Source organism: Mesorhizobium sp. P2_D1 (genome assembly GCF_056404455.1).
The window spans coordinates 1-95,701 of record NZ_JBFUDZ010000022.1 but is presented as its reverse complement, the minus strand read 5'-3'; the positions used below and the strand labels follow the sequence as shown (position 1 = coordinate 95,701).

The window sequence follows — 95,701 nt, the reverse complement described above, 5'->3', positions numbered from 1 at the left end:
AAATTCCCACGTGCGATGCACTCGCTCCTTCGCCGCGAGATCGGCCAGCGTCTTTGCAGGGTAGCGAAGCAGCGCGTTAGCTGCGTTCCCCGTGCGGTGGGTCTGTTTGGAGTATTCTCGATCGAGCTTGCCATAGCCTGTCTTGCGCCGGATGCCAGCATCAGCCTTGTCATAGGCGCGCRAGGCCTCGGCATGTTCGACGCCAGCGCGGCTTGGCGGTAGGTTTGCGAGATCAGCGACAGTCGTCCGCCGGACCCTTTCGACCTTCGACCTCCTCCGCTGTCATTTCGGCCATGACAGGTCGCCGTCCCTTGATGTCCATATAGCGCTGCTCTGCTGCGTTCAGCGCCGGCTCTATGGCGCGAAGCTTTTTCCACTCGGCATGAAAGGCAGCTTCGAGGGTTGCCACCTGCGACGGAGCTGGGGTAGCCGCCTTCCTGACGAATGGATCGTGTTTCCTCCCAGGTAGACGGAGTTCCCGGCTGGTAACTGCGAAGCCCCGCGCAGTTAGGCATATTCCGCCGCTGCTTTCAAAATAGCGTGCTTGAGCAGCGTGGTCTTGTTCGGCGTTCCCTTGGGCCGACCTAGACCAGGGCCTTTTAGGTTTTTGTTATTTTTTTAACTAATGCGGGCATTCTCGCTCCTCGACGGCATCAGTGGCCGGTTGGGCTGGCTGTCCGTGTTGGTTGCAGGCCGGCTAGTCCCGGCGGGGAACAAGCCGGCTTCTGGAGGTTAAGATTATTAGCGGAGGCTCACATGCTCGCGACTGTATGCGCGGTATTGGCTGCCAGGAATAACGAAGCCGAAATCATTGGTGTGATCGACCTCGCGAGCAAGACGGAAGTCAAGCTCGGCACCACTCGCCTCGGGGACGCCATCCAGTTCGTCGCCAATGCAGAGGTGCTTGGATATGACGTCCGGGCGGCGATGGTATTCTATGGCAAACCTGGAACGCCAAGCCTGAGGGCAAACGACTGCGAGCGACTGTGGGCGCAATACGGTGCTACCCTGCTGGATCATCGGCGTAAGAATGAACCCTACATAAATGCCGGCGGTGTAGAGGTTCTGGTCTGGGACCAAGACGGTGGCACGTTCACCTTGACCGTTTCGCAGGAAGCCTTGGAGGACTACGCTGCTCGTAACGGCCTTGCAGGCGACACCATGACGACCTTCAATGCAGCTTTCTCTGCGGTTATTGAGGTCGCGGACAAGCTACACGCGCTTTTCGGGAAGCCAAGGAAGGTCCTTGTGAAAACCAAGGACCTAAACGGCGAAAGACAGCCTATTAGACGCGTGGGGGCAACTTCCCCTTCGTCGATACGCTAGGCCTCCAGCCAACGGAGGAAAGTCATGGACGATGATCTGCGCCTGAAATTGAAGGAACTCAGCATGCAAACCAGGGCGGCGGAACTCGCACTGGCCGGCGGCAACACCGATATTTCCGCGCCTGCGATCCGTACCTTGTCGCCTGGGTGCACCCAAAGCAGTCCAGCCCGATGCCAGGAGAGATGCACTCATGCCAACAAAGCAACGCGGTACATACGGAATTCAAGCAAGAATTTTAGCTGCTCCTCAAGAACAGCGTTGAATACAGTCGTGACCGTGACATAGAGTATCAATCTAGGGGCGTGGGCATAGGATTTCGGAAACAAATGTTCCGCAATTGACCTGTCGGCGCGAAGCCGCGGAAAGCGATTGTATCTTTTGGAAGGTGGTTGTGGCCGATCATGATGGCGACAGGCATGGGTGGCTGTCACCAAGCCGAGAATTGGGCCGCCTGGTCAAAGACAGACCGGTCACGGAAAAGGCTCATGACTCGGAACCTCCTATGCGTAGGAGCTATCGTGGTGGCATCCACTATCGGACCTCAGCCAGTACAATCCTATCCTCGAAATCCGCAGCGCCCGATGAATGCCAAAACCTGCGAGCAGGCGCTGGCGCGTCTGCACGAAGCACGCCTTGGAAGTCCGATCATTTCGGCAGCGGAAAATCGGGAAGTCCTTCGCAGGGCACTCGAAGTGGCAGAACGGCTATGCGGCAAGGACAAAGTGAACGACGGCAAATAGGCCAGCAGGACATGCGGGTTATGAGCCTCAAGCTCCATTATCGATAATAAGCGGCGCTGCCGCAGGAAACGCAGAGGGGGAAGCAATGCCGAACGTCACCGAAACAACGGATGCGGCGTCATCCATCGCCACCAGCTACACCCTGGCAGTCGGCCAGACAGCGACTGGCCATTTGTCTTCGGCCGGCGACCATGATTGGTACCGGGTGCATCTGGTGGCGGGCCAGACCTACACATTCGCGGAAGTCGGTGAAGGTGCGCGTGTCAGTCCGACCGTCGGCGACAATGTCGAGGATACGTTCATGGCCCTCATGAACGCATCCGGAACATTGGTTGCGTCCAACGATGACGTCATCCCGGGCCAGTACCGCTATTCGACGATCACCTACACGGCCTCGACCACCGGCGATTACTTCATCAATGCCGGCGCATATAACGATGATTACGTGGGGCAATATGGTGTTTCCGTAGTCAGCGGAACCCGGGCCAGCTACGACGAATTGATGGGGGCCGGCGCGATCCTGAGGCCCGGAAGCAGCTGGAGCACAGCGCCCGGGCAGCCGGTGAACGTGACATGGGCTGTGCGAACGACGGACGTCAATTGCACGGACTCGCAAGGGGTTGCTGCCCCGTTCAGTCCGTTGGGTTCCGCGGAAATCGCTGCCGTCAAGTCCGTGCTTGCCATGTATTCGTCGGTCTGCGGCCTGACTTTCACGCAAGTCAACCCCGCTGGCACCAGCGACAACGCGACGATGCTGTTTGGAAACTACACATCGACGGCGGACCCTGCAGGAGCCTACGCAATTTACCCGGGAACGACGGCGCCAGGCGACATTTCCGGGGACGTGCATTTGAACACCGACGCCGTTAACACGGGAAATCTGCCCATCGGCTCTTACGACTACCAGACCATTCTGCACGAAACAGGCCACGCGCTCGGCCTTTCACATCCGGGCGAATACAATGCCGATACCAATCCGACCTACGGCAACGATGCCCAGTTCATCCAGGACAGCAACCAATACAGCGTGATGAGCTATTTCGACGAGACCAACACCGGCGCATCCGACTACAACGACTATCCCGACACGCTGATGTTGTATGACATTCTGGCTGTTCAGCAGCTCTACGGCGCCAATATGACGACGCGTACGGGCAATACGGTCTACGGTTTTGGTTCCAATGCGGGCAACGTGTACAACTTCGCCCTGAACCCCTCGCCGGCTATCTGCATTTGGGACGCTGGTGGTGTCGATACGCTGAATGCGTCCGGGTTCGGCCAAGCCCAAATCATCAATCTGGCCGCAGGCAGTTTCTCCGACATCGGCGGCGGCCACCGCAATGTTTCAATTGCCTTCGGCGCGACAATCGAGAACGCCGTTGGCGGTTCCGGCACTGACACGCTGATCGGCAATTCCGGCAACAACTTGCTGGACGGCAAGGGCGGCGCCGACACAATGCGCGGCGGCGTCGGCAACGACACCTACTATGTCGACAATGCCGGCGACCATGTCATCGAGGCCAACGGCCAGGGCACCGACAATGTCCAGGCCTATGTCAGCTTCAACCTCTCCGGCCAGGCGCTGGAGAACCTGGCGCTGCGCAGCGCGGCTTCGATCAATGGCACCGGCAATTCCGCGGCCAACATCATCACCGGCAATTCCGGCAACAACGTCATCGATGGGCTCGCCGGCGCCGACACGATGAGCGGCAGCACCGGCAACGACACCTACTATGTCGATAATGCCGGCGATCATGTCATCGAGCTCAACGGCCAGGGCATCGACAATGTGCAGGCCTACGTCTCCTTCAATCTTTCAGGCCAGGAGCTGGAGAACCTGGCGCTGCGCGGCGCGGCCTCGATCAACGGCACCGGCAATTCCGCTGCCAACATCATCACCGGCAATTCGGGCAACAACGTCATCAATGGGCTCGGCGGCGCCGACACCATGAGTGGCAGCACCGGTAACGACACCTACTACGTCGACAACGCTGGCGACCATGTCGTCGAGCTCAACGGCCAGGGAACCGACAGCGTCTTCAGCTCAGTCTCCTTCAACCTGTCGGGACAGGAACTGGAGAAGCTGACGCTGACGGGCTCAGGCAATATCAACGGCACCGGCAATTCGATCGCAAACATCATCACCGGCAACAGCGGCAATAACATCATCGACGGCCTTGCCGGTGCCGACACCATGAGTGGTGCTCAAGGCAACGACACCTACTATGTCGACAATGCCGGAGACCATGTGGTCGAGCTCAACGGCCAGGGCACCGACAATGTCCAGGCCTATGTCAGCTTCAATCTTTCCGGCCAGGAACTGGAGAATCTGGCGCTGAGAAGCACCGGCAACATCAACGGCACCGGCAACTCCACAGACAACATCATTACCGGCAATTCGGGAGCCAACGTCATCAATGGCCTCCTCGGCAACGACACGCTGACCGGCAGCACCGGCAACGACAGTTTCGTCTTCACCACAGCGCTGAATGCTTCAACCAATGTCGACCACATCACTGACTTCTCGGTCGCCGACGACACCATCCAGGTCGACAACGCCATCTTCGCAGCGCTTGGCGGCAACGGTACGCTGACGGCTGACCAGTTTGCCGCCAACGCGTCGGGCGCCGCCGCCACTGCGAACCAGCACATCATCTACGAGACGGACACCGGCTGGCTCTACTATGACAGCGACGGCAGTGCGGTTGGCGGCTCAACCCATTTCGCCACGCTGGCCGCTAACCTCGCGCTGACAAACGCCGATTTCGTCGTGGTGTGAAGGTAGGAGCGGTTCATCGTTTCACTGAACGCAAAACCGCTCTTTCTCTTTGGTTGACACAATTCCGGACGGGAAACTGTTTCTCACTTTTCCTGGAATTTCTCCGAGCGTAGCGGACACCATTGTCTATGATCCATACTGTAGCCGAATATTATCGTCCAACAACCGCGGGGGGTGCGCGATGACTTTGACAAATGTGACCGTGACACAGGCTCGGAATGGGCTTGTTGACGTGGACGGTGCGAAGTGGTCCGGCTCGACGATCACTTACTCAATTCCGGGCGCCGGTTCACTCTGGGAGACAGATTATGGATCGGGAGAGCCTTTCGACGCTCAGTCCGGACCTTTCAACAGCACCCAGGCGGCGAGCTTTCGGATCGCCTTGTCTCTTTGGGACGCGTTGATCGCGCCTTCGATAACTGAGGTATCGGACGCAATCCCCGGGAAAATCCGCGTCGCATTCACCGACGTCACAGCGCGCGAGGGCTCAGGCACAGCCGCCTATGCCTATGGCCCGCCCCTGCCCGGTAACACGGCAATTGCCGTCAACGGCGACATCTGGGTCGACGAGACCTTTAAGTCATCCAGTTTCGCCCAGCATACCTCTGATTTCCAGATTCTCATCCACGAATCCGGGCATGCCCTGGGACTGAAACACCCCTTCGAGGCGCCGACTGTGCCGGCGGGGTACGACAGCAGAACCTACACGGTGATGAGCTACACCTCGGAAGACTATTTCTTCACGTGGTCAGACGGCGGCGGCGGGGGCATCGCTTACAGTGTCGAGGGAACGTCGTCGTTTACGCCAATGGTGCTCGATATCATGGCGATTCAGTCCCATTACGGCGCAGATCCGACCACTGCCACCGGCAATACGGTCTATGCCTTTACCGACAATGGCTTGAATGGCAGGCAGGCGATCTACGATGCCGGCGGCACGGACACTCTAGACCTGTCCGCGCTTTCCCGAGGTTCGACCGTCGATTTGCGCCCCGGCGCCTATTCGGATCTCGACTACTACAATGTCGAGAATCAGATCGCTGACCTCACCGCGCAATTTGGTGGCTTTGGGGACTTTATTCGAAACACCCTGACTGATCCGACCACCCCGGCCTATGAATGGGAGCGAAATCTGGGCCTTGCGTTCTCGACAACGATCGAGAACGTCATCGGCAGCGCACATGCCGATACCGTCATCGGGAATAATGTTGCCAATGTCATCGACGGCCGTGGTGGCGCCGATATCATGCAAGGCGGCATCGGCAACGACACCTACTATGTCGACAATGCCGGCGACATTGTCATCGAGGCCAATGGCCAAGGCACCGACAATGTACAGGCCTATGTCAGCTTCAATCTGTCGGGACAGGCGCTGGAGAACCTGGCGCTGCGCAGCGCGGCTTCGATCAATGGCACCGGCAATTCCGCTGCCAACATCATCACAGGCAATTCCGGCAACAACGTCATCGATGGGCTCGCCGGCGCCGACACGATGAGCGGCAGCACCRGCAACGATACCTACTATGTCGACAACGCCGGCGACCATGTCATCGAAGCCAATGGCGGCGGCACCGACAACGTCCAGGCCTACGTCTCCTTCAGCCTCTCCGGCCAGGAGTTGGAGAACCTGGCGCTGCGCAGTGGGGCCTCGATCAACGGCACCGGCAATTCCATTGCCAACATCATCACCGGCAATTCCGGCAACAACGTCATCGATGGCCTCGGCGGTGCCGACACGATGAGCGGCGGCACCGGCAACGACACCTATTATGTCGACAACGCCGGCGACCATGTCATCGAGGCGAATGGCGGTGGCACCGACAATGTCCAGGCCTATGTCAGCTTCAATCTGTCGGGACAGGAGCTGGAGAACCTGGCGCTGCGCAGCTCGGCCTCGATCAACGGCACCGGCAATTCCGCTGCCAACATCATCACCGGCAACACCGGCAACAACATCATCGACGGCCTTGCCGGCGCCGACACGATGAGCGGCGCGCAAGGCAACGATACCTACTATGTCGACAATGCCGGCGACCACGTTGTCGAGCTCAACGGCCAGGGCATCGACAATGTGCAGGCCTACGTCTCCTTCAGCCTCTCCGGGCAGGAGCTGGAGAACCTGGCGCTGCGCAGCTCGGCTTCCATCAACGGCACCGGCAATTCCGCTGCCAACATCATCACCGGCAACACCGGTGACAACATCATCGACGGCCTTGCAGGCGCCGACACGATGAGCGGGGCACAAGGCAACGACACCTATTATGTCGACAATGCCGGCGACCACGTCATCGAGCTCAACGGCCAGGGCATCGACAATGTCCAGGCCTACGTCAGCTTCAACCTCTCCGGGCAGGAGCTGGAGAATCTGGCGCTGAGAAGCGCCGGCAACATCAACGGCACCGGCAACTCCATTGCCAATGTCATCACCGGGAACAGTGGCGCGAACGCGATCAACGGCCTCCTCGGCAACGACACGCTGTCCGGCAGCACTGGCCAGGATACCTTCGTCTTTACCACAGCGCTGAACGCCTCGACCAATGTCGACCGCATCACCGATTTCTCGGTGGTCGACGACACCATCCAGCTCGACAATGCGATCTTTGCCGCGCTCGGCGGCAACGGCACTCTGACGGCGGACCAGTTCGTCAAGAACACAACTGGCCTTGCCGGCGACGTCAACGATCACATCATCTACGAGACCGACACCGGCTGGCTTTACTATGACAGCGACGGCAGCGCCGCTGGCGGCTCCACGCATTTCGCCACGCTGACCGCCAATCTGGCGCTCACCAACGCCGATTTCGCCGTGGTCTGACCCGCTCGAAGATAGAGCTCCCCCCGCAATCGCAGGCGCTCGATTACGGCGCCTGCGATTGCGTGGGCATATCTCCTGTGGAGCCCGTTCAAGCTTTGAATGGGACGGCTTTTGAGCTGGTTTCTTCCAGCCGGCTGGCGTTTTGGCGGCATGTTGCCTAAGAATAATACTCGCACAATACTGGATGGGGAAAGTCATGGCCAGTCAGAGTGCTGTCGAGCAGGCAATCCTGGAACTGATCAATCGCGCGCGGCTCGATCCGGCCGCTGAAGCCGCTCGATATGGCATAAGCCTCAATGAGGGGGTTCCGGCCAACGAGACCATCTCCACCGCAATGAAGCAGCCGCTGGCGATGAACGACACGTTGCTCAGCGTGGCGCGGGCGCATAGCCAGGACATGATCGACCACGACTACTTTTCGCATACTGATCTGAGCGGCCACGATCCATTCGAGCGGATCACGGCCGCTGGCTATGACTGGAATACGGCAGGCGAAAACATCGCCTACAGCGCTACTTCCGGCACGCTCACACCGGCGATGTCTCTGCAACTCCATCAACTTCTGTTTGTCGATTCGAACTACGCTGGCCGCGGTCACCGTGTCAATTTGATGAATCCGGACTATCAGGAGGTCGGTGTCGGCCAGGCCCAGGGCATCTATCAGGGTCTCAACGCGACGATGCTGACCGAAGATTTCGGCCGGCCAGGCGGCAATCACCAGTTTCTCACCGGTGTCGCCTTCAACGATACCGTGACCGCCGACCAGTTCTATTCGATCGGCGAAGGGCGCGGCAACATAACGGTTTCCGTCAGCGGCGGACCGAACACGGCCAGCGGCAGCGCCGGCGGCTATTCCGAAGAGGTGACGGCCGGTCTCAAGACCATCACGTTTGCCGGCGGCGACCAGGTGACGCCGGTGGTTCTCACCGCGACGATCGCTGCCGGATTCAACGCCAAGATCGATTTGATGGGCCAGTCGACCATCCGGACCTCGGTATCGGTGACGGCGCTGAACGGCATTTCATCTATCGTCGGGCTTGGCACGAATGCCTTGACGCTGATCGGCACCGACGGCACCCAAGCCATATATGGTTCCTCGGGCGGCGACCACTTGGACGGCAAGGCCGGCAACGACACGCTGGATGGCAAAGCGGGTGCCGACAGCATGTATGGCGGGGCCGGCAACGACACATACTATGTCGACAATGCCGGCGATATCGTCAGTGAAAACACCGCCGGCGCCAACGGCTCGGATATCGTCAATGGCTACATCTCGATCAACCTCAGTGACGGCAACCACTTCACGGGCAATATCGAGAACGTCGCACTGCGCAGCGCAGCCTCGATCAACGCCACCGGCAACAGCCTGGCCAACGCGCTGAATGGCAATTCAGGCGTCAACACGCTGAGCGGCCTTGGCGGCAACGACACGCTGGACGGCAAGGAAGGCGCCGATACCATGCAGGGCGGCATCGGCAACGACACCTACTATGTCGACAATGCCGGTGACCATGTCATCGAGCTCAACGGCCAGGGCACCGACAATGTGCAGGCCTATGTCAGCTTCAGTCTTTCCGGCCAGGAGCTGGAGAACCTGGCGTTGCGGAGCGGCGCCTCGATCAACGGCACCGGCAATTCGATAGCCAACACCATCACTGGCAACAGCGGCAACAACATCATCGACGGCCTTGCCGGTGCCGACACCATGAGCGGTGCTCAAGGCAACGACACCTACTATGTCGACAATTCTGGCGACCACGTGATCGAGCTCAACGGCCAGGGCATCGACAATGTCCAGGCCTATGTCTCGTTCAACCTGTCAGGACAGGAACTGGAGAATCTGGCGCTGAGAAGCACCGGCAACATCAACGGCACCGGCAACTCGACCGCCAACATCATCTCTGGCAATTCGGGCGCCAATGTCATCAACGGCCTCCTCGGCAACGATACGCTGAGCGGCAGCACCGGCAACGACAGCTTCCTCTTCACCACGGCGCTCAACGCCTCGACCAATGTCGACCACATCACTGACTTCTCGGTCGCCGACGACACCATCCAGGTCGACAATGCGATCTTTGCCGCACTTGGCGGCAACGGCACTCTGACGGCGGACCAGTTCGTCAAGAACACAACTGGCCTTGCCGGTGACGGCAACGATCACATCATCTACGAGACCGATACCGGCTGGCTCTATTATGACAGCAACGGCAGTGCCGCTGGCGGCTCAACCCATTTCGCAACGCTGGCCGCCAACCTGGCACTCACCAACGCCGATTTCGTTGTGGTGTAAGAAAGTCATGCCGGTCGGCCCGAAGCGGACCTTGCCGCCACCGCCAAAGTCCATCGCAACAATTCCATCCCGAACCCTCGCTGGCTAACTACAAGTAAGAACGGTCAGTTGTGCTGTTTCAGGAAACCTCGTAAATATAGGTTGGGGTTGTTAATCTTGGGTGGAGAACGTCATGGCTGTGGTCAGTGGTGGTACCGTTTTTGGACTGAATTTCGATACGCTGCAGGTGGGAGCACTAGTCGACTACGACTTCGAAGACCCACAGCCTCTCTATGCAAGATTTTTTGACAACGCGTCGAATTACACACTCTTTCAGGGCTCTGGATTCACTTATAACGCCGGCGTCCCTACTGGTGGAACCGTGACATCCGTCCAGTATGTGGTGGCTGGCAGCACGGTGCTTCAGATCACGGGCCTGAACGTAGCAGCCACCGACGTTGCGAGCTTCGTCTTCAGCAATGACACGATGGGTCTGCTCAATCTCGCGCTGAGTGGCAATGACACGCTGAACGGAACGCCGCTGCACGACGTGCTCTATGGGTTCGGCGGTGCCGACACCATCAATGGCGGCGCCGGCGCCGACACTATGAGCGGTGGCACCGGCAACGACACCTTCTGGGTCGACAATGCCGGCGACGTTGTCCTCGAGGCCAATGGCCAGGGCACCGATACAGTCAACAGCACGATTTCCTTCAATCTCTCCGGTCAGGAGCTGGAGAACCTGACGCTGCGCGGCGCGGCCTCCATCAACGGCATCGGCAATTCCGCTGCAAACATCATCACCGGCAATTCAGGCAGCAACATCATTAACGGCCTTGCCGGTGCCGACACCATGAGCGGCGCGCAAGGCAACGACACCTTTTATGTCGACAATGCCGGCGACCATGTCGTCGAGGCCAATGGCGGGGGCACCGACAATGTCCAGGCCTATGTCAGCTTCAACCTATCGGGACAGGCACTGGAGAACCTGGCGCTGCGCGGCGCGGCCTCGATCAACGGCACCGGCAATTCCGCTGCCAACATCATCACCGGCAACAGCGGCAACAACGTCATCAACGGCCTTGCCGGCGCCGACACCATGAGTGGCGCTCAAGGCAACGACACCTACTATGTCGACAATGCCGGAGACCATGTCATCGAGGCCAACGGCGGCGGCACCGACAATGTGCAGGCCTATGTCTCGTTCAACCTGTCGGGACAGGAGCTGGAGAACCTGGCACTGCGCAGCGCGGCTTCCATCAATGGCACAGGCAACTCGACCGCCAACATCATCTCCGGCAATTCCGGCAACAATGTCATCAACGGCCTGCTCGGCAACGACACGCTGTCCGGCAGCACCGGGCATGACACCTTCGTCTTCACCACGGCGCTGAACGCTTCTGCCAATGTCGACCGCATCACCGACTTCTCAGTGGTCGACGACACCATCCAGGTCGATAACGCGATCTTTGCAGCGCTTGGCGGCAACGGCACGCTGACGGCGGAACAGTTCGTTAAGAACACCACCGGCCTTGCGGGTGACGGCAACGATCATATCATCTATGAGACGGATACCGGCTGGCTCATCTATGACAGCAACGGCAGTGCGGCGGGTGGTTCCACCCATTTCRCCACGCTTGCCGCAAACCTGGCGCTGACCAACGCCGATTTCGTCGTAGCCTGAACGTTAAGCGGGGGCATGTGGCAATTCAGATACAGAACCGCGGCGGCACTCGACCTGCCCCAGCGGGATTATCCGCGCCCAGCCGTGCGCTCAGGTCGTGCGCCGCGGCACTGGTTTGCGTTGCCGTTTTCTCGGGAATGATCAATCTGCTTGGTCTGACCGGCTCGCTCTACATGCTTCAGGTCTATGACCGTGTCCTGCCTTCGCACAGCATTCCGACCCTGACTGTGCTCTCGATCGCCATGGCGGGACTTTACATCGCCTATGGTCTGCTTGATCTCCTGCGGCTCAGGCTGCTGGCGCGGATCGGCAGGCGTTTCGACACCAGCCTGCAACCGGCTGTCTTCGCTCTCTCGGTCTCGCTCCCTCTCAGGTCCGGTCAAGAAGGCACACGCCTTCAGCCGATCGGCGATCTCGACCAGATACGCAGCTTCATTTCGGGATCGGGCCCGACAGCCTTCTTCGATCTGCCCTGGCTGCCCTTCTATCTGGTCGGCATCTTTTTCCTCCACCCGCTGCTTGGAGCGCTCGCGACGGCCGGCGCGATCGTGAGCGTCTTGCTGACACTGGTTGCCGAAGGGCTTAGCCGGGGACCCGCCAAACGGGCGATGGAATCGTCCATTTCCCGCAAGCAGCTTTCCGATGCCGGGCGTCGCAATGCCGAGGTGGTGCGCGCGCTTGGCATGGGACGTCGCATCAGCGGTCTCTGGCAGGATCGGAGCGAAGCGTATCTTGCCAATCAGTTGCGCATTTCCGACGTCGTCGGCGCGACCGGGACCGTCTCGCGGACGTGGCGAATGATCCTGCAATCGCTGATGCTCGGACTTGGCGCTTACCTGGTGATCGAAGGCGAGGCATCGCCCGGCATCATGATTGCGACGTCAATCATGCTCGCCAGGGCACTGTCGCCCGTCGATCTCGTCATCGCCAACTGGCGCCCCTGGGTTTCCACCAGACAGAGCTATGGCCGGCTCAAACAGATGCTGCGCAACGCCGATGCACAAGAAGCGCCTCTTACGCTTCCACGGCCTCGGGAGACGCTGTCGGTCGAGGCGGTCTCGGTCGGAGCGCCGGGCCAGCAAAAACCAATCATCCAGAATGTGGCGTTCTCCTTGCAGGCGGGAGCCGGGCTGGGCATCATCGGAGCCAGCGCGTCAGGCAAGTCCACGCTGGCGCGCGCCCTTGTCGGTGCGTGGACCCCTCTTCGCGGCACGGTGCGTCTTGATGCGGCCGCACTCGATCAATTCGATGAAGAAGCGCTTGGACGCGACGTCGGCTACCTGCCGCAGGACATCGAGTTGTTTGAGGGTACCGTTGCCGAGAACATCAACCGCTTCAACGCGAACGCGAGCGCGGATGCGGTTGTTGCGGCGGCCGAAGCTGCCGGGGTCAAACAGATGATCCTCCGGCTGAGCGACGGTTTTCAGACGCGTATCGGCGAAGGCGGCTCAGCACTTTCTGGAGGCCAGCGTCAGATGGTCGGTCTGGCGAGGGCATTGTATGGCGATCCGTTCCTCGTGGTTTTAGACGAGCCGAATTCCAATCTGGACGGCGAAGGCGACATCGCCCTGGGCGCCGCCATAAAGGGCGTGCGCGATCGAGGTGGCATCGTCGTCGTCATCGCACATAGGCCCGCAGCGTTGGCGAATATCGATACCGTGCTGGTCATGGCCGGCGGAACGGTGCAGGCGATGGGACCGCGGGACGAAGTGCTGGCAAAGATGACGCGCCCAGCCAATGTGCGGCCGGAACAGGCCCCGGGCGGCGAACGCGCACCAACCGTCGTCACCTTGCATGACAGGCGGCCATGATGAGCCTGGCGCCAATGCAAACGAGTGACATGAGGCTATCGCGCGCAGCAACCCCGCCGGCATTGCAACGCCCGTCGATGCGCGGCGATGGCGTTCGATCGACCATTGGATCCGGCCTCGTCGTTGTCGCCGCACTTGTTGGCGGCATCGGCATCTGGGCCGGGACCACTTCCCTTGCCGGCGCGGTCATCGCCAGCGGAACGGTGGTGGTGGAATCGAGTGTGAAGAAGGTGCAGGAGCAGACTGGCGGAACCGTCCACGAAATCCTCGTGCGAAATGGTGACAAGGTTACGGCCGGCCAGGTCCTGGTTCGCTTCGACGAAACGGTGGCACGCGCAAACCTCGGCATCATTGGCCAACAGCTGGACCGTGCGCGGCTGCAAATGACCCGCCTGGAGGCAGAGACCATTGGCCGCGACGAGATGATCATCCCGGACGATCTATCCGCCCGGGCCAGCGATCCCGCAATGGCGATCCTCATCGCGGGTGAAAACGCGCTGCATCGAAGCAACATGACGCTTCTGGAAAGCCAGAAGGCGCAGCTTGGAACCCGCAACGATCAATATCGCGAACAGATCGAGGGCCTCAAGGCCCAGCGCGCCGCGGCCCTGGAAGCTCTTGACCTGGCGACCAACGACCTCATCATCATCCAGGATCTCTACGCCAAGAGGTTCGCATCGCTGGATCGCCTGACCGCTTTGAAAACGCAGACCATCCAGCAAAAGGGCGAGGCCGGAAGGCTCCTGGCCGCGATCGCCGAAGTGGAAGGGCGCATCAGCGAGAATGCGCTGGCCAGTATCCAGCTCGACAACGACTTCCGCAAAAGCGCCAACGCCGACCTGCGCGAGGCCGAAGGCAAGGAGGCCGAACTGGTCGAGCGCAAGCAGGTGGCCCTGGACCAGCTGGACCATATGACGATAAAGGCCCCGCAATCAGGCGTCGTGCAGGAGCTTGCGATCCACACGGTTGGCGGCGTTGTCGCGTCTGGCGAGACCATGATGCTGATCGTGCCGCAGACGGACGATCTGGTGATCGATGCCCAGGTTCCGCCCTTGCGCATCGACGATGTCAGCCTTGGCCAGGCGGTCGTCATCCGCTTCTCGGCCTTCGACCGCAACACCACGCCGGAGTGTCATGGAACGGTCGATCGGATCTCCCCCGATCTGGTCAAGGACACAGCCAACCGGACGGCCTACTACGAGGCCCGCATCAACATTACCGACGAGGCGGTCTGCCTGAAAACGGCAACCCGGCTCATTCCGGGCATGCCTGCCGAATTGCACATCCAGACCGGCGACCGTACTGTCTGGTCTTATCTGATGAAACCCATCACCGATCAGCTCTCCCGGGCCTTCAGGGAATAATTGCCCTCAAGATCGCGGGCGCGGGTGCCTTCAGCTCGGACAGCCCTTTGAGCGCGAAGCACCGAGAGCCAACGACTTCAGACTGGCTGGTGCATGGATTTACCCCTGCCCGGTCAAGAGCGACTGACGTCTGCCCTGCGGCCGTTTTTCAAAGACAACAATGCTGTCATAGACGCAGATCGAGTCCGTTGCATGGGTGAACGCGTTCGGCGGCAAGGCGCCCCGCGCGTGATGCGCGTTGATCTCGTCGAGCTTTCCCTTGGCGAATTCCATGAACGATCCCGGCTTGCGCAGCCCTCCGCCATAGTCATCCCAATAGCTCGTATGCGTGTCCTCGACGAAGTAGACGCCGTTCGGCTGAACATGATGGTAGAGATGCTCGAAGGTCGCGATGACATGATCCATCATGTGGCTGCCATCATCGATGACGATGTCGATGGGGCCATATTTCTCGACGATCCGATCGAGCAGTCGAGGGTCGTCCTGACTTCCAATGAAGACCTCGACCCCTTCGGACTCGTGCGCCTTGCATGCAGGATCGATGTCTACTCCGACGATTCGCGCGCCCTCGCCGAAATAAGCACGCCACATGTCGAGCGATCCGCCCTTGTAGACGCCGATTTCAACGACGACCGGCCTCCGGTTTCTGAACCGTTCGAAGTGGCGCTCGTAGACGTCGAAATAATGCAGCCACTTGTAAATCTCCTTGCCGCTGTTGTTCAAAAAGTACTGATGCAGGAACCCGCCCATCATAGCCTCTTCATCAGCTTGGCAATTTGCCGCCGCCAGCCGCCTTGGTTGTGCGGGCTGCCTTGATTGTGAATTGCCACAGCTTTGCCGACGAGGTTGGCCCTGATCCGTGCAAGCACCGGCTCCCATTCGTTTGCGACAAGGTAAAGCGCTTCGCCAAGGTTTGCCTCGATCTCGGCAAACTCCATGTTTGCAAAGCGTTGGCCGGCGTCGGCGATCCATGAACGATCATATCTGCCCTTGCCGAAGCCGGATATGACGGTGAGCCCGGTCCAGGGCGTTGCAATGGTGAACACGTCGAGGTCGGGGCGCAGCGTCTTGAGCGCCGGAACCAGTTTCCAGACGTCGCCGGTGTGGAATTGCGTCGTCGGCGGAACCTTTTGCGTCGCCTCGTCCAAGGCGGCGGTGTCGTGCACGAGCAGAACCGAGCCGGCGTCGCAGTAGCGTTCAAGGTTCGCAAAATCGCGCAGCACCTGGTCGAAAGTGTGCAGACCGTCGATGAACCCGACACCGATCGGGCGGCCGGCAAGCAGGGCGTCCGCTCCACCGCGATCGAAGAAGGCGTCACTCGTCTCCGGAAAAATGTGCGTTTGCGCGCCGAGCGCCACCGTGGCGCGTGGATTGGGATCGATGCCTATTGCAAGGGCTGGTGCCTTCACCTTGGAAAGCGACACGCCGTCGAAGACGCCTATCTCCACCACCACGGCGGGCTTCAGCTCTGCGTAAAAACGCTCCAGCCAGTCGTAATAGGAAGGCCCCGACATCCGCGTGCTGGCCAGGCCGGCATGGGCACCCACGCTATCGGCGGCAAGCGCCAATGCGTTGCGGTATTGAATGTCGGCGGCTTCGTTCTCGCCGATGACACGGTGCGCATCGCCGATCGCCGTGAAATAGGCGGCATCCCGATGCTCATTGTACCGCGAAAGAAGGCCGGCGGACAAAAGCACGCGCGACGTTGCAAGCTCGGCGGGTGCATGGCTGCTTGCCATGCGAGCGACGTCTGCCGCCGCCTTGTAATTCCCGCGCTCGAGCTCGACCTTCGCCAACTCGACCAGTGCTGCGGCGGCCTGGTTGGTCGGCGCGGGTTCTTCCGACGGCTTCAACTGCGCCCTGAAGCCCGCGGCAGTGGCTGGCCCGGCGCCGTGCGGAGACACGATCAAGGCGCGGGCAAGGTGCGGCGCAAGCGCTGGAGGCAGCGATCCCACGAAAGCCGAGGGGGCGTGAAAGCTAAAGTCCGCGCGACCCCTCAACGCGTCCCTTTCGGCCTTCCAGAGGAGCCAGTGCTTGGGCTGCTCGACGCTCGCGTTGGTGGCGACACCCCCGTGCAACTGGTGAAATGTAGCCTCTCCCAGGGTGAGGATGAGCTTTGCCCGCGGCATCTCCATCGCGCGTTCGAGCGTGTCGATGTTGACGAGGCCGCCTCCCGGATAGGTGAAGCGCTCATCCATGCCACCGATCACTTGCCAGCTCTCCCGGCTCATGAACAGGGCATTGGCTTCGGATATCGGCGTGAACCACGGATCGACCGAGGACTCATCCATCGTCCCGATCTCGAACAGACGGTACCCATCTTCCGGCCATCGGATCGATTGCAAAAGCGAATCCTCGATGGCCTTCGTATAGCCATTGCTGCGGGCATTCACCTGGGTGTCGCTGCCAAGATACCAGCCGGGTGCGGCCACGACTGCTGTCGGCGCCATGCCCAGGCCGATGCGAGCGAAATGCACCAACCCTGGCGTCACGATCCGTGCGCCGTCGATCATCACGCCGATGTTGTCCCCCCTCGCCTCCCTTATCCCGCGATTGACGGCAGCCGCGGGCGAAGGCAGTGCATCATCGATGCGCAGCAGGCGAAAGTTCGGCCCATAGTCCGCAACCAGGCCCTCACCAACGGCCGGTGACGATCCGTTGTCGACGACGATGACCTCGTAATCATCCGTCGTCACGTCTTGCTGGTAGGGCGTTGCAAGCGAAAGCAAGGTTCGCGGCAGCTCTCGGGGAATGTTGTAGGCGACAACAACGACGGACAGGGTGTTCGTTTTCATCGCGATTCCGTGGCTCAGTTGTCAGCCAATGGCTTCTGCCACCAACCGCCCGTCCAGTCTATCTCGTGGATCTCGGCTTTGATGCCGTTGCGCGCGCGGTAGTCGTCGACCGCTTGCCGGCATGGCCCAAACGCCATGTCGTCGATGATCGCGAACCCGCCGGGGGACAGCCTTGGATAAATCGCTTCAAGGCTGTCCATCGTCGACTCGTACATATCGCCGTCCAGTCGAATCAGGGCGAATGGACCGGCTTTCAGGCCAGGCAAGGTGTCCCCGAACAGGCCTTTGACGAAGACCACCTGGTCGTCCAGCAGGTCATAGGCGGCAAAGTTGGATTCGACCTGTGCCTGATCGATCGCCAGCTGCCGGTATTCGTGCAGCCTGTCACCCAGGTCGGCCGGAAAATTCTCGGGGTCCGGCGGTGGCAAACCGTCGAACGAGTCCGCGACATACACCTTCCTGTCCGTGATCCCGTTGGCGGCCAGAACGCCTTTCATCAGGATACAGCAACCACCGCGCCAGACGCCGGTCTCGATCAAATCCCCGGGCACGTTCTCGTCGATGACGCGCTGGACGAGGTCGCGGACATTCGTCAGGCGCTTGACGCCTGCCATGGAGTGAGCAACCGTCGGCCAATCGCGACCCACGAGGCGATCCTCGCGATTGAAGGGGGTCGACTCTCCGATTTTCGAGGGATCGATCACCTGCGAACCAGAGCCGTAGATCGTGTTGGCGATGATCTTGATCAGGAGATCAGTATAGAGGCGGTTCATCGTCGACCTTTCAAGGCGCTCAACAGTTCCATGGCGAAATACGCTGTTGCGGATATCCAGCCGAAGTGCAACAGGATTTGCGCGATTCAACCTGTCGCGCCATGCAAGCAAGCGGCGAATAATTGTCCAATGGGAGCCCCTGAATGCTAACCGCCAATCAAGCGATGGGCATGATCGAGACGCTCGACATTGCTGTTTTCCAGGTCGATACCGGAAGCACGCTCAGTGACCGCACAAGTTTCCTGCGCGTGCAGAACTTCGCGCGATCGACACTCGGCCGATACGTCTATCTCGAGGTTGGCTCAGACATCGGCGGCAGCCTGTTGCCGCATTTGATCGATCCGGCCTGCGAGGCGGTGATATCGGTCGATCTGCGGCCGGCGACCCAGCCCGACGAGCGTGCCGAGGTTTTTCACTACCCAGACAACACGGCGGCCCGGATGGTTGCCTTGCTGTCGGACAAGCTTCCGCCCGACGCAATGGCCAAGCTGATCACCATCGATAGCGACGTCTCCAATGTGCCGCCCCAGTCGATCGAGACCAAGGCGACGCTCGCGCTGATCGACGCGGAGCACACCAACACGGCCTGCTTTTCGGACTTTGTCGGCGTTCTCGGCCTTATGAAGCCGGACTGCATCATTTCCTTCCACGACGCCAACCTGATCGCGGACGCCATTGTCAATGCGGAGCGCTTTCTCGATCATCTCGGCATCGAGCATGAGACGGCGTTCCTTCCCGACACCGTCGCCGTCATGGGCCTCGGCAGGCTCGCATCCGCGGTCCGGGATCAGCTCCAGCCTCATGCCTTGGACCGGGAGACTTCCCTGGACCGCTGGCAACGGCAGCTATGGTCTCACATAGCCAGCGTGCACTCGCGGCAAAACGATGCCGAACTGGAGCACCTGCGCTCGGACAATTCGCGGCTGGTCGAGGAGATTGAACATGCGCGAAAGGCAAGCCGGGACGCACAGGCTCGCCAGGACGCCATAACCTCCAGCACGACCTGGCGTGCATCCGCCCCGGTAAGGGCGGTGGTCGATTGCATCAAACGTGGCTTTGCGCGCTAGACTAGCGAATCACCGGCTTTCCGCGGGTGACACGAAGCCAGGGCGATAGAGGCGGGTGAATGGATATCTTTGGTATCAAGGCGCTGTTGATCTGCGCGCTGATCTTCATTCCGTTCGAACATCTTTTTGCCGAGCGGCCGCAAAAGATCCTCCGCGAGGGCTTTGCCGTCGATGTGATCTACCTGCTGTTCAACAGCTTCATCGTAAAGGCGGCCGTCGTTTTGATGGCCGCCGGTGTCCTCGGGCTCGCTGCCATGCTTGTCCCGCAATCGATAACGCAAGCCGTTGGCAGTCAGCCCGTCTGGCTACAGGTTGCGGAAATCATCCTGATCACCGATCTCGGCGTCTACTGGGCACATCGCGCCTTTCATAAAATCCCTGCGCTTTGGAAGTTCCATGCCATTCATCACGGCATCAAGGAGTTGGACTGGCTCGGTGCTTTCCACTCTCACCCGGTCGACATCATAGTCACGAAGGCAATATCGCTGACGCCGGTCTTTTTCCTCGGGTTCTCGGAAGTCTCGATCGCCATCTTTTCGGTCATCTACTTATGGCACACGATGTTGGTCCATTCGAACATGCGGATTTCGTTAGGCCCTTTGAAGTGGCTGATCGCCAGCCCGCAGTTCCATCGCTGGCATCACGCCAATCAGCGGGAAGCCTATGACAAGAACTTCGCCGGGCAGTTGCCCTTCCTCGACGTGATGTTCGGTACCTATAATGCCACCGGCAACAAGGTGCCGGAGAAGTACGGCGTCGATGATCCGGTCCCTTCGACCTACTTTGGCCAGATCGGCTATCCAATCCAGCCCCGCAGGCGGCGATCGAATCCAGCAGCACCGAGCACCAAAGCGGAAGGCTGACGTAAGGCGGCGTCGCGACAGGTTTGCTTCCCCTTCGCGAGCGCCAGTACGGTTCATTGAAAAAAGAAAACCCCACCGGCAGGGACCAGAGGGGTCATCTTGGGAGGACGCGCGTCACGCTGCGTTCATCAATCGCGCATTGGTTAATTATCGCGCGATTGCGACACTGATGCGACACAAGTGCATTAGTCGTTTCTAATTTTCCGGACGGCGGCGCCACTTTTTCATGATCATAGGCATCGCGATGCCGGGCTCGCTGGCTTCCATGTCCTCAACGGAGAGCTGTTCGGCAAAGGAGACTGTCTCCTGCTGTGAGCTGGCAGGAAGGCTTTTTGCGCCGAATCGGCTAAGTCTCCTGTGTATGAACGAGACCTCACTTTATGCGCCGGTGAAGCGGTTCCTCGAAGGCCTCGACTTCCTCGTGAAGGGTGAGATCGGTGGCTGCGACATCGTTGCGCTGCGCGACGGAGAGCCGCCTATCGTCGTCATCTGCGAGCTGAAACTGCAGTTCAATCTTGAACTGGTACTGCAGGGCGTGGACCGCGCGACGGCCTGCGACGAGGTGTGGCTGGCCGCGCGCATGTCGGCCCGGGGCAAGGGACGCGAAGGCGATGCGCGGTTTCGCAATCTCTGCCGCCGGCTTGGCTTCGGCCTGCTTGGCGTGACCGCGACCGACCGGGTCGAGGTGCTTCTCAGCCCGATCGCCGTGGCGCCGCGCAAGAATGCGCGGCGGCGCTCTCGCCTGGTCGACGAGCACCAGCGCCGCCGCGGCGATCCCGTTGCGGGAGGAGGATCGCGCAATCCGATCATGACCGCCTATCGCCAAAGCGCGCTTGCCTGCGCCGCCGCCATGGCGGACGGACCCAAGCGCCCGCGCGATCTGACGGCGCTGACGCCGATCGCGCCGAAGATTCTGCGGCACAATGTCTATGGTTGGTTCGCGCGCGTCGACCGCGGCCTCTACGATCTCACGGATGCCGGCCGTGCCTCGTTGGTCCGTTGGCCGCAACCATCGCATGATGAATCTCGACACGCAATTTTGAACGAACCGGCCATTTGATTGAAGGGTCCTGCAGGCTTCGGGGCCCTCCCCTTGGTTGATTTTTCCGGTAAAATATGATGCTTGTCCCACCCATGAAGAAGCTCTGCATGATGGCCCTGGCGTCCGTGACACTGGGTTTCCCGGCCAACGCAATGGACAATGCCTTGCGCGCCGGCCTGTTGAAACTCGATCCCCAAACCCGTCTTGAACAGCGTTGTGACGCCGAAGTGCTCGACCRGATCACCCATGATGATCGCAAGTTCAAGGCGGATCGCGTCGTTGCCTACGCCTTCGCGACGCCCGAGATGGGCGCCGATGCAATCAGAAGTCCGGGTGCTGCATTTCGTAGCAAGGGGCAATGGTACCGGTTGAAATTCAAATGCCAGACGGCGCCCGACCATATGGAAGTATTGCAGCTCCGCTATCGGATCGGCGACGAGATTCCGGAAGCCGAGTGGGCAAAGTATAATCTCTACGATTGATTGGCAGTTGGCCGCGGTGGTTCTGCCCGGCTACGGGCGCGCGCGGCCGCTCCCTCAACGCGGCTTCAGTGCAAAGATGGTTTGATCACGTCGCCGTGAGTGATGCCTTGACGCCAAGGGACCACCAAGTTAGGGCCGGTCCTGAATAATCGACGAACACTCGGCAAATCAGCAAGGGCTTCCGGTCGATGGACATTTTCAGCGCTGCCAGCCTGACCGCCTTGCTCCAGGTCATCGCCATCGACCTCGTGCTTGCTGGCGACAATGCGATCGTCATCGGCCTTGCCGCTGCCGGCCTGCCGGCCGAACAACGCAAGAAGGCGATCCTCATCGGCGTGCTGGCGGCAACGGTGCTGCGCATCGGCTTTGCCGCGGTTACCATCAAGCTGCTGGCGATCGTCGGCCTGCTGCTGGCCGGCGGCATCCTGCTGCTGTGGGTCTGCTGGAAGATGTACCGCGAGCTGCGCACATCGCATGCCGATGAGCTGGAAGCGACCGAGGCGCTGTCGAACTCCGATCTCAACAGCGACAAGATGGTGGCCGGCAAAACCAAGCGCAAGACGCTCGGCCAGGCAGCGTTGCAGATCGTCGTCGCTGACGTGTCGATGTCGCTCGACAACGTGCTGGCGGTCGCGGGCGCCGCGCGCGATCATTTTCCGGTGTTGGTGATCGGCCTCGTGCTGTCGATCGCGCTGATGGGGCTCGCCGCGACTTTCATTGCCAAGTTGCTGCATCGCCACCGCTGGATCGCCTATATCGGCCTGCTGATCATTCTCTATGTGGCCGTGGACATGGTCTACCGTGGTGCGGTGGAAGTCTGGCCGCATGTAAACAACGTGGTCAGCTGAGGCGGCTGCCGGCTGCGTCTTCGATCCGGAAGAGCATGGTCGCAAGCGCAGTCGCCGTGCGTTTTGCCGCATCGAAGGCGTGCCCATACCAATGCCGCAATAAGTGTGGTACTGCGCCGGCAATCCTGAAAAGCCCGGAAACCCTATATGTCCGCTCCTCGCGTGAGTTTTGTCAGTCTTGGATGCCCGAAAGCCCTTGTTGATTCGGAACGCATCATCACGCGCCTGCGCGCCGAGGGCTACGAGATCGCACGCAAGCATGACGGCGCCGACCTTGTCGTGGTCAACACCTGCGGCTTTCTCGATTCCGCCCGCGACGAGTCGCTGAACGCCATTGGCTCCGCGCTTTCGGAAAACGGCAGGGTCATCGTCACCGGCTGCCTTGGTGCGGAGCCGGACGTCATTCGCGAGAGGCACCCCAATGTGCTGGCGATCACCGGGCCGCAGGCCTATGAAAGCGTGATGGCCGCCGTTCACGAAGCCGCGCCACCTTCGCACGATCCCTATATCGACCTGCTGCCGCCGCAAGGCGTTAAGCTGACCCCGCGTCACTACGCCTATCTCAAGATTTCCGAAGGCTGCAACAACCGCTGCACCTTCTGCATCATCCCGGCGCTGCGTGGCGACCTCGTCTCGCGGCCCGCGGCCGACGTGCTGCGCGAGGCCGAGAAACTGGCCAAGGCCGGCGTCAAGGAGATCCTCGTCATCTCGCAGGACACAAGCGCCTACGGCATCGACATCAAGTACCAGACCAGCATGTTCGGCGACCGCGAAGTGCGGGCGAAATTCCTCGATCTTTCCGAGGAGCTGGGCAAGCTCGGCATCTGGGTGCGCATGCACTACGTCTACCCCTACCCGCATGTCGCCGATGTCATCCCGCTGATGGCCGACGGCAAGATCCTTCCCTATCTCGACATCCCGTTCCAGCATGCTTCGCCGCAGGTGCTGAAGAACATGCGCCGGCCCGCCCATGGTGAGAAGACGCTCGAGCGCATCCGCGGCTGGCGCGAGGTCTGCCCGGATCTCGCCATCCGCTCGACCTTCATCGTCGGCTTTCCCGGCGAAACGGACGAAGATTTCGAAATGCTGCTCGACTGGCTCGACGAGGCCAAGATCGACCGCGCCGGCTGCTTCAAATACGAGCCGGTCCGGGGCGCCCGCTCCAACGACCTCGGTCTCGAACAGGTCCCGCAAGAGATCAAGGAAGCGCGCTGGCATCGCTTCATGCAGCGTCAGCAGAAGATCTCGGCGACGCAACTGGCCAGGAAGGTCGGCAAGCGCCTGCCGGTGCTGATCGACGAAGCGCACGGCACATCGGCAAAGGGCCGCACCAAATACGACGCGCCCGAGATCGACGGCTCGGTGCATATCCAGTCGCGCCGTCCGCTGCGTGCCGGCGACATCGTCACCGTCAAGATCGACCGCGCCGACGCCTATGACCTCTACGGTTCGGCGGTCTGACGCAGCCGTATTTACTAAACCTGGCGATAGTTCTGCCCGCTTAACCCGTTCAGCCGCGATCCGCAGTATGGTTTCCAGACCGTAAATGCGGAAATTCGGATGGACGTCAGACCTGCCAGGCAGGATTACATCGCGACGCTGGACCTGCTCAGGCTGGTGGCGGCGCTGGCCGTTGTGCTCTTCCACTATTTCTTTCGCGGCGCGGCCGCCGAAGGCTTCCTTGGCGAGGGGTATCCACGTGCAGCACCGTTCGCGATCCATGGCTATCTCGGCGTCAATCTGTTCTTTCTGATCAGCGGTTTCGTCATTGCCTGGTCGGCGGAAAACCGTCGCTGGGACCAGTTCGCGATCGCACGTTTCGTTCGCCTCTATCCGGGTTTCCTGCTCTGCATGACCATCACTTTCGCGATTGTCGTGCTTGCCGGCACACCGCTGCTTCCGGTCTCGTTCGCCCAGTATGGCGCCAATCTGACGATGTTCGCGCCAGCCTTCGGCCAACCTTTCGTGGATGGCGTCTACTGGTCGATCGTTCTTGAACTGGTTTTCTACGGTTGGGTGACGCTGGCCCTGTTCACCGGGCTGTTCCAGAGACACAAGCTGGAATTGATCTTCATCTGGCTGGCGATCTCGGCCTTGAACGAATTCTTCCTCGGCAGCGGCGCGGCCAGGCTGTTGTTTATCACAGAGTTCGCGCCATTCTTCGCCGCCGGCGTGCTGGTCCACCACCTCCACGCACATGGCCGTTCCCTGCCGGCCTTGCTGCTGCTTGCAGCATCGTTCCTGATCTCATGCGGCACACTGTCCGTGACCCAGCACTGGATGCAGGATCACTATGGCATCGCCGTTTCGTCGGCCAATCTCGTCGTTGCCAATATCGTCATGCACGCGGCCTTGATCGGCGCGGTCCTGTTGCGCCATCGTCTGCGGTCATCGGCGCTCACCCTGGCGCTGGGTGGGCTGACCTATCCGCTCTACCTCCTGCACCAGAACATCGGTTATCTCGCCATCAACGCCGCAGTTCCCCTGGTCGGCAAATGGTGTGCTGCCTTTGGCTGCACCGCACTCATGCTCCTTGTTTCCTGGGCGATTTGGCGCACCTGCGAGCGACCGGCGCAGCGGCTGCTCAGGATTTGGCTGTGGCGCGCGGTCGATGTCGGCTTGGCGAGGTTTCGTCGCACCCAGGCCGCGACGCAACCAGCCGAATGAAAAAGGGCGCCCTGCGGCGCCCCTTTCCTTTTTGGTATCTCGCGCCGCTTACTGCGGCAGCTTGTCGTCAACGCCCTTCACATAGAAGTTCATGCCGAGCAGCGTGCCGTCGTCGGCGACCTCGCCATCCTTCAGCCACGGCGTGCCGTCCTGCTTGGCGATCGGTCCGGTGAAGGGGTTCCAGCCGCCAGCGATTTTCTTCTCGGTGGCTTCGGCCATCGCCTTTACGTCGTCGGGCATGTTGGTGAAGGGGGCGAGCTTGACCGCGCCGTCCTTGATGCCGAGCCAGACATTGTCAGGCTTCCAGGTGCCGTCGAGAGCCGCCTGGACCCGGCTGATGTAGTACGGACCCCATTCGTCGGTGAGCGAGGTCAACTGCGCGTTCGGCGCGAACTTGATCATGTCGGAGGACTGGCCGAAGCCGTGCAGCTTGCGCTCCTCGGCCACCTGCAGGGCAGCGGTCGAATCGGTGTGCTGGACGACGATGTCGGCGCCCTGGTCGAACAGCGCCTTGGCGGCGTCGGCTTCCTTGCCCGGATCGAACCACGAGTTCACCCAGACGATCTTGGCTTTGAAGTTCGGGTTGATCGACTGTGCGCCGAGCATGAAGGAATTGATGCCCATCACCACTTCGGGGATCGGGAAGGAAACGATGTAGCCGGCAACGCCGGCCTTCGATTCCTTGGCGGCGATCTGGCCGAGCACATAGCGGCCTTCATAGAAGCGCGCATTATAGATGCCGAGATTGTCACCGGTCTTGTAGCCGGTTGCGTGCTCGAACATCACCTTGGGGAATTTCTTGGCGACCTTCACTTCCGGGTCCATGAAGCCGAAGGAGGTGCCGAAGATGATCTTGCAGCCTTCGCGCGCCAGCCGCTCGAAAGCACGGTCGGCATCGGGGCCTTCGGAGACGTTTTCGAGATAAGCGGTTTCGACCTTGTCGCCGAGCGCCTTCTCCACCTCGAGACGGCCCTGGTCGTGCTGGTAGGAATAGCCGAAATCACCGATCGGGCCGGTGTAGACCCAGCAAGCCTTCAATTTGTCGGCTGCCTCTGCGGACGCCGCCAGCGAAACTGCCGCTGTCGTGGTCATCAGGGCAATAAGCAGTTTTTTCATTGTGTTACCTCTCTGTGTTAAGCCTTGGAGCTTCCCGTTTGTTATTATTGTCAACGATCCGGAACGAATGGCTGCCCCAAGGAAGCCGGCGTGTTCATCATCGTCAGACGCTTGTTGCGCGAGATTAGAACGAGAACCACGACGGTTGCCAGATAGGGTAGCGAAGAAAGAAACTGTGACGGCACCGGAATGCCAAAAGCCTGTGCATGAAGCTGGCCGATCCACACCGCGCCGAAGATGTAGGCGCCGGCCAGCACCCGCCATGGCCGCCACGACGCGAACACCACCAGCGCCAGCGCGATCCAGCCGCGGCCGGCGGTCATGTTCTCGACCCATTGCGGCGTATAGACCAACGACAGATGGCCGCCGGCCAGACCGGCACAGGCGCCGCCGAAGATCACCGCGAGATAACGATAGCGGATGACCTGGATGCCCAGGGCATGGGCTGACGTGTGGCTGTCGCCGATCGAGCGCAGCGTCAGTCCGGTACGGGTCTTGAACAGGAACCACATGACGGCCGCGGTCAGCGCGATCGAGATGTAGAAGATCGGATCCTGCCCGAACAGCAATCTGCCGATGACGGGGATCGAGGTCAGCCCGGGGATGTCGAGGTTGGGCAGCCGTTCGCCTGGCTGGCCGACAAAGCTCGTCCCCATCATGCCGGACAGGCCGAGGCCGAGCAGCGTCAGCGACAGGCCCGTCGCCACCTGGTTGGTGGCCAGCGACAGCGTCATGACGGCAAACAGCAGCGAGAACACCGCGCCCATGGCGATCGCCGCCAGGAGGCCGATCCAGGGTGATCCCGTGAGATAGCTGGCGCCGAAGCCGCCGACGGCGCCCATGATCATCATGCCCTCGACGCCGAGATTGAGCACGCCGGAGCGCTCGACCACCAGTTCGCCGATCGCGGCGATCAGCAACGGCGTTGCCGCCGTGGCGATGGTCAGAAGGATGTTTATGGTGATGTCCATCAACGGGCTTCCTTCAACTTTGGCGCGGCTTCGAGTTTCGCAGCGCTTTCCGGTTTGGTCAGCGCCAGGCCGATCAGGCGAATGCGGTAGTGAATGAGCGTGTCGCAGCCGAGCACGAAGAACAGCAGCATGCCCTGAAACACCCTCGCCACCTTGTCGGAGATGCCGAGCGCGCTTTGCACGGCTTCACCGCCGAGATAGGTCAGCGCCAGCACCAGGCCGGCGGCGACGATGCCGAGTGGATTGAGGCGGCCAAGGAACGCCACGATGATGGCGGTGAAGCCGTAGCCGGGCGAAATGACAGGCTGCAGCTGGCCGATGGCGCCCGAGACTTCCGAGATGCCGGCAAGGCCCGCCAAGGCACCCGACAGCAGGAAGGCGAAGAACACCATGCGGTTGAGGCCGAAGCCGGCGAAGCGCCCTGCCCGCGGGCTTGAGCCAAGCACGCGGACTTCAAAACCCTTCAGCATGCGGCTCATCAGGATCCAGACCAGCACCGCGGCGACCAGCGCGAAGACAAATCCCCAGTTTGCCCGTCCGGCATCCGGCATCAGCTCCGGCAGTACGGCCGAGTCGTTGAACTGAATGGTCTGCGGGAACCCATGGCCATGCGGGTCGCGCCATGGTCCGCGCACCAGCCAGTCGAGGAAGAGCTGCGCGACATAGACCAGCATCAGGCTGGTCAGGATCTCGTTGGTGCCGAAGCGCGTCTTGAGCAGAGCCGGGATGGCCGCATAGGCGGCACCGCCGACCATGCCGAGCAGGAGCATCAGCGGCAACACAAGCGGGCTTTCGAACTGCGGAAACAGCACCGGAATGATCGAGCCGACAATGCCGCCCAGGATGAACTGGCCTTCGGCGCCGATGTTCCAGATGTTGGCCTTGTAGCAGACCGACAGGCCGACAGCGATCAGGATGAGCGGCGCCGCCTTGATCGCCAGTTCATGCAGCTGCCAGACCTGGCTTACCGGCTCAATGAAATAGATCCGGAAAGCGGTCAACGGGTTGACGCCGAGCAGCGCGAACATGATGGCGCCGGCGACGATCGTCAGCGCAAAGGCGATGAATGGCGAGAGGGCCGAGAACAGCGCGGAGCGCTGCGGGCGTTTGACGAGTTCGAGGCGCATCATGCCGTCTCCAGCGTATGTTCGGCGTGGCCGGGCTCGGCGCCGCCCATCAGCAAGCCAACCTTCTCGAAGGTCGCCTCGGCGATCGGCAACGGCTTGGACAGCTCGCCATTGTGCATGACCGCGATCGCATCCGAAATCTCGAACAGTTCATCGAGATCCTGGCTGATCACCAGCACCGCCGATCCGCTGCGCGACAGTTCGATCAACGCCTGGCGGATGTGAGCGGCAGCACCCGCGTCGACACCCCAGGTCGGCTGGTTGACCACCATGACGCTCGGCCGGCGGTCGAGTTCACGGCCGACGATGAATTTCTGCAAATTGCCGCCCGAAAGTGCCGCGGCTTCCGGATCCGGCGCGCTCTTGCGCACGTCCATCGCCACGATGATGCGTTGGGCGGCGGTGTAGATGGCAGCGCTCTTGACCATTCCGCCGGCGCCGACAAACGCCTTGCCGTCGGTGGCGTGGCGCGACAGCAGGAGGTTCTCGGAAAGCTTCATGCGCGGCGCGGCCCCGTGGCCGAGGCGCTCTTCCGGCACGAAGGCAGCGCCCAGCAACCGACGTCCGGTGATGGTGAGGCCACCCGCGTCCTTGCCACGGATGCGCACGGAAGCGGCATCCTGCTGCAACACCTCGCCCGAGACGGATTCGAAGAATTCGCCCTGGCCGTTGCCGGCGACACCGGCAATGCCGATCACCTCGCCGGCGCGGACATTCAGGCTGATGCCCTTGAGCGGTATCGAGAAGGGCGTTGCCGGCTTGCGGGTGAGGTTGCGGATCTCGAGCAGCGGCTGCGCCTTGTCGATCCCCTCGACCGGCGCACGCACCACGGCCTGCACTTCGTTGCCGACCATCATGCGGGCCAGCGACGATGCTGTTTCCTCACGCGGATTGCAGTGGCCGACCACCTTGCCATGCCGCAACACGGTGGCGCGGTCGCAGATGCGTTTGACCTCTTCAAGCCGGTGCGAGATGTAGAGGATGGATTTGCCTTCCGAGCGCAGACGCTCCAGCGTCTCGAACAGCTTGTCGGCCTCCTGCGGCGTCAATACCGAGGTCGGCTCGTCCAGGATGATGAGCTGCGGCGTCTGCAGAAGGCAGCGGATGATCTCGATGCGCTGGCGTTCGCCGACCGACAGGTCGCCGACCAGCGATTCCGGATCGAGCGGCAGGCCGTAGCTGTAGGAAAGCGCCCTCGCCTTCGCCGCGATGCTGCTGATCGGTGAACCGTCATCGAGCGACAGCGCGATGTTCTCGGCCGCGGTCAGGGCCTCGAACAGCGAGAAGTGCTGGAACACCATGCCGATGCCGAGCTTTTTCGCCGCGCCCGGGCTCGAAATCCTGACCGCCTGGCCGTTCCAGAAAATCTCGCCGGAATTGGGCTCCAGCGAACCGAACAGCATCTTGACCAGCGTCGACTTGCCGGCGCCGTTTTCGCCGAGCAAAGCGTGGATTTCACCCTTGGCGATGTCGAGATCTATATGATCGCACGCCGTCAGGGTGCCGAATATCTTGGTAAGACCACGGACCTCGAGCAGGTTCGTGCCGTCCTGATTTGCACTCACAGTGCCTCCCATCTGGTTAGCCAGATATGTTCTGTGTTCCCGCAAGCATGGTAGGCGCGGCCGGCTCTCATCGGAAAGCGGCACGCGTCTTGAAAGAGCTTCAAGAATTTCAGCGGAAATTCAAGGGATAGCAAGGCAGAAGGGACTAAGGGATGAGAATGGTGGTCCCTGTTGTCCTGCGGCCCTCGAGGTCGGAATGGGCCTTGCCGGCGTCCTTGAGCGCGTAGCGCTGGTTGATCTTGATCTCCACGGCGCCGCTGAGCACGACCTCGAACAGGGCGGCGGCGGAGGCCTCGAGGTCCTCGCGTTTCGCATTGTAGACGAACAAGGTCGGCCTTGTGGCGAACAGCGAGCCCTTCTGGGCCAGCAATGACATGCTGAACGGCGGGATTGATCCCGAGGACTGGCCGAAGCTGACGAACATGCCGAGCGGCTTGAGGCAATCGAGCGACGCCGGAAACGTGTCGTTGCCGACCGAATCGTAGACGACGTCGCATTTCCCGCCACCGGTTATGGCGGCGACGCCGGCAACGAAATCCTGCTCCTTGTAGTTGATGACGTGATCGAAGCCGTGCGCCCTGGCGAGCTCGATCTTGTCGGCTGAACTGGCCGTGCCGATGACGGTCGCGCCGAGATATCTAGCCCACTGCCCGAGGATCAGCCCAACCCCGCCGGCCGCGGCATGAAACAGGATCGTGTCGCCTGCCTTCACCTTGAAGGTGCGCCGCAGCAGATACTCGGCGGTCATGCCCTTAAGCATCATCGCCGCCGCCTGTTCGTCGCTGATGCCGTCCGGCACCTTGACCACTTGGCCGGCCGCGATGACGCGTTGCTCGGCGTAGGCGCCGCCGACATTCGTCGCATAGGCAACGCGGTCGCCCGGCTTCAGCCAGTCGACGTCCTGRCCGACTTCCAGCACCACGCCTGCAGCCTCGCTGCCCGGAACCAGTGGAAATCCGCCAGGCGGCGGATAAAGGCCGGTGCGGTGATAGACATCGATGAAATTGAGGCCGATCGCCGTATGCCGGATCAGGATCTGCCCCGATCCCGGACGGCCGGGATCGGTGTCCTCATAGGTCAGGACTTCCGGGCCACCATTGGCGTGGATGCGGATCGCTTTGGACATGGGCGGAACTTCCTTGGGCTGATCAGGCTTTTTTTGCACCGAGATTTGGAAAGAACTGCATGACGCCGCCGATGCAGGCAAGGTAGAGCCCGGTAATTGAGATGCCGATCTTGGTGAAGGTGCTGACCTGCTCGCCCAGCACGCCGATCTGATCGTAGAAGGCAGCGAGTGCCGCCTGCGCCAGCGCCAGTGCACCGAAAGCGCACCACAAAAGCGTCATCGCGAGGTTGATGCGCCGCAGCCGCACCACCCGCACCGGGTGGATGAAATTGATCGGCACGAAAGTCAGAATGCCGGCCACCACCACCACCGCGAACGAAACCCATTGTCCCGGCTCGATGACGAACAGCGTGAACACCACCATGTTCCAGACCACGGGGAATCCCTTGAAGAAATTCTCCTTCGTCTTCATGCCGGTGTCGGCGTAGTAGATGGCACTGGAGACGACGATGATCGCCGCCGACAGGAACGACAGTCCCTCGCCCATGAAGCCGCGCTGGTAAAGCGCGAAGGCCGGGATCAGGACATAGGTCACGTAGTCGATGATGTTGTCGAGCATTTCGCCCGACCAGGTCGGCAGGATCTCCTTGACCTCGAGCTTTCTGGCGATCGGCCCGTCGATGCCGTCGACAAACAAGGCCAGTCCGAGCCACCAGAACATCGCGGTCCAGCGCTGTTCGCTCGCGGCCACCAGCGACAGGAAGGCCAGGAACGAGCCCGAGGCGGTCAGCAGATGGACGGAGAACGCCCTCGCCTGCGGCCAGGTGACTTTCTTCTTCGGTCGCGGAATCCGGTCCCTGATCTTCTTGGCCGTTGTGTTCTTGCTCACGGGCCCCGCCAATCCAGCTTGCAGATTTCGGCCGACCGGCCGGCGAAATTCCAGTTTCGGCCGAAAGCCCGCATCTTGCTCTTGTCGGACCTGGCAACGATGATCTCAGGCGCGATCCAGTATTCCGAATTGCTGATCACCGTATCCTTGTCTCGGTCCTTGCCGGGGATCGGCGTTACCGCCCCGTCGATGATCTTCGGTATCTGGAAGATGCGTGTCCTGTCACGCGTCTCATAGGTGATCGGCACTTGTTCGACACCGAGGAATTTGCCGACAAGGATGGAAAGCAACGAGGTGGTCCCGCCCGCCTTGCCGGTGAAAATCTTGGTCAGCGCCTTGACCGCATAGACCGAGGCGCGCTTGTCGATGAACAGGCCGGCGGTCCAGTTGCCGCGGCTCATATAGCCGGGGATTTCCATGATCAATCCGAGATTGAGCCCCGACAGGTCGACCTCGCCGAAATGGCCGGCGTCGATGCGGAAGCCGGCCCAGGTCTGGCAATAGCCTTCGGTCGGCGGATGACTGCCGAGCGACAGCACGCAGGGGCAAAAAACCGTGCAATTGCAGGAGAGTACGAGCTCTCCCTTCATCGCCCAGCTCTGGTCTGACATCGACTTTCCCCCACTCATCGCGAGACTACTAGCAGCGCTGCTGCCCAGACAAGCAGTATCGCACCGGCCAGCCGGGTTGGAACCCCGCTCGCCGTCTGTTTTTCGATCAGGGTGAACAGCCCGATCAACGCCATCCAGAAGACGTTCATCACCCCGACGGCGAACATCACCAGCATCAACGCCCAGCAGCAGCCGAGGCACCACAGGCCTTGCGCGACGCCAAGCCGGAAGACGCGGACGGGCCTCGCGCTCCAGTTCGCGAACAGGATCGAGAACGGGTTCCTGCATTTCTTCAGACAGGCTTCCTTCAGGCCGCTGAATTGGTAGAGGCCAGCAATCAGCAGAGCGAGCGCGCCGGCAATACCGATGACGGGGTCGAGCAACCCGTTGGACGAGGCGGATGCATGAATGGCCAAGCTCAGCACCGCGAACATCATCGAGGCAGCGAACCAGACGCTGAGGTAACCGGCAACCAGCACCAGCGGATGGACGACCGGCTCGCCCTTGATGCGAGCCGTGTCGGCAATCTCGCAATAGGTGCGGATCATCGGTGCGGCCGAAGGCAGCATGGTGGCGATCGCCATCAGGAACCACATCAAGACGAGCGCGGCGGCCTTGAGGCCGAGGCTTCCGTCCAACGGCGTCGGCGACAGGCAGAGCGCAAAGAACCGTTCCAGGAAATCCGGTAGCGGCAATCGCGGCAGGTTGCGCAGAAGCGCGTCGCCAGGGGCGATGACGCCCGCAATCCGACCTTCGGCGCTGCGGATTGCCATCGCGGCAAGCAACAGCCAGGCAAGCAGGATGCAGGCGCCGACAACGACGTTTGCCATAACACGGGGACTGCGCGCGATGTTCGCCATGGCGCGGCCGGCGCGGTCGAGATGGCTGAAGTCGTCTTGCTGGCCGGTCATGACATCCGAATGAGCCGAATCGCCGCGTTGATCAAGCGGCATGAATTGACCTATATGCTGGATCGACTGGCAGGTCGGGTGGGCTGCCTCGCATTGCAAGCCGGAAGCCGATCTTGGAGCATCGAGACACTGCGCGGATACTGGTTGCTGGCACGGGGCCGGCAGGGTTGATCGCGGCGCTCGCTTTCGCCGAGGCCGGTTTCCCGGTGACGCTTGTCGGGCCCGAAACTTCTGCCCCCGACGGCCGCACGACGGCGCTGATGAACCCCGCTCTGCAGGTGCTTGCGCGGCTTGGTGTGCTTGAAGACATCAAGCCCAAGGCGGCGCCCTTGAAGGTGATGCGTATCGTCGACGCGACCCGCCGGCTGATCCGTAGCCCCGTCGTCACCTTCCGCGCCAGCGAGATCGGCGAGGACCAGTTCGGGTTGAACCTGCCCAACAGCGTTCTCAATCCGGCACTCGCCCGCACGGTTGCTACGCATACCGGCATCGACTGGCGAAGGTCGATGGTGGCGAGTTGGCATCTCGACGCCGAACATGCCCGTGCCGTGCTGGCCGACGGCAGCACGGTGGATGCTTCCCTGGCGGTCGCCGCCGATGGGCGGCTGTCACCGGCCCGCCAGGCGGCCGGCATCTCGACCTCGGCCCGCTCCTACCCGCAGGCCGCTTTTGTCCTCAATTTCCGTCACAGCGGCGATCATGCCTTCACCTCGACCGAATTCCACACCGAGACCGGTCCGTTCACGCAGGTTCCGCTGCCCGGCAATCGCTCGAGCCTGGTCTGGGTGGTGAGGCCCGAGACAGCAACGGAACTCGCCGCGTTGGACGATACGACGCTTTCCGTGCGGGTCGAACGGCAGATGCAGTCGATGCTGGGCCGGGTGACGGTCGAGTCGGGCCGGCAGATTTATCCGCTTTCGGCGGTGACGCCGCTGCGTTTCGCGCGGGACCGTGTGGCGCTTGTCGGCGAAGCCGCCCACGTGTTTCCGCCGATCGGCGCGCAAGGCCTCAATCTTGGTATCAGGGATATCGACGATCTCGTTGGTATCGCTGGAGAAAATCGCACCGACCCCGGCGCTGCGAAGGCCCTTGCAGCCTACGATTTCAAACGCCGCCCCGATATTCTGGCGCGCAGCAGTGCGGTCAATCTGCTCAACATGTCGCTGCTTTCCGACATGCTGCCGGCGCAGATGGCCCGTGTTGCCGGGCTCGGCGTGCTCGGTGGCTTCGCGCCGCTTCGCGCCTTCTTCATGCGCGAGGGGCTTCGTCCGGGCAGCGGCTTTGCGGCGCTGGCCGGCGGCCTGCGAAAGCCGGCGCGCTGATAGCGATCTTCCTAACATTCCGTCAATCCGCGCTCTCGGCGAATGTCGGCATCGGCGGCCTGCGGCAAAACCTTTTCGCCGCGTCCTGCGTAGCTTCAAGGCGCGACCAAAACGCGTCGGGATTGAATTGACGCCCAGTCTGCGCCAAATAAGTCTAAGGAATTCAGTGGTGAGTACGATGAAAACAGCCAAATTCGCGATCGGACAGGTGGTTCGCCATCGGCTGTTTCCCTTCAGGGGCATCATTTTCGACGTCGATCCGCAGTTCGCCAACACCGACGAATGGTACGAAGCCATCCCCGCCGACGTGCGGCCGCGCAAGGATCAACCCTTCTATCACCTGCTCGCCGAGAATTCGGAAACCGAATACATCGCCTATGTGTCCGAGCAGAACCTGCTCGAGGATCAGTCGGGCGAGCCGGTCCGGCATCCGCAGATCAAGGAGATGTTCGACAAGAGGCCGGACGGGCGCTACGAGCCGAAACGGCAATCGAGGCATTAACCGACCAGACGACAGGCGCAAAAAAAGCGGGGCATGACCCCGCTTTTTTGTTAGGCCGGCAAAAACCGGATGATCAGTTGGCGGTCTTCGCCTTGTCCTGCTCTTCCTTGAGCTTCTTGGCGAAATCCTGGTTGTTCTTGGCGACGAAGTCCTGGAGCTTCTTCTGCCGGTCTTCGATATCGGACTGCTGCAGCGGCGGGCCGTCATAGGCGCCGCTGAAACCCTGCAGGGCGATCTTGATCGGGTTCTGCTGGTTCTGGAAATTGACCGAGGTCAGCGTGATCGCCTGGCCCTTCTTGAAGGCACCGACGAGCTGGTCGGTGAGCGGAACTTCGGCCACGCAACGATCCGGGAAGCAAATGACGTAATCAAGCTTCACGGCCTTGCCGGTGTCGATCTGCAGGCCGATGCCGGGGGGCACCAGGCGGCCGGTCGGGACCGTTACCTGGAACACCTTGCGGTTCACCTTGCCCTTCAGCTCGATCAGGCTGACGCCGGTGATCAACTGGCCGTTACCGGCGGTGGTGATGTTCTGGACGTTGCAGATGTCGACGTCTTCCTGCTTGGTGCAAGCCTTGAACCAGCCTTGCGGAATCTGCTGTTGCTGCTGTGCGGAAGCAGCGGGAAGCCCTGCGCCCAGAAAGCCGACCACGCCAGCGGCCATGACCGACAGGCGGTACGCGTTGCTGTTCAGGCTCGTCATGTCGTGCACTTCCTCTCAAATGATCCCGGGACCGGCTTCTTCGTGCCGTGTGGTCCAGCTACCTGTTGCCAAAATGAGGCAACAGAATGACTTCGGGGGGCGTGTTACACTGCAAGCGATGTCGAATCCAGCCCGCCACTTGTAATTCTTGATGACGCCATTGGCCGGCACGCAGTTGCCTCATGCTAGGGTGCGCACCGAATCATCAAGCCGACCCAGTAAGGAGACGGTCATGGGCCGCGTTCTTGTTTGGCTGATCACCGCGATATCGTTTCTCGCGCTTTCGCATCAGCCGGCCGCGTCGGAGCCGAAGCACGCCATCGCCATGCAGGGCGAACCGGCTTTGCCGCCCGACTACACGCATTTCGACTACGTCAATCCGGACGCGCCGAAGGGTGGCTCGATCACCTATTGCGTCGTCGGCAGCTTCGACAATCTCAATCCCTTCATCCTCAAGAGCCTGCGCACGACAGCGCGCGGCATGATGGACCAGACTTACGGCAATCTCGTCTTCGAGCCGCTGATGCAGCGCAACTACGACGAGCCCTTCAGCCTGTACGGCTTGCTCGCCGACACCGCCGACATGGATCCGGAGCGCAAGAGCATCGAGTTCCATCTCAACCCGAAGGCCAAATGGTCCGACGGCCAGCCGGTGACGCCGGAGGATGTGCTGTTCACCTACGATGTCTATACCGACAAGGGCCGTCCACCCTACAGCGCCCGCATGAGCCTGATCGCCAAGCTCGAAAAGACCGGTGACCACAGCGTGCGCTTCACCTTCAACGACAAGGCCAATCGCGAGACGCCCCTGATCATCGCGCTGACGCCGATCATACCCAAGCATGCCTTCGACAAGGACACGTTCGACAAGACGACGCTGAAGCCACTGATCGGCAGTGGCCCCTACACCGTTGCGCAGGTACAGCCTGGCCAACGCATCGTTTTCAGGCGCAACCCGGACTATTGGGGCAAGGACATCCCGGCCAAGCGCGGCTTCGACAATTACGACCAGATCACCATCGAGTATTTCCTCAACGCCAACGCCAAGCTCGAAGCTTTCAAGAAGGGCCTTTGCGCCATCGACGACGACGGCGATCCGGTCAAGCGCGACCGCGACCTCGATTTTCCGGCCTTCCACAAGGGCGACGTGGTCGCCGAAACCTTCGACACCGGCATTCCGCCCGTGGTGACCGGTTTCCTGTTCAACATGCGGCTGCAGAAGTTCGCCAACCCGGTCGTGCGCCGTGCGCTCGGCATGCTCTACGACTTCGAATGGGCCAACAAGAACCTGTTCGGCGGCAAATACGCCCGCGCGATGAGTTACTGGCAGAATTCCGAGCTTTCCGCGCTTGGTCATCCGGCTGACGACAGGGAAAAGGCGCTGCTGGCGCCCTACCCCGGCCGTGTGCCGGCCGATGTCATGGATGGCACGTACCGGCCACCGGTCACCGATGGTTCAGGGCAGGATCGCAAGGTGCTGAAAGCGGCCTTCGATCTCTTGAAAAGCATCGGTTATCACGTGCAGGACGGTACGATGCTCGATCCCGATGGCAAACCGTTTGGCTTCGAGATTCTGGTTGCTTCGCAGGATGAGGAGCGGCTTGCCGGCATCTATCAGCGCACGCTGGAGAAGATCGGCATCGACGTCACCATCCGCAGCCTCGACGGCGATCAGATCCAGTCGCGCAAGCAGCGCTTCGATTTCGAGGCCCTGATCGGATCGAGCGGCTTCAACAATTCGTTGTCGCCCGGCATCGAACAGCTTGGCCGATGGGGATCCGAAGCGGCCAAGGCCGAAGGCTCGTTCAACCTGGCCGGTGTCGCCGATCCGGCGGTTGATGCGGCGATCGACGCGATGCTGCGCGCGCGTTCAAAGGAAGACTATGTCGCGGCTGTCAGGGTTCTCGACCGGCTGCTGATCTCCGGCAACTACATGGTGCCGACGCAGTACAACACGCAGCAATGGATCGCCTACTGGAACTACCTGGAACATCCGCAAAAGACGCCCATATTTGGGTATCAACTGCCAAGCTGGTGGCGCAAGCCGAACTGAGGATTTCAGGAGATCGAGATGAGTGATCTGAACGCCATCACCGTCGACGTGGTGTCAGACGTCGTCTGCCCATGGTGCTTCATCGGCCAGAAGCGGCTCGACAGAGCGATATCAGCTGTCGGCGACACCGAGGTGCATGTCCGCTGGCGGCCGTTCCAGCTCGATCCGACCATTCCGCCGCAAGGCAAGGATCGCCGCGACTATATGCTGGCCAAGTTCGGCAGCGACGAGCGCATCCGCGAAATTCATGCCCGCATCGAGCCGCTGGGCGAAGCCGAAGGCATTTCGTTCGCGTTCGACGCCATCAAGGTGGCACCGAATACGCTCGATGCGCACCGTCTGATCCGCTGGGCTGGTGCCGCCGGCGAAGCCGTGCAGAACCGGCTGGTGCGCCGCCTGTTCCAGCTGAATTTCGAGGAAGGCGCTGACATCGGCGACCATGCCGTCTTGGTCGAAGCCGCGCGCGAGGCCGGCATGGACGCATCCGTGGTTGCCACGCTGTTGCCGACCGAGGCCGACGTCGAGGCCGTTCGCACCGAGATCGCCACCGCCTCGCGCATGGGCATAACAGGCGTGCCGTGCTTCCTGATCGAGGGCAAATACGCGGTCATGGGCGCACAGGATGCCGATACCCTGGCCGATGCCATCCGTCAGGTGGCCGCCGCCAAGGCGCGCGGCGAATTGGAAAAGGCCGGCTGAGACCGGCTGCCCCTGCCCTTATGAGGCGGGAGCCGGCGTCACTTCACGGTCACCTTGGCCTTRCTGATGAAAAATCCGTGGCCATTCGTGGCCGTGCAGGTCAGTCCCTTGGTTGTGGATTCGCATGAGAACGGCCCTGCGCTCCAGCTTTTGCCGTAAGCGAGCTTGGTGACATCGCTGCAGCATGACTGCTCGCCGGGGTTCTTGATCAAAGTCGCCGGCCCCTTGGGTCCCAGGATGATGGTGACATAGCTCGGCGCGACGCGTGAGCAGCTGAGTTCCGGGCCACCGTCCTGCGGCTTATAGGTGCTGGTGCCGCCCTTCGGGGTGTAGATGCAGCCAATGTTGCCGGACGGCGTGTTGAACTCGATCTGGCCCTCGGCGCCCGCCGGAATGCTCTGCTCGGCGGCCTGTGCCAGGGGGTGCCAGGCAAGGAGGAACAGGGTTGCGGCTGCGCGTACAAGCATTGGAAGCTTCCTCGTTGGAGAACCGGACATGCATGGGTGCCGACAGTGCCCTGCAAGGTTCAATCCCGAACGAAGCAATTGTCAAACGCGGTTCCTGACCTCACCCAACGGGGCCGGATGTGCCGCCCGCCGCGCCTGCCGCAACGACCGTTTCGGGTCACTTTTCTGCCTCTGGCGAGGTCACGAACGGAAGATTTCCGAAGATTCGGCCAGTCCGCAGTCAGGAAATTTACCAGTCAATTAGATTTTCGAGTTCACAAACCCGTGTGAAAACCTTCCCTGAGGGAAGCTTCACCGATGGCCCTCCCGCGTCCCTCAACAAATTGAAATCAATAGCAATATTCCGCTTTTGCCGATCCGTTTGACGGCGCTTCGACCCGGCAATCTGTTGCCTCATGGCAACGGTCGTCCGGGGTAATCCCTTTGGCCAGCTTTAAAAATTAATAGAAAATGATCAATTGGTGTTACCATCCGTAACAAAACAAAAATGGTTTGGGCGGGATCGTGATTCGGGTCGATAGACCAACGCAAGAGTCAGTACCGGAAAAAACACCTCGCGATGCCGCACGGCCATCGCTTCTGACGCCGGTATCGTCGATGCGTACCTTCTGGGGCCTGATGCGGGCCTACTGGTTCTCGGACCGGTGGAAGGAAGCCTGGACCCTGACGCTGGTGATCGCGCTGCTCACGGCGCTGTCCAGCAAGGCCGGTGTCTGGTTCGCCGAAGCCTCCGGCGAGTTGGTCAACTCGATCGCCTTCTTCCACGACGCCGCCAACACCACGCCGCTTCGCACACTGCTGGTCAATGCCGGCATCCTCGTGCTGCTGGTGCTGCTCAAGGACGCCGGCTTTACCGGGATCCGCAACCTTGTCTCGGCGACCTTGCACCGCAAATGGCGCGGTTGGCTGGACAGTCGCTTCAACGAAGCATTGCTGGACAACAATCATACGCATTTTCATGCCCAGCATGCGTCGACCGGCAGCGGCGCACCGGCACCTGACAACATCGACCAGCGCGTCCAGGAATCCATCAAGGACATGACCGGCGGCGCCATCGGGCTCGCCATGGGCGTGCTGGGCGTCGCCACCTCGCTCTATTTCGTCGGCCAGAAGCTGCTCGAAAACTCCGTCGAGGTGAAGGGACTGGAGTTCCTCGGCAGCTATGGCAGCGCCGTCCTGGCCTTCCTGGCCGTCGCCACCTATGTGCCGCTGAACACCTGGATCGCGGTCAAGCTCGGCGGCTTGCTCGAGCGCCTCAACGTCAGGATGCAGCAGGCCGAAGGCAGCTATCGTGGCGAACTGACGACGTTCCTGCGCCGCAGCTTCCATGTCGCCGCGTCCCAGGGCGAAGGCGTGCAAAGGACCATGCATGGCCGGCTCTATGTCGACATTGACGGCACATGGACGCGGCTGAACATCGTCAACACCGTCTATATGTCGTTCGAACTGATCTACAATTTCATCGGCGCCCGCATCGTCGCCTACGGACCTGGCCTGGTGCCGTTCATCCACAACGGTCTCGATCTCAAGGGCTACATAACCGGCTCCGAGCTGGTCAATTCGCTGATCGGCCAATGTTCGTGGTTCATCCACGTCATGCCCGCCATCGCCACGCTGCGCGCCAACAGCCAGCGCGTGACCGAACTGGCCAATGCGATCGAGAATGTCCAGCATCCGCAGGAATTCTACAGCCAGACCGGCCGTTCCGACTTCCACTACGCCAGCCAGAACCCGGTTTTCGGCCTGACCATCCAGAAGCTCGAACTGGCGCATCAGGGCGAGGACGCAACCCCGTTCCTCAGCGCCGCCAATTTGCGCTTCCGGCGCGGCGAGTGGACGTTCCTGAAAGGCGAATCGGGTTGCGGCAAGACCTCGCTGATCAAGGCGATCAACGGCCTGTGGCCCTATGGCCATGGCACCATCGTCTTCCCCGAGGGCGTGAAGAGTTTCTATGCCGCCCAGGAGGTCAAGCTGCAGCAGGTGACGCTGAAACAGCTGGTCTGCCTGCCGGGCTCCGAGCACAATCATAGCGATGCGGATGTCGCGGCGGCGCTGTACAAGGCCGGCCTTGGCGACTTCATCTCGCATCTAGGCGACGCAAGCCGCGAAGGCAAAAGCTGGGACCAGGTTCTGTCGGGCGGCCAGAAACAGAAGCTGGTGGTGGCGCGCATCGTGCTGCAGCAGCCGGGGCTGCTGTTCCTCGACGAGGCGACCGGCGCGCTTGATCCGGAGGGCAAGATTGCCTTCCATCAGGCCATCAAGGACAACTGCCCCGATGTCACCGTCATCAGCGTCATGCACGAGGCGGTGGCGCCGAGATCGCTGACCGGCGCAGAATTCTACCACAGCATCGTGGCGATCGCCGACGGCGTCGCCACCAAGAAGCCCCTGGTTCCGACCCTGCCTGTCGAACTCACCACGATTCTTGTCCAGCCAAGGCCGGTCGAGGACAAGTGGCTGCGTTTTTCGCGCCGGCTGAAGCAGAAATGACGACGCGTGGATCTCGGCCGGCCGCGCCATGCGGCGGCCGCTGATCACAGTCTCGCGAGTGGTGCCATTCGGCACCGTTTTTCGTCCTCACCGCGATTGACTCGGCAAGGCGCGCACCTATGTTGCGCCGGCTTGCAGACAGTCAAACGCGAACCCGCAAGCGGAAAGGTCACAGCGCCATGCCTGGCGACAGTCACAGTCGAACGCAACAGCCGTCCGCCTAGACGTGACCTGAATGGTTCATGTCCTGCCGGACGGCAAGGAGTGAGCCATGAACGAATTTACCCCCGTAGCGAGCGACGAGGCCGTCGCGATCGCCCGTATCCTAGCCAACGATCACGTCGCCGACATTGTCGAGGCCCTGAACAGGGAGCCGCGAGAGAGCGCGACGGAACTGCTTTGCGAAGTCACGTTCGAGCGGCTGGTCGAGATCTTCGACCAGCCTGAACTCGACCGCGCGCCCGGACTCATGGAGGCGCTGCCGCGCGCCAAGGCGGGCAAGCTGCTCACCGCCATGTCGGAAGACCGCGCCGCCGACATCCTGCGCGAGCTGGACGAGCCGGCTCGTTCCGAGTTGCTCGGCGGGCTTGCGCCGCCGCTGCGCGCGACGCTGCTTGCCATTCTGGGCTACCCCGAAGGCAGCGCCGCATCGATCATGACGACGGAGTTCGTCAGCGTGCCTTCGGACTGGACCGTGGGCCGCACGCTCGACTACATCCGCAAGGTCGAGCGGACGCGCGAAACCGTCTACGCGATCTATATCGTCGATCCGCAAACGCACCTCCTGATGCGGTCGACCGGCCTGCGCCGGCTGATCACCGGGGAGCCGGAGGACTCGATCATGACGGTGGCGCCGGATCGCGCGCCGGTGACGGTCACCCCGCTGACCGATCGCGAAACCCTGGCGCAGACGATCTCGAAATACGACCTGCTCGCCGTCCCGGTCGTCGACCACGGCAAGATCCTCGGCATCGTCACCATCGACGACATCATCGACGCGATGATCGAGGAGACGACCGAGGACGTGCACCGCTTCGGCGGCATGGAGGCGCTCGACGAGCCGTACATGAAGATGAGCTTCCTCGCCATGATCAAGAAGCGGGGCGGCTGGCTGTGCGCCCTGTTCATCTCAGAGATGCTGACGGCCAACGCCATGCAGAGCTATGAGGGCGAGCTGGAAAAGGCGATCGTGCTGACGCTGTTCATCCCGCTGATCATGAGTTCGGGTGRCAATTCCGGCTCGCAGGCGACCTCGCTGGTCATCCGGGCGCTGGCGCTGCGCGAGATCGGGCTGCGCGACTGGTGGCGGGTGGCGCTGCGCGAACTGCCCACCGGCCTCGTGCTCGGCGCCATGCTCGGCGTGGTCGGCATCGGCCGCATCGCGCTCTGGCAATATATGGGCTTCTACGACTATGGGCCGCATTGGCCGCTGATCGCCACGACGGTCGGCGTGGCACTGGTCGGCATCGTCACCTTCGGCTCGCTGTCGGGGTCGATGCTGCCATTCGCCCTGAAACGCATCGGCTTCGATCCGGCCAGCGCATCGGCCCCGTTCGTCGCAACGCTGGTCGATGTCACCGGGCTGGTGATCTATTTCTCGGTGGCGCTGGTGATCCTGCGCGGCACGCTGCTTTAGCAGTTCTCAAATCTCCGCCGTGGCAAGACCCTTGCCGCGGTGGAGAGCTGAACCTCGGCATTTGCCAGGTCAATCCACCCGCTTGCCGTCCTTCACCCGATAGGTCGGCTTGTACATGGTGACGAGCTCTTCCGCGGCTGTCGGATGCACCGCCATCGTGCGGTCGAAATCATCCTTGGTCAGCCCGGCCTTCAGCGGAATGCCGAGAAGCTGCGCCATTTCGCCCGCATCCGGTCCCAGGATGTGCGCGCCGAGCACCCGCTTCGACGCGCCGTCGACCACCAGCTTGGTCAGCATCTTCTCGTCGCGGCCGGACAGCGTATGCCGCATCGGCCGGAATGTGGCGCGGTAGATCTCGATGTCGGGGAAGCGTTTGACCGCATCATCCTCCGACAGGCCGACCGTGCCGATTTCGGGTTGTGAAAAGACGGCGGTCGCAATCGTATCGTGGTCGGGCGCCGTCGGATTTCCCTTGAAGGCGGTTTCGATGAAACACATCGCCTCGTGGATCGCCACCGGCGTCAGCTGCACGCGGTTGGTGACGTCGCCGATCGCCCAGATGTTGTCGATGTTGGTGCGCGAGTATTTGTCGACGGCGATCGCACCGGTCTTGGTCATCTCCAGGCCGATGCCTTCCAGGCCCATATTCTCGGTGTTGGGGATGCGGCCGATGGCCAGCATCACCTGGTCGACGGTCAGCACCTTGCCGCCGGTGACGATTGCGTCGAGCCGGCCGTCCGGCCGCTTGCGGATCCATTCCGACACCGAATGACAGAGGATCTCTATCCCCTTCTTTTCCATTGTCTCGTGCAGCATGCGCCGCAGGTCCATGTCGAAGCGGCTGAGGATCTCCTTGCCGCGATAGACCAGCGTGGTGTCGACGCCGAGGCCGTGGAAGATGTTGGCGAACTCSACCGCGATATAGCCGCCGCCTTCGATCATGATCGCCTTGGGCAGCTGCTTGAGATCGAAAGCCTCGTTGGAGAAGATGCAATGCTCATGGCCGGGCAGCGCCGGATGCGGCGCCGGGCGGCCGCCGGTGGCGATCAGGATCTGGTCGGCGGTGACGGTGCGATCCTCGCCCAGAAGATGCACGACATGCGGATCGACGATCATGGCGCGCGAGTGAAAGGCCTCGCCGCCGGCGCCCTCGACATTCCTCTGGTAGATCGCCTCGAGCCGGCTGATCTCGCGATCCTTGTTGGCGACCAGCGTCTGCCAGTCGAAACTTGCCTCCGGCACCGTCCAGCCATAGCCGGCGGCGTCGGCGAAATGCTCGGGAAATTGCGAGGCATAGACATAGAGCTTTTTCGGCACGCAGCCCCTGATGACGCAGGTGCCGCCATAGCGATATTCCTCGGCGATGCCGACGCGCTTGCCGAGTGCGGCGGCGACTCGCGCCGCCCTCACCCCGCCCGAGCCGCCGCCGATGACGAAAAGATCGTAGTCGTAACCGGCCATCTGGCGGCTCCTCAAGCTTCAGAAATCCAGTGACAGGTAGGCCGCCAGGCAGCAAAAGAAAAGCCCGGACAAGCCGGGCTTCATCGATGGCCGCAAGGCCATTTGGAAACGCAAGATCAGTTCTGCGTGTCGTCTGCCGGAGCCGAACCGTCGGCGGGTGCGGCGCCATCCGCAGGCGCGGCTGCGTCCGCGGGTGCTGCGGCAGGGGCTGCCGGCGCCTTGGCCTTGGCTGCCGCGGCCAGCGTCTCGCCGACCTGCTGGGCGAGATCGCGCGCGAGGCCGTTCTGCCAGATGTCGGCTGCCTTGACCAGTTCGCGGGTCACGGTGGGGCCGCTATCCAGCAGCTTCTTGCCCGAATCGGAACTGTAGAAGGCGGCGATATCCGTCAGTTCCTTTTCGGAGAACACTTTTGCGTAGGCGAGCGCGGCTTCCTTCTCGAGGTCGGCGCGGCGCGAGGCCAGCGCCAGCGCCTTCTCGTTGATGGTCTTGCCGATCAGCTCCTGCATGTCCGGGTTCTTCTGGATGAGCTGCGATTCGAGCGCGGCTGCCGCCTGCGGCAGGATGTTGTCGAACGGGTCGGTCGCGTGGATCGCCGCGACCGCCGCGCGGGCGGCCTTCAGGTGCGAGTCCGTGACTTCTTGCGAAAACGCCGGCGAAGAGAGGGCGAAAACGGCCGTAGCCGCCAGAACGGCGCAAAGGCTGCGAACCCGGTTATGCAACATCATGATCGGTAGAACTCCCTGGTTTTCGGGCGGCATGGACAGTTTGGATACCGTCGCCGCCGGCGATGATGGCCGCTGACGCCAGCCCGATGAAAAGACCATGCTCGACCACGCCCGGAATGGCGTGGAGAGCATTCGAAAGCGCTCTTGTATCCGGAATGCGGCCAAAAGATGCATCGAGGATAAAATGGCCGCCGTCTGTAACAAAAGCCTGGCCCCCCGTCATCCTCAATATAACCGGACCGGAAAGGCCGAGCTTTTCAGCCGCCGCGCCGATCGCGATTTCGGTTGCGCGCAGGCCGAACTGGTTGACTTCGATAGGCAGTGGAAAACGGCCAAGCGTCTCGACCATCTTCGACTGGTCGGCAATGACGATCATGCGCTGGGAAGCGGCGGCAACGATCTTCTCGCGCAGCAGCGCGCCGCCGCCGCCCTTGATCAGGGTCAGTTCCGGGTCGACCTCGTCAGCGCCATCGACGGTGAGGTCGAGCTGCGGCGTTTCCTCCAGCGTCGACAGCGGCACGCCAAGCTCGCGGCAGAGCGACGCGGTGCGCTCCGAAGTCGGCACGCCGATGATCGTCATGCCGGTGGCGCCCTTCTCGGCAAGCAGCCGCACGAACTCTTCGGCGGTGGTGCCGGTACCGATGCCGAGCCGCATGCCGTCGCTCACATAGGCGAGCGCTGCCCGCGCGGCTTCGACCTTCAACTGTCTTGCATCCATGCCGCTTGCTGCCCCGGAAATTCGCTGCTGGGCTCCTAGCATTTTTGCCGGTCGGGTCAAAGCCTTTGGCAGCGGCGTACGCCCTGGCGACGAGCAGCATGGATGTTCTGGCAACGCACGGTCAGGGGCAATGCGTCAGGGATCTCCGATAGGAATTTTTTCTTGACCTGGTGATGGCAGCTATGCTACATATTTGTGCATGGTGCTGATTTGCGCCAACGACCCGCCGCCATGGCGGGTTTTTCATGTCCGGTGGCAAGCCGCGAAATACCCGGTCCCGCGGGGCTTGCTTGCCAGAACGACCCGCCCCGCTTGCCCCACGCCGCTTGCCTTGATGCGCCGCAGCCGCTATCGCCTGCCACTTGCATGAACTTGGCCCAGGACTGACCATGAATCGCCCGATCATCGTGTTCGACCTCGACGGTACGCTGGTCGATACAGCGCCGGACCTGCTCGACAGCCTGAACCACAGCCTTGCCGCCAGCCACATCGCGGCGGTCGATGAGGCCGGCTTCAGGCGCTTTGTCGGTCACGGCGGCCGCGTGATGATCGAACGGGCCCATGCCGCCCAGCAGCGATCGCTTGATGTCGAGGAGCACGACCGGCTGCTGAAACTCTTCCTCGACCACTACACCCTCAACATCCCCGGCAAATCGCGCCCCTACCCCGGCGTCGTCGAGGCGATCGCGCGCTTCGAGAACGCCGGCTATCTCCTGGCCGTCTGCACCAACAAGTACGAAGCCAACTCGCTGGCGCTGATCGAGGCGCTCGGCCTGACGAAGCATTTCGCCGCAATCGCCGGGCAGGACACGTTCGCGTTCCGCAAGCCCGACCCGCGTCATCTCATCGAAACCATCAAACTGGCTGGCGGCGACCCGGATCGCGCGCTGATGGTCGGCGATTCGCAAACCGACATCGACACCGCCAAGGCCGCCGGCATTCCAGTGGTGGCGGTCGATTTCGGCTACACCGACCGCCATGTGCGCGAATTCGAACCCTCGGCGGTGATCTCGCATTTCGACGCCCTGACGCTCGACCTGGCGCAAAGGCTGATCGCCGCCGCGGGGAACTGACCGGAAAGCAGCCGGCGTCACGTCGGAGACGGGTCCACAGGACAACAATCCGATCCTTGTCGGAACGCCTGACACCGCCTTGACTTCCCGCACCCGCCTCCCTTATATCGCGGCTCGCTTGGCCTTCGGGCAACGAGCGGGCGATTAGCTCAGCGGGAGAGCACACCCTTCACACGGGTGGGGTCGCAGGTTCAATCCCTGCATCGCCCACCAAAATCCCTAGGAAAGTCAGCAGCTTACTAGCGTGTTGGCCAAAATCGTCGATCTAGGCCTTTTTCGTTTCGCCACTAAGTCGCCACCAATTCGACGATTGTTTTCGACACCGGCGTCGGGAACTGAGCAGCTGGCTTCGCCTCTTTCACGGTGGTATTCCGTCCCGAAGGCCCGAAATGCTCCGCTCGTTGGTAGGCTCCAACCTGTAATCGATTCCTTGATTGCCAGCCGTTTGCTTCTGTGCGCCAGGAGCGAGGCTCCGCAAGGCGTAGTCTTAGGTAGCGCCTCAACGTCCGCCCATCTCTGTGCTACATTGCAATTCAGCACGCTCAGGAAGTGTGTGCCGAACACGGGCTGGAGCCGGAACTACCGCCGCACTTTCGTCACTGGATTGAGCTGCGAGGAGGATCAAGCATGTCTGACCGCGCCGCCGTAGGCCCTCTGCAACTGGGCGAACGTGCGCCCAATTTCGTACTCGACGCAATTACTCGCGAGGGCAAGATAGCTATCGACGATTTCCGCGGCGAGAAGCCAGTGCTGGTTGGGCTGTATCGAGGTCTGCATTGTCCGTTTTGCAGGCGTCATATCGCGACGGTTTCGCTGCTCACACCAGCCCTTAACGCAAAGGGCATCGAAAGCCTCACGGTGGTGAACACGCCCATCGAGCGGGCGCGCCTTTATCTCCGGTACCATCCGATGGTTGGTTTGCTTGCTGCATCCGATCCGGAGCGCGTTTCACACCGCGCCTTTGGATTGCCCAACATGCAAATAGTAACTGAGGGCGAGAGCGCATTGCCGGACAAGGTCTCGATGAGCGATGTGAAGGCGATGCGGCTCAACGTGCCGGGCGAAATGCCTGAGCCGATGGATCCGTTTGCCACGCTCGAATATCTGAACAAGAAAGACAATTACGATATCACTGAAGCGGACCAGCAAATGATGGCAACCGGCGTGGGCCAGCTCACCGGCCAGTTCCTGCTCGACCGCAACGGCGTCGTTCGCTGGACGTTCTCCGAAGTTTTCGATGGCGGCTTGGGCGCCCACCCGAACTCTGAGGCGATGATGTCGGTCGCGTCGCATATTGGTCAGTAGCGGCGCAGTGCGCTGAGCGGGTGCACGGATAGCAGGTGTTTTGCAAACGTCAGTTCGAGCCGGGGTCGCCACGCTTTTGGCAGTCGCTTTTACGACGGGCTGAGTGCGGTGGGAATTCCAGTATGAGCGACCAACCACGCGCCAGCGCGGAAAGACAATGGCGTCGAGCCGCGATCAGCGCTTCATCGAGTGCAGGATGGCCTGCATGTGCTCTTCCAGGTCGAGTTCGCCCCGAGCCTCAGCGGTCAACAGGTACTCGGCCTTAGCCCGGCGGTCGCCTCGGCTGATCGCAGGATAGGAGCAGATGGCCAGCAATGCGTCCTGTTCAATCCGGTCTGCTCTCTTGCGTTCGTGGCTGCTACTGCCCGCTTGATGAACAACCTTGTAAAGCCCGGCATAGGTGGCTTCATGGGCTCCGATCAGCGCCCGCAATTCGGGTGAGGCGCCTTCCCCTTCAGCAAGTGTCGGTTCAACGACCGAGGCCACGGCGGCGAACGCGAGAAGTGTACGGCGGGTGACTTCGGGCATGCCTCATATCCCTGCTGTCTGATCATGCGGGCACACTATAGCACCGGCGCAACGGTTCGGAGAGATGCTCTGGGACGCGACCATACTGTCTGCTGACAAAATGTTTTCGCTCCCGCAGATCGCCCTCCCGGGGCTGGCCGGTTGAGGGCCCTGAAAAACCGAAAGCGCAGCGCGTTGAGCCCACAAGCCACCCCTCACCCCGCCTGCCGATTAACCCGGGGGCGACAACATCGCCCGCCGGGTGCCTTCGCGCTGTCAACCGCACCCTAGCGGCACGTGTGGCCTTAAGTCGCAATAACTGGCTTCCGAAAGCAGGGCCTTGGGCTTCATTGATGCTGTGACCAACACCATATGGTGATCCACAGCCCTCCAAAACGAGAGAAGCTCGCCCTGACGCGGTCGCACTGCGGCCGTCAGCCGGCAATGGCTATCAACTAGGAACCTGAAAATCATGCCTGAAAATACCAGACCAACTTCGAGAGACGTCCCCCTCATCCAGCTAGGCGTCTATCAGTGCCGCTTCCCGGTGAGCGAAGACGCGTCAGTACCCGGCGGTTACCGTTTTTGTGCTGGGCCAACTTCGCCGGATCGCGTCTATTGCGATCACCACCATAGCATCGTGACCGCCGTCGACCCTCGTCGAACCCGTTCTGGTCTCCAACCCGCCCAACGACGCGCCGCGTAAGTTAAGCGGGCGGCCTCCCCCGACCGCGAGCGCGACGAGGGGAGAGTTTCAGCAGAATTTCAGAAATCTTCCGGTACGCGACCGTTCCTTGGCGTCATTGTTCTAAAGAACGAACCGGATGAGGTCGAACATGTCGCTGAATGAGAACATGCGCCAAGCCGCCCGGCAGGAACTGCTGGAATTTGCGTCCAGCGTCATGGTTGGGTCCCCTTGTGCGCCCATGCCTGGAACAATGTTCGAAATGCTGGAGATCATCGCCGTGGAGAGGCGGATGACTTCCAGCCAAGGTGAAGACAGGTCAAATTCCTCTGATCCCTTGACGTCCGAGCCGATTGGGACCCCAATCAGGCTGCGTTTGGTCGAGCTGGTCAGATCGGCATTCAATGTCGCAAGGAAACGGTGGGCCCATACTGGCACTTGGCAGTTGCGAGCTTGATATTGCCCGCGGGCTGCTTGTGCGCGATGGAAAACCTGTTGCTCTGCGCTGCAAGGCGTTTGATCTGTTAACTTATCTCAGCCGGAATGTCGGGCGTGTCGCGACCAAGTCCGAACTGATGTCAGCGGTATGGCCCGATGTCTTCGTGACCGAGGACTCACTGACGCAGGCGGTCAGGGAGTTGCGAAAGGCGCTGCAGGACGAAAGCCAAACCATTATCCGCACGGTTGCCAAACGCGGCTACGTCCTCTCTCTTCCCGATACGCCAAGACAAGAGCGCTCTGGACAGCCGAGCGTTGCGGTACTGCGCTTCAGCAACGAAGGTGCGCCGGACGACTCCCCTTTGGTCGACGGTTTCGCCGAGGACATTGTCAATGCGTTGGCTCGCTTCGGAACGGTCGTTGTGCTGGCGCGCAATTCCGGATTTRCATTTGTCTCGGATTCCGCTTCCGATTGGCGTGCCGTTGGCGACAGCCTCGGCGCAACCTATCTGGTCCGCGGCAGGGCGACGACCCGCGCTGACGGCATGCGGGTCACCGTCAGTCTCATGACTGCTTCGACGGGTGAAGTCCTCTGGAGCGATACGTTTTCTGCTTCTGGCGGCCAGATCTTCGACATGCAGGAAGAAATCGCCAGCCGTGTGGTGAACCGGCTGGTCGCTCGGCTTGACGACGCGGGTATCAAGCAGGCAACCCCGAAGCCTCCCGGTAGCCTGGCCGCATATGAGCTTGTCCTGCGTGGACTGGCCCGGCTGCGCGGTTATGGCGATGACGACAATCAGGCCGCGCGCGACCTCTTTCAGGCTGCGGTCGACAAGGACCCGACCTATGCTTTGGCGCATTCCTACACCGCGCTCGCCGATCTCATTATCGGTGGCTATGCCGAGGCATCCCCGGCGTTGCTTGCTTCATTGATCGACCGTGCGGAGTGTGCGGTGACGCTTGCACCGGAAGAGCCACGTTGCCATCGCGTGCTTGCCCAGGCTTTGATCTCTGCCCGTCGGTTCGAAGCGGCCGAACATCACCTTCAACGCGCGTTCGACCTCAATCCATATGACGCCGATACGATTGCGCAAATGGGGTATTTGCTCACGATGAGAGGCAGGCCGCTTGAAGCACTCGCGGCGATTGACAGTGCGATACGGATCAACCCGATCCATCCTGATTGGTACCACTATGATCGCGCCATCGCCCAATACTCGGCTGGAGACTACAAGGCCGCGCTTGTCAGCATGTCCAAGGTCCCACCGAGGACCCCCTGGCGACTGGCAAGGCTGGCGGGGTGTCACGCTCAACTCGGCGAACTGAAGGAAGCTCAGCGCATTATGGCAGAGGTCAAGCGGATAGCGCCTGATTACTCGCCACTTGAGTTTGCGCAAACCGGAATCGCCTTCGAACACGCGAGTGATGCTGAACACCTCATTGCCGGCGTCGCCAAGGCACTCGCAGCCTATGAGGACCAAGGCTAGGGCCGCCTCCGGTCCGACGTGGATCCATCGATGCCGTGGCAACTGCTGGGCTACCCAAGCGCGCCTGCTTTCCTCAACATCGCAATCCAATGCAATAGAGCTAACAACTGCAGTCCGCCCCTTCGCCGCCAAAATTCTTCTGGGCGAAATTCAGGGCGCTGCTGTAGCTCGTATCGCTCTGGAATTGACAGACGTCGGAGCCGTTCCGCACCTTCATCTGTTCGAGATCCCAGAACGAAACCTCGATGCGGTCGTCGGCGCAATAGACCGTGTAGCGTTCAGATTCCAGCGCTTGGGCTTTCTGCACGGGCATGGAGACAGTGCAAGCAAGACCATGTGACGCGTGCACATGTAGACCCCCAATGAACCGCCAACATCATTTGGCCATGAATACTGAAGCGGCGCATCGTGGTTTTTTTGGCACACGGGCTTTTCTTCCGAAACCTGCAATCGGTGAACTCAATCGTCACGCACTTCAGTTGCGGAACAAACCGGCATGGCAGCGAGTTTCCGTCCGACGAAACCTTGAGGGAAAGCCATGTCCAGATTTCTGCTGGCGACAAGCGTCGCCGTTCTTCTCGCCGGCGGACCGGCCTTTGCCGCGGACGAGCCCCTGTTGCCGCCGCCCAACGCCAAGAAACTGTCGGAGATCCTCGCCAAGGTCGAGAAGCGCGACGGCTTTCGCTATGTCAAGGAAGTCGACTTGGACAGCGGCGCCTACGTCGTCACCTACTACACATCCGACAAGGCCAAGGTCGAAATCACCTATGATCCCGTGACCGCCGAGCCAAAATAGAGTGCGTCGGCACGCGCCTTGAATTTAGTTCTATTGGCCTTTCCTGGCGCTGGCGCCGCCCCTCACCTGCCTGCCGGCATCCCCTCCCCGTATAGTGACGGGGAGAGGGGCGCTCTCATCGCCGATTTCGCCAATCACCAGCGTCGCCAGAATGGCGCTGAGGTTGCGGCCAGCCCCTTCTCCCCGTCACTATACGGGGAGAAGTGCCCGGCAGGGCGATGAGGGGCGGCGCCGATTTCGGCGATGGTCTCCGCCATAAGTCGAACTGTCATTGGCCTGAAGCGATTGCCCTGGCCTCGCCCAAAATTGTCCATTCTTGAGGTATGACATGCATGCCAGGGCGTGGGCCGCGCCTTGGGCAATCGTGGCTTGGGGGCAATCATGCGATCTTCCGTTCTAACCCGTCGTCTGGCCGTGCTGGCCATCATTCTGGCCGGCGGCATCCTTGGGGCCGCTCCGGCGCGGGCCGATGGGCCATCCTTCGACTGCGCCAAGGCAAGCCTGCCGGCGGAAAAGGCGATCTGCGCCGATCCGCAGCTGTCGGCAATCGACCTGTTGGTCTCCAAGGCGTTCAAGGATTTCGAGCCAGCGTTCGGCGGYGACAAGCGCAGGATCGCCCGAGGGCTGATTGCCGACCGCAATGCCTGCAAGAGCGACACCGCCTGCATCGTCAGCGCGCTGAACAACGCGCTGCAAACCTATGGCGCCGCGCCGCAATGGGTGCAGGATTACAACATCGCGCTGGTCGGCAAGAAGGCGCTGGAAGCCGCGGCGCGAAACCCGAAAGAGACCGATCAGCCGCTGCCCTCGGCAATCGGCCAATGCGCCTCCACCCATATCAAGACGCTGACCACGCGGCTTGGCGACGATCCGTTGGAAACGGCCAGCCCGGATGGTGGCAGTGCCGCGACATTCACCAATGACGGCGGCGCCGTCTCATATGATCGCGACCCTGGCCTGGCCGCCTCGAAGGTCGGCGACGCGGCCGTCATGTGCCTGATCTCGATTCCCAGGGACTGCCCCAAGCACGATGAGCGCGGCCGCGTCTACTACGGCATCGATCTCGCCACCAAGGGGTCATGGACGCTGCCGGACTCGGAGCATATGTGCGGCGGCGCCTGAATTGCCGCTTCGTGTTCAGCGCGGCGCTGCCCCTCACCTGCCTGCCGGCATCCTCTCCCCGTATAGTGACGGGGAGAGGGGCGCTCTCATCGCCGGTTTCGCCCATCACCAGCGTTGCAAGACGAGCGCCGTCGTTGCGGTCAGCCCCTTCCTCCCCGTCGCTATACGGGGAGTTGAGGAGTGGTCCGCGTAGCGGACGAAAAAGCCAATTGCTTGGCTTTTCGAACGACGAACGCCCGGCAGGGCGATGAGGGGCGGCGCCGACTTCGGCAATTGGTGGTCTCCACCGCAAGTCGAGCTTGTCATTGGTCTGGAGCGACCACCTGCACGATCCTGCCTCCCCTTGCGTCAGTCTCGCTTTGATGGCTGACTGCGGCCCATAGGCGCCGCATGGGGGATGGGCATGGCGACGGCGAAGCACGTGCTGAAGCGCATACTGATGATGTTGGCCGGCTACCTCGTATCGGTGCTCGTCGGCTTGATCGCTGTCGTGGCGATCTACGCCGCGCTCAGTTCCCTACCCAACGCGCCCGCCTATTTCGACGTCATGGGCGTCTCGCCGATCGCGGTCCTTGTGGTTCCGCCGCTCGGCATGTTCGTCTATTTCCTGACGATTGTCGTGACCGCACTGCAGACGCTCATCTTCGCACTGATTGCCGAACTCTTCTCGTTGCGCAATTTCCTGCTGCACATGGTTTTCGGCGCCGCGGCCGCCGCCGGCGGTTTCTTTCTGATCTGGCCAAGTTCAGCGGAAGACATGGACCCCGAGCGCTGGGCCGACATCGGCATCATCGCCGCTGCCGGCCTTGTCGCCGGATTGGTCTACTGGCTGATCGCCGGACGCGACGCGGGTTTCCGGCGCCCCCTGTTTGAGCTCGGCTGAAACTGTTTCAGCCGACACGCTCTAGAAGCCGAAAACGGCCGTTGCTCAACTCGACGGCGAGCGCACCGCCTCGGTGGCGTCCAACGCCTGCTTCAGCCGCGTGTCGCGATCGTAGACGTCGCCGAAATATTCGACCTTGCCGGACATATCCGGCCAGGCGGTGAAATAGGCGACATAGACCGGGATCTTGCGCGTTACATCCTCGGTCGAATGTCCGTGCTTCAGCTTCTCGGCGATATCGTCGACCGAGATGCCGAGCACGGCGGCCGCCATGCCGCGCGGATCCTGCAGGCGCACGCAGCCATGGCTGAGCGCGCGCATGTCCTGCTGGAAGAACGATTTCTGCGGTGTGTCGTGCATGTAGATCGCGTGCTTGTTGGGGAACAGGATCTTCAGTTCGCCCAACGCATTGGCCTCGCTCGGCTGCTGGCGCACGCTGTAGGGAATGTTGGCGCCATACGCGCCCCAGTCGACCGCCGACGAAGGGATGCGCTTGCCGCGCGAATCGGTGACCTCGTAGCCGGCCCGGTCGAGATAGCCGGGATCGCTGCGCAGCCGGGGCAGCATCTCGTTGACGATGATCGACTGCGGCACGCCCCAATAGGGATGGAAGTCGACCTGCTTGATCTGGTTGTAGAAGAAGGCGGTCTGGTTGGTGGTCCGGCCGACAACGACACGCGTCTTCAGCTTTTCCTCGCCATTGTCGATGTAGCTCGCGGTGAAGGCCGGCTGGTTGATGAAGACACGCGGGCTGCCGAGATCGGAAGGCAGCCAGCGCAGTTCCTCCAGCGCCACCTCAACCTTCAGCAACCTGTCGGCCTTGGACGTTCCGGCCAGCGTCGCGACGGTGCGCGGTCCGATGACGCCGTCGCCCTTCATGCCGGCTTTCTTCTGCACGGCTTCGATCACCGGAACCAGTTCCGGGACATAGACGTCGCTGGTGRCCAGCCTCGCCAGGGTCTCGCCATAGGCGCCACCCATCTCGTCATCGAGATTGCGGGCGATCAGGGTCAGCAGCTTCGGCAGTTCGGGACTGGTTTCGCCCGGCTTCAGCAACAGCTTGGGGTCGACGACGATCTCGTTCTCGGCGCTGGCCTGCAGGGCTTCCAGTTCGACGCGCAACGCCTGGTATTCCGCATTCTGAGGATGCCGAGATTCGAGATAGGTGCGCACCTCCTGTGTATGCGCCAGCGTTTTCAGCACGCCTTGCAAGTCGAGCGGCTTGGCCGGGAAATCATAGTAGCCGGTCATGCGGTTGGGCTCGACGCGGCCGTTCTGGGCATCGTGGGCATAGCGCAGCACGCGGGCCGACAGCGCCATCTCGAAGCGGACGAGCTCTTTCAGCTGTGCATTGGCATCGGCCGGCGAGGCGCTGGCGGCAGGCACGTTGACCGTGTAGTCGGCCGGTTCAAGGCCGTAGCTCGCGGCCTCGCCCAGCACCCGCACCGCATCCTGCGCGCGGCTGTTGAGGCCCGTGCCGGTGACCCAGATGAAATCCGGATTGGCCGAGTAGTAGGCGATCAGCGCCTTGGCGATATCGGGCTCGGCATAGAGTTCGTAGTCGCTCAAGCCGGCAATCGCGTCGTGGAACGCAGCCCCCGTGGCTGAAGGCACGAAAGCGGCATCCTGCGGGGCCGCCGGCATTGGCGCCGCGGCCAGCGCCGAAAAGTCGATGCGCACCAGCCGATCGGCCTTGTAGGTGTAGTAGGACGGGCTGCTGATTTTTACGCCGCCACCCGGCACTTTCGGCTTGTGCTTGGGCGGCGCGGGTGGAAACTCACCTTGCGGCTCGTGCCTGACGCCACCTCCGAAAAGCATGTCGAAGAGCCCTTGCGCGCCTGCCTGTGGCACACCGAAGGCCAGCGTTGCCGAGATCGCCACCAGCGGCATCACGGTTGCTTTGTTTCGGAGGAATTTCATGAATCACCCGCCCGGTTGTACCCGGTTCCCGTTCCGCACCGTTAAGACGATCTCGCTCACCGCATGGCGGATGTAAGGCGCGACTATACTGATTCATACTGATTTCGTTAAGCTTCCATAAATTTTGGAAGGCTTGTTGCAGAACGGTTTCACAACATCGTGACGGCCGAAGCGGGGTGTCTCCGCTTCGGCCGAGGGAAATCCTCCGGGGATCAGGCGTTGGCGCCACCGTCGATGGTCAACGCCGCGCCGGTGACGAATCGGCCTTCCGGTCCGGCGAGCCAAGCGACCATGCCGGCAATGTCCTCGGCTTTGCCAAAGCGCGGCGTTGCCATCTTCTGGCGCTGGTGTTCGGCGTGCGGGCCATCGGCCGGATTCATGTCGGTGTCGGTCGAACCGGGGTGGACGACATTGGCGGTGATACCGCGCGGGCCGAGGTCGCGCGCCAAGGCCTTGGTCAGGCCGACGAGCGCCGCCTTGCTGGCCGAATAGGCGCCAAGACTGGTGTCGGTCACCCGCTCGGCAAGATTGCTGCCGATAGAGATGATCCTGCCGCCCTCGCCCATATGCACTGCCGCCGCCTTCGAGGCGATGAACGGGGCCCTGAGATTGACCGACATGGTCTCGTCGAAATCGGCGAGGGACAGGGTATCGATGGGTGCGGCACGCCAGATGCCGGCGCTGTTGACCAGGATGTCGAGCCGGCCGAATACGGCCACGGCGTCATCGACGGCCTTGTCTATGGCCACCGCATCGCGGTTGTCGGCCTTGATGGCGATGGCGCGGCCGCCCTTGGCCTCTATCTCGGCAACGACCGAGCGGGCCTGCTCCTCGCCATGCACATAGGTCAGCGCGACGCTGGCGCCCTCGGCGGCAAGCCGTCGTGCGATCGCCGCACCGATGCCGCGACTGCCGCCGGTGACGAGCGCGGCCTTGCCGTTCAAGCTGTTGGATGACATTTGTTTCTCCTTTTTGTAATGATCGATACATAAATATCTGTCAGCCTTGCCGGGCCGCGTCAACTGAATTATGTATCGATCAACACAGAAAAGAGCGTCATGTCGGAACGAGGCCGCCCCCGCACCTTCGATCGAACCGCAGCCCTGCACCGCGCAATGGAGGTTTTTTGGGCTCGTGGTTACGAAGGCGCATCGATGAGTGAGCTGACCGCCGCCATGGGCATCAACTCGCCCAGCCTCTACGCCGCCTTCGGCAGCAAGGAGGCGCTGTTCCTCGAGGCGACCGATTTCTATTCGCGCACCGAGGGTGCCGACATCTGGCTGGCGCTCGAGGAAGCGCCGACCGCGCGTCAGGCGATCGAACAATTTCTGTGCCTGACGGCGAAAGCCTACGCGCAGACCGATCGCCCGCAGGGCTGCCTGATAACGCTCGGCGCTTTGCACCAGGACTCCAGCCGCGGCGCGATCTGCGACGATCTGCGCCGTCGTCGCGCCGAGAATCACGCCGCCCTGCGCACACGTCTCGAACGCGGCGTTGCCGAAGGCGAACTGCCTGCGAGCTTCGACTGCAGCGCTGCCGCCACTTTCTACGCTACAGTCCAGCACGGCATGTCGATCCAGGCTCGCGACGGCGCCTCGCATTCGGCGCTTCTGGCAACCGTGGCCGGCGCGATGGCGGCGTGGCAGACGATGGCCAGCACGGACAGAGCGTGACAAACGCCGGCCATTGTGCTGCAAATCCAGACAGCCAGCCGGTCGGGAGGACAAGCCTGTGAAAAAAGGGTATCGCGAACTGCTGGATGAGGCGAATGCCGAGATCGAGGTGGTGTCGCCGGAGGAAGCGGCCGGGTTGCTTGACGATGAAGACACCATCTTCGTCGACCTGCGCGATCCGCGCGAGGTCGAACGCGACGGCAGGATTCCCGGCGCCAAGCATGTCACCCGCGGCATGCTGGAATTCTGGATCGACCCCGAAAGCCCCTACCACAAGCCGTTCTTCGCTTCGGGGAAGAGCTTCGTCTTCTTCTGCGCCGGCGGCTGGCGCTCGGCGCTGGCCACCAAGACGGCGCAGGACATGGGACTATCGCCGGTCAAGCACATCCTTGGCGGCTACACCGCCTGGAAGGCGGCCGGACTGCCGGTCGAGCCCGGCGGGAAGAGGAAATAGCCTCGATGGCCGTTCAGTGCAGCAGCGACGGCTCGCGATGCTCGCCGACGAAACCGACCGCGCGTCCGACCACGCCCTTGTCGGCAAGGATGCGGCGGTGGCCGAGGCCGTCAGCCCAGTAGAGCCGCACATGGCCGCCGGCGCCGGCATAACGTGTTGCATGGTCGGCCGGAACTTCACGGTCGTCCGGTGCGTGGATGACCAGGGTCGGCACCGGCGCATCGGCGAGCTGGCGGTCGCCGGTGAATTCGTGCAGTGGCCGGCCGGAAAGATGTTCGACACGGTCCGCCATGGCGGCCTGCGAGCGCGGGCCGACATTCAGCATGCGGCTGAAGTCGGCAAAGATCGCAGGCAGGGAACTGGGCGCTGCGATCAGCACCAGGCGTCCGGCCGCCAGCGGTGGGATGTTCTTGACCGAACCGGCGAGAGCGTTGGCTGCGACGGCGCCACCGAAGGAATGGCCGACAACAGCCACGAAAGGGCCGAACCATTGGCCGGCGACCCGCACCGCATCCACGGCATTGACCATGTTCAGCCGTCGGCCCTGCGACTGGCCGTGGCCAGGCAGGTCAAGCGAAACCACCCTGTAGCCGGCCGCGCGATAGCCTTCGATCAGCGCACGCATATATTCGGTGCGAGAACGCCAGCCATGCACGACAAGCACCGTGCCGGCGGCCGCCCTGCCCGGCTCCGGCCGAAATTCGTGCACCATGACGCAGCCGGTCGCGGTCTTCAGCCGATGATGGCGTGCCTCGGTCATGAACGCAGCCGCTCGGTCGACGGCGCGGCGCTCGCCATCGCTGAGCGCCTTCACATTCGGCGTGCGGCAGAACAGTTCGAAAGCCGCGCGTCCGGTCAGGCGTGGCGCAATACGCTCGGCCGCACCAAACACCCGCCGGATGACCTTCAGCCCGATTGATGCCATAGTGAGAATCCATCCATACGTTCAAGCATGAACATAATAGTTCAAAGATGAACAATAAACAAGAGTTACCTTGGGACAACCCGCGTTTTCGCAACTGGGTCGCGGTGGCGCGCGCCTGCCATGTGCTTGAACGCACGCTGGCGACGAAACTGGCGCCGCTCGACCTGAAGCCGGCGCAGCTCGACGTGCTGATGAACCTCTATCGCCACCCCGGCATGTCGCAGCACGACCTTGCCCGCAAGCTGCTCGTCGGCCGCTCCAACATCACAATGCTCCTGCCGCAGCTGGAGGCGCGTGGCCTGCTGCGCCGCGAAGGCGACGAGAAGGACAAGCGCATCCTGCGGCTTGCACTGACCGAAGCCGGCGAGGCGCTGCTGATGCAGGCGCTGAAAGTGCACATGGCGCTGATCGAGAAGGCGATGAGCCAGTCGACACCGGAACAATGCGACATGATCGGCGAGCAGATGCGCAAGATCTATGATGTGCTGAAAGACGCCTAGAGCCGGATGATTTCAGGTCGGATCGACCTGAAATCTGAATCCGCCTCTAAATCAAAGAGATAGAGCATGATGTCGTCCGAAAACCGCTTCACACTTTTCGGCATCATGCTCTAGCCCTTTCAGCCCCGAAACCTACCACATCGTCTTCTTCGCCCGCTCCGGCCATTCCTTGTCGTAGGTCTCGCCGTCGATGTTCCTGCGGCTGGTGATTTCCAGGATCTGTCCGGGCGTCGGCAGCGACTTCGGGTCGACATGCCTCGCCGGGTTCCACAGCTCGGAGCGGACAATGGCGCGGGCGCATTGGAAGTAGACCGTATCGATATCGACGACAGTGACCGAGCGCGCCGCCTTGCCGTCCACGGTGAACGACGCGCACAGCGCTGTATCCGTCGTGATATGGGCCCGGCCGTTGATGCGCAGCGTCGTGCCGGAGCCCGGCACGAGAAACAAAAGACCGACGCGCGGGTCGCGGATGATGTTTTTCAGCGAATCGGCGCGGTTGTTGCCGCGACGGTCCGGCATCATCAGCGTTTTCGGATCAACGATGCGCACGAAGCCGGCGAGATCGCCGCGCGGCGAACAGTCCAGGCCCTCTGGTCCGCTGGTTGCCAGCGCGACGAACGGCGAGGCCTCGATGAAGGCTGCGTATTCCGGAATGACGTGATCGAGTTCCTTGACCAACGAAGCCTCGCCTGGAACGCCATAGAGCGCCTCGAGCTGCTCGACCGTGGTGATGACCGACATCTTCCTCGTCTCCAAACCTTTGCCGGCGCTACCCCACATCGATGACGTTTTGACGACAGCGACGGCCTAGCGGTCTCGGCTCAAGCCCTTTTCAGCAAGCTCGGCGAGATAGGCATTCCAGCGCTCGTCCTTTTCGTGGCCGAGCGTGTGCAGGTAATTCCAGGTGAAGATGCCGGTGTCGTGGAAATCATCGAAGGTGATGCGCACCGCGTAGTTGCCGACCGGCTCGATCTTCAGGATCGCCACGTTGCGCTTGCCGGGGACCGTCACCCGCTGATCCGGCGAATGGCCCTGCACTTCGGCCGATGGGGAAGCGACACGCAACAGCTCCGCCGGCAGTTCGAACGGCCGATGATCGGGAAAGGTGACCGACAGCAGTTTGCGGTCCTTCGAGACCCGGAGTTCCCTGGGTGCGGTCATGATGTTCGATCCCGTGGCAATCCACCCTTCCCTACGCTGCTTCGCCGGAAGGGAAAAGGCCGTTTGAGGTGAGCCGACACGCGATGTCGGCCAGGGAATGTTACCAAAGATCGAGAAGCGGTATCTTGAATGGCAGGCCGGATCGTATCACATAGCGATATATAACGATGCCGCTCACGGCCACGGGAATTGCTTGAAGCATGGACATGATCGATCCTTTTGGGCGCACCATCAGCTATCTCAGGGTGTCGGTCACCGACCGCTGCGACTTCCGCTGCACCTATTGCATGGCCGAGGACATGGCCTTCCTGCCGAAGAAGGACCTGCTGTCGCTGGAAGAACTCGACCGGCTGTGCACGGTGTTCATCGAAAAAGGCGTCAGGAAATTGCGCCTAACCGGCGGCGAGCCGCTGGTTCGCAAGAACATCATGCACCTCGTGCGCCAGCTGTCGCGGCATCTCAAAAGCGGCGCGCTGGAAGAATTGACGCTGACCACCAACGGCTCGCAGCTGTCGCGCTTCGCCGCCGAGCTCGCCGATTGCGGCGTCAAGCGCATCAACGTCTCGCTCGACACGCTCGATGCCGACAAGTTCCACAAGATCACCCGCTGGGGCCATCTCGACAAGGTCATGCAAGGCATTGATGCAGCACTTGCGGCCGGGCTGAAGGTCAAGCTCAACGCGGTGGCGCTGCGCGATTTCAACGACGCCGAACTGCCCGACATGATGCGTTGGGCGCATGGCCGCGGCATGGACCTGACGGTCATCGAAACCATGCCGATGGGCGAGATCGATGCCGACCGCACCGACCAGTACCTGCCGCTGTCGCTGCTGCGCGCGTCGTTGGAACGCCAGTTCACGCTGGCCGACATTCCCTTCAAGACCGGCGGCCCGGCCCGCTACGTGCATGTCGCCGAGACCGGCGGACGGCTCGGCTTCATCACGCCGATGACGCATAACTTCTGCGAAAGCTGCAACCGCGTCCGGCTGACCTGCACCGGCACGCTCTATATGTGCCTCGGCCAGGAGGATGCCGCCGACCTGCGCGCGCCCTTGCGCGCGTCCGAAGGCAATGAGCTGGTCGCCGAGGCCATCGACGAAGCGATCGGCCGCAAGCCGAAGGGCCATGACTTCATCATCGACCGCCGGACCAGCCGCCCCTCCGTTTCGCGGCACATGAGCGTCACCGGCGGCTGATCTTTGCGCGAAATTCATGCAGGATCGCCTCCGGGTCATTGGCTTCGAGGCGGGATATGCTGAGTCGTTCCTCATTTCTGGCGGTTATCGCAACAATTGCAGCGACAAACGCCATTGCCGCGCCATTCACTTACACCAATGAGCGCTTCGGCACCGTCTGCACCTTTCCCGACGACATCTTCACCGACCGCCAGCCCGAGCCGGACAATGGCGACGGACAGGAATGGCTGAGTGCCGACGGCGCCAGCCTGATCTGCTCGGGCATCCTCAACATCGACAACGACACGCCCAAGGGGTTCGTCGCGGCTGAGAAAGCCAGTAATGAACCCGGCTACAAGGTCACCTACAGCAAGGCCGGCAAGGACTGGGTGGTGCTGTCGGGCTTGAAGGATGGAAAGATCTTTTACGAGCGACGCCTGTTCGGCCGGGATGGCGTCATCCGAACGGTCTGGATCGATTACCCGCCGGCCCTGAAATCGAAATACGATCCGCTGGTCGGCGCCATCGCCGGCAGCCTCAAAGGACCATGAGCATTTTCGGCCACACCGTGGACAAATCTCCGCACGCGAATGTTCGCCTGATTTACCGGTGGCGTTTTCCCGCTTAGCCTCCGTCTCGTAGCGGTCTTTCGCTCCGGGGGAATACACCATGCGCAAACTTCTTCTTTCGTTCGCATTGCTCGGCCTCGCCACCTTGCCCGCTGCGGCCCAGTCGATCGGCGGCACGTATACCGTCGCCGGCACCAATTTCGACGGCTCTGCCTATGGTGGCGAAGCCACCATCACGCTGACCAGTGGGACAACCTGCGCGATCCATTGGGAGACGGGCGGCTCGTCCTCGGACGGTATCTGCATGCGCAACGACGACGCCTTCTCGGCCGGCTATGTGATGGGCAAGGACATCGGCCTTGTCGTCTACAAGGTCGAGGATGACGGGTCGCTACACGGCCTGTGGACGATCGCCGGCAAGGAAGGCAACGGCACCGAAATTCTGACGCCGAAGAAATAAGGTCCGCCACCATGGCAGGCTCTGTTCTGGGCACCGGACAATCCTGTGGCCCAGCCCTTTGCTGTTGCTGTTTCATGCCCGACTGCTACAGGCTTCATGCAAAGCAGAGCCGGTAGCCATCTTGCCCCTTTCTCCAAACCTTCGCGGCGCGTTGTTCATGGTTGTGGCGATGGCCGGCTTCACCCTCAACGACGCCATCACCAAATACTCGTCGCAATCGATGAACATGGCGCAAGTCATGCTGATCAGGGGAGCATTTGCGACCCTGTTCGTCGGCTCGCTTGCCTGGCAGCGCGGTGCCCTTGTCCGGCTGCGCTCGATGCTCGACCCAATGGTGGCGCTGCGCGTCCTCGGCGAAGCCGGCGGCACGGTGACGTTCCTGATCGCGCTCGCCCATTTGCCTATCGCCAGCGTCTCGGCGGTCCTCCAGGCGTTGCCGCTGGCGGTGACGATGGGCGCGGCACTGGTCTTCAACGAGGGCGTCGGTTGGCGGCGCTGGCTGGCCATCGCCATCGGATTTGCCGGCGTGCTGGTCATAGTGCGGCCAGGTTTCGAGGGGTTCAGCGTCTACTCGCTGGTGGCGCTGGCCTGTGTTGCCTGTTGTGCGGTACGCGATCTTGCCACCAAGCGGATTCCCAAGGCCATTCCGACGCTGCTGGTGTCGACCGCCACCGCGTTTGCCATGACGATTCTGGGAGCCGCGTTGCTTTCACCGATGGGGGGCTGGACGCCGATGACGGGAAACAGCACAGCCTTGTTGGCGCTCGCCGCGGTGCTGGTGCTCATCGGCTACCAGTTCATCATCATGGCGATGCGGGCGGGCGACATCTCCTTCATCGCGCCGTTCCGCTACACGGCCCTGATCTGGTCGATCCTGCTTGGCCTGTTCGTCTTCGCCGACATTCCTGACCTGCCGATGATCGTCGGCGCCACGATCATCATCGGCTCCGGCCTCTATGCGCTCTACCGCGAGCGGGTCGTCGGCCGGCGCAAGATCGTCGCCGAAAGCACCGGGCCAAGCATGGTCCCGGATGGAATCTAGCCGGCTCTTGTGATTTCCGACGGCTGGCGTACAGGCTCGGTGGCATGAAGCGAGATGTTGCAGGGATCATTCTGGCCGGCGGCCAATCAAGACGAATGGGCGGTGGCGACAAGAGCCTGTTGCCGCTTGGTAGCGGTCGCGTGCTTGACCAGGTCGTGTCGCGCCTTGGCCCGCAGGTCGCCCCCCTGGCGCTCAGCGCCAACGGCGACGCCACACGCTTCTCACGCTACGAGCTGCCAGTGCTTGCCGACACTGTGACCGGTTTTGCCGGACCGCTTGCCGGAATCCTGACCGGCCTCGAATGGGCCGCCGCCAACACGGCTTGCAAGACTGTCGTCACCGCTGCCGGCGACACGCCCTTCCTGCCCCTGGATCTTGTCGAACGACTGGCGACAGCAACCGATCAACGTCCCGGTTCGATTGCCGTTGCTTGCTCGGCCGGCAAGCGGCATCCGACCTTCGCTCTGTGGCCGACGGACTGCCGGGACGCCTTGCGGCACTTTCTGGTCGATGAGGATATCAGGCGGGTTTCGGCCTTCATCGACCGGCATGGATTTGTCGAGGTGCAGTTCCCGGTTCCGCAATCCGCCGGCCAACCGGTCGACCCTTTCTTCAACATCAATGTGCCCGATGATCTTGTTCAGGCCGAACGTTTGTTGCGGAGCATGAAATCATGAACAGACGCGTCTTCGGCATCACCGGCTGGAAGAATTCCGGTAAGACGACATTGACCGAAAGGCTGGTCACCGAACTTGTCCGGCGCGGCTGGAAGGTGTCGACGGTGAAACACGCTCATCATGACTTCGACATCGACAAGCCGGGCGCCGACAGCTTCCGCCACCGGCAGGCTGGCGCCACCGAAGTCGCGATCGTGTCAGGAAACCGTTGGGCGCTGATGCACGAACTGCGCGGTGAGAATGAGCCGACGCTGGAGGCGATCCTGTCTCGGCTCGCGCCGTGCGATCTGGTGCTGGTCGAAGGCTACAAGCGCGAAGCCCACCGCAAGATCGAAACCCGACGGCTGGAAGCGAAGGACCGCATACCGCTATCGGCAACGGATCCCAACATCGTCGCTGTCGCCGCCGATTTTGCGGCCGAAGGCGAGCTCTTGCCGGTGTTCGATCTCGACGATGTGAAATCAATAGCCGACTTCATCGAGCGGGACATTGGGCTCGTTGCTTGAGAGCTAACGCAGCGGCAGAATAGCCTTGCCCATTTTTGCGGTTTTGCAGTTGCTTTTTTCTTGGAAAGAGTGGGAGTATCGCGCCAGCGGGCGGTCAAAAGCACCGCCCCACAGAGCCGTTTGGAACGACGGCCGGGACCATAAAGAGAGGACTATCATGCGTATTGCACTGCGTATCGCGCTTGCCGCATCGGCTGCGCTGCTGACGCTCGGCGTAGCCCAGGCCCAGGAAAAGACCCTGAGGATCGGCACCGAAGGCGCCTACCCACCCTTCAACAACCTCACCGCCGATGGCCAGCTCGTCGGTTTCGACATCGATATCGCCAAGGCGCTTTGTGACCAGATGAAGGTCAAGTGCACCTTCGTCGCCCAGGATTGGGACGGCATCATCCCCGCTCTCCAGGCCGGCAAGTTCGACGCCATCGTCGCCTCGATGTCGATCACGCCGGAGCGCAAGGAGAAGGTCGACTTCACCAACAAATATTACAACACGCCGTCGGCCCTGGCCGTGCCTAAAGACAGCACGCTGAAAGGCGTGACCAAGGCAGATCTCGCTGGCAAGACCATTGGTGTCGCCACCACGACCACGCATTTCAACTATGCCTCGAAGACTTACACTGACAGCACCGTCAAGGGCTATCCGAGCAGCCCCGAAGAGCAGGCAGATCTTGCCAATGGTCGTCTCGACGCCATCGAGGACGATATTGTTGTGCTTCAGCAGTGGCTGGATTCGCCTGATGGCGCATGCTGCAAGATTCTCGGCCAGCCGTCGCCGCAACCGGTCGACATCTTCGGACCGGGCGCCGGCATTGCCGTACGCAAGGGCGAGACCGATCTCGTCAACAAGTTCAATGCGGCCATCGAAGCCATTCGCGCCAACGGAAAGTACAAGGAAATCAACGACAAGTACTTCAAGTTCGACGTCTTCGGCGCCGAATCCTGATAATATGACAAAGGCGGCGGGGGTCCCCCGCCGCCTTTAGGTCTTCTGTGATCGCCGTGGAGACAAGACCAGTCAATGCCAGCCCAGAGCTTATGGACACTTCTCAGTTGGGGACCCGATGGCTGGCTTGATGATATCGCTTATGGCGCCCTGGTTACCGTCGCGCTAGCACTCGCCACGCTGCCGATCGGGCTGACAATCGGCTTTTTCATTGCATACGCCAAACAGTCCGAAGAACCCTCGCTGCGCCTCGCCGCCAACATCTACACCACGGTCTTCCGCGGCCTGCCGGAACTGGTGACGCTTTTCCTGTTTTTCTTCGGCGTGCCAATTCTGCTGCAGCATCTCATCCGATATTTCCGGCCCGACGCGACCATCGACGTCAACGGCTTCGTCGCCGGCATGATCGTGCTTTCCCTGATCTTCTCGTCCTATGCCAGCGAAGTTTTCCTGTCGGCATTCCGCGCCATACCGAAGGGCCAGTATGAGGGCGGCTATGCCATTGGCCTTTCCAACTGGTTGACCATGCGCAAGGTTATCTTGCCGCAGCTGCTTCGTATCGCGTTTCCCGGCTTGGAAAACTGCTGGCTTAGTCTGCTCAAGGATACATCGCTGGTGTCGGTCGTCGGTCTCGCCGAGACGCTGCGCAATGCCGGTGTGGCGGCTCGCGTCACCAAGCACTCGTTCCTGTTTTACAGCGTGGCGGCCCTGGTCTTTCTCGGCCTGGCCATCGTGTCGTCCTTCGCCACCAGCGCCATCCTGCGCTCGCTCGGCCGGCGGGAGGCACAACGATGAGCGCTACAGCCACGATGGTCGAGCGGCCACCGCCACGGGCGCGGGGCTGGCCGCGTCCCCGCATCGCCGGCTATGCGCTCGTCGGCCTGTGGATGGCCTTCGGCCTGGGCATTGTTGCCTATCTCGTCCTTGCCTGGAATCCGGCCTTCTTTGCCAAGTATGCGCCGGCCTATCTGAGCGGGCTTGGGGTCACCCTGTCGCTGGTCGCCATAGCGATGGTGCTTGGCGCCATACTGTCGCTCCCTGTCGCCTACGGCCGCATGTCTAAGAACCGAATCCTATCCGGCCTCGCCTATTGCTATGTCTACTTTTTCCGTGGCACGCCGCTGCTGGTCCAGACGTTTCTGGTCTATTACGGCGTCGGCTCTTTCCGGCCGCAACTCAGCGAATTCGGCATCTACCTTCCCGTCTTTAGCGACGGGCTGACCGTCGCCCGATTCACGCTTTGGGATTTTTTCAAGGATGCATTCAACTGCGGCGTCTTTGCCTTTGCGCTCAACACAGCCGCGTACCAGGCCGAAATCCTGCGTGGCGCCATCGAGAGCGTGCCCAGGGGCCAGTGGGAAGGCGCTGCTTCCCTGGGCCTGCACAAACTGCAGACCTTGCGCAAGATCATCCTGCCGCAGGCGTTGATCGTTGCCTTGCGGCCTTATGGCAATGAGCTGATCCTGATGATCAAGGCTTCGGCCATCGTTGCCATCATCACCGTCTACGACCTGATGGGCAACGCAAAGCTCGCCTTCGCCAACTCCTTCGACATTCAGGCCTATATCTGGGTCGCCGTCGTCTACCTCGTCATGGTCGAGATATTGCGTCATGGCATTGAATGGATCGAACGACGGATCACCATCCACCTGAAGCGTTGACCAATTCCCTGCACCAGTCAATCAGCCCACAGGCGTCTTGACGAATTGAGCGCAGAGCCTAGAGCTTTCGCAGCAAATTTCGTTTCCGTCTGAAGGGTAAAATCATGGCATCTGTGGCATTTCTCGGTCTTGGCGTGATGGGCTATCCGATGGCCGGGCACCTCAGGAACAAGGGTGGCCATGACGTCACCGTCTACAACCGCACCAAGGCCAAGGCCGAGCAATGGGTTGGCCAGCATGGCGGCAGCCTCGCGCCGACGCCGGCGGAGGCGGCCGAGGGCAAGGATTTCGTCTTCTCCTGCGTCGGCAATGATGACGATCTGCGTTCGGTGACGACAGGTCCCGAAGGTGCCTTCAAATCGATGAAGAAAGGCTCGGTCTTCATCGACAACACAACGGCCTCGGCCGAGGTCGCGCGCGAACTGGCGGCGGCCGCGCAGGCCGGTGGTTTTTCGTTTCTCGATGCGCCGGTCTCCGGCGGCCAGGCAGGCGCCGAGAATGGCGTACTGACGGTCATGGTCGGCGGCGAACAGGACGCTTTCGACAGGGCCAGGCCCGTCATCGATGCCTATGCGCGCATGATCGGCTTGATGGGATCGGCCGGTGCTGGCCAGCTCACCAAGATGATCAACCAGATCACCATCGCCGGCCTCGTGCAGGGCTTGGCAGAAGGCATCCATTTCGGCAAGAAAGCCGGGCTCGACATCGAGAAGGTGATCGAGGTGATTTCCAAGGGTGCGGCCGGTTCCTGGCAGATGGAGAACCGGCACAAGACGATGAATGCCGGCAAATATGATTTCGGCTTCGCCGTCGACTGGATGCGCAAGGATCTTGGCATCTGCCTGACCGAGGCCGACCGCAACGGAGCCAAACTGCCGGTGACAGCACTTGTCGACCAGTTCTACAAGGATGTGCAGGCGATGGGCGGCAAGCGTTGGGATACGTCCTCGCTGCTGGCGCGCCTGGAAAAATAAGGTTCGCGATGACCGAGCTTTCGCCCCAATCCAGTGCCGACGAAATCGTCGCGCATCTGCGCTCGATAGGCTCGGAGGAAAATCGCCGTGGCATGCTGCGCTACGGCATCAAGATCGAACGTGCGCTCGGCATCTCGCACGGCGTGCAGCGGCAGATTGCCAGGAAAATCAAGCACAACCATGAGCGCGCTTTCGCGCTGTGGCAGACGGGCATCATGGAGGCGCAGTTCATCGCTTCCGTCACGGCCGATCCGAAGCGGTTTTCTGCAGCGGATGCAAGGCAGTGGGCGTCGAGTTTCGACTCCTGGGATATCGTCGATGGCGTCTCTGATCTCTTCGTCGACACGGACGCCTGGAAAGAACTGATCGCTGAGTTCGCGGCCGATGACCGGGAGTTCGTTCGACGCACGGCTTTTGCCATGATGGCCTGGTCCGTCGTCCATCGGAAGAAAGAGCCCGAGGCGACCTTTCTCGCCTTCCTGCCCATCATCGAAGCGCATGCCACCGACGGCCGCAACTTTGTGAAGAAGGGCGTCAACTGGGCCCTTCGTTCGATAGGCAAGCGATCGATGGATATGCACGGTGCTGCCCTTGCCGTCGCCGAAAGGCTCGCACAATCGACCGACAAGACGGCGCGGTGGATCGGCAAGGATGCTGTGAAGGAACTATCGGATGCCAGGACGCTCGAGCGCCTCGCCGCCAGGAAAGGCTGACGGACCTGAAATCCGCTTTACGGAAGTGACGCGCTCGACACGCGCGGATTTCGAAACCCTGTTCGAACAGCCGGGCGCACCGAAATATTGCTGGTGCATGGCCTGGCGCCATCTGCCCAGCCGCGAGCATGTCGAGAGCGACGAGAAAAAGCGGGCCATGATGGCGCTCGTCGATGCCGGCACGCCGGTCGGAATCCTCGCCCATCTTGATGGCAAGACCGTTGGTTGGTGCTCGGTCGCACCACGCCAGACCTATCGCAAGCTTTCACGCGAACAGGACGACAGCGAGACCGATATTTGGTCGATCGTTTGTTTCTACGTGCCAAGGGCTTTGCGCGGAAGTGGCCTGGCATCCGCGCTGCTCGACGGCGCCATCGATCACGCCTTCGCCAAGGGGGCCGGAACGATCGAGGCTTATCCGGTCGATCAGGCATCGCCGAGCTACAGCTTCATGGGCTTTCGCGACATGTTTGCGGCTCGCGGGTTTCACGAGATCGGCATGGCCGGTTCTCGCAGACATGTGATGCGGCTCGAGCGTTGACGGCATTGGCAGCGCCGTCTCTACTCGGGTCCAAAGGAAGCGGCCAATGAGCAACGATATCAGATCATCCATAGCGCTCGCAGCGTTGTTTGTGTGCGTGGCCACCGCCAGCGCTTCGGCCGAGACCGCACACATATTCTGGAAGGATCTGCGCCCGGCGACGCAGACCGCAGCCGAAAACGTCGGGCTGCCAATGATCGCGGCAAAATTGCCCGACCATGGGGAGACGCTGTCGCTTAATCTGCAGGACAAGACTATCCAGTTGGCAGGCTATGCATTGCCCGTCGATCGCGACGGCGACCTTGTCTATCAGTTCCTGCTGGTGCCGTGGACGGGCGCCTGCAGCCACATGCCGACGCCGCCGCCCAACCAGATCGTGCTGGTCACCCCATCCCATCCCTACAAGATGTCGGAGGCCTATCAGCCGGTTGCCGTCACCGGCGCGCTAAAGCCGGCTATGGAGAAAAGCCAGCTGTTCATTCTCGATGGCGTCAGCGTCATCCAGTCCGGTTACACCGTGCGCAAGGCCGATGTGGTGAGCGTCGACAGCGTGCCGGACACGATCACGCTGCGGGTGAACTCACCCTGGAGCTTCCTCAACAAGAAAAAGAACTGAGAAGCCCGGTCAGCTCAAGYGGCGTTGGCGCCCGATTCCTTGTCTAGCACCATGTAATCCAGTGGGATCTCGGTCGTATATTTGATCTGCTCCATGGCGAAGGACGACGACACGTCGCGGATCTCGATCTTGGCGATCAGTCGCTTGTAGAAGGCGTCGTAGGCGGCGATGTCGGGCACCACGACGCGCAGGAGATAGTCGACATCGCCGCTCATGCGGTAGAACTCGACGACTTCGGGAAATTCCTGGATGACCTCGGAAAACCGCCGCAGCCATTCATGGCTGTGCGAATTGGTGCGGATCGACACGAAGACGGTGACCCGCACATTGACCTTTTCATGGTCGAGGATGGCGACGCGCCGCTTGATGACGCCCTCTTCCTCAAGCTTCTGGATGCGCCGCCAGCAAGGTGTCGTCGACAGCCCGACTTTCTTGGCAACGTCGGCGACCGCGAGTGTCGCGTCCTCCTGCAAGAGGCGGAGAATTTTTCTATCGAGGCGGTCCATCTTTTTCTCTCCGGGGGAATAGATTGGCTATATTCCGCCTTATTCGAGCCTTTCACAAGAAAGAAATTCTGCCGATCGGCCAAAAAGCGAGTGATTTCTTGCTGAAAGTTCAATCGAGACGATAGCGGATTTCCGATCTCAGGAATGGCAGCAAATCCATTTCAAACCATGGATTCTTCTTCAGCCAGCCGGTGTTGCGCCACGACGGATGCGGCAGCGGCAGCACTTTCCGGCTGCCGGGCTGATCCCAGATGGCACGCCAGTCCATCACCGTTTCGGTCAGCGAAGGTCGGCGCACGGCACCCATGTGCCAGGCCTGCGCATAGATGCCGATCGTAAGCACCAGATCGATCCGCGGCATCAACGCCATCAACGGCGCGCGCCACGCCGGCGCGCATTCGCGCCTCGGCGGCAAGTCGCCACCCTTGGCATCCTGGCCGGGAAAGCAAAAGCCCATCGGCACGATGGCGAACTTATCGATGTCGTAGAATTCCTCGCTCGTCACCCCGAGCCAGCTGCGCAGGCGGTCGCCGGAGGCGTCGGTGAACGGCATGCCTGTGATATGGACCTTGGTTCCCGGCGCCTGGCTGGCGATCAGGATGCGGGCGCTGGACGATGGTCGCAACACCGGTCGCGGTTCGTGCGGCAGTGGCTTGCCGATCGGATTTTCGACGCAGATGCGGCAGGCGCGAACTGTCTCGGCGAAGCCTTCGAGCGCATCCTCGTCGACCGTGATCTCGTCCGAAAACTGCCTTCCACTTTTCAGGATCATGGTCAGGCGGCGGCGCTCGGCCGGCTGGAAACGGCTTGGTGCCAGCGCAACACATTGGCGCATTCGTCCGGCACCTTGATGCGTGCCGGTTTCATGAAGTCGACGGCGATCAGGCCGGTGATGTCGGCAATCGAATAGCTGTCACCGGCGATGAACTCCCGGTTGCCCAGTTCACCGTCGAGCAGCCTGAGGAATTCCACGGCCTTGGGCTTGTTGGCCTCGCCCCATTCGGTAATCTGCGGAATTTCCCATTCCTTCATCGCCGGGTGGATGTGACGGAAGGCCTGTGCGACGCAACTGAGCAGGTTGAATTCCATCCGTCTCTGCCACATCTCGACTTGCGCCTTGCCGAGCGCGCCACACCCGAACAGGGCCGGTTCGGGCTGCAACTCCTCGAAATAACGGCAGATGGCGACGGATTCGGTGAGGATCGTGCCGTCGTCGAGTTCAAGCACCGGCAGACGCTGCAAAGGGTTACGCGAACTGACCGACGGCTTCCTGTGCTCCAGCGCGCCCATGTCGATGGGCACCAGCGGAACAGTAATGCCCTTCTCGGCCAGGAAAACGCGGACCCGCCTCGGATTGGGTGCGCGGCCACCGTCGAACAACTTCATTCCCATCCTCCCGGTTTCCCAACACCCATAGAGTTCAACCCCTTACCGGGTTTACCAGAACCGAAAAATCTCACGCACGGCATCGCCGATCGACGCCAGCGTGCCATGCTTTCTCTCGACGACTTCGCCGTGATGGCTGTCGCGCCAGTCCTGCGGCCGGTCGAATGTACCCGCCCACATGCCGACCCTTGCCGCACGGGCCGTGGCCTCCTCGCTCTCGAAGCTGCCAAACGCAACCGCCCAGCCCGCCTCCACCTGCGCGCGGTTGAGATCCTTGCCGCCGGCGGTGCAGTTGCCAAGCAACCGGCCGTAGCGGTCCCGCTGCCAGCCGGTACAGGAGACGGGTTTGCCAGCGATCAGTCGCACCAGCGCCTGGCGCGCAAGCGTGCCGCAGGGATAGTCGGCACCATTCCTGCGGCAGGTCTGCGTATATTCCGGAGCGTCTATGCCGCGCATGCGGACACGCTCGGCGCCAAGCGTGATGGAATCGCCATCGTTGACGATTGCCACACCCTCCGTCTTGCGTGTTTCCACCCGGTCGAGACGAGCCGCCAGCAGGATCAGCAATCCGAGAATGAGGACGGTAAGCCCGTAATCCATCAGCCGGCGCCCCAAGCTTCGGGGTGGCGCAGCGTATCGCCGGCGCGGCCTCGTGCCCCATGAACGGCTCATATGGCAAACGGTTGGTTAATCATTCGAACGTAGCTTAACACTTGGAAACCGCTGCTCGCATAAATTGAAGTTTCATGCCCTTGCAACGCTCGAACACAGCGGACAAGTTCATTGTGGACCGCAGGAAACCTCATCGCAACAGCGATGTCGCGCGCGCGGTGCGCAAGACGCGCGACCGTCTTTCGCAGCAAGCCGGCAATCCCGATTTTGATCGCGAACTCCTGAAGCTCCACGCCCGCGCGATGACAAGCGGCGCCATCGCCATCCCGCTGCTCGTTCTGGCGATCGCGGCAGCCGGCCGGTTTGCCGGCGTCGGCAATGAGATCGGCCTTTGGGCCCTGTTCACGCTCGCCTGCTACATCATCGTCACCTTCCTGGCGCGGCGCATTGAGCGCACTGAAGCTTCCGAGCTCAACCCATTGCAAACACAAAGAGAATTGCTGATCGGCCACTTCGTTTGCGGTCTCGGCTGGGGGTGGTTCGTCTGGCTTGGCTGCAGCACTTGCCTGCCCGACCAGTTCCAGGTTGTCAAAGCGGTGGTGCTGCTGGTCGCCATGGCGGCCACCGCTGTCATGACCTCCTCCCTGGGTGGCGCCCTGTTGGCGACCTTTGCCGTTCCGGTGGCGCTCTACGCCTATGCCGGCGTCAAGCTGTGGATGCCGGTCGGGGCGATCATGGCGGGACTGCTGGTCGTGTCGTTGCCCTTCTTCGCCTATGTCGCCCGTCACCTCAACCGCGCGTCCCTGATGCTGCTGTCGTTCCGCTCCGAAAAGGATGCGCTGGTCGCCGAACTGGAGACGGCGAAATCGATGTCGGACGAAGCACGGCGGCGGGCGGAAGACGCCAATCTGGCGAAGTCGCGGTTCCTCGCTTCGATGAGCCACGAATTGCGCACGCCGCTCAATGCCATTCTTGGCTTCTCCGAGGTGATGTCGAACGAAGTGCTCGGACCAATGAGCAACCCGACCTATCGCGACTACGCCCATGACGTGCATGAATCCGGCCAGCATCTGCTCGACCTGATCAACGAAATCCTCGACCTGTCGCGCATCGAGGCCGGCCGCTATCAGCTCAACGAAGAGCCGGTGATGCTGCTCAACATCGTCGAGGATTGCTGTCACATGATGGAATTGAGGGCGCGCAACAAGGATATCCGCGTTGTCCAGGATTTCGAGCATGAGTTGCTGCGCCTGTTTGCCGACGAGCGGGCGGTGCGGCAGATCACGCTCAACCTTCTGTCGAATGCCATCAAGTTCACGGCTACCGGCGGCGAAATCCGCGTTCGCGTCGGCTGGACAGCGGGTGGCGGACAGTACATTTCAGTCAAGGACAATGGTCCCGGCATCCCCGAGGACGAAATCCCGGTGGTGCTCTCGGCCTTCGGTCAGGGCTCGATTGCCATCAAGAGCGCCGAGCAAGGCACCGGGCTCGGCCTGCCGATCGTGCAAGGCCTGCTCGCCATGCATGGCGGCGAGTTCGAACTTCATTCCAAGCTGCGCGAAGGCACCGAAGCGATCGCCATCTTCCCGCTGAGCCGGGTGATGGAAGAACTGCCGGCGCTGCCGACCGCGGCGGTGGCGGCGCGGCGGCGATAGCAGACTTCGCTCGTGTGTCTGGCGTCTAACCCCGAACGGCCGCCGCCACGCCTGAACTGGTCAGCGCCGCTGCCTTGACCAGGCCTGCCGCAAGAGCGGCCCCTGCTCCCTCACCATGGCCGATGCCYAGGTCGAGCAACGGGCGAAGACCGAGGCGTTCGGCGGCCCGAGCATGCGCGGGCTCCGGCGACACGCTGGCAAGAAGGCAGTGGTCGAGTGCCGTGGGGTTGGCGGCATGCAGCACTGCTGCAGCCGCCGTTGCCGCAAATCCGTCAAGCAGAACCGGTATCTTCTGCATCCGCGCGGCGAGGATGGCGCCGGCGATCGCCGCGAACTCCCGGCCACCGACCCGGCGCAGCGCCTCCAACGGGTCACCGAGATGGCCGCCGTGAAAGGCAAGTGCCGCATCGACCACTTCAGCCTTGCGTACCTGCATCGCCGCACCGGCGCCRGATCCCGGGCCGACCCAGTCGGCGCCCTTGCCTCCGAACAGCGCCGCAAACAGGGCCGCAGCAACAGTGGAGTTGCCGACGCCGAGGTCGCCGAGGCAAAGCAGGTCGGTGCCTCCCGCGATCGCTTCCATGCCGAAGGCCATGGTGGCGGCGCAACCGCGCTCGTCCAATGCTGCATCCTCGGTGAAGTCGGCGGTCGGGATGTGCAGGGCGAGATCGAAAACCTTCAGCCCGAGATCATTGGCAATGCAGATCTGGTTGATGGCAGCACCTCCGGCGGCACAAAGCTCGACCGCGTTGGCCGTCGCCGCCACCGGCCGTGGCGAAATGCCATGCCGGGTGGCGCCATGGTTGCCGGCAAAGACCGCCATCAACGGCCTTGTCACGGCGGGCGGAGCCCGCCCGCTCCAGGCCGCGAGCCAGGCGGCAATGTCCTCGATGCGACCAAGCGAATTGACGGGCTTGTCGGCCTTGGCAAACAGCGTTCGAACACGGACCTCGGCTGTCGTGTCGGCCGCCGGCAAATTGGCCAGCAGGTTGCGAAAATCATCGAAAGGCAGCGCGCTGGTCATGTCGTCGGCATTCATTCCCTGGAGTTGGTGAGCGGCATAGCCGCCTTGCGCGGTTGGCACAACCTCCTGGATCATGCTCACGCATTTGCCGCAAAGGTCGCCGCGAAAGGCGTAATTGCGAGGGCTTGCATTGGCTTTGCGGTTGCACCATGTGGAGGTGCAACAAGGGATTCCTAATGGAACCCTGAAGAGAAAGACATGACGGTCATCGAATCCCCGTGCATCCTCGTCTGTTCGATCGACATGAAAACCGGCTTCTGTTTCGGTTGCGGACGCACGCGCGAGGAAATCGGCGCCTGGATCGGCATGACGCCCGAAACGCGTCGCTCCGTCATGGCTGAATTGCCTGCCCGTCTGGAAACGGTCGAGCGTCGGCCGCGACGGGAAACGCGCCGCGCTCGCATGACGCGCGAACGCGACGCGCTTTCGTGAGGCGACCACACAGATGAACCGCCTGTTCTGGATACTGATTGCCGCGATCGGGGTGGGAGCAGTCCTGCTCATGCTCAACGATTCCGCCGGCAGCACGCTCGGGGTCGAGAATTACGATTTTGGTCGGCTGATCTGGCTTGGCGCCTTTGGCGCGCTGGTCGGCGCCGGCCTGCTTCGCTCAGGCAGGCCCCTGAGTGCCATGGCCCGCAACCTCGGCGCCTGGGCGGCCATCGCGCTCGCGCTGATCGCCGGCTACCAGTATCGCTACGAACTGCAGGACGTTGCCAGCCGCGTCACCGCGGGCCTTGTTCCCGGCAGCCCGCTGGCTCTGGGCGTCGAGGACGGCCACGCCACGGTGACACTCGACAAGGCGGACAACGGCCATTTCGAAGCCCGCATCCTGGTCAACGGCAATCCAGTGCGGGCCGTGGTCGATACCGGCGCGACCAGCACCGTGTTGACGTCCGAGGACGCCCAGGCATCCGGATTCAATCCAGCGGCGCTCAACTACACCATACCGGTCTCAACCGCCAACGGCATGGCGCGCGCCGCGGCCGTCAAGACCGATCAACTGGCGATCGGCGGCATCGTGCGCAAGGACATGCCGGTGATGATTGCAGCACCCGGCATGCTCAGCCAGAGCCTGCTTGGCATGAACTTCATCGGCTCGCTGTCGGGCTTCGATGTGCGCGGCGACCGCATGATCCTCAGGGATTGACCCCGACCCGAACGCGTCAGGCCGCTTCGGCCGCCGCTCCACCGAACTCGACGGCTGCGAAGGCCGTTTTCAGCACGTCCGGTCCGGCACCGGGCCGGGTCGCATCGGTGGAAAGTATCTGGCGGTAGCGGCGCGCGCCGGGCAAGCCATGGAACAGTCCGACCATATGGCGGGTGACATGGCCAAGCCGCCCGCCCTGTTCGATATGGTGGGCCGCGTACTCTGCCATGGCATCGATCAGCGCGGCGAAATCGAACGCGTCGGACTTGACGCCGTAGAAGGCTGCGTCGACGCCGGCCAGGATGCCGGGCGTGTGGTAGGCGGCGCGGCCAAGCATGGCGCCGTCGACATGGTCGAGATGCGCCCGTGCCTCTTCGATCGACTGGATGCCGCCGTTGATGCCAATGAATTCGTTTCGTTTTCTGGCCTTCAGCCGATAGACGCGGCCATAGTCCAGCGGCGGGATGTCGCGATTTTCCTTGGGGCTCAGCCCTTCCAGCCACGCCTTGCGCGCATGCACCCACAGCGCGTCGGCGCCGGCTCCGAAAACACCGTCCGCCAGCGTATCAAGCGCCGGCTCGGGGTCCTGCTCGTCGACGCCGATGCGGCATTTGACGGTGACGGGAATCGCCACCGCCGCTTTCATCGCGGCGACGCAGTCGGCGACGAGGTCAGGCACTTTCATCAGGCAGGCGCCGAAAGCGCCCGACTGGACGCGGTCGGACGGGCAGCCGACATTGAGGTTGATCTCATCATAGCCAAAGGCTTCGCCGATGCGCGCCGCCTCGGCGAGTTTTCCGGGATCCGAGCCACCGACCTGCAAGGCGACGGGATGCTCCGCCGCATCGAAGCCAAGCAGCCGCTCGCGCGCGCCATGGATAACCGCGTCGGCCACCACCATCTCGGTGTAAAGCAGCGCACGGCTGGTCAGCTGGCGATGGAAGAACCGGCAATGCCGATCCGTCCAATCCATCATCGGCGCAACGGAAATCCTATGAGCTTGATTTATCACGCTTTTTCTCGTATTTTCAGGAGCTTAAAACGTGCACACGTTCGCCGTTTGTACGACACGATATCCGTCAGTTTTCGCATTTTGTACTCCTCCCTGTGCACACAGCGTGCACGAAAAAGAGACCACCCATGGCATCCATCAACAAGTTGGCTTCCGGCAAGTGGCGTGTGCAGGTTCGCGGCAAGGGTCACTACCTCAGCACCAGCTTCTCGCTCCGCAAGGACGCCGAGATGTGGGCGCGCCGAATTGAGCGAGAAATCGACCTGGGTCAGAAGCCTGCTCCCAAGCACAAGGACGGGATCAAAACGGTCGCCGACCTGATCGACCTGCATATCGCCGATATGGCGGAAGTTGGCAAGGCGACCGGGCGTTCGAAGGCATTCAGCCTGGACCTGCTACGAGCCAGGCTCGGAAGGCTCAACATCGCGGATCTCAATCGCGAACAGGTCATAAAGTTCGGCAAGGAACGAGCCGAGGAAGGCGCCGGACCTGTCACCGTTGGAATAGACATCGGATACATCCGGACATTGCTGGTGCACGGCGCGGCTGTGCATGGACTGCCTTATTCAGCGGAGCCGGTGGAACTTGGTCGTGTCGCCCTCACCCGCTTGGGTCTTGTTGGCAAGGGTAACGAGCGCGATCGGCGACCGACGCTTGACGAGATAGAGGCCCTGATCCGATACTTCAGAGGAAACAACTTCCAGATTATCCCCGTCGACAAGATCATCCGCTTTGCGATCGCAACCGCAATGCGGCTCGGGGAAATCTGCAACGCTACGTGGGAGGACCTCAGTGACCGCAACAACACCCTGCTGATACGAGATCGCAAGGACCCACGCCACAAGAAGGGCAATCACATGCGTATTCCGCTCCTCGATGTGAGTGGTTACGACGCCCGCGCGATCCTCGAAGAGCAGCGTTTTTCCACTGAGGGAATGGGACGCATCTTCCCCTACAATGGGAAATCGGCCGGAACTGCCTTCCGACGTGCCTGTCATGAACTTAAGATCGAGGATCTGCACTTCCACGACCTGCGTCACGAAGGCACAAGTCGCCTGTTCGAAGCTGGCTTCACCATCGAGCAGGTCGCGATGGTCACCGGGCACAAGGATTGGAAGATGCTACGCCGCTATACCCATTTGAGGCCGGAGCAACTTCATCTGATCGCGGCGAGGCTTCAACAGACATCGCTCGAGTGCCGAGCTGCAACTGGTTGACGAACGCATCGTCGGACCGGCCCCGGGCGTCGCCGTCGGCGGTGCCGCTGCGGCTCTACCGCTGACGGCGCTCCCGGCCTGGGAGATGCTGTTCGATCGCTTCGACTTATTGGCGGCTCACCGACGTCGCCGGCAGCTTCTTGCGCAACCTGTGGCACGGAAGTGGCCGCCATGCTCGAACAGGCCGTCGCCCACGATCGGCGTCAGCAACCCTGGCGGGCAGGCGGCGGGAAGCACTACGAGTTCTTGGAGGCACCACTTGAGGCCGTTGCCGCGTTTCAGTCTGCGTTTGCTAACGGCCGCTTTTTCAACAATCACATCCGCAATCACGTCCCCTCGCCGTCCAAGGCCGCGGCACTCGTTATGCTCCAAAGACATCTCGGCAATTGCAACATCGCGGCTGTCGATCGCGAACGGCTCAGATGTCTTATCGAGCGTAGCGTCCTGTCAAGGCGATGAGACAGCGGCCGCTCCGCACCAATTGCCCAGGCCGAAATAATCCCATGGAGAGGATATCCCCGTGACACACGACGACGCCATGCAACTGTGCAAGACCATCGCCCATAACATGGGGCGCCTGTCCGGCATTGCCGAGCAACTTTATCGGCATGCCACCGAGGGCATGGAAACTGACGTAACGGTGCTGCGAAGGAATTCCGTGGAGGTGGTGCGCGACATGACCGGTGCCCTGGACGCGCTCCTCGACTTGGCCGAGGTGTCACCGGGGCCGAGGAAGCCGCATTGATCGACAAGAGACTTTGCCTTCTCAGCGCTACTTTTTGATGATGTTGCCATGGTTCAGGTCGAAAGCTTGCGCATCGCCGGCTTGCCTGTGGAAGTCGTCCTGCAGTTCCCCCCAGTCGCCGAGGTAGCGGCCGCAGTTGCTGCAATGGATGGGCGTATTGTCAGTGGCGTTATCGGGGATGTCCAACTGGACTGTCCCGCACGCCTTGCAGTCGAGCTTGTGGTCGAGCCTCTTGGCGTCCATGGGCTTGGCCCTCCTGTCAGCCCGCTTTAGCGCCCACCACGGCTGAGGTCCAGTAACTTCACCGGAGGACCGCCGCGCGTCATCGAGCGCGACGGCCCGCTCCCGCGAGAGGCCGGGCCTCAGCAATCCTGCGGCGCCATAACACCCTCTTGCAGTTGCTCTCCGGACCATCGGCGGTCAGGCAGGGTTGCACAGCACAGGCTTGCAGTTCACCTTGCCAAGGACACCGGAATCTCGGAAGCGCAGGCACGAGACCTCATCGGAATGCTTGGCACGGACCGCAATTCGCTGTTGCGCGAAGCACGCCTGATATACGGCCAGCGCCTTCGGTAAGCGCCAGCAGGCCGCGTGCGGCTCAATCGACCGGCGGATCGATAACCCCAAAATCCACGGATTTTGCAGGCCGATCCCGGCCTTGGCCGGGTGTATCTTGACCAAGTCGAAGCAACTCCCGCACCGCGTCGGACCGGCTCGGCATTCGTCTGTCGAAGCGCCAGGCGTCGAGAACCGCGAGTTCTTCGGCATTCAGCATGATCTGGAGACGATATGTGCGCTTTGAAATTGTCATCCGCTCCCGTTTAGCCGTACTTCTGTAACCTCGGCCCTCACCCGCCAGTGTGCCGAGTTCGGCTGCCCCTGCCGAGGCAGCCGAACAAATGAGCAAACGGAAACTCAGGCATATGCGAGTTCGGCGCCGACCATTGCGCCCACTCCACCTGGCGCGCGCGGACGCGGCGCTACTGATGCCGGACACGGTGGCGGGTCATTGTCGTCATCGCGGCCGAAGAGCCGGCCGCTCCGTCGCCAAGACGCGCCACGGCGCGAAGAGGACCGCCAAGCGTGGATTCGGGTCTCCCCCGCCTCGGGCGTCTCATCCAAGGCCTTTAAGGCGCTCAGAATGCGCTCGACAGGGACCAAAGTCCCATTGTCCAGCCGGCGTAGCGTCGGCTGATTTTCCACCGCGTAAACGTCGGATGCCCACGACGCGAGCAACGCCCGCTTCTCGGTACGGCTGAGACGTGGATGATTGACCACCTTGGCGGGATCATCGAGCAGGCAGAAAACAGCTTCGAGCTTGCCAAGTTTTGGCGAGGAATGTGTCGGTGTCTGATAGCGTGTGTTCATCTCCGTTCTCCGCAATCTGGGCCTCCCGGCCGAAACCGGGAGGCGGACCGCAGTCTGATGATGTTACGATGATCAGGCGGCTTTGCGCGCGCGTTCCGTGTCCTGCGAGATTTGCTTGCTCGCAGCAGCGTCGCCGGACCCGATGCTGATGCGGCGCGGCTTCAGTTCCTCGGGGATTTCCCGGACGATGTCGATCGTGAGGAGGCCGTTCTCAAGGGTCGCCGCCTTGATCTTCATGTGGTCGGCCAACTTGAACGACTGCCGGAAGCTGCGGTAGGCAATCCCCTGGTGGAGTAACTGGCGTCCGCTCTGGTCATCGGCCTTCTCGCCCACGACAACCAGTTCCGGGCCATGCTGGGTCAGCTCAACCTCGTCCGGGCTGAACCCCGCGATCGCCATGGCGATGCGGTAGTCGTTTTCACCGACCTTCTCGATGTTGTAGGGCGGCCAGTCGGTCCGCGTGCCGCTGTCGATCATGTCAAACAGACGGTCGAAACCAACGGTGGTGCGATACAGAGAGTCAAAGGTTCTCATAGCCACATTCTCCTTGAAGCAACATGGGTACAAGGGACGCCGCCCCATGCGGCGCCGCCAATCTTGCCGAGCCATACGGCCTCGACGGCAAATGAATTAGGCGGCGACTAAAACGGCTTCAAGAGGTCAATTACAAAAAATTTCGAGGATCCTAAAATCGCTATTTCTACATCAAAGTTAAATGCCGCTTGGCGCATCACAAGGCAATAAAGACGCTCAGCCGGAGGACGCGCCGTGCCAGAGGTCAATGCATTGCAGATTCTTGTCCCCTAACGTCTAAGAGCGTCGAGGTGGTGGAAGCCTGCGGGGAGTGGTTTGTTCGTGTTGTCGAGGACGGCCAAGACCGTTCGCGGTCGTTTGACATCGAGGCTTTTGCCCTGAATTATGCCGAGGGTCAGCGATCGCGGCTGAAGCTTAAGGAGATTATACGGATCTAACTTTGACCGTAGTCATCCGCGCCGACGCTTCTTGAGCTTACGCGCTCCATCCTGACGGCTCCGTGGAAAACGCAGTGATGATCGCCTCGAGCGATACATTTAATGCGTTGGAAAAGGTCCTGCCCTTCTGCCAAATCGCCACGTAGTGATATAGGGCGGATGGTTCCACTGGCTTTATTCCMAAGTGAAACGCCGCATATTCACGCGCAATAATCTCATTGGTTATCGAAATGCCCAGGCCAGCCGAAACGTATCCGGCTTCGTGACCGTTGCAATCGAATTCCACCAGTATGTCTGGCTCAACGCCGGCGAAGCGCATGGCATTGAAGTTCATTTGGTGGGCGGCGAACTGAGGATCGATATCGACGATCGTTTCGCCTGCCAGGTCTTGGGCCTCGATACAGGTCTGTTTTGAGAACCGGTGATCGGGATGGAAAATGCATACGTTGCGCGCCGACCCCAGCGGTGCCCACTCAAACAGACTTGGGTCCAGCGGCAATCTCGAGATCCCAAGATCCGCCCGCCCAGCCAGGATGTGCTCGCCGATCTGCTCGTAGCTTCCAGAAATCGACCGTACATTCGAAGCAGWCTTTGAGTGGATGATCGCCACGACCTTGGGCAAGGTCACGAAACCGAAAACGGAAGGCGCGGCAATCGCAATCCTCTGCTTTTCCTCGTTCTTCATAGCGAAGATCGACGCTTCCAGCCGATCCAGGGACGTCAGGGCAAGCTCTACGTTTCGCAGGAGTTCCCAGGCTTCCTGCAAGGGAACGATGCGGTTGGCTGATCTCTTGAACAATGTGATGCCGAGCGTGGTCTCGAGTTGCTTCACATGTTGACTGACGGCCGGCTGGCTTATCCCGAGCGCAACCGCTGCTCGCCTTGTCGAACCGGCCCGCAACACTTCTCGGAAGACCTTCAGTTGACGGAGCTTGAGGTCGCTCTGCAACAACTCCATTCCTTGCGCGCCTTTCCCTGACAACGCCCACCGGGGAGCGGAAATCGCCATCCTGAGGAGCACCGAACGACTTCAGTATATAACGGCGCGTTATAGATAAAATAATAAAAATTATAGATTGAGTATGTCGTTTCGGGCGCTAGAATTAGCCAATATCTCAAATTAACTCCAAAATACAAATATAACAATTCGCAACCTTGGGTTATACGGCTTGGTCTTGGCGAGAAAGACCGGCGTATCCTGCGGTAATTGCGAGTCGAGGAACGCGCCCCATGGGTGGTTTTACTAATCAGTTTGTTGTCGCACTCGCCGTGACCATAAGCCTGGCCCTTGTCAGCGGCTGCCTGGGAACGGCATTTGGGCTGCTTTTGGCTATTTCGAAGGGCACGGCACAAACGCGCCTCAACCGTGTCGTGACCGCCTACACCACGGTTGTCCGTGGTGTACCAGAACTTCTCATTATCCTGCTCATCTACTTCGGCGGAACCACGCTCGCCAGCAAGATCGCCGGCCGGTATGTGGAGGTGAACGCATTCACCGCAGGCGTTATCGCCCTCTCGGTCGTCTTCAGCGGTTATGCGACCGAAGTGTTTCGCGGCGCGATCGCGGCTGTGCCAGCGGGTCAAACCGAAGCGGCGAAGTCACTTGGGCTGAACGCCTGGCAACGCTGGATGTTCGTCATCGGACCTCAGATGTTGCGGCTGGCGCTGCCTGCCTATGGCAATCTCTGGATTTCGCTCTTCAAGGATATGTGACCCCAGTGACCACGGACTTTCGCGGCTATACGATCCATGAATGTCCCCCGAACGGCCAGGGCATCATCGCGCTCCTGATCCTCAACATCCTGAGCCGCTTCGACGCCAAGGGGGATCCCCAGTCGTCCGACCGGCTGCACGTCGAGATCGAAGCAACGCGCCTTGCCTATGCCGCCCGCGACGCCTGGATCGCCGATCCGGAAAAGGCGGACGTCCCGGTTGACCACCTGCTGTCCGGCGAACTGGCCGACAGGCTTGCGGGAATGATAGACCTGAGAAAGGCGCTGACCGACCTGCCGCCCTTCGAAATGCCGCTTCATCGCGACACCGTCTATATCTCGGTGGTGGACCGAAATCGGAACGCGGTAAGCTTCATCAACTCCATCTTCGACAGTTTCGGCGCCGGCCTGGTCTCTCCTCGCTCGGGCGTGATCCTGCACAATCGCGGTCAAAGTTTCTCGCTCAAGCCCGGTCATCCCAATCGGATCGGGCCGTCAAAACGGCCGCTTCACACGATCATCCCAGGCATGGTGACCCGCAACGGCAGGGTGGAAATCTCCTTCGGCGTGATGGGCGGTTACTATCAGGCGCTCGGCCATGCCCATTTGATCTCCAAGGTCCTCGACTACGGAATGGACCTCCAGGAAGCGATCGATCTCCCGCGTGTGATGCCGACATCCAGCGGGACGACAGTGGAGGCAGAGCACACGATTGACGGCTCGACCAAAGCCGAACTCGAACGACGAGGCTTCACCTTTACTGCGGCGGAAGATCCGATAGGYGGCGCTCAAGCGATCCGCATCGACTGGGAGAACGGCACTCTGACCGGCGCGTCGGAGCCGAGGAAAGATGGGATCGCTCTGGGCATCTAGAGCCCCGGGCACGGAGCATAATCTGAGCACTCAGCGTTTGCAGGTGAAGAACGAGAAGCTCGTTGAATAGCAAACCGGACGGTGAACTCCGGTTTCGTCCGCTTTCGGGTGAAGCCAGAGCTTGCCTTCTTGACCGGATTGCGGCGCAAAGCCGCCGTTCCGCACGTAGAACTGCAGGAGGTTCGTGCTGATGTTCACGCCGAGGGAGGAACGCGCCGCCAAATGTCGATCCAACTCAAATTTTTCCTAGGGCCGAATCTAATGTCCCGATTTGTCCCATAAGCGCACGCAATTCGGGCAGAGGCGCGACCCAGAAAGTTCGAAAAGCTTCCAGGAACCTCAGGCAAATTGGACGCCGCGGCGGACAACGAGGCTCACGGATATCCCGGCGAACCATCCGCTGTGAAGCGGTCAAAATTGTCGGCAGAAGAGCGTTCGAAAAGGGCTGTCGGCGGCTTGGTCGTGGGAACGAAAAAAGAAGAGAAGGAGAACTTTCGTGTGCGATTTTTTACGGCCAAAGGACAATTCCACTATAGGGCCGAACCTGTGGGACGTCGTCGGACGCGACAAGGCCTCAACGAAGTTCGAGCGCTATTCCAAGACCCTGCTGGCCTGGGACGGATCTTGGACCTACGAGGACCTCAACACTTTCCTCGCTGGTCCGACGCTGACCACGCCCGGCGTCAACATGGAATTCCGCGGCGTGCCCGATGAAGCCGACCGGCTGAACGTGATCGCCTATCTGCGAACGCTCGCTGACTCGCCGGTTCCGCTGCCCTGATCTGCATGGCCTCGCCAGCGCGCGTTCCAGCCAGCCGGCTACATGGTTCATGCTCCCATAGCGGCCGCATATTCCCAACGCTCTAGCCTGCGGCCAGAGGGCGGACGATAAGAACGCAGTCGGGCATATTAGCCCACCTCTTGACGACTAGGTGGGCTGCTCCAGAATTCCTGTCTGAGGAGGAGATTTCATGGCTTCGACTGTAGCGTTGATCTGGTATCTGGCAATCGCCGGTCCGCAGGGGGGAATAGTCCTGCTCCCGAGCAGCTTTGACACGCGTGAACAGTGCGCCGCTGCCATCACCGAACATCAGAAGCAGCCAACGCCGGCCGGTTGGTCGATCCAGTGCGTCCCGAGCGTCGGCAACGGCACAGGCATCGCGCATCCTGATCGCCAGCGCAGCAGCTGGCGAGGTTTCGGCCGACGACAAGACCTATCTGTCGCAGTTGGTGGCAGCCCGGACTGGGCTGTCGGAAGCGGATGCCAAGGCGCGCGTTGATGCCGTCCTTGCCAAGGTGCAGGACGCTAAGGTTAAGTCCAAGCAAGCCGCCGACACCGCCAGGAAGGCGACTGCCACCTTCGCGCTGATCGGTGCTCTCTCATTGGTGATCGGTGCCTTCATAGCCAGTGCCGCAGCAGCACTCGGCGGCAGGCAGCGCGACGAGGAGGAATCGGTTTTCCTGACCAGCCGCTGAAGCGGCCTGCTCGATAGAAAAGAACGCCCGATGCGAAGTCGGGCTTTCTCAATCATCGTCGCGGTCACGACGACATTTCCGTGCGAGCCGCATTCAATGGTCGGTAAGCAGGGAGGTTTTCTTGACCCAACGACGAATACCGACCCTTGATCGCACCTAATGACCACTTTACTCCGCCGACCCGGCAAATGGCGACCTTCGGGTCGAACCATCAAGGCCCCCGAAGTGACGGACGACACCGCCTGCACGCCGGAGCCGATGGCCGCAGAGAGAGCCGAGCCGAGCACACCGACGACGAGCAACGTTGCGAGTGCCCAGGCAAGGAAGCCGTGGGCGGTATCACGGAAATAGCAGCGAATTCGGAAGGCGGCTTCACGGCAATTAGGGCTTCGAAATGCGAGAAGGCGGCTTCAGTGTTGGCGCGCAGAACGGCAATTGTCTTCAGCGACAGGTTGCTGGAAGCGGCTTTGGCGGATGCGAAGCTCGTCTCGATAGCCTTCTGGGTCGTCTCCTAATCCGCCGTGAATTTGGCGAGAACTTCTTTCGACTGCTCAACGCCCTTTTCCGTGAAAGCGCTGACCTGCTCGATGGCCTGGATCGTATCTGGGGAACGAAAGGCCGATCACCGAATTATTACTGTATGGTAACACAGTAACGGGAGGTTCTCATGGGACGCGGCATCTTGCTCTGGTTGCTCGGAATTCCGATCCCTATCATCATTCTCATCATGCTTTTTGCACGGTAGAGGCTGTCATGGACTCTCCCCGATCGGCTGTCGACGTTTCCCCTTCCACGGAATCCTCCACCACCGCCGACCATCGCCGCAAACCGTCACCTGTTGGGGTCTATCGAACACGTCGACCGACTCGCTGCCGTCCTTCCCTCGTGCTCGCACATCATTCCTGGTGCGCGGCGTGCTCCAGCTAGGCACAGCTTCGTCCTTGGTCTGTGCCTGGCCTCGCTGTCCGCCATGGCCGCCAGCGCGTGTCATGCGAAGACCAGCGCCATGTGCCTTCACAGGGCCGTGTGGCTCAGAGCGGAGGAACATTGCCATAAAGTCATGCGCGACGTCTGGCCAGCGATGATGAATCGCCCCAGTCATAGGCGAGCGCGCCGGTCGTCGCGCACGAAGCGCCCTGCGTCGACTATCGTTATCGAAGCTGCGGAAGGGTCCTCTCTCGTCGAGCACTTCATAGCCGGACTATCTAAGCCCGAAATGCCGCTGCGGGCCCTACAGGAGCGACCTGTCCTTCCGCACTGAGCGTCGACACACGCCAGACTACTGTTTGCCTTTGATCCCACAATTTTGCAAGTAGTTCGGGTTCGGMGTTAGAGCCAATAACTGATTGTCGCTGCGATGCAGACCGCAGCGAGGAAGTTGGTAGCCAATCGATCATATCGGGTGGCGATGCGGCGGAAGTCCTTGAGCCTGCAGAACATGCGCTCGATGGCGTTGCGGTCGCGGTAGAGGTAGGGCGAGAAGCAGTTCTTCCACTTCCTGTTTGCCTTCGGTGGAATATTGGCGAAAGCGCCGCGCTGCTTGACCTGGCGACGAATTGCGTCGCTGTCGTAGCCTTTGTCGGCGTTCAGCAGGGTTGTCGTCGGCATCTGATCGATCAGCACCTCGCCCGCCTTGCAGTCGGCGACGTTGCCGCCGGTCAAAAGGAAGGCGACTGGCCTGCACATTCCATCAGTCAGGGCGTGGATCTTGGTGGTGCGCCCGCCGCGTGATCTGCCAATTGCCTGGTTGAGTTCCCCCTTTTTCCGCCCGCCGCACTGCGATGGGCACGAACAGCCGAGGAATCGATAAGCAGTTGTGCCGGCGGCCCACCAGCACTGGCCAAGGCTTGAATATGCCGGTCCAGATGCCCTTGTTAGCCCAGCGATGGAAGCGATTGTAGAGCGTCTTCCTCGGACCGTAGACGGCAGGTGCGTCGACCCAGCGTCCACCGCTCTTGATGACGTGGATGATACCGCTGATAACCCGCCGATCATCCACGCGAGCCTTGCCCCGCGTGTCAGTTGGAAGATGCGGCTTGAGCTTCGAGAATTGTTCGCCCGTCAGCCAGAAATAGTCCCGATCCATCGAAGCCTCCAGTCGGAACCTTGAATCACGGCAGCCGCATCAATGAAAGCGGTTTATGGGTCCGGATCCTAGCAAGCTCGCCGCAACGAAGGATTGGCGGATAGTGCATCAGTTGCAACCGGACCGGCCCAAAAGCGCATATGAGACACTACCAGAGGGCGGGGCCGGCTTGCTTTGCGCTCGATTGGCGCAATGAGAGGGACGGCACGGCGTAGGTCCCTCAGAGGACCGCTACCCATAAGAGGAGAATGAGACCGATCCCCATCATCAGCAGGCCTGGCCAGTTCTGGGATAGGCCAAGGAAACGGAGGCCGCGATGACGCGGCTCAAGTGTTGGACCTGGGGTTGCAAGATTTGGAGTCGGGCGATCTGCCGATGTCGGAAGGTGTACACAACACCAGCGACGGTGAGCAGCGCACCTATGAGGAGGACAGCCATCTAGAGAAAACAGTCGAGATGCCAGAGAGTTCCACGAGCATCACGCAGAAGCCCGCGCTCTCGGCCAAGCGCGGGCCGATCGGAGGCCCGATCTTCGGCAGGCAATGGAGGGCACCAGCTGCCGCAAACGAATGTTCCACCCACCCCAACCCACACCCGTCAACGCAATTGCAGTGCCAACGGATTGATGCAGTGCCAAACCGATTGACCTATTACCGGTCACGAGGCACCGGCGGCGGACCGCTTGGCCAGTCCATCGAAGCAACCTCCAGCCGTTCGCCGCGCCGGCCATCATCCAAAAAGGCTGTATTCCAACAAACTCTTGCGAGAGCGATACATTCACTGCTCGGGGCCGTTTCCCTCAAAGCGCCGCCGGCCAGACTTCCCGTTTGCAAACGTGCGTTGGCCGTATTGGCGCACCAACTGATCGAGAAGGCCGGGCGCTGTGACTGAGTCGATATTCGTGCCGAGACCCTCAAGACGTCCGATTTGAGCACTTGGTCGCGCGCAATGGCACCTCACTGACGGGCTGCGAAAGCATTCATGCCCTTCTTGATTGCCCTCCGAGCTTCCGCGCCGTTCTGCCAGCCATTAAACTTTATGACCTTTTCGGTTCCAACCACAGACGAGTGAAAGAACAGCTCGATCTCGCGCCGCAAGTCATCGGGAACATGATCCGCCGCCACCGGCTCGTCCGAAGCATCCTCTTTGTGGGGACAGAAGATATAGCGATCGTTGCGCAAGACCTTCCCGCCCGCGTCCTTCTGCTTGACGCGCAAGGCACCTAGCAGATTGCATTTGATCACAACGCCAGGCGCCGTCGACGCCTGATGGATCACCAGCCCATCCAGAGGATCACCGTCTTCGCCCAATGTAGACGGAATGAAACCCCAATCGTAGGGATATGTCATTCCGACCGGCAAGGGCCGGACGTAGCCAAACACCTGCGTTTCCGGATCGAACGCAATCTTCGCCGTGGCGCCGCGTGGGGTTTCGATCACCACGCGGATGAGGCCCTTGGTGGTCGTCGGCAGCTTCAGGTAGTTGGGCATCGAGAATTCGTCTCCTTCGGATTTGGTCGGCGATCTCCGCTGGTCCACCGCCAATCGATCGGGCCGCCCTGGGCGGTGGCCAGAATGTCGGTTTTGCCGTTCGCAATCTGGTGCAGTTCTCCACCCTCGCCCCGGACGAGGGTCTGGTCGTGAATCGTAGCGACGTTGGGATCGGTTGCTGCCTTGCGCGCCATGCGGCTCTCCTTGGGCTTGGTCTGGAAATAAGCTGCTCAGCAACCTGCGGAGCGGCTACTTGTTCCCGGGAATATGAAGACAGGCTGCTTTCTCTGATAAGGTGGTTCGCCACCGCTTCGAGCGCGGTGTCATTCACGAACGACAAGGGGGCAGGAATTGGCTGACCGCGCTCAGCGGCCGCTAGGTGTCGTCCGAACATCCTGTTGCCCCTAATTCGCCGAAGTCCGGCTACCGCCTTCGCGTTTTGCCCAACAGCGGCGGAGCGCCCTTGCTCGGGCCTAGCCTGACCGCATTACGCCAGGCTCCTCAATTGAGGTGTCTGCATCCTTCGGGGCAACCTGCTCATTGTTTCCAATGACATCGGCGGAACTCACCGTGGCGATCAAATACCCAGCCTCGTCATATACCTTGGTGATTGACCTGGATGGGTCACCGCCTGGGGGTGCAGCCGCCACGAGGCCGGCATTCGCTAGTTCGGCCGCTTTCAGGCTGGCGAGATCGGCGCTGGCCAACTCCTGCTCTACTGTCGTGATTTGATCGAACGTGGCGGTCTCGAAGCGGAAGTTGGGCATGGTCAAGGACATCTACTTCGCCGAGAAGAAGATCGTCGCGACCTTGCCGAAGATGGCAAAGGCGGCCAAAAGCCCTGAACTCAAGGCCGCATTTCAAAAACACCTCGGCGAAACGCAGGAACATGTCGCGCGCCTCGAATCTGTGTTCGAAGCGATCGGCAAAAAGCCGGCCGCCAAGACTTGTGCTGCCATCATGGGCATCACCGAAGAAGGCGCCGAGATCATGGAAGAATACAAAGGCAGCCCGGCTCTTGACGCCGGTCTCCTGGCCGCCGCGCAGGCGGTCGAGCACTATGAGATCTCGCGCTACGGGACCATGCGCACCTGGGCGTCCGAACTTGGGTTGACTGAAGCTGTCGGCCTTTTGGACCTCACTCTTGCCGAAGAAAAGAAGACTGACCTCGCGCTCACAAAACTGGCCGAGTCGGCCGTCAACGTTGCTGCGGAAGCAGCGGAATAAATCGGGCTTGTGGGTTACGAGCCCTGGTGTTCGCCAGGGCTCAAATCTGATCGATCAGCGCCAGCATTGCGCCAACGGGAGAACAAGATGGGCTTTTTCGGAAAATTCTTCTCGGGCCTGGGACGCAAAACCCCGTCCGACAACAAGAAGAGTGGCGATATGCGCAAGGCCACCGGCGCCGGCCCCGCGATAGCCGCCCACTCCAAGGATGCCAAGACGTCAGCCGCGACCGGTCAGAATCCCGCGGCTGCAAGGAAGAAATCCGGTACCTGAATGAAGCGTCACGCTACGCGTGAGAGAATGTCTCCATCGAGGTCGCACCTGGCCACTCCATAGCGCCAGCGGTGGTTCGTACCGGCACGGCGGCACTGATAGAACAGCAGGAGCTGACGACCTTCGATCACAACCGTCGAATGCCCGTTTTCGCCGGGTTCGCCAGGTTCAAGCACCGGCCCAACGGTTTGATACGGACCCTCGATCCGATTGGCGACGGCGAAGAAGACGCGCTGACGGCTACCGCGAGGCCCATCGGGCAGAAAGCACGTCGCATTCAAAAGGATGCGGCCATCCGGGAGTTCGACCAGCTGTGCCCCTTCAATACCCCATTCGTAATCGGGGTGGTGCCGCGCATTGTGGTGAGGCAGATCGGCGTGGTCCAGTATCTTGCCCACTCGCTTCCATGGCCCGAACCACGAATCCGATTGGCTACGTGCCAGGTAGATGTCGGGTTGCGGCACCCTCGTGAATTTCGGCATGCCTGAATAAACGATGTAGCGCTTGCCTGCGATGACAGCCGGATGCGGATCGTAGATCCCGTCTTCGTCGGTTTCGGGCAGAGCGAGAATTGCCGAGCTCAAAACCACCCAGAGGAAGCCGTCGTTCGAGACAGCATGTTCGCAGCGACCGCCCGACTTCATGAATTCCGTCTGTATGAACATATGGAAGACGCCATCCTCGTGGATCACTCCAGGCGCAGCCACGCCTGATCCGCCGACCCCCAGCACGATTGCGTCATGCTCGGTCCAAGGGCCATAAAGGTCCGGGGCCGTAGCGTGGAGAATGCTCCAGGTTTCGCTGCTGACGGTGCCGCTTGACCCAAACATGTGCCAGAGCCGCCCATCAAATACGGGGCATGGATCCTTCACATCATCAACCGCAGCGGGCTGAAACAAAGGGAAGATGTTGGTTTCGAAGTTGATCGACATCGCTTTCACTCAATGGGCCGACCCAGCTTTGCAGGTGCGTTTCGCAAACCGAATATCGATTGTTAACTTTGTAGCGGCGGATATTAACGCGCGATTAATGTGGCGGCACTGCGTGTGAGATCGCGCTCCCACCGCAATCCGCTTGTCCGGATGTGCAGCAGCCCCGCGCCATAATGAATTCCCTTTGCGACGGAACGAGTTATCGCAGCGCAAGTTAGCCCCTAGCTAATATCACATCTCAATGCTGCGATTAACATTTGTTGTATTCACGCATTTGGGAATGAACCGAAGGATTTCGAAAATGGAAAAAATGATGGGCGAGTCAACCCAAAGACGCCCGACAGAAGAAAATGCCATGCTTTTATGCTTTTCTCACCTTCGGTGGAACTTTGTCTACCAACGCCCTCAACACATTCTGACGCTGGCTTCGAAGACGAAGCAGGTGGTCTATTTTGAAGAGCCGGTTTTCGAAGACGTGTCGCAAGCGTTTATGCGTTCAAACCGCGTGTCTTCATCGATCGAAGTGGTCACGCCGGTCCTGCCTTACGGAACCGGTCAGATCGAAGCAGAGGCCGTTCAGCGACGGTTTGTCGACCGCGTCGTTGCATCCGCCCCGCCAAACTTGTTGACCACCTGGTACTACACGCCCATGGCCTTGCGCTTCAGCGACCACCTTCTTTGCGACGTCTGCGTTTATGACTGCATGGATGAGCTTTCAGCGTTCAAGAACGCCTCTCCGGAGCTTGTTCCTATGGAAAAGCGGTTGCTTGAGCGCGCCGATGTCGTGTTCACCGGCGGCCAGAGTTTGTATGAAGCCAAACGCGGTATGCACGCCTCGATGTTCCCCTTCCCGAGCAGCATCGACTTCACGCACTTTCACCAGGCCAGGGCGCCAGGACAGGACCCTGTCGATCAGCACCTGATACCCCACCCCAGAATAGGCTATTTCGGCGTCATCGATGAGAGGCTGGATGTTGATCTGGTAGCGCGCACAGCGCAAATCATGCCGGACGTTCATTTCGTCATGATCGGGCCGGTGGTCAAGATTGATCCGGACTGCCTCCCGAAGGCAGACAATTTGCATTGGCTGGGTGGCAAGACTTACGCGGAGCTTCCATCCTATCTCGGGCATTGGGACGCCGGATGGATGCCATTCGCGCTCAATGCCGCCACCCGCTATATCAGCCCGACCAAGACGCCGGAATTCCTGGCGGCCGGCATCCCGCTGGTTTCGACCGCGATCGTGGATGTGGTTCGCACCTACGGTTCGGAAGGCCTTGTCGACATCCTTGACGACGAGGATGCCGAACTGAAGCTTCGGTCGCTCCTGGCTCGCCCACGCGACGCCCTGCTGAAGCGAGTGGACGCCTACCTCATGGACATGTCGTGGGAAAACACGTGGATCGCGATGGCGGGTCACATCCAGCGCGTGCGGTCCACCAAGAACGTGCTTCCGTTCCGGCGGAGTGCGTGACCATGTTCGACTGGTTGATTGTCGGCGCCGGCTTTGCCGGCAGCGTGCTCGCGGAGCGCATCGCTTCGCAGCGCAAAGAAAGCGTTCTGCTCATTGACAGGCGCAACCACATCGGCGGCAACGCCTATGATTGCTATAACGACGCAGGAATTCTGATCCATCGATATGGCCCGCATATCTTCCATACAAATGCGCAGTCGATCGTCGACTACCTTTCGCAGTTCACGGCATGGCGGCCTTACGAACATCGCGTGCTCTCAAAGGTCGACGGCCAACTGCTGCCGATCCCGATCAACCTCGACACGATCAACAAGCTTTACGATCTCGACTTGACGTCCGAGCAGTTGGAACATTTCTTCATGTCCCGGCGCGAAACGGTGGAAGAAATTCGGACCGCCGAGGATGTGGTCGTCAGCACGGTGGGTCGTGAGCTGTATGAAAAGTTCTTTCGCGGTTACACCAGGAAGCAATGGGGCGTCGATCCGTCCCAATTGAACAAGTCAGTGACGGCGCGCGTTCCCACCCGCACGAATCGCGATGACCGGTATTTCAACGACAGCTTTCAGAGCATGCCGTCTGGCGGCTACACTCGCATGTTTCAGCGCATGCTCGACAACCCCAACATCAAGATCATGCTGCAGACGGATTACAGGGAAATCCAGGCGAGCATACCATTTCGTCGAATGATCTACACCGGGCCTATCGACGAATATTTCGATTGGTCGCTGGGTCGCTTGCCATATCGGTCCCTGCGGTTCGAGCATGTGACACTCGATGGCGAGCAGTTCCAGCCAGTTGCCGTCGTCAACTACCCGCAGACGGAAGACTATACACGTATCACCGAATACAAACACCTGACAGGTCAGAAGAGCCCGCAAACCAGCCTCACCTACGAGTTCCCAACCGACGTCGGCGATCCGTATTACCCGGTGCCTCGGGCGGAAAACGAAGCGCTGTTCAAGCGGTATGAAGCGCTAGCGGCTGACATTCCAGATGTCTGGTTCGTCGGCAGGCTGGCGACATATCGCTACTACAACATGGACCAGGTCGTGGGCCAAGCTCTTGCGACTTTTGGTCGGATTCAAAAGAGCCTGCCGGCAACATCGGTGCAGGCTGAGGCTGCCGAATGAGCAGCACTCTGGAAATATGGGGCGGCGTTGAATGTAGCCATGTCCGCGTGCACGAGGCGGTGCGTGACCAGTTGAAGGAGACTGGCCACCTGCATCGCATCGATGATCTTGACCTGATTGGCGGCCTCGGCATCAAAACGCTCCGGTACCCTGTTTTATGGGAGATGGTTGAACGCGACCGCGGCTCATATGACTGGAGCTGGAGCGATGCTAGGC

General features: G+C 61.2%; 98 protein-coding genes, 1 tRNA gene and 4 pseudogenes. 62 read left to right on the top strand and 41 right to left on the bottom strand.

The features are described 5' to 3' along the window. From AC1D0I_RS17670 to AC1D0I_RS17630, 9 genes are all read left to right on the top strand, one after another. Positions 1–222, top strand: a 222-nt coding sequence (locus tag AC1D0I_RS17670) for a hypothetical protein (RefSeq protein ID WP_477396682.1), incomplete at its 5' end; no start/stop codon positions are given. A 534-nt stretch (positions 223–756) separates the two neighbouring features. Next, positions 757–1,326 (top strand): hypothetical protein, encoded by a 570-nt coding sequence (locus AC1D0I_RS17665; protein WP_477396680.1) that lies wholly within the window; start codon positions 757–759, stop codon positions 1,324–1,326. A gap of 581 nt (positions 1,327–1,907) precedes the next feature. Then, positions 1,908–2,066 carry a hypothetical protein gene (locus AC1D0I_RS17660; protein ID WP_167392394.1) on the top strand — a complete coding sequence of 53 codons (159 nt, stop codon included), beginning with the start codon at positions 1,908–1,910 and terminating at the stop codon, positions 2,064–2,066. A gap of 85 nt (positions 2,067–2,151) precedes the next feature. Further along, the gene (locus AC1D0I_RS17655) at positions 2,152–4,845 is read left to right on the top strand and encodes a M10 family metallopeptidase C-terminal domain-containing protein (protein WP_477396679.1); all 2,694 of its coding nucleotides are present in this window, start codon (positions 2,152–2,154) and stop codon (positions 4,843–4,845) included. 382 nt (positions 4,846–5,227) lie between these two features. Beyond that, positions 5,228–7,660, top strand: coding sequence for a hypothetical protein (locus AC1D0I_RS17650; RefSeq protein WP_477396677.1), 2,433 nt, complete (start codon positions 5,228–5,230; stop codon positions 7,658–7,660). A 196-nt stretch (positions 7,661–7,856) separates the two neighbouring features. Next, positions 7,857–9,950 carry a CAP domain-containing protein gene (locus tag AC1D0I_RS17645; protein WP_477396676.1) on the top strand — a complete coding sequence of 698 codons (2,094 nt, stop codon included), beginning with the start codon at positions 7,857–7,859 and terminating at the stop codon, positions 9,948–9,950. A gap of 361 nt (positions 9,951–10,311) precedes the next feature. Then, positions 10,312–11,613, top strand: a complete 1,302-nt coding sequence (locus tag AC1D0I_RS17640) for a calcium-binding protein (RefSeq protein WP_477396674.1) — start codon at positions 10,312–10,314, stop codon at positions 11,611–11,613. A 17-nt stretch (positions 11,614–11,630) separates the two neighbouring features. After that, positions 11,631–13,424: a type I secretion system permease/ATPase gene (locus tag AC1D0I_RS17635; protein WP_477396672.1), complete on the top strand. Its 1,794-nt coding sequence runs from the start codon at positions 11,631–11,633 to the stop codon at positions 13,422–13,424. A 29-nt stretch (positions 13,425–13,453) separates the two neighbouring features. Then, positions 13,454–14,788, top strand: coding sequence for an HlyD family type I secretion periplasmic adaptor subunit (locus AC1D0I_RS17630; RefSeq protein WP_477396670.1), 1,335 nt, complete (start codon positions 13,454–13,456; stop codon positions 14,786–14,788). A 99-nt stretch (positions 14,789–14,887) separates the two neighbouring features. On the opposite strand, the gene AC1D0I_RS17625 is transcribed toward AC1D0I_RS17630, so the two are convergent. From AC1D0I_RS17625 to AC1D0I_RS17615, 3 genes are read right to left on the bottom strand one after another with little or no spacing between them, the layout of a single operon-like run. Beyond that, positions 14,888–15,541, bottom strand: coding sequence for a class I SAM-dependent methyltransferase (locus AC1D0I_RS17625; protein WP_095091579.1), 654 nt, complete (start codon positions 15,539–15,541; stop codon positions 14,888–14,890). After that, the gene (locus AC1D0I_RS17620; protein ID WP_477396668.1) at positions 15,538–17,583 is read right to left on the bottom strand and encodes a glycosyltransferase; all 2,046 of its coding nucleotides are present in this window, start codon (positions 17,581–17,583) and stop codon (positions 15,538–15,540) included. Before AC1D0I_RS17620 ends, AC1D0I_RS17625 begins: the two co-directional genes overlap by 4 nt. A gap of 14 nt (positions 17,584–17,597) precedes the next feature. Then, positions 17,598–18,356 carry a TylF/MycF/NovP-related O-methyltransferase gene (locus tag AC1D0I_RS17615; protein WP_477396666.1) on the bottom strand — a complete coding sequence of 253 codons (759 nt, stop codon included), beginning with the start codon at positions 18,354–18,356 and terminating at the stop codon, positions 17,598–17,600. Positions 18,357–18,499: 143 nt separating this feature from the next. On the opposite strand from AC1D0I_RS17615, the gene AC1D0I_RS17610 reads away from it, so the two are divergent. From AC1D0I_RS17610 to AC1D0I_RS17580, 7 genes are all read left to right on the top strand, one after another. Then, positions 18,500–19,423, top strand: a complete 924-nt coding sequence (locus AC1D0I_RS17610; RefSeq protein ID WP_477304016.1) for a class I SAM-dependent methyltransferase — start codon at positions 18,500–18,502, stop codon at positions 19,421–19,423. Between the two features lie 86 nt (positions 19,424–19,509). Beyond that, positions 19,510–20,286 carry a sterol desaturase family protein gene (locus AC1D0I_RS17605; RefSeq protein ID WP_477396665.1) on the top strand — a complete coding sequence of 259 codons (777 nt, stop codon included), beginning with the start codon at positions 19,510–19,512 and terminating at the stop codon, positions 20,284–20,286. Between the two features lie 361 nt (positions 20,287–20,647). Next, positions 20,648–21,346: a DUF2161 domain-containing phosphodiesterase gene (locus tag AC1D0I_RS17600; protein ID WP_477396687.1), complete on the top strand. Its 699-nt coding sequence runs from the start codon at positions 20,648–20,650 to the stop codon at positions 21,344–21,346. Positions 21,347–21,402: 56 nt separating this feature from the next. Then, positions 21,403–21,810, top strand: a complete 408-nt coding sequence (locus AC1D0I_RS17595; protein WP_477396663.1) for a DUF930 domain-containing protein — start codon at positions 21,403–21,405, stop codon at positions 21,808–21,810. 188 nt (positions 21,811–21,998) lie between these two features. Beyond that, positions 21,999–22,658 carry a TerC family protein gene (locus tag AC1D0I_RS17590; protein WP_095091573.1) on the top strand — a complete coding sequence of 220 codons (660 nt, stop codon included), beginning with the start codon at positions 21,999–22,001 and terminating at the stop codon, positions 22,656–22,658. A gap of 147 nt (positions 22,659–22,805) precedes the next feature. Further along, on the top strand, positions 22,806–24,119 hold the full coding sequence (gene rimO / locus AC1D0I_RS17585; protein WP_477396660.1) for a 30S ribosomal protein S12 methylthiotransferase RimO: 1,314 nt from the start codon (positions 22,806–22,808) through the stop codon (positions 24,117–24,119). Between the two features lie 99 nt (positions 24,120–24,218). Further along, entirely contained in the window at positions 24,219–25,325 is a 1,107-nt protein-coding gene (locus AC1D0I_RS17580) for an acyltransferase family protein (protein ID WP_477227204.1), read from the top strand. A 48-nt stretch (positions 25,326–25,373) separates the two neighbouring features. Here AC1D0I_RS17580 and AC1D0I_RS17575 read toward each other — a convergent pair whose 3' ends face one another. The 8 genes from AC1D0I_RS17575 to AC1D0I_RS17540 form a co-directional block, all read right to left on the bottom strand. Beyond that, entirely contained in the window at positions 25,374–26,441 is a 1,068-nt protein-coding gene (locus AC1D0I_RS17575) for a BMP family ABC transporter substrate-binding protein (RefSeq protein ID WP_457153392.1), read from the bottom strand. Between the two features lie 50 nt (positions 26,442–26,491). Then, on the bottom strand, positions 26,492–27,412 hold the full coding sequence (locus tag AC1D0I_RS17570; protein WP_477396659.1) for an ABC transporter permease: 921 nt from the start codon (positions 27,410–27,412) through the stop codon (positions 26,492–26,494). Beyond that, complete coding sequence (locus AC1D0I_RS17565; protein ID WP_477396657.1) at positions 27,412–28,542, bottom strand: ABC transporter permease; 1,131 nt, start codon at positions 28,540–28,542, stop codon at positions 27,412–27,414. Before AC1D0I_RS17565 ends, AC1D0I_RS17570 begins: the two co-directional genes overlap by 1 nt. Next, entirely contained in the window at positions 28,539–30,116 is a 1,578-nt protein-coding gene (locus AC1D0I_RS17560) for an ABC transporter ATP-binding protein (RefSeq protein ID WP_167392392.1), read from the bottom strand. Before AC1D0I_RS17560 ends, AC1D0I_RS17565 begins: the two co-directional genes overlap by 4 nt. Positions 30,117–30,249: 133 nt before the next feature. Beyond that, positions 30,250–31,230, bottom strand: a complete 981-nt coding sequence (locus tag AC1D0I_RS17555) for a quinone oxidoreductase family protein (RefSeq protein ID WP_477396655.1) — start codon at positions 31,228–31,230, stop codon at positions 30,250–30,252. A gap of 22 nt (positions 31,231–31,252) precedes the next feature. Continuing rightward, positions 31,253–32,059 carry a phosphatidylcholine synthase gene (gene pcsA, locus AC1D0I_RS17550; RefSeq protein WP_477304032.1) on the bottom strand — a complete coding sequence of 269 codons (807 nt, stop codon included), beginning with the start codon at positions 32,057–32,059 and terminating at the stop codon, positions 31,253–31,255. Then, positions 32,056–32,670 carry a DUF1326 domain-containing protein gene (locus tag AC1D0I_RS17545; RefSeq protein WP_095091806.1) on the bottom strand — a complete coding sequence of 205 codons (615 nt, stop codon included), beginning with the start codon at positions 32,668–32,670 and terminating at the stop codon, positions 32,056–32,058. The genes pcsA and AC1D0I_RS17545 overlap by 4 nt, the downstream gene beginning before the upstream one ends. Before the next feature lie 14 nt (positions 32,671–32,684). Next, complete coding sequence (locus AC1D0I_RS17540) at positions 32,685–33,581, bottom strand: DUF2182 domain-containing protein (RefSeq protein WP_477396653.1); 897 nt, start codon at positions 33,579–33,581, stop codon at positions 32,685–32,687. A 113-nt stretch (positions 33,582–33,694) separates the two neighbouring features. On the opposite strand from AC1D0I_RS17540, the gene AC1D0I_RS17535 reads away from it, so the two are divergent. Then, positions 33,695–34,903, top strand: a complete 1,209-nt coding sequence (locus AC1D0I_RS17535) for a UbiH/UbiF family hydroxylase (protein ID WP_477396652.1) — start codon at positions 33,695–33,697, stop codon at positions 34,901–34,903. Between the two features lie 178 nt (positions 34,904–35,081). Continuing rightward, positions 35,082–35,405 (top strand): heat shock protein HspQ, encoded by a 324-nt coding sequence (gene hspQ, locus AC1D0I_RS17530; RefSeq protein ID WP_167392389.1) that lies wholly within the window; start codon positions 35,082–35,084, stop codon positions 35,403–35,405. A 73-nt stretch (positions 35,406–35,478) separates the two neighbouring features. On the opposite strand, the gene AC1D0I_RS17525 is transcribed toward hspQ, so the two are convergent. Next, positions 35,479–36,108, bottom strand: coding sequence for an invasion associated locus B family protein (locus tag AC1D0I_RS17525; RefSeq protein ID WP_095091562.1), 630 nt, complete (start codon positions 36,106–36,108; stop codon positions 35,479–35,481). A 232-nt stretch (positions 36,109–36,340) separates the two neighbouring features. On the opposite strand from AC1D0I_RS17525, the gene AC1D0I_RS17520 reads away from it, so the two are divergent. Together AC1D0I_RS17520 and AC1D0I_RS17515 are read left to right on the top strand one after the other, a co-directional pair. After that, the gene (locus AC1D0I_RS17520; RefSeq protein WP_477396651.1) at positions 36,341–38,161 is read left to right on the top strand and encodes an extracellular solute-binding protein; all 1,821 of its coding nucleotides are present in this window, start codon (positions 36,341–36,343) and stop codon (positions 38,159–38,161) included. An 18-nt stretch (positions 38,162–38,179) separates the two neighbouring features. Beyond that, positions 38,180–38,860, top strand: a complete 681-nt coding sequence (locus tag AC1D0I_RS17515) for a DsbA family oxidoreductase (RefSeq protein WP_477396649.1) — start codon at positions 38,180–38,182, stop codon at positions 38,858–38,860. A 38-nt stretch (positions 38,861–38,898) separates the two neighbouring features. On the opposite strand, the gene AC1D0I_RS17510 is transcribed toward AC1D0I_RS17515, so the two are convergent. Further along, positions 38,899–39,327 (bottom strand): hypothetical protein, encoded by a 429-nt coding sequence (locus AC1D0I_RS17510; RefSeq protein ID WP_477396648.1) that lies wholly within the window; start codon positions 39,325–39,327, stop codon positions 38,899–38,901. Positions 39,328–39,924: 597 nt separating this feature from the next. Between AC1D0I_RS17510 and AC1D0I_RS17505 the strand changes: the two genes are divergently transcribed. Continuing rightward, positions 39,925–41,817 carry an ABC transporter ATP-binding protein/permease gene (locus AC1D0I_RS17505; protein WP_477396646.1) on the top strand — a complete coding sequence of 631 codons (1,893 nt, stop codon included), beginning with the start codon at positions 39,925–39,927 and terminating at the stop codon, positions 41,815–41,817. 271 nt (positions 41,818–42,088) lie between these two features. Beyond that, on the top strand, positions 42,089–43,453 hold the full coding sequence (mgtE, locus tag AC1D0I_RS17500; RefSeq protein WP_477396644.1) for a magnesium transporter: 1,365 nt from the start codon (positions 42,089–42,091) through the stop codon (positions 43,451–43,453). A 69-nt stretch (positions 43,454–43,522) separates the two neighbouring features. Here the strand turns inward: mgtE and gor are convergent, their stop codons facing one another. The 3 genes from gor to rpiA all read right to left on the bottom strand — a co-directional run bounded on the left by gor (position 43,523) and on the right by rpiA (position 46,357). Further along, positions 43,523–44,914 (bottom strand): glutathione-disulfide reductase, encoded by a 1,392-nt coding sequence (gor, locus tag AC1D0I_RS17495; RefSeq protein WP_477396643.1) that lies wholly within the window; start codon positions 44,912–44,914, stop codon positions 43,523–43,525. A gap of 116 nt (positions 44,915–45,030) precedes the next feature. Continuing rightward, positions 45,031–45,639 (bottom strand): DUF2059 domain-containing protein, encoded by a 609-nt coding sequence (locus AC1D0I_RS17490; RefSeq protein WP_095091556.1) that lies wholly within the window; start codon positions 45,637–45,639, stop codon positions 45,031–45,033. Then, positions 45,626–46,357, bottom strand: coding sequence for a ribose-5-phosphate isomerase RpiA (gene rpiA / locus AC1D0I_RS17485; protein ID WP_477396641.1), 732 nt, complete (start codon positions 46,355–46,357; stop codon positions 45,626–45,628). Before rpiA ends, AC1D0I_RS17490 begins: the two co-directional genes overlap by 14 nt. A gap of 389 nt (positions 46,358–46,746) precedes the next feature. On the opposite strand from rpiA, the gene AC1D0I_RS17480 reads away from it, so the two are divergent. From AC1D0I_RS17480 to AC1D0I_RS17470, 3 genes are all read left to right on the top strand, one after another. Next, positions 46,747–47,430, top strand: coding sequence for a phosphoglycolate phosphatase (locus AC1D0I_RS17480; protein ID WP_477396639.1), 684 nt, complete (start codon positions 46,747–46,749; stop codon positions 47,428–47,430). Between the two features lie 138 nt (positions 47,431–47,568). After that, positions 47,569–47,643: transfer RNA gene (locus AC1D0I_RS17475), tRNA-Val, on the top strand. A gap of 414 nt (positions 47,644–48,057) precedes the next feature. Further along, positions 48,058–48,735 carry a peroxiredoxin-like family protein gene (locus AC1D0I_RS17470; protein WP_095091553.1) on the top strand — a complete coding sequence of 226 codons (678 nt, stop codon included), beginning with the start codon at positions 48,058–48,060 and terminating at the stop codon, positions 48,733–48,735. 174 nt (positions 48,736–48,909) lie between these two features. On the opposite strand, the gene AC1D0I_RS17465 is transcribed toward AC1D0I_RS17470, so the two are convergent. After that, a complete protein-coding gene (locus AC1D0I_RS17465; RefSeq protein ID WP_095091552.1) occupies positions 48,910–49,263 on the bottom strand; it encodes a hypothetical protein in 354 nt (117 codons plus the stop codon). Between the two features lie 433 nt (positions 49,264–49,696). Between AC1D0I_RS17465 and AC1D0I_RS17460 the strand changes: the two are divergent. Next, a pseudogene (locus AC1D0I_RS17460) lies at positions 49,697–49,948 on the top strand (GcrA family cell cycle regulator); the annotation flags it as partial. 102 nt (positions 49,949–50,050) lie between these two features. On the opposite strand, the gene AC1D0I_RS17455 reads toward AC1D0I_RS17460, so the two are convergent. After that, positions 50,051–50,332: a hypothetical protein gene (locus AC1D0I_RS17455; RefSeq protein ID WP_095091550.1), complete on the bottom strand. Its 282-nt coding sequence runs from the start codon at positions 50,330–50,332 to the stop codon at positions 50,051–50,053. On the opposite strand from AC1D0I_RS17455, the gene AC1D0I_RS17450 reads away from it, so the two are divergent. After that, positions 50,332–51,852 (top strand): winged helix-turn-helix domain-containing protein, encoded by a 1,521-nt coding sequence (locus tag AC1D0I_RS17450; protein WP_477396637.1) that lies wholly within the window; start codon positions 50,332–50,334, stop codon positions 51,850–51,852. The genes AC1D0I_RS17455 and AC1D0I_RS17450 overlap by 1 nt on opposite strands. Positions 51,853–51,952: 100 nt before the next feature. On the opposite strand, the gene AC1D0I_RS17445 is transcribed toward AC1D0I_RS17450, so the two are convergent. After that, positions 51,953–52,165 (bottom strand): hypothetical protein, encoded by a 213-nt coding sequence (locus tag AC1D0I_RS17445; RefSeq protein ID WP_477396636.1) that lies wholly within the window; start codon positions 52,163–52,165, stop codon positions 51,953–51,955. Positions 52,166–52,390: 225 nt separating this feature from the next. On the opposite strand from AC1D0I_RS17445, the gene AC1D0I_RS17440 reads away from it, so the two are divergent. The 3 genes from AC1D0I_RS17440 (at position 52,391) to AC1D0I_RS17430 (ending at position 54,653) form a co-directional block, all read left to right on the top strand. Next, the gene (locus tag AC1D0I_RS17440) at positions 52,391–52,648 is read left to right on the top strand and encodes a PepSY domain-containing protein (protein ID WP_477396634.1); all 258 of its coding nucleotides are present in this window, start codon (positions 52,391–52,393) and stop codon (positions 52,646–52,648) included. Positions 52,649–53,029: 381 nt separating this feature from the next. Continuing rightward, positions 53,030–53,770, top strand: coding sequence for a lysozyme inhibitor LprI family protein (locus AC1D0I_RS17435; RefSeq protein WP_477396632.1), 741 nt, complete (start codon positions 53,030–53,032; stop codon positions 53,768–53,770). Positions 53,771–54,167: 397 nt separating this feature from the next. Continuing rightward, positions 54,168–54,653, top strand: a complete 486-nt coding sequence (locus AC1D0I_RS17430) for a hypothetical protein (RefSeq protein ID WP_477396630.1) — start codon at positions 54,168–54,170, stop codon at positions 54,651–54,653. Positions 54,654–54,698: 45 nt separating this feature from the next. Here AC1D0I_RS17430 and AC1D0I_RS17425 read toward each other — a convergent pair whose 3' ends face one another. Together AC1D0I_RS17425 and AC1D0I_RS17420 are read right to left on the bottom strand one after the other, a co-directional pair. Further along, positions 54,699–56,573: a L,D-transpeptidase family protein gene (locus AC1D0I_RS17425; RefSeq protein ID WP_477396628.1), complete on the bottom strand. Its 1,875-nt coding sequence runs from the start codon at positions 56,571–56,573 to the stop codon at positions 54,699–54,701. Between the two features lie 212 nt (positions 56,574–56,785). Then, the gene (locus AC1D0I_RS17420; RefSeq protein ID WP_477396627.1) at positions 56,786–57,532 is read right to left on the bottom strand and encodes a 3-oxoacyl-ACP reductase family protein; all 747 of its coding nucleotides are present in this window, start codon (positions 57,530–57,532) and stop codon (positions 56,786–56,788) included. 99 nt (positions 57,533–57,631) lie between these two features. On the opposite strand from AC1D0I_RS17420, the gene AC1D0I_RS17415 reads away from it, so the two are divergent. Together AC1D0I_RS17415 and AC1D0I_RS17410 are read left to right on the top strand one after the other, a co-directional pair. Then, positions 57,632–58,246 carry a TetR/AcrR family transcriptional regulator gene (locus AC1D0I_RS17415; RefSeq protein WP_477396625.1) on the top strand — a complete coding sequence of 205 codons (615 nt, stop codon included), beginning with the start codon at positions 57,632–57,634 and terminating at the stop codon, positions 58,244–58,246. 58 nt (positions 58,247–58,304) lie between these two features. After that, complete coding sequence (locus AC1D0I_RS17410; RefSeq protein ID WP_477396623.1) at positions 58,305–58,700, top strand: rhodanese-like domain-containing protein; 396 nt, start codon at positions 58,305–58,307, stop codon at positions 58,698–58,700. Positions 58,701–58,713: 13 nt separating this feature from the next. Here the strand turns inward: AC1D0I_RS17410 and AC1D0I_RS17405 are convergent, their stop codons facing one another. Beyond that, a complete protein-coding gene (locus tag AC1D0I_RS17405; protein ID WP_095091541.1) occupies positions 58,714–59,625 on the bottom strand; it encodes an alpha/beta hydrolase in 912 nt (303 codons plus the stop codon). A gap of 47 nt (positions 59,626–59,672) precedes the next feature. On the opposite strand from AC1D0I_RS17405, the gene AC1D0I_RS17400 reads away from it, so the two are divergent. Then, positions 59,673–60,125 carry a MarR family winged helix-turn-helix transcriptional regulator gene (locus AC1D0I_RS17400; protein ID WP_378916515.1) on the top strand — a complete coding sequence of 151 codons (453 nt, stop codon included), beginning with the start codon at positions 59,673–59,675 and terminating at the stop codon, positions 60,123–60,125. Positions 60,126–60,257: 132 nt separating this feature from the next. On the opposite strand, the gene AC1D0I_RS17395 is transcribed toward AC1D0I_RS17400, so the two are convergent. Together AC1D0I_RS17395 and AC1D0I_RS17390 are read right to left on the bottom strand one after the other, a co-directional pair. Continuing rightward, on the bottom strand, positions 60,258–60,869 hold the full coding sequence (locus tag AC1D0I_RS17395; RefSeq protein ID WP_095091539.1) for a pyridoxamine 5'-phosphate oxidase family protein: 612 nt from the start codon (positions 60,867–60,869) through the stop codon (positions 60,258–60,260). A gap of 66 nt (positions 60,870–60,935) precedes the next feature. After that, complete coding sequence (locus AC1D0I_RS17390; protein WP_095091538.1) at positions 60,936–61,289, bottom strand: gamma-butyrobetaine hydroxylase family protein; 354 nt, start codon at positions 61,287–61,289, stop codon at positions 60,936–60,938. 200 nt (positions 61,290–61,489) lie between these two features. Between AC1D0I_RS17390 and moaA the strand changes: the two genes are divergently transcribed. From moaA to AC1D0I_RS17325, 13 genes are all read left to right on the top strand, one after another. Next, a complete protein-coding gene (gene moaA / locus AC1D0I_RS17385) occupies positions 61,490–62,485 on the top strand; it encodes a GTP 3',8-cyclase MoaA (RefSeq protein WP_477396621.1) in 996 nt (331 codons plus the stop codon). A gap of 56 nt (positions 62,486–62,541) precedes the next feature. After that, a complete protein-coding gene (locus AC1D0I_RS17380) occupies positions 62,542–63,015 on the top strand; it encodes a hypothetical protein (RefSeq protein ID WP_477396619.1) in 474 nt (157 codons plus the stop codon). A gap of 118 nt (positions 63,016–63,133) precedes the next feature. After that, on the top strand, positions 63,134–63,493 hold the full coding sequence (locus tag AC1D0I_RS17375; RefSeq protein ID WP_095091535.1) for a hypothetical protein: 360 nt from the start codon (positions 63,134–63,136) through the stop codon (positions 63,491–63,493). Between the two features lie 121 nt (positions 63,494–63,614). Next, positions 63,615–64,535 (top strand): DMT family transporter, encoded by a 921-nt coding sequence (locus tag AC1D0I_RS17370; protein ID WP_477304079.1) that lies wholly within the window; start codon positions 63,615–63,617, stop codon positions 64,533–64,535. A 44-nt stretch (positions 64,536–64,579) separates the two neighbouring features. Continuing rightward, complete coding sequence (mobA, locus tag AC1D0I_RS17365) at positions 64,580–65,212, top strand: molybdenum cofactor guanylyltransferase MobA (protein ID WP_477396618.1); 633 nt, start codon at positions 64,580–64,582, stop codon at positions 65,210–65,212. Then, entirely contained in the window at positions 65,209–65,718 is a 510-nt protein-coding gene (mobB, locus tag AC1D0I_RS17360) for a molybdopterin-guanine dinucleotide biosynthesis protein B (protein ID WP_477396616.1), read from the top strand. Before mobA ends, mobB begins: the two co-directional genes overlap by 4 nt. Positions 65,719–65,875: 157 nt before the next feature. Continuing rightward, positions 65,876–66,661 carry an ABC transporter substrate-binding protein gene (locus AC1D0I_RS17355; protein ID WP_095091531.1) on the top strand — a complete coding sequence of 262 codons (786 nt, stop codon included), beginning with the start codon at positions 65,876–65,878 and terminating at the stop codon, positions 66,659–66,661. 75 nt (positions 66,662–66,736) lie between these two features. Further along, complete coding sequence (locus AC1D0I_RS17350) at positions 66,737–67,456, top strand: ABC transporter permease (RefSeq protein WP_095091530.1); 720 nt, start codon at positions 66,737–66,739, stop codon at positions 67,454–67,456. After that, on the top strand, positions 67,453–68,322 hold the full coding sequence (locus AC1D0I_RS17345; protein WP_477396614.1) for an ABC transporter permease: 870 nt from the start codon (positions 67,453–67,455) through the stop codon (positions 68,320–68,322). Before AC1D0I_RS17350 ends, AC1D0I_RS17345 begins: the two co-directional genes overlap by 4 nt. A gap of 104 nt (positions 68,323–68,426) precedes the next feature. Continuing rightward, positions 68,427–69,296: an NAD(P)-dependent oxidoreductase gene (locus AC1D0I_RS17340; RefSeq protein ID WP_477304087.1), complete on the top strand. Its 870-nt coding sequence runs from the start codon at positions 68,427–68,429 to the stop codon at positions 69,294–69,296. An 8-nt stretch (positions 69,297–69,304) separates the two neighbouring features. Next, positions 69,305–70,009: a DNA alkylation repair protein gene (locus AC1D0I_RS17335; RefSeq protein WP_477396612.1), complete on the top strand. Its 705-nt coding sequence runs from the start codon at positions 69,305–69,307 to the stop codon at positions 70,007–70,009. After that, positions 69,969–70,550, top strand: coding sequence for an N-acetyltransferase family protein (locus tag AC1D0I_RS17330; RefSeq protein ID WP_477396610.1), 582 nt, complete (start codon positions 69,969–69,971; stop codon positions 70,548–70,550). The genes AC1D0I_RS17335 and AC1D0I_RS17330 overlap by 41 nt, the downstream gene beginning before the upstream one ends. Positions 70,551–70,596: 46 nt before the next feature. Next, a complete protein-coding gene (locus AC1D0I_RS17325; RefSeq protein ID WP_477396608.1) occupies positions 70,597–71,166 on the top strand; it encodes a DUF3299 domain-containing protein in 570 nt (189 codons plus the stop codon). 14 nt (positions 71,167–71,180) lie between these two features. On the opposite strand, the gene AC1D0I_RS17320 is transcribed toward AC1D0I_RS17325, so the two are convergent. The 4 genes from AC1D0I_RS17320 to AC1D0I_RS17305 form a co-directional block, all read right to left on the bottom strand. Then, positions 71,181–71,672, bottom strand: coding sequence for an Lrp/AsnC family transcriptional regulator (locus tag AC1D0I_RS17320; RefSeq protein ID WP_477396607.1), 492 nt, complete (start codon positions 71,670–71,672; stop codon positions 71,181–71,183). A 109-nt stretch (positions 71,673–71,781) separates the two neighbouring features. Continuing rightward, on the bottom strand, positions 71,782–72,507 hold the full coding sequence (locus tag AC1D0I_RS17315) for a uracil-DNA glycosylase family protein (protein WP_477396605.1): 726 nt from the start codon (positions 72,505–72,507) through the stop codon (positions 71,782–71,784). Then, the gene (locus AC1D0I_RS17310; RefSeq protein WP_477396603.1) at positions 72,447–73,058 is read right to left on the bottom strand and encodes a glutathione S-transferase; all 612 of its coding nucleotides are present in this window, start codon (positions 73,056–73,058) and stop codon (positions 72,447–72,449) included. The genes AC1D0I_RS17315 and AC1D0I_RS17310 overlap by 61 nt, the downstream gene beginning before the upstream one ends. Before the next feature lie 51 nt (positions 73,059–73,109). Next, entirely contained in the window at positions 73,110–73,730 is a 621-nt protein-coding gene (locus AC1D0I_RS17305) for a thermonuclease family protein (protein WP_477396602.1), read from the bottom strand. A gap of 74 nt (positions 73,731–73,804) precedes the next feature. Between AC1D0I_RS17305 and AC1D0I_RS17300 the strand changes: the two genes are divergently transcribed. Further along, positions 73,805–75,325: a sensor histidine kinase gene (locus AC1D0I_RS17300; RefSeq protein ID WP_477396600.1), complete on the top strand. Its 1,521-nt coding sequence runs from the start codon at positions 73,805–73,807 to the stop codon at positions 75,323–75,325. A 25-nt stretch (positions 75,326–75,350) separates the two neighbouring features. On the opposite strand, the gene AC1D0I_RS17295 is transcribed toward AC1D0I_RS17300, so the two are convergent. Continuing rightward, positions 75,351–76,349: a nicotinate-nucleotide--dimethylbenzimidazole phosphoribosyltransferase gene (locus AC1D0I_RS17295; RefSeq protein WP_477396685.1), complete on the bottom strand. Its 999-nt coding sequence runs from the start codon at positions 76,347–76,349 to the stop codon at positions 75,351–75,353. Positions 76,350–76,547: 198 nt separating this feature from the next. Between AC1D0I_RS17295 and AC1D0I_RS17290 the strand changes: the two genes are divergently transcribed. Then, a complete protein-coding gene (locus AC1D0I_RS17290) occupies positions 76,548–76,781 on the top strand; it encodes a DUF1289 domain-containing protein (RefSeq protein ID WP_095091520.1) in 234 nt (77 codons plus the stop codon). Positions 76,782–76,794: 13 nt separating this feature from the next. Next, complete coding sequence (locus AC1D0I_RS17285; RefSeq protein WP_477396598.1) at positions 76,795–77,499, top strand: TIGR02281 family clan AA aspartic protease; 705 nt, start codon at positions 76,795–76,797, stop codon at positions 77,497–77,499. A gap of 16 nt (positions 77,500–77,515) precedes the next feature. Here AC1D0I_RS17285 and dusA read toward each other — a convergent pair whose 3' ends face one another. Beyond that, positions 77,516–78,511, bottom strand: coding sequence for a tRNA dihydrouridine(20/20a) synthase DusA (gene dusA, locus AC1D0I_RS17280; RefSeq protein WP_477396596.1), 996 nt, complete (start codon positions 78,509–78,511; stop codon positions 77,516–77,518). A 128-nt stretch (positions 78,512–78,639) separates the two neighbouring features. Between dusA and AC1D0I_RS17275 the strand changes: the two genes are divergently transcribed. The 3 genes from AC1D0I_RS17275 to AC1D0I_RS17265 all read left to right on the top strand — a co-directional run bounded on the left by AC1D0I_RS17275 (position 78,640) and on the right by AC1D0I_RS17265 (position 80,473). Next, positions 78,640–79,728: a site-specific integrase gene (locus AC1D0I_RS17275; protein ID WP_477396595.1), complete on the top strand. Its 1,089-nt coding sequence runs from the start codon at positions 78,640–78,642 to the stop codon at positions 79,726–79,728. A 171-nt stretch (positions 79,729–79,899) separates the two neighbouring features. After that, positions 79,900–80,187, top strand: coding sequence for a hypothetical protein (locus AC1D0I_RS17270; RefSeq protein ID WP_477396593.1), 288 nt, complete (start codon positions 79,900–79,902; stop codon positions 80,185–80,187). Between the two features lie 61 nt (positions 80,188–80,248). Continuing rightward, positions 80,249–80,473, top strand: coding sequence for a hypothetical protein (locus tag AC1D0I_RS17265; protein WP_477396591.1), 225 nt, complete (start codon positions 80,249–80,251; stop codon positions 80,471–80,473). Between the two features lie 27 nt (positions 80,474–80,500). Here the strand turns inward: AC1D0I_RS17265 and AC1D0I_RS17260 are convergent, their stop codons facing one another. The 5 genes from AC1D0I_RS17260 to AC1D0I_RS17240 all read right to left on the bottom strand — a co-directional run bounded on the left by AC1D0I_RS17260 (position 80,501) and on the right by AC1D0I_RS17240 (position 83,770). Next, on the bottom strand, positions 80,501–80,716 hold the full coding sequence (locus AC1D0I_RS17260) for a hypothetical protein (protein WP_256754440.1): 216 nt from the start codon (positions 80,714–80,716) through the stop codon (positions 80,501–80,503). Between the two features lie 177 nt (positions 80,717–80,893). Next, entirely contained in the window at positions 80,894–81,154 is a 261-nt protein-coding gene (locus tag AC1D0I_RS17255) for a hypothetical protein (protein WP_477396589.1), read from the bottom strand. Positions 81,155–81,388: 234 nt separating this feature from the next. Next, entirely contained in the window at positions 81,389–81,841 is a 453-nt protein-coding gene (locus AC1D0I_RS17250) for a hypothetical protein (RefSeq protein ID WP_477396588.1), read from the bottom strand. A gap of 72 nt (positions 81,842–81,913) precedes the next feature. Continuing rightward, positions 81,914–82,375, bottom strand: coding sequence for an Hsp20 family protein (locus AC1D0I_RS17245; protein WP_477396586.1), 462 nt, complete (start codon positions 82,373–82,375; stop codon positions 81,914–81,916). Between the two features lie 474 nt (positions 82,376–82,849). After that, positions 82,850–83,770: a LysR family transcriptional regulator gene (locus tag AC1D0I_RS17240; RefSeq protein ID WP_477396584.1), complete on the bottom strand. Its 921-nt coding sequence runs from the start codon at positions 83,768–83,770 to the stop codon at positions 82,850–82,852. A 272-nt stretch (positions 83,771–84,042) separates the two neighbouring features. Here AC1D0I_RS17240 and AC1D0I_RS17235 point away from each other — a divergent pair, with 272 nt between their 5' ends. Next, on the top strand, positions 84,043–84,525 hold the full coding sequence (locus AC1D0I_RS17235) for an ABC transporter permease subunit (protein ID WP_477396582.1): 483 nt from the start codon (positions 84,043–84,045) through the stop codon (positions 84,523–84,525). A 5-nt stretch (positions 84,526–84,530) separates the two neighbouring features. Next, on the top strand, positions 84,531–85,397 hold the full coding sequence (locus AC1D0I_RS17230) for a gamma-glutamyltransferase family protein (RefSeq protein WP_477396580.1): 867 nt from the start codon (positions 84,531–84,533) through the stop codon (positions 85,395–85,397). 30 nt (positions 85,398–85,427) lie between these two features. On the opposite strand, the gene AC1D0I_RS17225 is transcribed toward AC1D0I_RS17230, so the two are convergent. After that, positions 85,428–85,631, bottom strand: a complete 204-nt coding sequence (locus AC1D0I_RS17225; protein ID WP_477396579.1) for a hypothetical protein — start codon at positions 85,629–85,631, stop codon at positions 85,428–85,430. A 262-nt stretch (positions 85,632–85,893) separates the two neighbouring features. Here AC1D0I_RS17225 and AC1D0I_RS17220 point away from each other — a divergent pair, with 262 nt between their 5' ends. Both AC1D0I_RS17220 and AC1D0I_RS17215 read left to right on the top strand, forming a co-directional pair. Beyond that, positions 85,894–86,178 carry a c-type cytochrome gene (locus AC1D0I_RS17220; protein WP_477396577.1) on the top strand — a complete coding sequence of 95 codons (285 nt, stop codon included), beginning with the start codon at positions 85,894–85,896 and terminating at the stop codon, positions 86,176–86,178. A gap of 356 nt (positions 86,179–86,534) precedes the next feature. After that, positions 86,535–86,873, top strand: a pseudogene (locus AC1D0I_RS17215) (hypothetical protein); the annotation flags it as partial. Positions 86,874–88,202: 1,329 nt separating this feature from the next. Here AC1D0I_RS17215 and AC1D0I_RS17210 read toward each other — a convergent pair. Next, a pseudogene (locus AC1D0I_RS17210) lies at positions 88,203–88,959 on the bottom strand (IS5 family transposase). Between the two features lie 333 nt (positions 88,960–89,292). Between AC1D0I_RS17210 and AC1D0I_RS17205 the strand changes: the two are divergent. Next, positions 89,293–89,850, top strand: a complete 558-nt coding sequence (locus AC1D0I_RS17205) for a hypothetical protein (protein WP_477396575.1) — start codon at positions 89,293–89,295, stop codon at positions 89,848–89,850. A 65-nt stretch (positions 89,851–89,915) separates the two neighbouring features. Here AC1D0I_RS17205 and AC1D0I_RS17200 read toward each other — a convergent pair whose 3' ends face one another. The 3 genes from AC1D0I_RS17200 to AC1D0I_RS17190 form a co-directional block, all read right to left on the bottom strand. Continuing rightward, positions 89,916–90,449 carry an inorganic diphosphatase gene (locus AC1D0I_RS17200; RefSeq protein ID WP_477396573.1) on the bottom strand — a complete coding sequence of 178 codons (534 nt, stop codon included), beginning with the start codon at positions 90,447–90,449 and terminating at the stop codon, positions 89,916–89,918. Continuing rightward, entirely contained in the window at positions 90,434–90,643 is a 210-nt protein-coding gene (locus AC1D0I_RS17195; protein WP_477396572.1) for a hypothetical protein, read from the bottom strand. The genes AC1D0I_RS17200 and AC1D0I_RS17195 overlap by 16 nt, the downstream gene beginning before the upstream one ends. Before the next feature lie 279 nt (positions 90,644–90,922). After that, positions 90,923–91,228 carry a hypothetical protein gene (locus tag AC1D0I_RS17190; RefSeq protein WP_477396570.1) on the bottom strand — a complete coding sequence of 102 codons (306 nt, stop codon included), beginning with the start codon at positions 91,226–91,228 and terminating at the stop codon, positions 90,923–90,925. Between AC1D0I_RS17190 and AC1D0I_RS17185 the strand changes: the two genes are divergently transcribed. Then, positions 91,215–91,676 (top strand): YciE/YciF ferroxidase family protein, encoded by a 462-nt coding sequence (locus tag AC1D0I_RS17185; RefSeq protein ID WP_477396568.1) that lies wholly within the window; start codon positions 91,215–91,217, stop codon positions 91,674–91,676. The two genes, AC1D0I_RS17190 and AC1D0I_RS17185, sit on opposite strands and share 14 nt — an antisense overlap. A gap of 87 nt (positions 91,677–91,763) precedes the next feature. After that, positions 91,764–91,949, top strand: coding sequence for a hypothetical protein (locus tag AC1D0I_RS17180; RefSeq protein ID WP_477396566.1), 186 nt, complete (start codon positions 91,764–91,766; stop codon positions 91,947–91,949). Between the two features lie 8 nt (positions 91,950–91,957). On the opposite strand, the gene AC1D0I_RS17175 is transcribed toward AC1D0I_RS17180, so the two are convergent. Further along, a complete protein-coding gene (locus AC1D0I_RS17175) occupies positions 91,958–92,881 on the bottom strand; it encodes a glycoside hydrolase family protein (RefSeq protein WP_477396564.1) in 924 nt (307 codons plus the stop codon). 301 nt (positions 92,882–93,182) lie between these two features. On the opposite strand from AC1D0I_RS17175, the gene AC1D0I_RS17170 reads away from it, so the two are divergent. The 3 genes and pseudogenes from AC1D0I_RS17170 to AC1D0I_RS17160 form a co-directional block, all read left to right on the top strand. Further along, positions 93,183–94,355 carry a glycosyltransferase family protein gene (locus AC1D0I_RS17170; protein WP_477396562.1) on the top strand — a complete coding sequence of 391 codons (1,173 nt, stop codon included), beginning with the start codon at positions 93,183–93,185 and terminating at the stop codon, positions 94,353–94,355. A gap of 2 nt (positions 94,356–94,357) precedes the next feature. Continuing rightward, the gene (glf, locus tag AC1D0I_RS17165; RefSeq protein ID WP_477396684.1) at positions 94,358–95,485 is read left to right on the top strand and encodes a UDP-galactopyranose mutase; all 1,128 of its coding nucleotides are present in this window, start codon (positions 94,358–94,360) and stop codon (positions 95,483–95,485) included. Continuing rightward, positions 95,482–95,701 (top strand): annotated as a pseudogene (locus tag AC1D0I_RS17160) (dTDP-4-dehydrorhamnose reductase); the annotation flags it as partial. The gene glf and the pseudogene AC1D0I_RS17160, both read left to right, overlap by 4 nt.

Bases quoted from the DNA above. Each gene is read 5' to 3' on its own strand.
- AC1D0I_RS17665 (WP_477396680.1), top strand. From the start codon at position 757: ATGCTCGCGACTGTATGCGCGGTATTGGCTGCCAGGAATAACGAAGCC.
- AC1D0I_RS17660 (WP_167392394.1), top strand. From the start codon at position 1,908: ATGAATGCCAAAACCTGCGAGCAGGCGCTGGCGCGTCTGCACGAAGCA.
- AC1D0I_RS17655 (WP_477396679.1), top strand. From the start codon at position 2,152: ATGCCGAACGTCACCGAAACAACGGATGCGGCGTCATCCATCGCCACC.
- AC1D0I_RS17645 (WP_477396676.1), top strand. From the start codon at position 7,857: ATGGCCAGTCAGAGTGCTGTCGAGCAGGCAATCCTGGAACTGATCAAT.
- AC1D0I_RS17630 (WP_477396670.1), top strand. From the start codon at position 13,454: ATGAGGCTATCGCGCGCAGCAACCCCGCCGGCATTGCAACGCCCGTCG.
- AC1D0I_RS17625 (WP_095091579.1), bottom strand. From the start codon at position 15,541: ATGATGGGCGGGTTCCTGCATCAGTACTTTTTGAACAACAGCGGCAAG.
- AC1D0I_RS17620 (WP_477396668.1), bottom strand. From the start codon at position 17,583: ATGAAAACGAACACCCTGTCCGTCGTTGTTGTCGCCTACAACATTCCC.
- AC1D0I_RS17615 (WP_477396666.1), bottom strand. From the start codon at position 18,356: ATGAACCGCCTCTATACTGATCTCCTGATCAAGATCATCGCCAACACG.
- AC1D0I_RS17610 (WP_477304016.1), top strand. From the start codon at position 18,500: ATGCTAACCGCCAATCAAGCGATGGGCATGATCGAGACGCTCGACATT.
- AC1D0I_RS17600 (WP_477396687.1), top strand. From the start codon at position 20,648: ATGAACGAGACCTCACTTTATGCGCCGGTGAAGCGGTTCCTCGAAGGC.
- AC1D0I_RS17590 (WP_095091573.1), top strand. From the start codon at position 21,999: ATGGACATTTTCAGCGCTGCCAGCCTGACCGCCTTGCTCCAGGTCATC.
- rimO (WP_477396660.1), top strand. From the start codon at position 22,806: ATGTCCGCTCCTCGCGTGAGTTTTGTCAGTCTTGGATGCCCGAAAGCC.
- AC1D0I_RS17580 (WP_477227204.1), top strand. From the start codon at position 24,219: ATGGACGTCAGACCTGCCAGGCAGGATTACATCGCGACGCTGGACCTG.
- AC1D0I_RS17575 (WP_457153392.1), bottom strand. From the start codon at position 26,441: ATGAAAAAACTGCTTATTGCCCTGATGACCACGACAGCGGCAGTTTCG.
- AC1D0I_RS17570 (WP_477396659.1), bottom strand. From the start codon at position 27,412: ATGGACATCACCATAAACATCCTTCTGACCATCGCCACGGCGGCAACG.
- AC1D0I_RS17565 (WP_477396657.1), bottom strand. From the start codon at position 28,542: ATGATGCGCCTCGAACTCGTCAAACGCCCGCAGCGCTCCGCGCTGTTC.
- AC1D0I_RS17560 (WP_167392392.1), bottom strand. From the start codon at position 30,116: ATGGGAGGCACTGTGAGTGCAAATCAGGACGGCACGAACCTGCTCGAG.
- AC1D0I_RS17545 (WP_095091806.1), bottom strand. From the start codon at position 32,670: ATGTCAGACCAGAGCTGGGCGATGAAGGGAGAGCTCGTACTCTCCTGC.
- AC1D0I_RS17540 (WP_477396653.1), bottom strand. From the start codon at position 33,581: ATGACCGGCCAGCAAGACGACTTCAGCCATCTCGACCGCGCCGGCCGC.
- hspQ (WP_167392389.1), top strand. From the start codon at position 35,082: ATGAAAACAGCCAAATTCGCGATCGGACAGGTGGTTCGCCATCGGCTG.
- AC1D0I_RS17525 (WP_095091562.1), bottom strand. From the start codon at position 36,108: ATGACGAGCCTGAACAGCAACGCGTACCGCCTGTCGGTCATGGCCGCT.
- AC1D0I_RS17520 (WP_477396651.1), top strand. From the start codon at position 36,341: ATGGGCCGCGTTCTTGTTTGGCTGATCACCGCGATATCGTTTCTCGCG.
- AC1D0I_RS17515 (WP_477396649.1), top strand. From the start codon at position 38,180: ATGAGTGATCTGAACGCCATCACCGTCGACGTGGTGTCAGACGTCGTC.
- AC1D0I_RS17505 (WP_477396646.1), top strand. From the start codon at position 39,925: ATGCGTACCTTCTGGGGCCTGATGCGGGCCTACTGGTTCTCGGACCGG.
- AC1D0I_RS17490 (WP_095091556.1), bottom strand. From the start codon at position 45,639: ATGATGTTGCATAACCGGGTTCGCAGCCTTTGCGCCGTTCTGGCGGCT.
- rpiA (WP_477396641.1), bottom strand. From the start codon at position 46,357: ATGGATGCAAGACAGTTGAAGGTCGAAGCCGCGCGGGCAGCGCTCGCC.
- AC1D0I_RS17480 (WP_477396639.1), top strand. From the start codon at position 46,747: ATGAATCGCCCGATCATCGTGTTCGACCTCGACGGTACGCTGGTCGAT.
- AC1D0I_RS17470 (WP_095091553.1), top strand. From the start codon at position 48,058: ATGTCTGACCGCGCCGCCGTAGGCCCTCTGCAACTGGGCGAACGTGCG.
- AC1D0I_RS17465 (WP_095091552.1), bottom strand. From the start codon at position 49,263: ATGCCCGAAGTCACCCGCCGTACACTTCTCGCGTTCGCCGCCGTGGCC.
- AC1D0I_RS17445 (WP_477396636.1), bottom strand. From the start codon at position 52,165: ATGCCCGTGCAGAAAGCCCAAGCGCTGGAATCTGAACGCTACACGGTC.
- AC1D0I_RS17440 (WP_477396634.1), top strand. From the start codon at position 52,391: ATGTCCAGATTTCTGCTGGCGACAAGCGTCGCCGTTCTTCTCGCCGGC.
- AC1D0I_RS17430 (WP_477396630.1), top strand. From the start codon at position 54,168: ATGGGCATGGCGACGGCGAAGCACGTGCTGAAGCGCATACTGATGATG.
- AC1D0I_RS17420 (WP_477396627.1), bottom strand. From the start codon at position 57,532: ATGTCATCCAACAGCTTGAACGGCAAGGCCGCGCTCGTCACCGGCGGC.
- AC1D0I_RS17415 (WP_477396625.1), top strand. From the start codon at position 57,632: ATGTCGGAACGAGGCCGCCCCCGCACCTTCGATCGAACCGCAGCCCTG.
- AC1D0I_RS17405 (WP_095091541.1), bottom strand. From the start codon at position 59,625: ATGGCATCAATCGGGCTGAAGGTCATCCGGCGGGTGTTTGGTGCGGCC.
- AC1D0I_RS17400 (WP_378916515.1), top strand. From the start codon at position 59,673: ATGAACAATAAACAAGAGTTACCTTGGGACAACCCGCGTTTTCGCAAC.
- AC1D0I_RS17395 (WP_095091539.1), bottom strand. From the start codon at position 60,869: ATGTCGGTCATCACCACGGTCGAGCAGCTCGAGGCGCTCTATGGCGTT.
- AC1D0I_RS17390 (WP_095091538.1), bottom strand. From the start codon at position 61,289: ATGACCGCACCCAGGGAACTCCGGGTCTCGAAGGACCGCAAACTGCTG.
- moaA (WP_477396621.1), top strand. From the start codon at position 61,490: ATGGACATGATCGATCCTTTTGGGCGCACCATCAGCTATCTCAGGGTG.
- AC1D0I_RS17380 (WP_477396619.1), top strand. From the start codon at position 62,542: ATGCTGAGTCGTTCCTCATTTCTGGCGGTTATCGCAACAATTGCAGCG.
- AC1D0I_RS17375 (WP_095091535.1), top strand. From the start codon at position 63,134: ATGCGCAAACTTCTTCTTTCGTTCGCATTGCTCGGCCTCGCCACCTTG.
- mobA (WP_477396618.1), top strand. From the start codon at position 64,580: ATGAAGCGAGATGTTGCAGGGATCATTCTGGCCGGCGGCCAATCAAGA.
- mobB (WP_477396616.1), top strand. From the start codon at position 65,209: ATGAACAGACGCGTCTTCGGCATCACCGGCTGGAAGAATTCCGGTAAG.
- AC1D0I_RS17355 (WP_095091531.1), top strand. From the start codon at position 65,876: ATGCGTATTGCACTGCGTATCGCGCTTGCCGCATCGGCTGCGCTGCTG.
- AC1D0I_RS17350 (WP_095091530.1), top strand. From the start codon at position 66,737: ATGCCAGCCCAGAGCTTATGGACACTTCTCAGTTGGGGACCCGATGGC.
- AC1D0I_RS17345 (WP_477396614.1), top strand. From the start codon at position 67,453: ATGAGCGCTACAGCCACGATGGTCGAGCGGCCACCGCCACGGGCGCGG.
- AC1D0I_RS17340 (WP_477304087.1), top strand. From the start codon at position 68,427: ATGGCATCTGTGGCATTTCTCGGTCTTGGCGTGATGGGCTATCCGATG.
- AC1D0I_RS17335 (WP_477396612.1), top strand. From the start codon at position 69,305: ATGACCGAGCTTTCGCCCCAATCCAGTGCCGACGAAATCGTCGCGCAT.
- AC1D0I_RS17330 (WP_477396610.1), top strand. From the start codon at position 69,969: ATGCCAGGACGCTCGAGCGCCTCGCCGCCAGGAAAGGCTGACGGACCT.
- AC1D0I_RS17325 (WP_477396608.1), top strand. From the start codon at position 70,597: ATGAGCAACGATATCAGATCATCCATAGCGCTCGCAGCGTTGTTTGTG.
- AC1D0I_RS17315 (WP_477396605.1), bottom strand. From the start codon at position 72,507: ATGCGCCAATGTGTTGCGCTGGCACCAAGCCGTTTCCAGCCGGCCGAG.
- AC1D0I_RS17310 (WP_477396603.1), bottom strand. From the start codon at position 73,058: ATGAAGTTGTTCGACGGTGGCCGCGCACCCAATCCGAGGCGGGTCCGC.
- AC1D0I_RS17305 (WP_477396602.1), bottom strand. From the start codon at position 73,730: ATGAGCCGTTCATGGGGCACGAGGCCGCGCCGGCGATACGCTGCGCCA.
- AC1D0I_RS17300 (WP_477396600.1), top strand. From the start codon at position 73,805: ATGCCCTTGCAACGCTCGAACACAGCGGACAAGTTCATTGTGGACCGC.
- AC1D0I_RS17290 (WP_095091520.1), top strand. From the start codon at position 76,548: ATGACGGTCATCGAATCCCCGTGCATCCTCGTCTGTTCGATCGACATG.
- AC1D0I_RS17285 (WP_477396598.1), top strand. From the start codon at position 76,795: ATGAACCGCCTGTTCTGGATACTGATTGCCGCGATCGGGGTGGGAGCA.
- AC1D0I_RS17275 (WP_477396595.1), top strand. From the start codon at position 78,640: ATGGCATCCATCAACAAGTTGGCTTCCGGCAAGTGGCGTGTGCAGGTT.
- AC1D0I_RS17270 (WP_477396593.1), top strand. From the start codon at position 79,900: ATGCTCGAACAGGCCGTCGCCCACGATCGGCGTCAGCAACCCTGGCGG.
- AC1D0I_RS17260 (WP_256754440.1), bottom strand. From the start codon at position 80,716: ATGGACGCCAAGAGGCTCGACCACAAGCTCGACTGCAAGGCGTGCGGG.
- AC1D0I_RS17250 (WP_477396588.1), bottom strand. From the start codon at position 81,841: ATGAACACACGCTATCAGACACCGACACATTCCTCGCCAAAACTTGGC.
- AC1D0I_RS17245 (WP_477396586.1), bottom strand. From the start codon at position 82,375: ATGAGAACCTTTGACTCTCTGTATCGCACCACCGTTGGTTTCGACCGT.
- AC1D0I_RS17235 (WP_477396582.1), top strand. From the start codon at position 84,043: ATGGGTGGTTTTACTAATCAGTTTGTTGTCGCACTCGCCGTGACCATA.
- AC1D0I_RS17200 (WP_477396573.1), bottom strand. From the start codon at position 90,449: ATGCCCAACTACCTGAAGCTGCCGACGACCACCAAGGGCCTCATCCGC.
- AC1D0I_RS17195 (WP_477396572.1), bottom strand. From the start codon at position 90,643: ATGGCGCGCAAGGCAGCAACCGATCCCAACGTCGCTACGATTCACGAC.
- AC1D0I_RS17185 (WP_477396568.1), top strand. From the start codon at position 91,215: ATGGTCAAGGACATCTACTTCGCCGAGAAGAAGATCGTCGCGACCTTG.
- AC1D0I_RS17190 (WP_477396570.1), bottom strand. From the start codon at position 91,228: ATGTCCTTGACCATGCCCAACTTCCGCTTCGAGACCGCCACGTTCGAT.
- AC1D0I_RS17180 (WP_477396566.1), top strand. From the start codon at position 91,764: ATGGGCTTTTTCGGAAAATTCTTCTCGGGCCTGGGACGCAAAACCCCG.
- AC1D0I_RS17175 (WP_477396564.1), bottom strand. From the start codon at position 92,881: ATGTCGATCAACTTCGAAACCAACATCTTCCCTTTGTTTCAGCCCGCT.
- AC1D0I_RS17170 (WP_477396562.1), top strand. From the start codon at position 93,183: ATGGAAAAAATGATGGGCGAGTCAACCCAAAGACGCCCGACAGAAGAA.
- glf (WP_477396684.1), top strand. From the start codon at position 94,358: ATGTTCGACTGGTTGATTGTCGGCGCCGGCTTTGCCGGCAGCGTGCTC.